The sequence below is a fragment of the Stenotrophomonas sp. RIT309 genome (assembly GCF_000632045.1).
In the GTDB taxonomy this organism is placed as follows: Bacteria; Pseudomonadota; Gammaproteobacteria; order Xanthomonadales; family Xanthomonadaceae; genus Stenotrophomonas; species Stenotrophomonas indicatrix.
On sequence record NZ_JFYS01000005.1, the window covers coordinates 1 to 113,658 of the forward strand.

Consider the following 113,658-nt stretch of genomic DNA (forward strand, 5'->3'; position numbering starts at 1 on the left):
GTGGTGGAGCCAAGCGGGATCGAACCGCTGACCTCCTGCATGCCATGCAGGCGCTCTCCCAGCTGAGCTATGGCCCCGTGTTACCGAGCCGCCTATCATACCTGCCTGTTCACATTTGTGGAAGCTTTTTTTGAAGCTTTTTCATCGAATCGTTCATTGCCACAAGGGCAGGAGCGTTCCGACGCCACAACCTGAATGCCGGTGGGCGGTGAACAAAAAAGACCCGGTTATCGGCCGGGTCCTCGTTGTTCATGATGAGTGGCGTCCCCACGGGGATTCGAACCCCGGTCGCCACCGTGAAAGGGTGATGTCCTAGGCCTCTAGACGATGGGGACGCACGAAAAACTTCAAGTTGTAGAACTCTCGACGGCCTAATGTCGAAAGTGGTGGAGCCAAGCGGGATCGAACCGCTGACCTCCTGCATGCCATGCAGGCGCTCTCCCAGCTGAGCTATGGCCCCACGTCGCTGAGGAGCGAAATAATAGCTGTGCCCCCGGGGGTTGGCAAGCGCTTTGTTGCACTTTTCTACACATGGCGCGCGATGGCGCGGAGGCGATTTCCGCCTGCCAGGCAGCACATGTGTCGACGCAGACGTCAGGCGCTCAGCGGTCTTCCCCGGTCAGCGCGGCCAGGATCGGGCACTGGTCGAGCGCGCCATGTCCGGGGCAGGCATCGACCAGTTGCGAGAGGGCGCCATGCATGCGCTGCAGTTCGGCCATCCGCAGTTCGATGTCCTGCAGTCGAATCCGCGCGGTGTCACGCACGCTGCCCATGTCCTGCGGAGGATGATCGCTGAGGGAAAGCAGTTCACCGATCTCGTCCAGGCTGAAGCCCAGAGTCTTTGCCCGGCGGATGAAGCGCAGGCGTCGCAGATCCTGCTCGCCGAAGATGCGATAGCCACCTGCCGTACGTGCCGCGGTGGGCAGAAGCTGCTGACGTTCGTAGTAGCGGACGGTGTCGATGGGGACGCCGGCCTGGCGTGCCAACTGACCAATGTTCACGGCGGACTCCTCTGGACCTGCCGTGCATAGTCATCCCTGGACTCTGGTCAAGAGTCAAGGCTTTGCCTGCGTCACCCATTCAGCACACTTTGCAACTTTCTTCATAGCCCCCGGGGCAAAGCAGTTCCTACCCTCAACCTGAACCGGCCGCTCGACGGCCTGAACCGGAAGAGGAGGTGGGGAGTGGAGGGAATCAGCAACGAAGGATTCGTCGAGGTTGCGGTGGTTGAATACCCCGGAGGCGACCCGTCGGCTGCATCGGTGCTTGCCGAAATGGCGCACGTCGCCAATCGTCTGGCGCAGCAGCAGCGACGGCCCTGCAAGCGGGTGCTGGTCACCCGCTGGATTGTGCCTGCCAGCAATACCGGCGTGCATCGCATTGCCGGTGCCGAAATGCTGGACGCGGCAATTCCCGCAGTGATCGCCTTGCCGGGCCAGGTCAGTTCCGGTGCGTCGCTGCGCGCCGAGGATGTCCTGCTGGACTGGTTGCGGGCCCACTACGACGGCGGCAGCCTGCTGGCCGCCGCAGGTGACGGGGTCAGTGTGCTGGCACGGGCGGGTCTGTTGACGGGGCGCACGGTGTCAGGCCCTGACCTCAACCGCCATCCGGCGCTGCAGGTGCAGGTCGGCAGCTGGGCACCCAGTGAGCGTGCACTCGTCGATGATGGCGATCTGCTCACCGTGGGCGGGGCCCAGGCCTGGCGCTTCCTCGGTCTGCGCCTGCTGTACCGGCTGCACGGCCAGGGCGTGGCCAGCGCGGTGGCACAGCAGTTGGGGATAGTGGTGCCAGTGGGGATCCAGCAGGATCTCGAGCGATTCAGTGCCAACTTCGCCCATGGTGACCGTGACGTGCTGAAGGCGCAGCGCTGGCTGCATACCACGGCTGCACGTGGGGCGACGCTGGGGGCAATCTGTGAGATCTCCGGCCTGGAACCGCGGACCCTGCAACGCCGTTTCCTGAAGGCGACCGGGCTGCGGCCCATCGAGTACTGCCAGCGACTGCGCGTGGCCAAGGCGCAGACGTTGCTGCAGCAGGGCGCCAGCATCGACGAAGTTGCCTGGGGGGTGGGCTACGCTGATCAGAGCGCATTCCGCCGGCTGTTCCTGCGCATCGTCGGCATGACGCCCGCCAACTATCGTCGCCACGTCAGCAATAAACGCCGCGACCGTCCGCTGACGCCTGCCGTGGCCGGCAGTCTGCGAGGGCTGCGCGCCTCGCCAGGCACGCAGCTGGGGCGCAACGCCGCTTGATGAATGCTGTTGGATGCGTCGTGCTTGCATCGCAGGCACGACGCTTTGACCATGCGGGTCTGTGCAGGCGAGAGCGGGTGAGCTGATGTCGAGTGTTGGGCCGGTGCCGATGCCGGTGGTGTTGATCCTGATCTTCCTGTTGCTGGCGATGGCCATTGCGCGGTTCTGGTCGCGTGCTGAGCCTGGCCAGGCTCGGCCACCTGCAGCCGGGATGGTGCTGGACATGCTGCTGGTTGGCCTGCTGTGTGGCCGGCTGTCCTTTGTTGCCGCGCATTTCAGCCTTTATCGTGAAGCTCCCTGGAGCGTGCTGCAGATTGCCGATGGTGGGTATCACCTGCCCGTTGTGATCGGCGCTGGATTTGCCTGGGCGCTGTGGCGACTGCGCAGGCATCGCGCGTTGAGGGCGCCGGTGCTGGCAGGTGCGCTGGCCGGACTGCTGCTGTGGGGCGGTGCAAGCCAGGGGCTCGCGTACTGGCAGGCAAAGCAGATGCCGCTGCCGACACTGCAGGTAGTCGACCTGCAGGGCAGGGCGATTGACCTGCAGCAGTTTCACGGCAGGCCGCTCGTGCTGAACCTGTGGGCCAGCTGGTGCGGCCCGTGTCGCCGGGAGATGCCGGTACTGGCGACGGCCCAGCAGAAGCATGCCGATATCCAGTTCGTCTTCCTCAACCAGGGCGAGACCCTTGCCGAGGTCCAGACCTTTCTAGCCGCTGAACACATCTCGCTGGGCAACGTCCTGCTGGATGAGTCATCGGCTGCCTCTACCTCGCTGGACGTCCGGGCTTTCCCCTCCACGCTCTTCTTCGACGCGCAGGGGCGGTTGCAGGAACTGCATCTCGGCGAACTGACCCAGGCCGGTCTTGAACACAAACTGCGCCGGCTGCGGTAGCCTGCGCTGGCATCCCACTACGGAGTTTCCATGTTGTCGATTTCCCCGCGCATCGCGCATACGCTGATGCTGCCGGCCATGCTGGCGCTGGCTGCCTGCAGCCAGGCACAGACCCCACCGGGCAAGGGTGCCGCTGCACCGGCAACGGCTTCGGCAACGGCAGCCGCCAGGAAGGGTGAGTTGCCAGCTGTCCTGAAGGGCATCGAGAAGCATGGCTTCGAGGTGGTCTCCGAATTCGACGCGCCGGGCGGCCTGCGCGGCTTTGCCGGCATGGTTGGTGGCCAGCAGCCGGCGGCGGCTTACGTGACCGCCGATGGCAAGCATGTGCTGGTGGGTAGCCTGTTCGACGCCGAGGGCAACGAAGTTGCAGCCGAGACGCTGGAGAAGCTGGTTGCCGCGCCGATGTCGGCCAAGATGTGGAGCAAGCTGGAGGCCAGTGCCTGGGTACGCGATGGCAAGGCCGATGCGCCGCGCGTGGTGTACACCTTCAGTGATGCCAACTGTCCTTACTGCCACAAGTTCTGGGAGGCGGCACGGCCCTGGGTGGACGCAGGAAAGGTGCAGTTGCGCCACATCATGGTCGGCGTGATCCGCGAAGACAGTCCGGCCAAGGCGGCGGCGATCATGGCCGCGCGCGATCCCAGTGCGGCACTGCTGGAGAACGAGCATCAGTTCGATCGCGGTGGCATCAAGCCGCTGCCTAGCATCAGCCGGGACATCGCAGCCAAACTGGATGCCAACCAGGTGCTGATGGTGGAGATGGGCTTCCAGGGCACGCCCGGCATCCTGTTCCAGGATGCGCAGGGCCAGGTGCAGCGACGTGCCGGCCTTCCGCAGGGCAACGATCTGCAGGCGGTACTCGGCCCACGCTGAGGCCCCCGGGCTGCTGAACCGAGTGACAGGCCCACATGGCGACATGTGGGCCTGTTGCTTTCTGCGACAGTCCCGGCGAAGAGGGCTGCGCACGTCACGAACAGATGTCACGTCTGAATCGTGACTGACATCAAGCATTTCGCTTTGATCCCAATCAAGGCCAAAAACGACAGTCGAACTAGCCTTGGCGCATGGAATACAGCGTCACTGCGCTATGGATGCCGCACAGGTCATGCCCTCGAGAGGGCGTGCGCGCAATGCCATTCACGACATTCTCACCCAGCGCTTGTTACCCAGACCCCTGCGGTCGCCACCCCTTCGGCAGCGCTGCCGCAGTGGAAGCGACTCCGGCGCTGTCCGGGCAGGTGGGGCAATGTCATCGCCCTGTTGCCTGCATCGCGCAGGCTGGCGACGGTCGTCGACGCAGTACCCGCATTTCCAGCAACGGCTCGTTGAGGTCGGGGCGGCGCACGCGCGCTGCTCGGCCGCGCGGCGGAAGTTCCAGTCCGGGGAGGATGCAATGCGCTTGGCGGTACTGAGTATGGGGTGCCTGACGGCGATGGCAGCGATGCCGTTGCACGCACAGGATGATGCGCAGGCATTGCGTCGGGAGATCGACGCGATGCGGCAGACGCTGCAGGGCATGCAGCAGCGTCTGGACCAGCTTGAACGACGCGAAGAGCGTGCGGCTGCGGCTCCCGTTGTACTGCCGACGCCGACGCCCGCTGCGTCGCAGGCGACCACGACGGTGTCAACCGCCAGCGGCATCCTGCACCCGACCCAGGTTCCCGGCGTGTCGCCGACCGTGCTGCCCCAGCGTGAATCGGTGGCCGATCCGTCAACGGCGGCCTCGCGCCCGGACAGCGCCGCCGGCCCGACCGATCCGGACCTGAAAGGCTTCTTCGCCATTCCCGGCACCGACACCGTGATCCGCATCGGTGGCTATGCCAAGCTCGATGCGATTGCGGATTCGCGCGGCGCCGGGGACGAGGATCAGTTCATTCCCTCGTCGATGCCGGTGGGCGGCAGCCATCGCGATGTTTCGAACTTCAACATCCACGCCAAGCAGACGCGTTTCAGTTTCGAGGCGCGGCGGCCGACCACCCATGGCAACCTGCGCTTCTATCTGGAGAATGACTTCTTCGGCAGCAGCGATGGCTATCAGTTCCGCCTGCGCCATGCCTATGGCCAGCTTGGCAACACGTATGCGGGTTACGGGTATTCCAGCTTCATGGACCCGGACAGCCTGCCCGACACGCTGGATTTTGCCGGACCCGGCGGCGCCGGTTACCTGCTGGTGGCCGGCATCCATCACAGCTTTGCACTGGGCAAGGGCAACACCCTGACCCTGGCCGCCGAAGACCCGGACACCGAGCTGGCCGGCGCCAGCGATGCGATGGCGGCGGTCAATCGATTGCCGGATGTGAGTGCCATCGCGCGCATGGAGCGTGACTGGGGCCACCTGCAACTGGGCGTCGTGGCGCGCAATCTTGCCTACGACGGCGATGCCCGCCGTGACCGCGTCTTTGCCGGTGGCGCGCAGCTCAGTGGCTCGGCCTCGGTGGGGGAACGCGATCTGTTGCTGTTCGGCGCGCTGGGCGGCCGCGGCCTGAGCCGCTATACCGCCGATCTCACCGGTTCCGGTCTTGACGCCGTGGTAGGTGCCGATGGACGCATCGATGCGCTGGACCTGCACGGTGGCTTCGTCGGCTATACCCACTACTGGTCGGATCTGTGGCGATCGAACCTGATCTACGGCCAGCTGACCCTGGAGCGCAATGCGGCGCTGCCGACCGATGCATTCCGGCAAAGCCGCTATGGCGTGTTCAACCTGATCTGGAGCCCGGCACCGTCGTGGACGATGGGCATGGAACTGCTGTACGGCCGCCTGCAGCAGCAGAGCGGAGCACGCGGCGACACGGTCCGGGTGCAGGGCAGCCTGCAATACAACTTCATCAAGTAAGCGCCAGCGGCAGCACGCCAGCGTAGCCATTCCCCACGCCCGGGTTCACCGGGCCCATGCCAGGTACAGGAGATTGTCATGGCAGAAGCAAAGAAAATCGGGGTGGTCGGAGCCACCTTCCTCGTCGCCGGCAACATGATGGGCTCAGGGGTGTTCCTGCTGCCCTCCAGCCTGGCCAAGATCGGTACCGCCTCGATATGGGGGTGGCTGATCACCACGGCCGGTGCGCTGCTGCTGGCCTTCGTGTTCGCCAAGCTCGGCAAGCTGGCGCCCAAAGCGGGTGGCCCGTATGCGTATGCACGCGATTGGTTCGGTCCCTACATGGGCTTCCAGACCAACACCATCTACTGGTTCGCCAACTGGATCGGCAACGTTGCCATTCCCATCGCGGCGGTGGGCTACTTCAGCTACTTCTTCCCGATCCTGTCCGAGCCGCTGGTGCGCTGCATCGCGGTGCTGATCCTGGTGTGGGCGCTGAGCTTTGCCAACATGATCGGACCGGCGTTCGTCAGCCGCGTGCAGACGGTCACCACCAGCTTCGCGCTGGTGCCGATCCTGGGTATCGCCATCTTCGGCTGGTTCTTCTTCGATGCCGACATCTTCAAGGGGGCCTACAACGTCTCCGGCGAGTCGAACTTCGGTGCGATCTCCAGTGCTGCGGCACTGACCCTGTGGGCCTTCATCGGCGTCGAGTCGGCCTCGGTCACGGCCGGTGTGGTCGAAAACCCGGAGAAGAACGTGGCCCGCGCCACCCTGGCCGGTGTGTTCCTGGCCGCCATCGCCTACATCGCCAGCTCGTCGGTGATCATGGGCATGGTGCCCAACGGCGAGCTGCAGGTGTCTGACGCGCCGTTCGCACTGGCGGCGGCCAAGGCCGTCGGGGGCTGGGGTGGTGCGCTGGTCAGCCTGTGTGCCTTCATCGGCGCCGCAGGTTCGCTGGGCGGCTGGATCCTGCTGACCGCGCAGAGCGCCAAGGCGGCCTCCGATGATGGCCTGTTCCCGAGCATCTTCAGCAAGACCAACAAGGACGACGTGCCGGTCAAGGGCGTGCTGATCGTGGCCGTGCTGATGACCCTGGCGGTGCTGGTGACCTCCACCTCGAAGACCGCCTCGGCCCAGTTCGACGTGATCACTTCGGCGGCGGTCGTGCTGACGCTGCTGCCTTACATCTATTCATGCGTGGCCTGTTACTTCGTGGTGGAGCGGTCGCACACGCTGGTGCACACCGGTGCGTTCTGGACCCTGACCAGTCTGACGGTCGTGTACTGCCTGTGGGCGATCTACGGCTCGTCGGGAACGATCGTGCAGTACGCCTTCCTGTTCGTGCTGTTCATCACCGTGTTCTATCCCTTCTTCAGCGAGGAGCGTCGCCAACAGCGGCAGCGTTCCCGCGAGGCGGCGGCAATTTCGTCCGGCGCCCAGCGTTCCTGAGTTAGACAAGGAGAATCAACGTGTATTTCAAGTCCCTGGATTATCCGGTCATCGTCATTGACGGTGACTACGACTCGCCGCGCATCGGCGGCATCCTCATCCGTGCGCTGGTGGAAGAGCTGCGCAGCAATGACCAGCGCGTGCTGTGCGGCCTGAACCTGGACGATGCCCGTGCCGGCGCCCGTACCTATGTGGCCGCTTCGGCGGTGCTGATCTCGATCGACGGCAGCGAGGAGGTCGATGGCGAGTTCCAGCGCCTGACCGCCTTCCTGCGCGAGCAGAGTGCGCGCCGGGCCAACCTGCCGGTGTTCCTGTATGGCGAGCGCCGTACCATCGAGAAGGTGCCGAGCAAGCTGCTCAAGTACATCCACGGCTTCATCTTCCTGTTCGAAGACACCAAGAGCTTCATCTCGCGCCAGGTGATGCGTGCGGCCGAAGACTACATGCAGAACCTGCTGCCGCCGTTCTTCAAGGCGCTGATCCACCACGCGGCCGAGTCGAATTATTCCTGGCATACGCCTGGCCATGCCGGCGGCGTGGCTTTCACCAAGTCACCGGTCGGGCGGGCCTTCCACCAGTTCTATGGTGAGAACACGCTGCGCAGCGATCTGTCGATTTCGGTGCCGGAGCTGGGCTCGCTGCTGGATCACACCGGCCCGATCAAGGAGGCCGAGGACGAGGCCGCGCGCAACTTCGGCGCCGACCACACCTTCTTCGTCACCAACGGTACGTCAACGGCCAACAAGATCGTGTGGCACGGCACCGTGGCCCGTGGCGACGTGGTGTTCGTCGACCGCAACTGCCACAAGTCGCTGCTGCATTCGCTGATCATGACCGGCGCGGTGCCGGTGTACTTCACGCCCAGCCGCAATGCGCACGGCATCATCGGCCCGATCAGCCTGGACCAGTTCACCCCGGAAGCCCTGCAGCAGAGCATCGCGGCCAATCCGCTGGCCAGCCAGGCCTACCAGGCCGGTTCCAAACCGCGTATCGCGGTGGTGACCAACTCGACCTACGACGGCCTGTGCTACAACGCCGAGAAAATCGCCGAGGAGATCGGCAGCGCGGTCGACTTCCTGCATTTCGATGAGGCCTGGTACGCCTATGCCGCGTTCCATCCGTTCTACGAGAACCACTACGGCATGGCCAAGGGCAAGCCGCGCGAGCAGGACGCGATCATCTTCACCACTCATTCCACGCACAAGCTGTTGGCCGCGTTCTCGCAGGCCTCGATGATCCACGTGCGCAATTCGGCCAGCCGCGACCTGGACGCCGAACGCTTCAACGAATCGTTCATGATGCATACCTCGACCAGCCCGCATTACGGCGTGATCGCGGCGTGTGATGTTGCCTCGAAGATGATGGAAGGGGATGCGGGGCGTTCGCTGGTGCAGGAAATGCATGACGAGGCGATCGCCTTCCGCAGGGCGATGCTGCATGTACGCGACGATCTGGGCCGCGATGACTGGTGGTTCAGCGTGTGGCAACCGACAAAGGTCGAGCGCAGCCTGGACAAGGGCGATACACCGGCGCCGCTGGTCGCCAAGCGCGAGGAGTGGTACCTGCAGCCCGATGCGCATTGGCACGGGTTCGAGAACCTGGTCGATGACTATGTGCTGATCGATCCGATCAAGGTGACCCTGTTGACGCCGGGGCTGTCGATGGACGGCAGCATGGGCAAGCTGGGCATCCCGGCTGCGGTGCTGAGCAAGTTCCTGTGGGGCCGCGGCATCACCGTGGAGAAGACCAACCTGTATTCGGTGCTGTTCCTGTTCTCGATGGGCATCACCAAGGGCAAGTGGAGCACGCTGGTTACCGAGCTGATGGCGTTCAAGGAGCTGTACGACCGCAACGCGCCGCTGACCCAGGCGCTGCCGTCGCTGGCCGCCGATTATCCCCATGCCTATGCCGGCTGGGGCCTGCGTGACCTGTGCGACGCATTGCATGCGTTCAACCAGGAGTTCGCGGTGGCCAAGGTGATGCGTGAGATGTACGTGGACCTGCCGACGCCGGTGATGACCCCGGCCGATGCCTACAACCACCTGGTGAAGGGCGAGATCGAGCGGGTCGACATCGAGCAGATCAGCGGCCGCATCGCTGCAACGATGCTGGTGCCGTATCCGCCGGGCATCCCCACGATCATGCCGGGCGAGCGCTTCGGCGACCACGACGAACCGATCATCCAGTCGCTGCGCATCGCCCGCGAGCAGAACGCGCGCTTCCCGGGCTTCGAGTCGGACGTCCATGGCCTTATCATCGAGCGCGATGGCGACGTGCCGTCCTACAAGGTGGAGGTGCTGAAGGCCTGAGCCGGTACGGTCGGCCCTTCGGCGGACGATGGATACCGCGCGCGAGCAACGCATCCTGAAGTTCTCGATCGGGGTCACCGTGGCGGTCAGTGCGGTCGGCTTCATCGGTGGCCTGCTGGTGGGATCGCAGGCCATCCTGTTCGACGGCATCTACAGCCTGGTCGACGTAGCCCTGACCCTGGTGTCGTTGTCGGTGCTGCGGCTGGTGGCGCGGGAGCACAGCCCGCGCTTCCAGTACGGCTATTGGCACCTGGAGCCGATGGTCGAGGCGCTGGGCGGGGTGATCCTGTCGCTGGCCTGCGTGTATGCGCTGGCCAACGCGGTGATCGGCTTGACCACCGGCGGGCACGAAGTGAAGTTCGGACCGGCGCTGTGGTGGGCGGCGCTGCTGAGTGCCAGCAACCTGGGCATGGCCGCGTTCGTGGCCCAGCGGGCCCGCAGGCTGCAGTCGGCATTGCTGTGGCTGGATGTGCGCGGCTGGTTGCTGGGGGGCTTGATGAGCCTGGCGGTGGTGCTGGCCTTCGTATTGGCGCTGGTGCTGCATGGTGGCCAGTGGCACTACTGGGTGCCCTATCTGGATTCGATCGTACTGGCGCTGATCAGCCTGGCGGTGTTGCCGGTGCCGGCGCGCAGTGCGTGGAAAGCCATGCGTGAAGTGTTGCAGGTGGCGCCCGATGACCTGGACGAGCGCGTGCAGCAGGTGATGCAGGCATTCGTGGCCGAGCATGGCTATGCCGGCTTCACCAGCCATGTAGCGAAGATGGGGCGGATGCGCTTCATCGAGATCCACATCCTGACGTCGCCGTCTACGCCGCTGGGCACGGTGGGTGAGGTGGATGCGATGCGCGATGAGATTGCAGTGCGGTTGGACGCGCGAAGCAGCACGTTCTGGCTGACGATCGATTTCACCGCGGATCCGGCGTGGACCTGATCCTTCCGATCGTTGCGTGCGTTGGACCGCTCTGTTGCATGCAATTGGTTTGACCTCAACAGCAGTTGAGGTCGCAGACTGCATCGCATTCCCCACAAGGCATGCGGTATGAACCTGCTGACCACCCCGGACTTCAGCCATGGCCTGCTGGATCTGTTCGATCCGCCCGGCCTGCACGATCCCAGTGCCAACGGATATTCGCATGTGGCGGTGGTGCGACTGCCAGCGCGTGTGATCCATATCGCCGGACAGGGAGGCGAGGACGACCAGGGAAGCCTGTCGCCGAGCTTCGAGGAGCAGGTGTCGCAGGCACTGGACAATCTGCAGACCGCGCTGCGGTCGGCGCATGCGGATCTGGCCGATGTTGCACGACTGCGGATCCTGGTGGTCGACCACGACGAGGATCGCCTGGGCATCATCGCCCGCCAGGTGCGGCGACGTTGGGCCAATCGCGCAGCGCCGACCTGCACGTTGATTCCGGTGCCGCGGCTGGCGTTGGACGGAATGCTGTTCGAGATCGAGGCAGAGGCCTACAGCGCTTAGCGCAGGTAGTACTCCACCGGCACCACCAGTTCCTGCGGAGCTGGCAGTTCTTCTGGAATCCGGGGCAGAGGCTGGGCGCGGCGGAATGTCTGCAGCGCGCTTTCATCCAGCATCGGCTGTCCACTGGACTGTTCCAGGCGCAATGCCCGCAGGTGGCCGTCGCGGTCGATGCTGGCCCTGACCCATGCGGTGCCCTGCTGGCGCCGCGACCTCGCTGCGGCGGGGTAATAGCGGTAACGCTCCAGCCGCGCCATCAGGCGGGCTTCCCACTGGTCGCTGGCGGCGCCGGCCTGGAAGTCCGCCGGTGGTGCGTCCGGAGCGGGCGGTGCGGCCGTGATCGATGCCGGTGCGGAACGGGCATCGGTCGCGGCCGCAGGTGGGGCCACGGGCAAGGGCTGGTGGCCGTCGCCATTCTTCTCGCTGGCGGCGAGGTTGCCCTCGGGTGCCGCCGTGGCCCGCGGTGGTGGGGGTGTTTTCCGCGCCTCGGCTGCCCGCGATTGCTGGGCCTGGCTGAAGCGTTCGGACTGCAGTTCTTCCACCGGCTGCGGCGGCGTGGCTGGCGCCAGCAGGCGCAGGCTGATGCGCACGTCCTGTTCCGGCGGCGGCTGCAGCGGCGGGGTGGACATCCAGTGGACGAACAGCAGCAACGGCAGCAGGTGCAGCCCGATGCTGATCGTCACCGCTTGCCAGTGCTGCCGACGCTCACTCATCGCTGACTACCCCGGACGGGTCGGCGACGTCGGCAGCGAGCAGAGGGCCAGTGACCGCATCAGCACCTGAGGCAAAGCTGTGTTGGATGAGTTTGCGACGGACGTGGGCGTGCAGCGGCCGGTAGCGGGCTGCGCACAGCTGCGCGACATCCGTCGATTCGACAGGCATGGGCACGGGGCGGGCGACGGCTGGGGAAGGGAACAGCCCGCGGCGGCAAGGGCAGCGGCGTCACGTTACAGTAAAGAAGAATCATTTGCATCTGTGTTTGTGTGCGCCCGTCCTGCGGTAGTGCCACGCGGGCGTGCGCTGGCACGCGTAGAGCGGGCTATGGCGAGCGCGCGGCGCGTTCCATCTGCAGCAGCAGGCGGTGCGCGGGGAACATGCGCAGGCTGGGGTAGCGGGCGCGGTAGTAGGCATTCCAGTAACTGGCAGCGCGCTGTCGGCAGAGGTCGAAGAATGCGCGGTTCTCGCCAATGAGCGCGGCATAGCGCTGCAGGCCGGTCTGTTGCGCCGTGATCGCCACGGCCGACGCGACCTCGTCCACGTACTCCCCCAGCAAGGCCAGCTGGAAGGCATGCACCCAGGGCATCGGCGAGGGCCCCAGCTTCTCGATCGCACGTTGCCGTACATGTCCGTCGCAGTGACGCGAGAGCAGGCAGAGGCAAAGGGCGCGCGTATCACCCTGCAGTTGGGATGCGAGCCGGAACAGGTCCGTGGCGTCGGCGTAGATACGATAAGGGAACCGCAGCAGTTCGCCTTCGATGATGAGGCTTCGTTCGCCATTGCCCGACAGGTTGTCGATCCGGCCCAGCCGTTGCTGAAGGTCGGTGCAGGTTGCCTGCAACACGCGGGGAACGTCGATCAACGCGACGGTTCCGCCAGCGTGATGCCGCGATAGTCGCAGTGGATCTGCAGGCTCTCCGTGGCGTTGGGGTGCAGATCGAAGTCGCATCGCTGCAGTGCATCCTTGGCCGCTGCAACGGCGTCGGCATGGCGGCTGACGCGCTGCTGCTGCCAGCGCAGTGGAGTGAACACGCCCAGCGGAAGCAGGCGCAGGCGCTGGCCGTGCAGGACCAGCGAGACATCCACATGACGCCCGTCCAGATCGTGGCCATTGGCGCCGAAGATGGCGTCGATCTCATCATGGCGATGCCGATAGCAGCAGCGGAACACGGCGATGCCCAGCCGCCGGACCACGCGCCGGAAGCCGCCCAGCTGTCCCTGGCTGCATTCGAAGCCGCGGGTGACCAGCAGACGAAGCGTGGACGGCAGCAGGGCCTGCGCGTCGAGCAGGCGCTGCAGAACCTCGGCCTCGACGATGACCTGTGACGCGGGCCAGCGTGGGGCAATGCGCAGGCCGTCGATGGTGCCGCGTGACAGTTTCAACATGCGTGAAGCTTCGCATGGGAGTGGGTAGCCGGGTAGTGCCGGCCGCTGGCCGGCTCCTGGCGCGATGGTCAGAGATCGCGGTACTGGATCTGCGCGGCCAGCACGCGCAGGCCATCGGCGGTGCTGGAGAGGATGCGCTCCTCACCGATGCCCTTCTGCCGTTGCAGGGTGAAGCCTTCGGCAGCGGGCAGGCGTGCGGCGATGGCATCAATGCGTTGCAGCGCGTTGGGACCGTCGCAGTCGACATGGCCCCAATGGATGCCGTTGTGCTGGATGGTCAGGCGGTAGTGCATTGGCGGGTCTCCGGCAGGTCGTGCAGCCACTGATGGAACATTGCGGTCGCCGCGGCGGCGAGAGGCCCGCCGTAGCGGCGGGCCTGCGTGCGCAGGTCGACGGGATCGATACCGGCCGCGGCCAGTTCCAGCGCATGGCCGATCAGCCAGCGCTCGAACTGGCGCGCATCCAGTTCGGGATGGCATTGCAACGCGAGTGCATGGTGGCCGATGGCGAAGGCTTGGTGGCGACAGGCGGGCGTACTGGCGAGGCGGCGTGCGCCCTCCGGCAGTTCGAAGGCTTCACCATGCCAGTGCAGCACCGGGATGCCCTGTAATGCCTGCAAAGGCGAGCGCTGGCCTTCATCGGTGAGCAGCAGCGGTGCAAAACCAATTTCCTTGCCGCCGGTGGGGGCAACGACAGCATGCAGTGCGCGCGCCATCAACTGGGCGCCCAGGCAGATGCCCAGCGTCGGCCGCTGTTGCTGCAGGCGACGCTGCAGCAACGCGATGCTGTCGGCGAGGAACGGGTAGGCCGCTCCATTGTTGACGCTGATCGGGCCACCCAGCACCACCAGCAGATCGGCATCTTCGGCTGCATCGAGTGCATCCACGCCGGCTTGCAGTGTATGTACCTGCCATCCCTGCGCGAGCAGCAGCGGATGCAGGGTGCCAAGATCTTCAAAGGCCACGTGCTGCAGGGCAACGGCGCGCTTCATGCCGGTGCTCCCGGGGTGGGCCAGTAGAAGCTGTCGGGCGTGGAGCGTGCACCGAAGATCGCCTGGCCAACGCGGACGACGGTGGCACCTTCCTCGATGGCGACTTCAAAATCACCGGACATGCCCATCGACAGCTGCGACAGGTCCAGGCCTGCCGGCGCCGTCTGCTGAAGCTGGTCGCGCAGCTCGCGCAGGCGCACGAAGCAGGCGCGTACGCGTTCCACCTCGGGGGTGAAGATGGCGAGGGTCATCAGGCCACGCACGCGCAGGCGGTCGAAGGCGGGCAGCTGCTGCACGAAGTCGGCCACCGCCGCCGGCTCCAGGCCGTATTTGCTGGGCTCTGCCGAGGTGTTGACCTGTACGAACACATCCAGCGTGCGGTCCTCCAGCAGCAGCCGCTGCTGCAGCGCCTCGGCCACGCGCAGGCTGTCCAGCGCCTGGAACTCGCTGGCGAAGCGTGCGACGTAGCGGGCCTTGTTGGTCTGCAGGTGGCCGATGACTGACCAATGCACGCCAAGGTCGGCCATGGCCTCGGCCTTGCGCTGCGCCTCCTGCACCTTGTTTTCCCCCAGCTGGTGGCAACCGGCGGCTACGGCCATGCGGATGCGTGCTTCATCGACGGTCTTGCTGACCGGCAGCAGGCGCACGCTGGCCGGATCACGACCGGCGCGGGCACAGGCGCTGGCGATGCGCTGGCGCACGGTGGCCAGGTTGGCGGCGATCTGTTCGACGGACTGGGCGACGGGCCAGTCGGCGGGGGCGAGGGACATGGGGCACCTCCGGTGCGGGGTGGCCAGGGTGGGATACACTGGCACAGGACAAGAGATAGTTTGGCATAGGACAAAATGAAAATCACCGGGAACAGCGCCGAAGCGATCTTCGACAGCATCCGCGAGGGCATCGGTAGCGGCCATCTGGCGGCCGGCAGCGTGCTGCCGCCGGTGCGGGATCTGGCCGATCGACTGGGGGTCAACCGCAATACCGTAGCCGCTGCCTACAAGCGGCTGGACGCGGCGGGCCTGGCCAGTACGGCAGGGCGTCGCGGCACGGTGGTGCGCGGCCTGCCGGCGACGATGGCGCGCGAGGGCAGTGCACCGGGATTGGCCCTGCACGATCTGGCCGGCGGCAACCCGGATCCGCGCTGCCTGCCCAGCCTGCGGGTGGCTGCGACGTCCTCGCGCCTGTATGGGGTGGAGACGGTTGATCCACGCATGCAACGCCTGGCACGGGCCTCGCTGGATGCCGATTGCCCGCCGGGCTATGCGCTGGAACTGAGCCACGGCGCGGTCGATGGCATCGAGCGCCTGCTGTCGGCGTGGCTGCTGCCGGGGGACCGCATCGCGGTGGAGGATCCCTGTTTCCTGGGCAGCCTCAATGTCCTCGGTGCGGCCGGACACGTGCCGTTGCCGGTGGCGGTGGATACGCACGGCATGCAGGTGGAATCACTGTGGCAGGCGTTGGATGCGGGTGCACGCGCGGTGCTGCTGACCCCACGCGCACACAATCCCACCGGTGCCAGCCTGGATGCGAAGCGTGCGCGTGCGCTACGCCAGTTGCTGGCCGGCTATCCGCAGGTGGCGGTGCTGATCGACGATCACTACGCGCTGCTCTCGCAGCAGAGCTATCACTCGGTGCTGCCGATGGACGGTCGGCGTTGGGCGCTGCTGCGTTCGTTGTCCAAGGCATTGGGCCCGGACCTGCGCGTGGCCTGGTTGGCCTGCGATGGGCAGACCGCGGTGCGCCTGCGCCTGCGCCTGGCGGCGGGCACCGGCTGGGTCAGCCATCTGCTGCAGGATGCAGCCAGTTCGGTATTGGAGTCGGCGCAGCAACGGGCGAAGGTGGCTGCCGCCGGTGAGCGCTACCAGCAGCGGCTGCAGGGTCTGCAGGCCCTGCTGCAGGCGCGCGGGCTGCCGACACCGATGCCGATGGAAGGCTTGAATCTGTGGCTGCCACTGCCGGCCGACAGCACGCCGCAGGTGCTGGCGCTGGCGGCGCGTGGCTGGCATGTGCGTGGGGGTGAAGTCTTTGCGGTATCTGCACCGGCGCATGGGTTGCGCATCACCTGTGCGGCACTCGGCCCGCCGCAGCAACGTCGGTTGGCCGATGACCTGGCGGCGGTGATGCGCTGAGCGTGCGCGCTCAGGGCGCAGCGCTGGCGCCGGGGCGCACGTAGTAGGACTGGCCGCTGTCGTCGAGGAACACCAGCTCCGGCTTGCCCTGCCAGGAACTCAGCATGGCGCCGGTGTTGTTCTGGTGCTTGACCATCAGGCTGGCACCGCGGTCCGGGTTGGCCACCACCTTGAAGACTTCGGTGGTGCCGGTGGCATCGTCAAGGGTCAGCAGGGCTTCGCCACCCCGGTCGCTGGTGCCGTAGCCGCCGCGCTCGGAGCCATCGGGGCCGAGCAGGATCAGGCCGGACAGGGCGGTGGCACGCGGCCCCTGCGGGCGGCCCCGGCTGAGGGGGTCGGGAACCGGGGCGCCGAGGATCACCCGCGGCTGGCCGCTGGCATCGTGGATGATCAGGCCGCGCGCTTCGATCACGCGGTGCGGTGACTGGCTGCGATGCAGGTTCCAGGCGGTCCAGCCGGAAACGAGCAACGCGAGCATGGCGACCACCAGGGTGGTCAGGGTCAGGGCACGAGCCATTGTGTATTCCTTCCTTGGACGTGGCCGACGATAGCGGAATCCGGTCGGCCGTGGCCAGTTCGGTGTGTGACGGTGTGTATCGTCAATGGAAGTCGCGGCTGTGGCTGCGCAGCCCCTGCAGCAGTTCGTCCAGGCAGTGCATGCGCTGCACGATCACATGCTGCACGCCATCCACGCGTTCCAGCCGGCCGTCGATCTGCATCAGCTGCGTATCTACCAGGATGTGGTGCTGGCGGTCGGCCAGATGTCGCCAGACTACGGCGTTGACCATGCCGGTTTCATCTTCCAGGGTAAGGAAGGTGACACCGCTGGCGGTCTGCGGGCGCTGGCGCATGCGTACCAGGCCGGCGATGCGTACGCGCCGGCCATGACCATGGTTGGCCAGCTGCGCGGCATCCAGGCAGCCACGGGTTCGCAGCTGCGCACGCAGGAACGACATCGGATGGCGGCCGAGGGTGGTGCCGGTGCTGCGGTAATCGGCCTGCATGTCTTCCCAGGCGCTGGGCAGGGGCAGGGCCACGCGCGCTTCGGCGGTGGCGCGGGCCTGGTCGAACAACGGCAGGCGGTTCTCCACGCCGGAGATATCCCAGCGTGCGCGGTGGCGATGGCCGCTGAGGCCGCGCAGGGCGCCGGCATCGGCGAGCAGGCCCTGCTGGCGGCGATCCAGTGCGGTGCGCTGGCAGAGATCGCCGACATCGTCGAAGGGGCGCCGTGCGCGTTCACGCATGATGATCTGCGCGGCCGGTTCGCTGCAGCCATCGACCAGGCGCAGGCCGAGCCGGATTGCCGCCGCGCCCTTGCTGAAGTCCAGCGTGCAATCCCAGTCGCTGTGGCGCACGTCCACCGGCAGTACCGTGATGCCATGCCGGCGCGCATCCTGCAGCAGCTGGTCGGGGCTGTAGAAGCCCAGTGGCTGGCTGTTGATCAGGCTGGCGGTGAATGCAGCCGGGTGGTGGCACTTCAGCCAGCAGCTGGCATAGGTGAGCAGGGCGAAGCTGGCCGCGTGGCTTTCCGGAAAACCGTAGTCGCCGAAGCCCTTGATCTGCTCGAACAGGTGCTCGCCATATTCCAGACTGAAGCCGTTTTTCAACATGCCCGTCAGCAGCTTTTCGCGGTGCGGTTCCAGGCCGCCACGACGCTTCCAGGCGGCCATCGAACGGCGCAGTGCATCGGCTTCGCCTGCGGTGTAGCCAGCCGCGTCCACCGCCAACTGCATGACCTGTTCCTGGAACAGTGGCACGCCCAGTGTGCGCGCGAATACGCGGTCGAGCTGGGGGGGATAGAGTGGGTTGTCCGGATCGTTCAACGCATCCGGGCCTTGTTCGCGCAGGATCCGCCGACGTTCCAGGTAGGGATGCACCATGTCGCCCTGGATCGGCCCGGGGCGCACGATCGCCACCTCGATCACCAGGTCATAGAAATTACGCGGCTGCATGCGTGGCAGCATCGCCATCTGCGCGCGCGACTCGATCTGGAACACGCCGATGGTGTCGGCGGCGCAGATCATGTCGTAGGTCGGCTTGTCATCGTCCTCGATTGCATCCATGCGTCCTTCGTGCAGGCCGTGCTGCTGCAGCATCGCCAGGCATTTGCGGATGGCGGTGAGCATGCCCAGTGCCAGGCAGTCGACCTTCATCAGGCCGGTGGCGTCCAGATCGTCCTTGTCCCACTGGATGACGGTGCGGTCGGCCATCGCTGCGTTCTCCACCGGCACCAGCGTCGACAGCGGATGCTCGGAAATCACGAAGCCGCCCGGATGCTGCGACAGATGGCGCGGAAAATCGATCAGCTCGGCGGTCAATGCCAGCAGCCGGCGCATCAACGGTGTTTCCGGATCGAAACCGCGCTCGCGCAGGGTTTCCGGCAACGGAATGTTGCCGCCCCAATGGTCCATCGCCGCGCCCAGCTCGTTGACCTGGTCCATCGGCAGGCCCAGCGCACGGGCGACATCGCGGATCGCGCTGCGGCCACGGTAGCTGATCGCCACCGCCGTCAACGCGGCACGCTCGCGGCCATAGCGGTTGAACACGTACTGCAGCACTTCCTCGCGGCGCTCGTGCTCGAAGTCGATGTCGATGTCCGGTGGTTCATCACGCTCGGCCGAGATGAAGCGCTCGAACAGCAGGTTGCTGCGCGCTGGGTCGATCTCGGTCACGCCCAGCACGAAGCACACCGCTGAATTGGCGGCCGAGCCACGGCCCTGGCAGAGGATGTCCTGGCTGCGGGCGAAGCGCACGATGTCCTGCACGGTGAGGAAATAGGAGGCGTACTGCTTCTGCTTGATCAGTGACAGTTCGTGCTCGATCTGCTTGCGCTGGGCTGGCTCGATGCCCTTTTTCCAACGCCAGGGAATGCCGCGCTCGACCAGCACGCGCAGCCAGCTGTCCGGGTCGTGGCCTTCGGGCACCAGTTCGCGCGGGTAGGTGTATTTCAGCTGGTCCAGGGAGAAGTGGCAGCGTTCGGCGATGCGCAGGGTTTCTGCCAGCAGGTCGGGCGGATACAGCTGGGCCAGTGCAGTGCGCGGGCGCAGATGGCGCTCGCCGTTGGCAAACAGGCGCCAGCCAGCCTCGGCCACGCTGCAGCGGTGGCGGATCGCGGTCAGCGTGTCCTGCAAGGCACGACGCCGGCGCACGTGCATGTGCACATCGCCACTGGCGACCAGCGGCAACTGGTGGCGCTCGCCGAAGGCCTGCAGCTGCTGCAGCCGGCGCGTGTCGTCGTGTTCGTGGTGCAGCTCCACGGCCAGCCACAGGCGCTGCGGAAAACAACGGCGCAGCAGTTCCAGTTCGGTGGCCGCCGGTTGCCGGTCCAGCCACAGGCACAGCAGGCCCTCGGGCAGTCCCTGCAGATCCTCGCGCAGGCAGCGGTATCCGCCCTTGGCTGCCCGCCGGCGACAGGTGGTGATCAGCTGGCACAGCCCGGCGTAAGCGGCTTGGTTGGTGCACAGCAGGGCCAGCTTGGGCCCGTCTTCAACCTGGAATTCGGCACCGACGATCAGCGCCACGCCGTGCGTCTTCGCCGCCTGCCATGCGCGCACGATGCCAGCCAACGAGCATTCGTCGGTGATGGCCAATGCGCGGTAACCCTGGCCGGCAGCGCGTGCGAACAGTTCCTCGGCGGTGGACGCGCCACGCTGGAAGCTGAAGGCCGACAGGCAGTGCAGTTCGGCGTATCCGGGCAGATCGGTGTGCATGGGGCTCAACCGAACCAGCCGTGCAGCATCCACGGCGCATGCGGATCATTGCGCGTGCGGAAGGCCCAGCCCCGCTGGCCCTGCGCGGTTTCCACCACGTAATAGTCGCGGCGTGCATCGGCCTGGTCCCACCAGCCCGATTCGATCCGTTCCGGCCCGGCGACGATGCGCAGGCGCGGATCGCGCAGCGGCTGTGGCGTCTCCAGCAGCCAGCCGGGGCGCAGCGGCCACCAAGCGGGTGGCTTGGCCGGTGGCTGGGTGCCACTGGCGCGTTCGGGGCGGTGGTCGGCCTGCACGGCCAGTGGCTGCACGGCGTCATCGCCGAGGCGGGCACGCAGGCGCTCGCGCAGCTGGGTCCATGGCATCGCCTGCGCCGGGCGGGTATCGAACAGGTCACGTGCGGCCGGCACGAACGGCGGCAGCTGCTCGGCCTGCAGGCGCAGCGCACGGCTGCCGGCGGGCAGGGCGAAGGCTTCCATGCGGTTGCGTGCGATCTCGAACAGCAGCGCCGCATCGCGTTCGGGGGCCAGCAGGCCGATGGTCAGCACGCTGGCCGGCAGCAGGTCATGCTCGAAATGCAGATCGAAACGCTGCACGCCACCATCGCGCGAACACAGGAATGCGGCCAGATCCAGCAGCAGGCGCCGCAGCGGGAACAGCAGGGCCTGGCTGGATTCGATCTCGTATTCGAATTCGATGCGCGCATCGAACCGGTCCGGCGGCTGGTAATAGCGCAACGGCGCGTTGCCCAAACCGCGCACGGCATCCAGCTGCTGCAGTACCTCGGGGGCGAAGCGGCGGGCCAGGCTTTCGCGCGGCAGGTCGAAGGCCGCCCCCAGCGTGCGCAGGCCGGAGCGTGCCAGCACGGTCACTGCATCAACGGGCAGGCCACTACGCGCCAGTGGCAGCTGTGCCAGTGCGGCGGGCAGCTGCTGCGCATCGATGCCAAGGCCATCGTGCACATTGGCCAGCACGCGCGCGGCATGCGGGTTGGGGGCAGCGACCAGGCGATGGCGGAAGCCCAGGTCGTGCAGGTCGTTGCGCAGGCGTTGTTCGATCGTCAGCCAATCGCCGAACAGGGCACGGCTGGCACCGATTTCCAGCACCAGCGCATGCGGAAAATCGAGGCTGACCAGCGAGCTGGTGGCATACAGCCAGCTGGCCAGCAACTGCCGGGTGTGCTGTTCGGCGCTGGGATCGTAGTCATGCAGCTGCAGGTCCTGCACCAGCACCTGCGCGGCCGACAGCAGCATGCCCGGGCGCAGCCCCGCTGCCCGCGCGGCAGGGCTGACCGCACGCAGCACACGACGCTGCGCCGGCCCCTGCAGCAGTACCAGTGGCCGCTGTGGATCGGGCTGCAGGCGCAGCACGCTGTCCAGCGCCAGCTGCGGCAACAACAGGCAGGCCCAGTGCATGGCGCGGCCTCAGTGGGCGATGGCCAGCGGCAACGGCTGCGCTGGTGGCAGCCCGCCGCGGCACTTCAGCACCCGCACCTGGCCATGGTCGAGCTGCAGGCGCAGGCTGGCCGGGGAGGGGTTGCGGGCGGCGCGGGCCTCGCGGAACACGAAACCCAGGCACTGGCCACTGTCGGCGGCAACCTGCAGGCGGCGCAGGGCACGATCGTCGGCCTGCTGCGGCCAGCACAGCACGGCGGCGCAGGCGGCAGAGCGCAGGCACTGCTCGGCCGCCCACAGCGCCTGCTTCGGCGCGGCGTGGATGATCTGCAGCTGGGCCAGGTCGAGCCCGGCGGCGGCCCATGCCGGGGCGTGCGGGCGATGGGGTGGGGCGACCAGCACGATCGGCCGTGGTTGCTGGCTCAGCTTTGCCAGCGCTGGCCAGACCAGGGCCAGTTCACCGACCCCGGGTGCGGCCTGCAGTACTTCGCACAGCCCGCTGGCTGGCCAGCCACCGCCGGGCAGGCGCGCGTCCAGCGCCGGGTGGCCACTGGCCAGATGGTCGCTGGCCTGCCCCTGGCGTGCCGGCCCGCGCCAGACCTGGCGGCCGTCCAGCAGGCGGTCGAGGGCGACGACGGCGCCCATCAGCCGGTCCTCCGGGGGAGGCGCCGGGCTGGCGGGAAGCGGCAGAAGTGGGCGGAAACGGCAGGCATGGCGCGAGTATCGACAGGCCGATATCAGGGGCTGAGACCGGACATGCTACTCGGCTTGTGAGTAATATTACTAATGAAATCGGAGGGCGGGGTTTCAGCTTGCTGAAGGAGGCAAAGCATCCACGCATGGCGTGGATCTACTGGGGAACGGGGGCATGGATGCGGGAAAAGCGGTGCCGGCCAAGGTCGGCACCGCACACCCTGGCCCGGCTATCGGGTCACGGGCGGACTGGCAGGGCCACCGGGCGCAGTGGCGCGGCGTCGCCGCCGCGGATCTTCAGCGGGCCACCGATGAAGGCGAACTCGTAGACCTTGTCGCGCGCCAGTTCATCCAGCGCCACCAGCTCGATGATCGGCGCGCCCTGCTGCGCCAGCAGGTAGGTGTGCAGGGGCACGTAGTCGTCGGACACTTCGGAAGGGAAGGTCTCGAAGCTGAGGTTGTCGGCGCCGACGATCATCGCGCCGCTGTCCTCCACCAGGAAACGCGCCGCATCCAGGCCCATGCCCGGCGGGTTGGCCATGTAGGCCTTGGGCTGTTCGAACAGGCGCATGCGACCGGTGCGGATCAGTACGATGTCGCCCTGCTGCAGCTGCACGTGCTGGCGCGCCAGCGCATCCTTCAGGTCCTGGCGGGTGACGCGGTAGCTGTCCGGCAGCATGTCCATGCCCTTGGCGCCGGCCACGTCGATCAGTACGCCACGGGCGATCAGCGGCGGGAATTTCTCGATGCCGGTGACGTTCCAGCCGCGGTCGCCGAGGTGCTTGTCGGCCTCGAAGCCATTCCAGATCTTTCCATGGATGCCGAAGTGGTTCAGCGCATCGATGTGGGTGCCGGTGTGGCTGTACATCGAGAACGCGGTGCCGGTGTAGCTGCGGGTGAGGTTCATCGTCTCGCCTACGCCCATCGGGTCGTCCATCACCGTGCCGCGCGGGGTGTGGGTCATCCAGAACTGGTAGTGCGGGTCGCCGGCATCCTGCCAGCTGGGCATGCCGACGTAGTACTCGGTGGCCAGATCGTAGGCTTTGCCGCCGCTGACCCGCGACAGGATCGCTGCGCGTGAGGCCTCGGTGATCAGGTTGAGGCGGCCGATCTCGTCCTTCGGCCCCCAGGGGCTGGTGCCGACCTGCTGGCCGGAGGGAACGCGTTCGTGCGCGGACACGGCGGTGGAAGCCGCGGCGCCGGCCAACAGCAGGGCCAGGGCGGTGCCCAGGGTACGTGGGGTCATGGGAATCTCCTTGAAGGTGGGGGAACGGTGCGGCTCAGGCCGCGACCAGCGGCGCCAGGGCCTGGCGCAGTTGCGGCAGCGGCAGGGTCTGCAGGCGCAGGCCGTTGCCGGTGATGACGGTGGGGATGGAGCGGATGCCGAGTGCGGCAGCTTCAGCGCGGTCGGCCTGCACGCGCTGGCGCACCTCATCGCTGCGCATCCGGTCGGCGAAGACGCCACGCCGATGCCCCAGCTGTTCGGCGATGTCCAGCAGCACCTCGACGTCACCGATGTTTCGGTGCTGGTGCAGGTGCGCCCACTGCACGGCATCGAACATCGCGCCGTGTGCGGCGTTGCCGCCGAGCATGCCGGCGGCCTGGCAGGCCAGTGCACCCAGCCAACCGGAAGGGTATTCGAAGTCCTGTGCCCGCATGCCGTCGATATCGATGCGCGCGCTGTCGTCATGCGCGGCGCAGTCGGCCCAGTGGCGCAGGATGATGGCCTTGGCGCGCGGCATCGAGCCGAATACCTCGATCATCTGTTCGCGCGAGTCCTGCAGCACGAAGCTGCGGTGGCGGACCTGGATGCCGAGTTCGACCGAGACCTGCTGCAGGCGCGGGGCCAGCACGAAGCACCAGCCGCAGACCACGTCATGAAAGAAATCGACCACCGGTGCAGTGGTGGTCAGCGAAGGAGAGGCGATCATCGGCCTGCCGTCTGTGAGAGGGGAGGCGGCAGAGTAGGCAGTGGCGCCGGGCCGAAACAGCACGCGGCGGGCAGCTCAGTTTTCGCTGGCGGTTACGAATCCAACCCGGCGCAGGCGGGCAGTTCGGCGTGCAGGAAATCGATGAAGGCGCGTACCTTCGGTTGCAGGTGGCGCGCGGTGGGGTAGACCGCGTAGACGAACCGCGGCGGATAGCGATGGTCGGGCAGCACCTGCTGCAGTTCGCCGCTGGCCAGTGCCGGTGCGGCCAGGAACGAGGGCAGCGCACCGATACCGAGGCCGGCGACCAGCAGGTCACGCAGCAGCAGACTGTTGTTGGCGGTGACCCGTGTCGGCAGGGTCACCGTGACCCGGCCATCGGGGCCGAGCAGCGGCCAGCTGCCGGGTGAATCGGACAGGCTGTAGCCAAGCATGCTGTGCGCCTGCAGTTCTTCCACCACCTGCGGTGCCGGATGGTGCTGCAGATAGGACGGTGCCGCGCACAGCACCTGCTGCAGCGAAGCCAGGCGGCGTGCGACCAGCCGCGAATCTTCCAGTTCGGCGCGGATGCGCAGGGATACATCGAACCCTTCGCCAACCGCATCAAGCAGACGGTCTTCCATCACCAGGTCCAGTGCAAGCTGCGGATGCTGCTGCAGGAAGCGTGGCAGCAATGGCGACAGCGTGCTCAGTGCGAATGACTGCGGTGCATTGACCCGCAGGCGCCCGCTCACTTCACCGCGCTGTTCGGCGATGCCGCGCTCCAGCGCGTCCAGCTCATCGAGCAGGCGGCAGCATTCGCGGTAATAGGCATGGCCGGTTTCGGTGAGGCTCATGCGGCGGGTGGTCCGCTGCAGCAGCACTACGCCCAGGTGCGTTTCCAGCGTGCGCAGCTGCTTGCTCAACCCGGCTGGCGACAGGCCCAGGTCTTCGGCAGCACGGGCGAGGCTGCTGCGTTCGACGATGCGGCGGAAGGCGCGCATCAAGGTGAAGGAATCCATGCCGGTCCAGGCCGCGATGAGGTCGACATTGTAGATCCACGCCAGACGTGGATCGCCCACCAAGGTAGGCATTCAACGTGAGCGGACGCGGGGTTGCGCTGTTTGTTCAAGCCTGCAGCCCGCATGCCGCGCCAGCATGCAGGCCCCTCACTTCCCGGGTTGCCCATGAAGCACTGGATGCTCCGCCTGTATGCCCCGTTGTTCCTGCTGGGTTTTGTTGCCGCCGCCATCACCTGGGTCGGCCACTCCCACGGTGACCCGCTGTGGCTGCTTGCCTTGTTGGCTGTCGCCATCGCGGTGTCGTTCGCTGCCGAGCGGCTGTGGCCTTACGATCCGGCGTTCAACCACGACCAGGGTGACCGCCTGCGCGACGTCCTGCATGCGCTGGTCAATGAAAGCCTGAACCTGCTGTCGATCGCCACGGTGCCGATGCTGGCGGCAATCGTGCCCTGGCACGTCTGGCCGACGCAGTGGCCATTCGCGCTGCAGGTGCTGGTGGCGATCATCGCGGCTGACCTTGGCATCACCCTGGTGCACTACGCCAGCCATCGCATCGGCTGGTTGTGGCGGTTGCATGCGGTGCATCACAGCGTGACCCGCATGTATGGCTTCAATGGTTTGATGAAACACCCACTGCACCAGGCCGCCGAAGCGGTGGGCGGCGTACTGCCGCTGCTGCTGTTGGGCATGCCGATGCCGGTGGCCGCGGTGCTGGCGTTCGCCATCGCGATCCAGCTGCTGCTGCAGCATTCCAACGTGGACATGCGCCCGGGTGTGTTGGGCCGGGTGATGGCATGGGCACCGCTGCACCGCTTCCACCACATCCGCTATGGCACTGCAGGTGATGTCAATTTCGGTTTGTTCTTCACCGTGTGGGACCACCTGCTGGGGACCGCGTTTGATGCACCGGGCTATCGGTTGCGGCAGCGTGATCTGGGCATCGGCAGCCAGCCGGACTATCCGCAGGCGTATTCCGCACAACTGCTGGCCCCCTTCCGCGCGCTGCCCCATGGCGAGGTGCCGGAACTTCCGGAAGGACTGCGCAGGCGCGGGTGATCGATGCGTCAGGCCGCGTGCAGCTGCAGGCCCTGCAGTTGCGCGGCACCGATGCCGAACATGCGGCGCAGGCTGCGCGAGAGGTGGGGAAGATCGGCGAAACCGGCGGCATGCGCGCTGTCGGTCAGGCTGTGCCCGCGCAGATGATGCGCCAGCGCACTGCGCAGCCGTTGCCACAGCACCCAACCGCGCAGGGTCACTGCCAGCTCTGACTGGAAGCGCCGATGCAGCTGGCTGGTCGACAGATGCGCGGCCTCGGCGATATCGGCGGCCGGCACCGGGCCGGGCAGGTGCTGGGTGATGCGGGCCAGCGCCGCCTGCACACGGCGGTCCAGGGGCTGTGGGCGGCTCAGTCGCGGCAGCCACTCGTGCAGCTGCGCAGCATTGCCGGGCAACGACTGCAGATGCTGCTGGATCTGTTCGAGGTCGGCATGTGCCGGTTCGAGGAACACCGTGCAGCCGTCAGCGGGCGCCGACAGGATCGCGTGCGATTGGAAGGAGCGCAGCCACAGCCGTTGGCCCTGCTGCTGCACGCCATCGATCTCGACCTGCCAAGGGACGCCGTCGCTCAGCAGCAGCTGATGGGCGTAGTGCGCATGCGCGGCGCTGTCACCGGCGTGGCCCTGCAGCACAGCCACGTGTGCATCCAGCAGCAGGGTGCCATTCCAGGGTAGAGCGGGGGAGGACATGGAGGAATTGTAGATCCACGCCATGCGTGGATGACGTATGCCGCAAAGGTTCATGGGAAAAACATCCACGCATGGCGTGGATCTACTGCGCGCCGGGAATCTGTCGAAGGCGGGGTGGGGCCGGTTGCGGGGGCGTGAGCCGCATGGATGCGGCGACCGAGGCTACATGGACGTACTTGCGCCGTCCCCCGCAACCGGACCTGCCCCGCCTACCAACAGGAGCCCAGCTTTTGCTTAGGCTGTTGCAGTTGCCTGCGCCGTTGCCTCTGCGGGTGCCGGGTGCAGCCCGGCCGCCACCTCACCGCCCCTGCGGGTCCGGCCGGTGGTGCACGTACTCGACCACGGTGCCATCGGGATGCACCGCATTGAACGCCGCACCGGTCGGTACCACCTGCAGCGGAAAGATGATCTCGGCGCCGGCGGCCACCAACTTGTCGTGATAAGGCCGAACGTCGTCGACCAGCAACGTGCCCGTGGTCGACGTGAACGGCGCCAGCGCCTCGTCGCAGCCTTCGATCAGCAGGAACGCACCGACCATCGCCAGCCGCAGGCCCGCATCGGGAAACGGAAAGCCGGCATCGGCGACCACACCCTGCAGCTGCTCGTAGAAGGCCACGCTGCGTTCCAGTTCGCCGGGGGCGACGAACACCCGGATCAACACGCGCGGGCTGCGCTGGCTGGAGGTGTCACAGCGGTCGCGCCAGAGATGGTCGAAGTCGCGATGTACGGTCATGGGCTCGAATCGTCGCCGGGGAGAACCATTATCGGCAGCGCCGTGCAGCCCGTTGATGACCGCCGGTGATGGGCTGATAACCAGTCCGCACATCGCGCCTGTGACTTAGGTCCTGTTGACAGCGATGAACGCCCTCGCACACTCTTCACATGATGGGTCGCCCTGCGCGGCCCGGACAGGCAGGTTGTCACGCACGGGAGGAGGGTCCCGCGCGCAGACCGGCCCGTCCTCTGGCCTGCAAGGCGTTGCCCGGCAACGCATGCGCGGCATGACGCTGCACCCTTCGGCGGCACTTTCCCTGGACCGATTGCCTTGGCAACGGAATTACGCCCGCCGATGAAAACGTTTACAAAGCCGCTCGCCCTGTCCCTTGCCCTGTCTGCCGCACTGGCCACCCCGGCCTGGGCCGACTCCGCCGCCTTCACCGTGCTGACGCTGGAACAGGCGCCGACCGCGGACGCGATGCCGGCCCTGGCTGCCCAGTTGAAGACCCTGCAGGTGGATGCGGTCAGCGTTCGCCAAGTACAGCGCGGCATCGGCCAGGTCGATCCGCTGCAGCTGCTGGCCGATGGCCTGGGCTACCAGTACCGCTTCATCGCCGCCGGCAAGGATGACGGCCAGACCCAGCACGGCCAGGCCGTGTTGACCCGGCTGCCGATCGCCGCCGAATCCGGCCCCGACCAGCCGGGCCTGAACTACCTGCGCCTGGATGACGGCCGCCATGCAGTGGCGGTGTACACCGACGCTGGCGCCGGTGCTTCGCAGTTGCCGGCACTGGTGTCGCGTTCGCGACTGGGCGCGCCGGCGGTGCTGCTCGGCGCGGTGGCCGGTGAATCGGCCAAAGCGGCCGGCTTCGATCCGGCACGCGTGGCCCTGGAGGCCGATGCCAGCTATTTCAGCGATGGCTTCCAGGCCGCCAGCAGTGCGCCGTTCAAGGTTGAAGGCAGCGCGCTGCGTGCAACCCTGCTGACCCTGGCCTATGCGGCGGACAAGGGCGGCGAGCAGCCGTGGATGGATACCACGCTCACCGCCGATGCGCGCGCTGCGCTGCTGCTGAAGGCGATGACCGAGGACGAGAAGTTCCAGATGCTGCACAGCTACTTCGGGCTGGGCAAGGACGGTGGCAAGCTGCCGGAAGGTGCGGTGGGTTCGGCCGGTTTCGTGCCGGGCGTAGCGCGCTTGGGCATTCCGTCGCAGCAGTCGGCCGACGCCGGCGTGGGCGTGACCAATCCCGGTGGCATCCGCCCGGGTGATTTCGCCACCGCCATGCCGTCGGGCCCGTCGACGGCGTCCACCTGGAACCGCGGTGTTGCCTTTGCCGGTGGCGCGACGATGGGCCGCGAAGCCTGGCAGCAGCGCTTCAACATCCTGCTGTCCGGCAGCGTCAACCTGCAGCGTGACCCGCGTAACGGCCGCAACTTCGAATACGCTGGTGAAGACCCGCTGCTGGCCGGTTCGATGGTCGGCGCAGTGATCCAGGGCGTGCAGAGCCAGCACGTGATCTCCTCGATGAAGCACTTCGCGCTGAACGACATGGAGACCCGCCGCAACTTCCACGACGTGCGCATTGGCGAGCAGGCCATGCACGAATCGGATCTGCTGGCGTTCGAGATCGCGCTGGAAGCCGGCCGCCCGGGCGTGGCGATGTGCTCGTACAACAAGATCAACGGTACCTACGGCTGCGAAAACGGCTACCTGATGAACCAGGTGCTGAAGCAGGAGTGGAAATTCCCCGGTTTCGTGATGTCCGACTGGGGCGGCGTGCACAGCGGTTCGAAGGCGGCGCTGGCCGGCCTGGACCAGCAGTCGGCCGGTGAAGTGTTCGATGCGGCGGTGTTCTTCGATGAGCCGCTGCGCCTGGCCGTGCACGGCGGCGTGGTACCGCAGGCGCGCCTGAACGACATGGTCGCGCGCATCCTGCGCACGATGTTCCTGCACGGCAACTTCGACAACCCGCCGCAGCACCAGAAGGTCGACGCTGAAGCCGGTTTCGCCGTGGCCCAGCGCACGGTGGAAGAAGGCAGCGTGCTGCTGCGCAATGAAGGCAGCCTGCTGCCGCTGGCCGACAGCGCCAAGCGCATCGTCATCATCGGTGGCCATGCCGACAAGGGCGTGATCGGTGGCGGTGGTTCGTCGATGGTGGGCGTCACGGCCAAGGGCACCAACGCGGTGCCGGGCGTGCTGCCGACCACCTGGCCGGGCCCGGTGATCTTCCATCCGTCCTCGCCGTTGGAATCGCTGCGTGCCGCGCGTCCGGACGCCACCATCACCTATGTGGACGGCACCAATGCCGCCGCTGCGGCCAAGGCTGCTGCACAGGCGGATGTGGCCATTGTGTTCGCCACCCAGTGGGCGGCCGAATCGGTGGACCTGCCGGACATGCAGCTGCCGGACAACCAGGATGCGTTGATTTCGGCGGTGGCCAAGGCCAACCCGAAGACCGTGCTGGTGCTGGAAACCAACGGTCCGGTGCGTACGCCGTGGCTGGCGCAGGTGCCGGCGGTGCTGCAGGCCTGGTACCCGGGTATCCGTGGCGGTGAAGGCATTGCCGCACTGCTGACCGGCCAGGCCAATCCGTCCGGCCGCCTGCCGGTGACCTGGGTGGTGGACGAATCGCAGCTGCCGCGCCCGCATATCGATGGCCTTGGCTTCAAGCCGGCCAAGCCGTTCGGCGATGTGTTCGATTTCGATATCGAAGGCGCCAACGTCGGCTACAAGTGGATGGCGGCCAAGGGCCTGACCCCGACCTTCGCCTTCGGCCACGGCCTGTCCTACACCTCGTTCGCCTATGAAAACCTGAAGGTGAGCGTGGAAGGTTCGCGCCTGGTTGCCAGCGTCGACATCCGCAACACCGGCAAGCGCGCCGGTGCCGACGTCGCCCAGCTGTACCTGAAGCTGCCGGCCGGCAGCGCCACGCCGATCCGCCTGATCGGCTACGACAAGGTCGAGCTGCAGCCGGGCGAACAGCGCCGCATCCGCATCGAAGCCGAGCCGAAGACCCTGGCGCATTACGATGCGCAGGCACGCCAGTGGAAGATCGCCGGCGGCACCTACCAGGTGCAGTTGTCGCGCAACGCCGCCGAGCCGCTGCAGAAGGTGGACGTGCAGCTGGTGGAGCAGGTGCTGCGCTGATCCGCTGCGGTACTGATGGTTGAAGACACGGCCCCGCAAGGGGCCGTGTCTGTTTACGGGGTGCCGCTGCGCTCGCCGGGCATGGCCCGGCGCTACCCGATTACGGGCATCCCGGTAGCGCCGGGCCATGCCCGGCGGGCGAAGGATTCAGCTGGCGTCGTCACCAAACCACCCGCGCAGGAAATCGATCAGCTGCCGCACCTTCGGCGAGGGCTGGCTGCTGTGCGGGTACACCGCGTACACGCTCTGCTGCGGGAAACGATGCTGGCGCAGCACCGGCCGCAGGCGGTCGTGGGCGAGATCGTCCTCGATCAGCCAGCGTGGCAGCACGGTCACTCCTGCGCCGGCCACGGCGAACGCGCGCAGGCTGCTGGCTCCATCCACGCGTATCACCGCGTTGCCCGGATTGGTGGCGAACAATGCATCGCTGCCATCCGGCGCGACCACCGGCACATCGGCCAAGCGCGGATAGCCGAGGCGGGGCAGGGTGCCCAGCAGCACCGGATCATCCACCGCCTCGGCGGACCCCAGGCGCGCCAGCAATGCCGGAGCGGCGACCGCGCACAGCGGGTGACGTTCCAGCTCGGTGGCATGCAGTTGCGAATCGGGCAGGCGGCCGAGGCGGATCGCCAGGTCGAAACGCTCGGGAATCAGGTCGGCCGGGGCTGGCGAGGTCGATAGATGCAGCGCCAGCGCTGGATGCTGCGCGCGGAAGGCTTCCAGTGCTGGAATCAGCCGCAGCTGCGCGTACTCCGGGGTGGTGGTCAGGCGCAGTACGCCCTGCAGTTGATGCTGGTCGCGGCGCGCGGCATCGATGGCGGCCTGCGCGGCATCCAGTGCCTGCACGCAGTGCTGCAGGAACTGTTCGCCGGCCTCGGTCAGCGCCAGGTGGCGGGTACTGCGCAGCAGCAGGGTTACCCCCAGCTCCTGCTCCAGCCGCTTCAGGTTGAAGCTGACCACGGCCCGGCTCAGGCCCAGGCGCTCGGCGGCGGCGGTCAGGCTGCCGGCCTCGACCACGGCACGGAAGATATCGAAGCGATCGAGGCTGACCATGGTGGCTGATTGTCAAAACAGGTTTGACAGTGTTGCAGCTGCCGTCGTGTTTTTCCAACAACGCTGGTCCGCGATGCTGTCGCCTTCGCTGCCGGAGCCTGCTGATGCCTTCCCCACGCCTGCGCCATGAGGCGATCTTCCTGCTGGTGTTCGCCCTGGACCTGGTCAACATGTTCATCGCCACCGTGGCCTACCCGGCGCTGGCGGCCGAGCTGCATGCGGACATCGGCACCCTGGCCTGGGTGGGCACGGCTTACATGCTGGGCCTGAGCGTGGTGATTCCGCTGGCCCCGTGGCTGGCCGCGCGCTGCGGCGAGCGTCGCCTGCTGCTGGCTGCCTTGTTGCTGTTCGCGGTGGCTGCGGGCCTGGCCGGCGCCGCGCCGTCCATCGGCTGGCTGCTGGGCTGGCGGCTGCTGCAGGGGTTGGCTGGCGGGCTGCTGATTCCGGTGGCGCAGGCGGCGGCGTACCGGCAGTGCACGCCTGAGCAACGCGGTGCGCTGACCCGGCGCATCCTGCTGGTGGCGTTGCTGGTGCCGGCACTGGCGCCAGCTCTTGGCGGCCTGCTGGTGCAGTGGCTGTCCTGGCGCGGCGTGCTGTGGGCCAGCCTGCCGCTGGCGGTGCTGGCGATCGCCCTGGTGCTGGCGTGGATGCCGGCCGATGGCCTGCGCAGTGCGCCACGCCTGCAGGGCTATGCACTGGCCACCGCGATGTCTGCGCTGGGCGCGTTGCTGCTGGCATTGACCTGGCTGGGTGAGCCTGACCATCGCTTCGCCGGCGCAGGGTTGCTGCTGCTGGCAGCAGTGCTGGCCGTCGCCCACCTGCGTAATGCACGCCGGCAGCCGCAGCCGCTGCTGCGCTGGTCGCTGCTGTCCCATCGAGGCCTGCGCATGGCGATGCTGGTCTATCTGGCGGTGCCGGGTGTGTTCATCGGCAGCCAGCTGGCCAGTACCCTGCAGTTGAACCACGCCGGTTACAGCGCCGCGCAGATCGGCGCCTTGATGTTGCCGTGGGCGCTGGCCTCGGCACTGGCAATCACCGGCAGCCGGCGCTTGCTGGCGCGCTTCGGACCGGGCGCGGTGCTGCGGCTGGGCATGGTCCTGCAAGCCAGCGGTCTGCTGCTGATGGCGCTGCAATCGCAGCCCTCCTTCGCGCTGGCCGCCATGCTGTTCGCCCTGATGGGCGCTGGCGGCAGCCTGTGCAGCAGCACCGCGCAGACGCTGGCGTTCCACGGTGTGGACGCCGAGGCGCTGGGCGATGCCAGTGCACTGTGGAACCTCAACCGCCAGCTCAGCTTCTGCCTGGGTACCGCCGCCATTGCTCTGCTGCTGGCCTTGGCCATGCAGTGGTGGCCGGCGCATGCCACCGGCGTGGCGCTGGGCCTGGCGGCCGTACTCACCCTGTTGCCGCTGGCGCTGCTGCGCCGGTCGCAGCTGCATTCCCTTTCCACTCCGGAGACTGCTTGATGGACATGACCGCCGAACACGAAATCCACCTGCTGCACGACGAGCTGCAGGCCTGGTTCCGCGCAGAGGTCGCGGCCGATGCACTGGCTGATCTGATGGAACATTTCTGCGCGGACTTCAGCATGGTCGGCATCTCCGGTCGCAGGTTGGACCGCGCCGCCGTGCAGGCGCTGTTCGTGGGCGGACACGGCGCCCGGCCGGGACTGCGGATCGCCATCGAGGCCGTGCAGGCGGTGGAAGCGCCGTCGCCGCTGGCGGTGCTGCGTTATCGCGAAGGGCATGCCGTGGGTGGGGAAGAAACCGCGTGGCGGGAATCGCTGGCAGTGCTGCGGCAGGAAGGAGGGCGCTGGCGCTGGCTGGCCCTGCATGAAGTACCGGTGGCGTGATGGATCCGCCGGGCATGGCCCGGCGCTACCGTGGTTGGTCGTGAACGGGTAGCACCGGGCCATGCCCGGTGAGCGCGGCGGCAGCAGACCGCACATGTGCCATCAGTCCTGCCTGCAAACGCCGCAGAATGCAAAGCAGGCACACGCTTTGCCGGGGGCTACGGGAGTAGGCTGGGGCCTTTCCTGCCGGGAGGTGATGTCCATGCGTGTGCGTGCCGTTGCTGTTGCCGTAGCCCTGAGCCTGTCCAGCGCCGTGCTGGCCGCCGACACGCCGCCGATGACCCCGGACATCAGCGGAAAACCCTTCGTCGCCCCCGATGTGGGCCGCGACTACGACAAGCGCGTGGTGATGGTGCCGATGCGTGATGGCACCAAGCTGTACACGGTGATCGTGGTGCCCAAGGGTGCCCACAATGCACCGATCCTGCTGACCCGCACGCCGTACGATGCCGCCGGCCGCGCCAGCCGCAGCGATTCGCCGCGCATGCGCGATCTGCTGCCGCAGGGCGATGAAGTGTTCGTCGATGGCGGCTACATCCGCGTGTTCCAGGACATCCGTGGCAAGTACGGCTCCGAAGGCGAATACGTGATGACCCGGCCGCTGCGTGGGCCACTGAACGGTACCAAGGTCGATCATTCCACCGATGCGTGGGACACCATCGATTGGCTGGTCAAGCATGTGCCGGAGACCAACGGCAAGGTCGGCATGCTCGGCTCGTCGTACGAAGGCTTCACCGTGGTGATGGCGCTGACCGATCCGCACCCTGCACTGAAGGTGGCCGCGCCGCAGAGCCCGATGGTCGATGGCTGGATGGGTGACGACTGGCTCAACTACGGCGCCTTCCGCCAGGTCAATTTCAACTACTTCGCGATGCAGACCGAGAAGCGGGGCAAGGGCACGCCGCTGCCGTCGCTGGGCTACGACGATTACAGCACTTTCCTGCGCATCGGCTCGGCCGGTGACTACGCGCGCTTTACCGGCGTGGACCAGCTGACCTGGTGGAAAAAGCTGGTACAGCACCCCGCATACGATGCGTTCTGGCAGGGCCAGGCGCTGGATGCGGTGATGGCGAAGACGCCGCTGAAGGTGCCGACCATGTGGCTGCAGGGCCTGTGGGACCAAGAAGACATGTGGGGTGCCAACCACGCCTACCAGGCGATGGAAGGGCGCGATACCGGCAACACCCACAACTACCTGGTGATGGGCCCGTGGCGGCACAGCCAGGTGAACTATGACGGCAGCCAGCTTGGGGCGCTGAAATTCGATGGCGATACCGCGCTGCAGTTCCGCCGCGACGTGCTCAAGCCGTTCTTCGACCAGTATCTGGTGGATGGCGCGCCGAAGGCCGATACGCCACCAGTGCTGGTCTACAACACCGGTGAAAACCACTGGGACCGCCTGCAGGGCTGGCCGCGCAGCTGCGAGAAGGCGTGCGCGGCAAACAGCAAGCCGCTGTACCTGCGTGCCGGTGGCAAGCTGGCGTTCCAGGCGCCGGCGGCGGGCGAGGGCGACTTCGAGGAATACGTGTCTGATCCGTCCAAGCCGGTGCCGTTCGTACCGCGTTCGGTGCGCTTTGGCGACCGCGACATGTGGACGACCTGGCTGGTCAAGGATCAGCGCTTCGTCGATGGCCGCCCCGACGTGCTGACCTTCATCACCGAGCCGTTGACCGCACCGCTGCGTATCGGAGGTACGCCGGTGGTGAACCTGCAGGCGTCCACCAGTGGCACCGACAGCGACTGGGTGGTGAAGCTGATCGACGTGTATCCCGACCAGGAAGCATCGACACCGGAGATGGGCGGCTATGAGCTGCCGGTGTCGCTGGCGATCTTCCGTGGCCGCTACCGCGAGAGCTTCAGCGACCCCAAGGCGCTGGCGGCCAACCAGGTGCTGCCGTACCGTTTCGACCTGCCCAATGCCAACCACACCTTCCAGAAGGGCCACCGGGTGATGGTGCAGGTGCAGTCCAGCTTGTTCCCGCTGTACGACCGCAACCCACAGACCTACGTGCCGAACATCTACCTGGCCAAGCCGGGTGACTACCAGAAGGCGACGCAGCGGGTATGGCACAGCGCCGCGCAGGCCAGTTACATCGAACTGCCGGTGTACTGAGACGGAGGGGATGACGCCGGGCACAGCCCGGCGCTACCCCGGTCGCGCGATGTCGGTAGCGCCGGGTGTGGTAGTGCCGGCCGTTGGCCGGCATTCTCACGCTCAAGGATAAAGGTTGTCGCTAGTCAGCTGCCCGCTGTCGAACTTACAAAAGAGTTCGGCAATAGACTCGGCTATAGGCTTACCTTGGCTGATATCCAGATCGCCCAGATCGAATGAGGCTATCTGTCCGCGACTGGACGGGCTGAGATCGAGCGCGATGAGTGTCGATCCCCCGTCCGTTCCAATGCCCATCAGGGAATCACCAAGGTAGCGACGGACCTGGTAGCTGTCGTTGAGCTCGATGATGCTGGCGATGGACCATAGGTCGACATAAGCATGAGGGAACGCGCAGCGCCCGCCGTTTGACCAGCGCAGGAGTTCAATGAAGTCCTCGGGAATCGCTGCCTCGGCCCAATGTGCTTGCAGTCTGCGCAGGCCGTCTGTATGCGCCCCCGTCTCGGGCAGCCATGGGCTTTGGATGCTCCGGATGAAATTCGGCGTGTGTGGTCGATCCCGGTTGTCCACGTGGATTCCCTATAGTCAGCCCTACTACGGTGGCGTGACCCATTCTTGGCGGCAAGGGGCATGCGCGACATGCGCAGAGATGTACCGGGAATGCGATCCCTTTCAGAGAGTGTCGACCAAGGTCGACACCTACCGGAACAGATCGCCTGCAGGACTGATGGGGTAGTGCCGGCCGCTGGCCGGCAACGCGGTGGCGCGAAAGCGTGTCGACCAAGGTCGACACCTGCCCGGGCAGATGTGCTTCAACCAACCTTCGAAGGGCCGGTGCGCCAGCGGCTGGGCACCAGCCCGAAGCGCTTGCGGAATGCGGCAGCGAAGTTGCTGGGATGCCGATAGCCGGTTTCCGCAGCCGCCTGTTCCACGCTCCAGCCGGATTCGCGAAGGCCCTGCTCGGCATGTCGCATGCGTTGTTCGTGCAGGTAGTCGAACACCGAGCAGCCATACTCCTGGACGAAGTGCCGGCGCAGTGCGCTGGGGCTCATGCAGGCCAGTTGGGCAAGTTCCAGCAGGCTGTGCGCATGGCCAGGGTCGTCGTGCAGGAACGTCCGTACGCGTTCCAGCCGCGCCCGCTGGCCACTGCGCAGCGCACGCGCACCTTCGGCGTGCAGATCATCGGCCTGCAGGCCGGTGGACAGCAGCTGCAGGGCAATGCCCTCGCGCCACAGCGCGTCCAGGCCGTCCTGCCAGGGGCTGTCGAACAGCTGCGCGAGAGGCGGCAGCATCGCGTGCGGAATCGCCCAGTGCCTGCATTCCATGTGTGAACCCAATGCCCGCTGCAATTGCGGTTGCCGCAGCAGGTCCGGGTCCAGATCGGCTGGCACCATCAGGCTGATGCCACGCAGGCGCATATTGCCGGGATGGACGCCGACCATTGCCACATGGTCGCGGTGGCTGGTGGTCACGGCGGTGCCTGCGCGCAGGCTGAAGTCACTGCGGTTGGGAACCTGCACGTCGACCTGGCCCTGCAGCATCACGCGGATGACCAGGCCGGGCCGTTCGTGCGCTGTGGCGGTGTAGGCGACGCGGTTGTGCACATCCGATGCGAGCAGGCTCATGCCGCCGCGCAGGGTCTGTTCGTGCAGGTCGCCGTGACCGGCCCACTGTTCTTCGCGCAGGTGGCTTGGATCGGCACGGTAGTCATAGCCGTGTCGCTGGCCAAAACGGCGGTAATCGGCAAACGTGAAATATCGGGACATCGCTCGGCGCTCAACCATGGATGATGGGTGCCGGCGACGATGTGCCCGCACGTTCCATCGTGCACCTGCAGCGCGGATCGGTCCTGCGCTTTCAGAGTTGGAAATAGATTCCTGTCATTTTCTCCAATGCCAGCCCGAATGCGATATCCAACGGGTCAATCGATTGGCATTTACGGCCAAGTTGAAGATCGCGCAGCAATGCGCGTGCGTACTGTAACTGCTCGGGACGGGTGATCGATTCGTCTTCGTAGTGGTCAAAGAGCAGGCCGAACCGCGTATTGAGGGTAGTGAGGAAGCCGCTGTCGAACAGCAGATCGACCGTGGCATCGCTGAGCATCACTTCGTACAGATCGCCAGGCAGGCAGGAATCGGTATCCAGCCGCCGTTCGGCATCGGCAGAAAGTGGAACGCAGGCTGTACGCATGGGAGCTCAGGTGGCGGGCATGCGCGCAAGTATCACGCATGCAGCGCTTTCGTCACGAAGAAGGGCGTAGTGTCGGTGAGGTCGGACGGTTCTGTCCGCATCGATTTCCCAACAGATGGAGACCACAGATGATTGATTACCGACTCAACGGAAAAACCGCGATCGTCACCGGCGGTGTATCCGGTATCGGCCTGGCGGTAGCGGAAACGCTCGCTGCATCGGGCGCGCGCATTTCGGTGTGGGACCTGAAGCAGGATGCGGTGGATGCCACGGTGGCCACGCTGCGCAACCAGGGTGCCGAGGCCATCGGTGTCGCGTTGGATGTCACCGACGAGGCGGCGGTGGAAGCGGCGGTGCAGCGCACGGTGAAGGAACTGGGCGGCGTGCATGTCGCAGTGAATAACGCTGGCATCGGCGGGCCAGCGGCAAGCAGCGGCGACTATCCCATTGATGGCTGGAAGCGCGTGGTCGATGTGAACCTGACCAGCGTGTTCCTGTGCCAGCGGGCGCAGATCCAGGCGATGCGCACGGCGGGCAGCGGCGGCAGCATCATCAACATGGCCTCCATCCTGGGCCAGGTCGGGTATGCCGGTTCGACCGCCTATGCGGCGGCCAAGCACGGCGTGGTCGGCCTGACCCAGACGGCTGCATGGGAGCACGCTGCCGATGGCATCCGCATCAATGCGGTGGGCCCGGGCTTCATCAACACGCCGTTGCTGGAAAAGATGGACGCCAAAGTGCGTGCCACCCTGGAGGGCCGGCATGCACTCAAGCGTTTGGGAACGCCGCAGGAAGTGGCCGCGCTGGTCGCCTGGCTGGCCAGCGACGATGCCTCGTTCGCGACGGGTGCCTACTACGCCATCGACGGTGGTTACCTGGCGCAGTAGTGCCGGCCGCTGGTCGGCAACTCCCGTTGCATGGAACAAGGCGGCATCGCCCGGTGAAGAGGGCGTGCCATCGCCTTCACCCCCGTCCCACGGCCGCCGGGCAACGCTCCGGGAAACTGCCGGAGCCTCCCCATGGAACTTACCCAGGACATGTCCATTCTGCTGCGCGTGGCCGCCGCCATGGTCTTTGGCGGCGTGCTGGGCGTTGAACGTGAGATGGGCAAGCACGCTGCCGGCCTGCGCACGCACATGCTGATTGCCGGTGCCGCTGCGCTGATCGTCGGCCTCGGTGATTCGGTGGCCGAACACTTCCAGCAGGAACGCTACCGCGATCTGCTGCAGGTCGACCCGGTGCGATTGATCGAAGCGGTGGTGGCCTGCGTGGGCTTCGTTGCCGCCGGCACCATCCTGCGCGGCAATCGCGAAGACCAGGTCAGCGGGCTCACCACCGCCAGTTCGCTGGTGATGGCCGCGGCCATCGGTATTGCCGTGGGCATCGGCAAGTACGTGATCGCGCTCGGTGTCAGCGTGCTGTGCGTGCTGGTGCTGGCGTTGATACGGCGGGTGGAGAAGAAGCTGTAATCGCTAAATGGTACGACCAATAATTCCGTATAGCCCTATGGTCTAATAGGCTGTCGGCAGGATTGGAGGTTCAATTCGCGCCTGTGGTCCGATTGTTGGTCAATGTGGTACGACCAATATATGACGGGCACGACGCCCCCACCCGGTGGGGAACCCCCTGTTCCTGTCGAGAACCCTATGCAGCCCTGGCAACACGTGTACGACCCCGCCGGCAACCTGTGGTTGTCGAGCCTGATCGCGCTGCTGCCGATCGCCTTCTTCTTCATCGCCCTGGCCGTGCTGCGCATGAAGGGTTGGATCGCCGGCACCATCACGGTGGCCATCGCCCTTGCCGTGGCGCTGCTGTTCTATCGCATGCCGGTGGCGCAGGCGCTGGGCGCGGCCGGCTTCGGCTTCGTCTATGGCCTGTGGCCGATCGCCTGGATCATCATCGGCGCGGTGTTCCTGTACAAGGTTTCGGTCAAGACCGGCCAGTTCGACATCATCCGTGCCTCGATCCTGTCGGTCACCGAGGACCAGCGATTGCAGATGCTGATGGTCGGCTTTGCCTTCGGTGCCTTCCTGGAAGGTGCAGCCGGGTTCGGTGCGCCGGTGGCGATCACCGCCGCGCTGCTGGTCGGGCTGGGCTTCAAGCCGCTGTATGCGGCCGGCCTGTGCCTGATCGTCAACACCGCGCCGGTGGCGTTCGGCGCGATGGGCATCCCGATCATCGTGGCGGGGCAGGTGACCGGCCTGGATGCCTTCGAGATCGGCCAGATGGCCGGCCGCCAGCTGCCGTTCCTGACTGTCATCGTGCTGTTCTGGATCATGGCGATCATGGACGGCTGGCGCGGCATCAAGGAAACCTGGCCGGCGGTGCTGGTGGCCGGCGGTTCGTTCGCCATCGCCCAGTACCTGACCTCCAACTTCATCGGCCCGGAACTACCGGACATCACCGCCTCGCTGGCGTCGCTGGTCTGCCTGACCCTGTTCCTGCGCCGCTGGAAGCCGGTACGGATCTTCCGCTTCGATACCGAAACCAGCGCTGAGGCGGCCGCACAGGCAATGGAGGCGCCGCGCCACAGCGTCGGCCAGATCGCCAAGGCGTGGTCGCCGTTCCTGATCCTCACTGCGATGGTCACCGTGTGGAGCATCAAGCCGTTCAAGTCGCTGTTCGCAGCCGGTGGCCCGCTTGAAGGCTGGGTATTGAAGATTCCGGTGCCGGGCCTGGACCAGATGGTGCAGAAAATGCCGCCGATCGTCGATGCGCCGCTGAGCTATGAGGCGGTGTACAAGTTCGACTGGTTCTCGGCCACGGGTACCTCGATCATCCTTGCCGCAATCATTGCGATCATCGCCCTGCGCATGCCGGCGCGCTCGGCGCTGCAGACCTTCGCTGAAACCGTGCGCGAACTGCGCATGCCGATCTTTTCGATCGGCATGGTGCTGGCGTTCGCCTTCATCGCCAACTATTCGGGGCTGTCGGCAACGCTGGCGCTGGCACTGGCGCACACCGGCAAGGCGTTCCCGTTCTTCTCGCCGTTCCTGGGCTGGCTGGGCGTGTTCCTGACCGGTTCGGATACCTCGTCCAATGCACTGTTCTCGGCGCTGCAGGCGACCACCGCCCAGCAGATCGGCGTGTCCGACGTGCTGCTGGTAGCGGCCAACACCACTGGCGGCGTCACCGGCAAGATGATCTCGCCGCAGTCCATTGCCATTGCCTGCGCGGCGGTGGGCCTGGCCGGCAAGGAGTCGGACCTGTTCCGCTTCACCGTCAAGCACAGCCTGATCTTCACCACGATGGTCGGCCTGATCACCCTGGCCCAGGCCTACTGGTTGACCTGGATGATTCCCTGAGCCATGCAGTACAGGCCGACCAACAGCGGCGTGCTTCGGGCCACAATGGCGCCATGAGCACACAACGGGTTTCGGACAAGGTGGCCGCGCAGCTGCGTGCGCTGGTGCAGGAACAGCAGTTGCAGCCGGGCGACAGGCTGCCGGCCGAGCGCACGCTGGCCGTTCAGCTGGGGGTCTCGCGCACCGCGCTGCGCGAGGCCATCGCGCAGTTGTCCAGCCATGGTCTGCTGACCGCGCGGGTAGGCGGTGGCACTTACGTGAGCGAGCCCGCCGCACGTGCGCGGCAGGCGCTGGATGAACCGCTGGTGCCGTACCTGCCGCTGTTCCAGGGGGACCCGGAATACCGCTTCGATGTGCTGGAAATCCGCCACGCGCTGGAAGGCGCCACGGCCTGGCACGCCGCGCTGCGCGCCACCGACGAGGACCGCGCGCGCATCGCCCAGGCGTTCCAGACCATGATGGATGCGCATGGCAAGGACGACCCCGCCGGTGAGGCGCAGGCCGATGCGGCCTTCCACCTGTCCATCGCCGAGGCCTCGCACAACCTGGTATTGCTGCAGGTGATGCGCGGCCTGTTCGAACTGCTGCAGACCAATATCTCGCAGAGCCGCGAAAAGCTCTACACCTCGGCCAGGACCTTCTCGCCGCTGTCCGACCAGCATCGCGAAATGATGGATGCGGTGCTGGCCGGCGACCCCGAACGTGCGCGCGCCGCCGCGCATGCCCACCTCGAGTTCGTGCACACCACGCTGCGCACCCTCGATGACAACGAAGCCCGGCGTGCGCGGGCTTCGCGTCTACCTTCCCCACACGGTTGACCCCATGATCATCTCCGCCTCCACCGATTACCGTGCCGCAGCCGAACGCCGGCTGCCGCCGTTCCTGTTCCACTACATCGATGGTGGCGCGTATGCCGAGCACACGCTGAAGCGCAACGTATCCGATCTGTCCGACATCGCGCTGCGCCAGCGCGTCCTGCGCAACATGTCCGGCCTGAGCCTGGAAACCGAGCTGTTCGGCGAGAAGCTGGCGATGCCGGTGGCACTGGCACCGGTCGGCTTGACCGGCATGTATGCCCGTCGCGGCGAAGTGCAGGCCGCGCGTGCAGCCGACAGCCGCGGCATTCCGTTCACGCTTTCCACGGTGTCGGTGTGCCCGATCGAAGAAGTCGTCCCGGCGATCCAGCGCCCGATGTGGTTCCAGCTGTACGTGCTGCGCGATCGCGGTTTCATGCGCAATGCGCTGGAGCGCGCGCAGGCGGCCGGTGTAACCACCCTGGTATTCACTGTCGACATGCCGGTGCCGGGCGCGCGCTATCGCGACGCACACTCGGGCATGAGTGGTCCGAACGCTGCAATGCGCCGCATCGGCCAGGCCATCACCCATCCGCGCTGGGCGTGGGACGTGGGCCTGCGCGGACGCCCGCATGACCTCGGCAACATCTCCACCTACCGTGGCAACCCAACGGGCCTGGAGGACTACATCGGCTGGCTGGGCAGCAACTTCGATCCGTCCATTTCGTGGAAGGACCTGGAGTGGATCCGTGAGTTCTGGAAAGGCCCGATGGTGATCAAGGGCATCCTCGACCCGGACGATGCGCGTGATGCGGTCGCGTTCGGCGCCGATGGCATCGTGGTCTCCAACCATGGCGGCCGCCAGCTCGATGGCGTGCTGTCCACCGCTCGGGCGTTGCCGGCCATTGCCGACGCCGTGCAGGGTGACCTGAAGATCCTCGCCGATTCGGGCATCCGCACCGGCCTGGACGTGGTGCGCATGCTGGCGCTGGGCGCCGACACCGTGCTGCTGGGCCGCGCGTTTGTCTACGCTCTTGCCGCGCAGGGCGAGGCCGGCGTGGCCAACCTGCTGGACCTGATCGCCAAGGAAATGCGCGTGGCGATGACCCTGACCGGCGCGCATCGCATTGCCGACATCGGCCGTGATTCGCTGGTGCGCCTGCCATGAGTGATCGCAACACGGTGCTGGAACAGTTGCGTGCCGCGGTGGGGGACCGCCACGTACTGACCGGCGACAAGGCCACCCGTCGCTTCCGTCGCGGCTATCGCTTCGGTGATGGCCCGGTACTGGCAGTGGTGCGCCCGGGCACGCTGCTGCAACTGTGGAACGTGCTGCAGGCCGCGGTGCAGGGCGGGGCCGCGATCATCCTGCAGGCGGCCAATACCGGCCTGACCGGCGGTTCCACCCCGGACGGCGACGACTACGGCCGGCCGATCGTGCTGGTCAGCACCCTGCGCCTGACCGGCATCCAGCTGTTGAATGAAGGCCGCCAGGTGCTGTGCCTGCCCGGCGCGACGCTGGACCGGCTGGAGCAGACGCTGGCGCCACTGGGCCGCGAGCCGCACTCGGTGATCGGCTCGTCGTGCATCGGCGCCTCGGTGCTGGGCGGCATCTGCAACAACTCCGGTGGCGCGCTGGTGCGCCGCGGCCCGGCCTATACCGAACTGGCGCTGTATGCGCAGGTCGACGCGCGGGGTGAACTGCAACTGGTCAACCATCTGGGCATCGCGCTGGGCGACACGCCCGAGCAGATCCTGCAACGCCTGCAGAGCGGTGACTACAGCGCCGCCGATGTCAGCGACGGTGATGGCCGTGCCGCCTCCGATCCGCGTTATGCCGAGGAAGTGCGCAAGGTCGATGCCGATACCCCGGCACGCTTCAACGCCGACCCCAGCCGCCATTTCGAGGCGGCCGGATCTGCCGGCAAGCTGGCGGTGTTCGCCGTGCGCCTGGATACCTTCGAGAAGGAGGCCGCCGAGGTCTTCTATATAGGCAGCAACCGCACCGACAGCCTGACCGCGATCCGCCGCCAGCTGCTGACCGGCTTCGAGCGCCTGCCCATCGCCGGCGAGTACATCCACCGTGATGCGTATGACATCGGCGAGCGCTACGGCAAGGACAGTTTCCTGCTGATCGACAAGCTCGGTACCGCGCGCGTTCCGGCCGCATTCGCACTGAAGAGCCGGGTTGATGGCTGGTTTGAACGGCTGGGCCTGCGCGGTGTCACCGACCGCATGATGCAACTGCTGACCGGACTGCTGCCTTCGCACCTGCCCAAGCGCATGGGCGAGTTCCGCCAGCGTTACGAGCATCATCTGCTGCTGAAGGTTTCCGCACAGGATGCGGCTGCCACCGAGGCCTGGCTGCGCGGCTTCTTCAACGACCACGAAGGCGGCTACTTCCCTTGCACGGCGGACGAAGGACGCAAGGCCTTCCTGCATCGCTTCGCGGTGGCCGGTGCGGCGGTGCGCTACCGCGAAGTGCACCGCCGGCAGGTGCAGGACATCGTCGCGCTGGACATTGCGCTGCGCCGCGATGACGCCGACTGGTTCGAGCAGCTGCCGGCCGATATCGATGGGCGCCTGCTGCACAAGCTGTACTACGGCCATTTCCTGTGCCATGTGTTCCACCAGGACTACATCGCGCGCAAGGGTGAAGATCCGATGGCCATCGAGCATGCGATGTGGGCGTTGCTGGACCAGCGCGGCGCGGAATACCCGGCCGAGCACAACGTCGGCCACCTGTATCCGGCCAAGCTGGCGCTGGCCGGCTTCTACCGCACGCTGGACCCGAGCAATACCTTCAACCCCGGCATCGGCCAGACGTCGAAGGCGAGAGGCTGGGGCAGCTGCGACTGCGACGGGCATTGAGCCGCAACGTGGCGCCTGCGCTACCATCGGCCCCTCGCAAGGACGTGCCGGTGCGCACAGGATGATCATGGTTTCCACGCGCATGGCTTACGCGCTGCTGTCTGTACTGCTGCTGGCATCGTCGTTGCCTGCAGCGGCGGACGTTGCGCCCGTTCAACGGGACGCGGCAGGCAACCGGCTGGAGACGCTGCTGCTGCAGGGCGGGCAGGGACCGGACGGCCCGGAGCGCTACTGCACTGCTGATGGCCAGTGGTGCGTGCAGGCGCTGCCTTCAGCGGGCGAAAGCCAGCCGGCCTCGCTGGAAGTTGCCGAGCGCGCGGATGCTGAAGGCGAGCCGCAGATGCGCTACGTGCCCATCGACGTGGTTGACGATGGCGACCTGCGGGTCTGGCCCTTCATCGTGCGCCTGGCTCCCGGCGCCGGGGCAGGCCAGGCCGTGGCCGATCCACAACAGGCCGCATTGCAGAACGTGCTCGTCGGCGGTCTGGTGGAGGCCCGTGCGATGTATTCCGGCGGCGGTGCCAGAGCATCGACCCTGCACCTGGCGCGCATCCGTCATCTCGACGATGGCATCCAGGTGGACGCCGACGTGCTGTCCGTTGCGTGGTCGGCCAACAAGATGATCCGGGCCTGTTTCAGCGAGCGCGATTTTGATCAGCGCGCCGGCGCCTGCCATGACGAGTACAGCTTCGATGCGGAACTTGCGCTGGCAACCGAAGCGCAGGACATGCCCGTACTGCGCTACCAGACCGGGGCCACCAACTATCCGGCCGGGGTATCACCGCAGCGGGATTCGCTGGCCAAAGGGCGGTTGACGAAGAAGGACCTGCGCACCGAACAGGATGCGCAATGCAGCTACACGCGCATCTTCCGCTTCACGTCAGGGGCGTACCAGCCGGACCAGCCGCTGCCGGAGTGCTCGGCCTACACCGAGCCCTGAGCCATGGAGCCGGACGCATGCCCGGCTCTGCGCAACGGCCGTGACGCGCTTACTCGCAGCGGGTGGCGGTGATGATGTTGTCCTTGTCCACGAACACGCGCAGGCGGTCCTGGCGGATGTCCTTGGTGGTGATGGTGGCCGGGCCGATGGGGTTGACCATGCCGGCGCCGCTTTCGCTGGACAGGCGGCGGATGTTCGGCTCGTTGGCCGGCTGGCCGATGGCCCAGCCCAGCTGGCTGGCATCGCAGCGGCCACTGCCCTTGACCTCCGGGCCGGGAGTGCTGACACAGGCCGACAGCAACAAGGCCGAGGCGGGCAGCAACAGAGTCAGGCGGATGGTCATGCGGGCGCTCCTGCGCAGGGGATTGGCGGCACGATAGCACTGACCGCGCGAAACCCGGCAGCGTTCGGGTCATTGCCCGCGCGGCCGCCGCACTGCATAGTGGCCGGCGTTGCCGGCAACGTGCCGGCGGGCAGGCCGGGCCACTCCGGTGCAGGTGTTGGGTCCGGTATGAGGTCAGGCAGTTTCCGTGGCAGGCAGAACGCAGTGAAGGCGACGGCAGTGCTGTCGTTGCTCTGCATGGCAGTGGCAGCCATGGCTGCCGAACCGACGCCAGCGCCGGCGGCCGAAGCGCCGGTATTTGGTGGCTGGCGCAACCTGCAGACCGAAGCCGGATACCAGCCGGCGCAGCGCAACCTGGCGTTCGCGATGCTGCCGCAGGCCGCAACCCGTGGTGATCGCTTCGCCATCCTCGACCGTGAAGGCAAGCGCACGGTGTGCTGCCTGCAGGTGGCCAGCGAGTCGCTGGGTGTTGCCGCGCTTCGCGAGCAGTACCACCTGCCGCAGGCCGGGGTGACCGATCTGAGCAACGGCCGCAGCCCGGCGCGCCCGTATCTGCCGCATGTCTATGCGATGCAGCGGGTGGATGAACTGGCCGATTATGGTTTCGCCGATGTTGCCGGTGCCTACAGCGACCTGGGCGGGCTGCTGCTGCCCGACGCTGCCGCGCTGGCTGCCGACGGCACCGAGGTGCGCGTGGGCGAGGGCCATTATCGCCTGCAGTTCCACCGCCAGCCGCTGGCCGATGATGACGGCGCACTGGACCGGTACACCCTGCAGGTGCTGCCTGCCGGCGACCCGGTCGTGGTTGAAGTGCCGTTCGGCACCTACTGATTGCCACATCCCACTGGCTAGAATGGCGCGCGGCGCTGCCTGCGCGCCTGATCCTGCGAGTTGTTGCCGTGCGATTTCTGTTGCTGCCCCTGCTGTTGCTGGCCGGTTGTGCCAGCGTGCCCCCTGCGCCGCCACCGGCCCATTCGGATGCGCTGTGGCGCCTGATCGAACGTGATTGCCAGGGCGCACAGTCGCCACGCGGCGATTGCCTGCAGGTGCGCCCGGCCGTTGATCACCGCGATGTGCTGGTCAAGGACGCGCACGGCCGCTATCAGTTCCTGCTGATGCCACTGGACAAGGTCAGTGGCATCGAAAGTCCCGCGTTGTACCGGCGCGGGGCACCCAATTACTTTGCTGCCGCCTGGCAGGCCCGCGCTCGTACCGAGCAGGCACTTGGCCAGCGGTTGCCGCGCAGCGTCGCCAGCCTGGCATTGAACTCGCCGCATGGACGTTCACAGCACCAGCTGCACATCCACGTCGATTGCCTGCGCGCCGACGTGCTGCGGGCGCTGGAAGACAATCGCGCGGCCCTCGGCGCGCAGTGGGCACCGCTGCCGGTAAGGCTGCGCGGCCATCAATACCAGGCGCGGTTGCTGCCGGGCGAGGCGTTGACTGCCAATCCCCTCAACCTGCTGGCCTATGGCCTGAGCGGTGTGGACAGGGTTGGCCAATGGAGCCTGCTGGTGGCGGGGCACGAGGACGTGCATGGCGCGCCGGGTTTCATCCTGCTGGCCACGCAGCTGGATCCCGGCAGCGACAACGATGCCAGCGCCGAGGAGCTGCAGGACCATGCCTGCAGCGTGTTGACCGGCGCGGATGCTTCGCTGGAGCGGGTGCGCTAGTTCTCTGCTGACTGCCGTTGCAGCCAGGCAGGGGCTGTCAGGGCGTAGAGCTGGCGGTCCTGCCAGCCTTCGACATCCAGGTGGTGGTCGCGCAGCAGGCCTTCGCGCTCGAAGCCGATCGCCTGCAGGGTAGCGACCAGCGCGCTGCCTGCATCGGGCGGTAGCAGTACGAACAGGCGACGGATCCCCACCTGTTCGAACAGGAACGTGCACAGCGCCTGCAACGAAGCGTGCAGCTGCCGCCGCTGGGGACAGCCTGCGGCATGCAGCCAACGCAGTTCAACGCTGCGCGCATGCGCGCAATGCAGGCGCAGGTTCAACTGGTCCAGCAGCTCACCCGCTGCGTCGAAGCTGCCCAGCAGCAGCTGATCGTTGTCGTGTTGCAGCTGCGAACGCTGAACACCGCAGAGGAAATGGGCTTCGGCATCGAAATGGTCAGGCGGGTTGCCGCTGCGTTCGACCTGACGATAGTGGTGACGCCAGGCGGAAAGGTCTGAACGCTGCAACGGCCGCAGCACCACAGGCCCGTGCTGGAGCAGCAGGAGGTGGCGGCGCAGCACCGGTCGCAGCGGTGGCAGGGAAGTAGGGAAATACCGGTTCATGGGGTGCGACGATGCCGCAGGCCGGCGAGGGGGAACAATGAAAGAAGTTGCAAATGCGGCGCGGTCGCTGGCTGCGGTCTGATTCGGTTCAGGCATAACGCCATCAAGCCTGGTCATTTCCGTTGCAACCATCCGTTCAGGACACTTTCGTTACGGGATCGTTATGCGCACACCGTCGCCAGCGCCCCGGACCACCCGCCCAACTCCCCCAGGTAGCCCATGTCCGCCTCTTCCCTGGCGCTGCGCCCGCGTCCGCTGGTGCTTGCCTTGTCGTCCCTGATGCTGGCCTCGTTGCCGGCCTTCGCGCAGGAAAGCGCACCCACCTCATTGCAGGAAGTGAAGGTCACCGGCTCGCGCATCCCGCGTGCCAGTGTCGAGGGGCCGTCGCCGGTCACGGTGATCAGCCGCGAGCAGATCGATGCGCAGGGCTATCGCAATGCATTCGATGCGTTGAGCGCGCTCACCGAGAACACCGGCAACGTGCAGGGCGAGGACTTCGGCAATACCTTCACCCCGGCGGCGAACACCATCAACCTGCGTGGCCTGGGCCCGAACCGCACGCTGGTGCTGGTCAACGGCCGACGCCAGGCCGACTATCCGCTGGCCTACGAAGGCTCGGTGAACGTGGTCAACCTGGCCAACATCCCCAGTGCGCTGATCGAGCGCATCGAGGTGCTGGCTGCGGGGGCGTCTGCGGTGTATGGCTCCGATGCCATCGCCGGCGTGGTCAACATCATCCTCAAGGACCGCTTCGACGGCGTGGACGTCAACGTGCGTGCCGGCGGCACCCAGCAGGGCGGTGGTGACAACCAGCGCGTGCAGGTGGTGGGAGGCAGCTCGGGCGACCGCTGGGAAGGCCTGTTCGGCTTCGAACTGGACGTGCGCAAGGCGATCCACGCGCGCCAGCGCGATTTCATGGATTCGCTGGACGATGACCCCACCGGCAAGGCGCCGCAGCCGACGGCCGTCGCCTATCGTCGCAATGCAGCCACCGGTCGCAACATCGATCCGGGCGCCGCCGGCTGCGATGCGGCTTCGTCCATCTACGGTGGCAGCGTGCTGCGCGCCAACAACCCGCGCCAGGGCTGGTACTGCGGCAGCAACGAAGCCGCTGCCAGTTACTGGACCGTGCAGACCGAGAAGCGCAACCTCAACGGTTACGGCCTGCTGACCTTCCACGTCAACGAGACCACCGACCTGTTTGCGGATGTCGCGCTGGGCAGCGCACGGATCAACAACAATACCCGTGCGCCCACCTGGACCTCGTCACGCAACTACTTCTACAACCAGAACACGGGCAACCTGGAGAGCTGGTACCGCCGCTTCGCGCCGGAGGAAATCGGCGGCCTGCCGCGCAATGCCAATCGCTTCCTGGAAAACTCGTGGTCGTTCAACGTCGGTGCGCGTGGCCAGATCGGCGACAGCGGCTGGGACTACGAGGCCGTCTACAGCCGCTCGCGCTACGAGAACCGCACGCGCCGCCCGGTGCTGCTGGCCGGCATCAACGAGTACCTGCTGGGCCCGCAGCTGGGCGTGCGCAACGGCGTGGAGGTCTATGCACCAGACCCTGCGCGCCTGTTCCAGCCGTTGACGCCCGATGAGTACGGCCGCCTGTCCGACTACCAGGAGAGCCGCAATGCCGCGTGGCTGCAGACCTTCAGCGCGACGGTCAACGGCCGCCTGTTCGCGTTGTCCGGTGGCGATGCCGCATTGGCCGCGGTGGTCGAAGCGGGCAGCCAGGGCTACCGCAATCGCCCGGACCCGCGCTTGGGCACCGGCGAATTCTGGAACACCAGCGCCGGCATCGGTGCTGGTGGCGAACGTGACCGCTATGCGGCCGGTGTTGAACTGCAGCTGCCGTTGCTGCAGTCGCTGACCACCACCCTGGCAGGTCGCTACGACCAGTACCGCGCCGGCGGCGAGCATATCGGCAAGGCGACCTGGAGCTTCGGTGTCGAATTCCGTCCGATCGAAAGCCTGCTGATCCGCGGCACCGCGGCCACCAGCTTCCGTGCGCCGGACATGAACTATGTGTTCGCCACCGAGACCCGAGGCTACAACCCCGGCATGACCGACTACTGGCGCTGCCGCACCGCCGGCCAGTCGTATGACAACTGCGACTACAACGGCCTGTCGATCGACTACAGCAACCGCGCCAACCCGCAGCTGCAGCCCGAGTCGGCCAAGTCGTATGGCTTCGGCGTGGTCTGGTCGCCACTGTCCGGGCTGGATTTCAGCGCCGACTACTACGACATCCGCATCGACAACGAAGTGACCAGCCTCGACACCAGCCGCATCCTGCGTGATGAGGCCGATTGCCGGCTGGGCCGCACCCTCGGCGGCGAAACGCGCGACATCAGCTCGTCGCTGTGCCAGGACGCGCTTTCGCGGGTGATCCGCAACCCCTCCACTGCCACCGTGCAGCCGGACCAGGTGACCCGCGTACTGATCAACCCGATCAATGCGGCATCGGAGTCGGTGCGCGGCATAGACCTGAAGGGCAACTGGCGCTTCGATGCGGGTCGCTATGGCCGCTTCACCACGCGCCTGGCCTACACCCTGGTGCTGGAGCATGAGTACAAGCAGTTCGCCGATGACGAAGTGCGCGACATCCGCAATTCGCTGGATGACTACCAGTGGCGCAGCAAGGCCAATGGCAGCATCACCTGGAACCAGGGCGACTGGACCACGACGCTGTATGGCAACCGTTTCGGTTCGCTGCCCAAGACCGATGGCAGTGGCCGCATCGCACCGTACATGACCTACAACGCCAGCGTGTTCCGCCAGTTCGGCGAAAACCTGTCGGTTGGCGTGATCGTCAACAACCTGCGCGACAGCCGCCCGCCGGCAGACAAGAACGGTGGCGGTTGGCCGTTCTATCCGGTCGGCAACTACGACCCGTATGGCCGTCAGTTCTGGGTGCAGCTGGATTACCGGTTCCGTTAAGCGATGCAAAACGAAAGGCCCGGCATTGCCGGGCCTTTCTTTGTGTGGCACTTCGCTTCCAGCGCCAAGCAATGGCATGCTCACCCAATCAGCAGGGAGGAAACAACGCATGGACGTTCGTCATCTGATGGTTGTGGTGCTCGCAGTCGCGGGCTGCAGCAGCAAAGAAGAAGCACCGGCAGCCGCTGCCCAGGATGCCACGATGGCGCCTGCCGACCGGGTTGAGGCAGCAACACGGATACGCGATGCTGCAACATCCCTGCACACCGCTCCCGCTTCGCCCGGGTCTGCAGTCATTGCTGCGGCGGCCAAGCCAGCGGAAGGAACGTTCCTCACCGGCGAGCGCAGCCTGTTGAGTGAGGGGGCGATGTCCGTTGAACGATTCCATGCGGTGGTCGGTTCCAACAGAGCATTCGCACAGGCGGTCAGCCAATTCGAGCAGGATGCCGCACGCCAACCGGAAGCACAGGATCTGACCGGGCTGTACAGGTCAGCGGTGACTGCGGCGCTGGACGGGAATACGGACGTGGTCTCGTTCGCATGCGGCTACAGCTTGTGCCTCGGCGAGATCCGCAGCCGGACCGAAGACGGTTTCAGCGCCTGGGCGCGCTCCTTCGGGAAGGGCAACACGCCTCCCGTCTATGCATTCGCAACGGCCGAGTACACCCTGGGCCGGAACCTGCATTCGGGACGCTTCGTGTTCTCCACCGATCCGGCTGCCAACGGCATCACCACCCAGTAGGTCGGGACATGCCGGGCGGATGAAACATTACGGCAGCGCCTGCACCAGGTACGACTCGATGACGTAGCTGAAAGGCTGCTGCTGGCGGTCGCGCAGCAGCGCGCGCACTTCCAGGATCACTCCATGGTCGCCATCGCCGCGCGGCGGCCAGAACGTCTGGTCGGTCACGGTCTGGCGCTGGAAGCCGAGCGGACCGACCACGCGGCCGAACGGTTCGTCGGTCGTGTCCAGGACCTGGTTCATGGCCGGGCTGAGATGGTCGGGCAGGTACCAGTTGTCGGCCTCGGACAGCACGCGGCTGCCGCAGGCCAGCTGCACGCGCCGGTAACGCAGGGGCGTGGAGGCAGTGGCGCCCAGGGCCTGCAGCACGTCGGCCGGCGCGGTCTTGTCCTGGCCGTGCACACGCACGGCACGGACCCGGGCCTGCTCGGCCAGGCCGTGCTCGGCGCACCAGCTTTCCAGGGTGGCGGTGGCGCTCTGGCCGGCCAGCACGCGCTGGTGCAGTACCTCCACCAGCGCGGCGGAGGCAATCCGCTGCTGGCCCGGCGGCGCCTGCAGGGGCGCGCTGGCGCTGGCATCGGTGGCGGACAGGCTGGCGATCGGGGCAGCGGCCAGCAGGGACGCGGCCTGCCAGCGGCGAAGACGATCGTGGCGGTCGGACGGGCCCATGCGGCATCACAGCGGAAACAGGTGCCCATGTTACCCGTTCAGGCGTGTATCCGGCGTCCCTGCGGCGCACGGTCGCGGACGGGATTCATCGTGCCGGTGAATGCATGGCATGCAGATATTTCGTTGGCCGATGGACGCGGCGGCGGGCAGGATGGCGCCAGTGTTGGCTTTCCGGGAGAACCTGATGACCCTGCAGTTCGTCCATGGTGGCGTCGATCGCGACGGTGCCCCGCTGCATTTCCACATCCGTGATGGCCGGTTTGTCGGCATCAATGGCGACAATGCAGCAGCACAGGGAGCCGAAAGCGTCGATCTGACCGGCTTTACCCTGCTGCCTGGACTGGTCGACGGCCATATCCACCTGGACAAGAGTTTCGTCGGCGACCGCTGGCACCCGCATCAGCCGGTGAACAGCCTGCGCGAGCGTCTGGCAGTGGAAAAGGCCGCGATTGCCACCGCCGCACCCATGGCCGATCGTGCCGAGGCCCTGATCCGCCAGTGCAGCGGATTCGGTACGGTGGCGATGCGGTGCCACGTTGACATCGATGGCAGCACCGGCCTGCGTCACCTGGAGGCGGTGCGTGAAGCGGCGCTGCGTTGTGCCGACATCATGCGCATCCAGTGGGTGGCATTCCCACAGGCGGGCGTGATGTCGTGCCCGGGTACGGCGGCCATTCTGGAACAGGCGATTGCTGCCGGGGTGGAGGTGCTTGGAGGCATCGACCCGAGCACGCTGGACGGGGATGCCGAAGGCCAGCTTGCGTTGTTGTTCGGGCTGGCCGAGCGCTATGGCGTGCGTCTGGACATCCATCTGCACGAGCCGGGCGAGACCGGCCTGGCGCAGCTGCTGCGGATCGCCGCGCGCACACGCGCGGCGGGCCTGCAGGGCAGGGTGGCGGTCAGTCACGCCTATGCGCTGGGCGAGGTGCCGTTGGCGCGGGCGCTGCAGGTGGGTGAGGCCTTGGCTGCCGCAGGCGTAGCGATCATGAGCAATGCGCCGGGCGACCATCCGTTCCCGCCGCTGCGTGCTCTGCACGACGCCGGTGTGCGCGTGTTCGCCGGCAACGACAACATCCGTGACTGCTGGTGGCCCTATGGCAATGGCGACCTGCTGCAGCGGGCGATGCTGCTGGGCTATCGGTCGGGCTTCTACACCGATGCGGACCTGATGCTGGCGCTGGACATGGTCACCACCCATGCGGCGGAGGTGATCGGGTTGCCGCAGTACGGCATTGCAGAAGGTCGTCCGGCCACCTTCGTGGCGGTGCGTGCCGACCATGGCCCGGCGGCGGTGGCCGCAGTGCCGGCCGAGCGACGCGTGGTGGTCGACGGTCGCTGGCTGTAGCGGCCGGGCCGAGCCCGGTAGCACCTGGTAGTGCCGGCCGCTGGCCGGCAACTTCAACAGCAACAGCCGAAGCAACAGCGGCATTCTGAGGTAGGGCGGTGCGGTGTCGGATTGCGGGGACGCCGCAAGTACGTCCTTGTAGGCTCAGCCGCGCCATCCATGGCGCGGATGCCCCGCAATCCGACACCGCACCGCCTCCGACAGGTTCCCGCTGACCAGCAGATCCACGCCATGCGTGGATGAATCTCCATTGGAAATCGAATATCTCGAAAAGCATCCACGCGTGGCGTGGATCTACTGGTCGACCAAGGTCGACACCTACCAAGAGCAGGCCATGCCACCCCGCCACCCCACAGGAAACCAGCTGTTGCCGTTGCCGTTGAGGTTGCCGGCCAGCGGCCGGCACTACCAATGCGGTGCAGGGCGCAGCCCTGCCGACTATTCCGGCTCGCGCTGCACCTGTCGCCACAACTCACTGGCCAGCGCACGCACCGCATCATCGGCATCGGCGCGATGCAGCAGGCCGATCTCGTAGTTGTCGACAAGGGGCAGGTCGCGCTGCCCATCGATGATGCGGTGTTCGCGGTTGACCGCGCGCCGCGGCAGCAGGCTGATGCCGATGCCGTCGGCCACCGCGCCCTGGATGCCGCTCAGCGAGGAACTGGTGAACGCGATGCGCCAGCGCAGGCCCAAGGCCTCGACGGCCTGGATCATCTCGTCGCGGTACAGCCCGCGCGGCGGGAAGGTGACCAGTGGCAGCGGGTCCTGCTGCAGGCTGCTGCTGCGCAGGCTGTCGATCCAATGCATCGGTTCGCGCCGGCAGTGCACAGCCTGGCGGGTGTTGCGACGCTGCTTGACGAGCACCAGGTCCAGCTCGCCATGGTCGAAGCCATGGGCCAGATCACGGCTGAGGCCGCTGCTGATTTCCAGCTTGACCTGCGGGTGGCGGCGACTGAAGGCGGCCAGCATGCGCGTGGTCTGCGGGTTCACGAAGTCCTCCGGCACGCCGATGCGCACCGCGGTCTCCACGGTGGCGCCGGCCAAGGCCTGGGCCAGTTCCTCGTTCAGATCCAGCATGCGCCGGGCATAGCCCAGCAGGGTGTGCCCGGCGTCGGTGGGATGCACGTCGCGGTGGCCGCGTTCAAGCAGGCGGTGGCCGGCAAGCTCCTCCAAGCGGCGGATCTTCTGGCTGACCGTGGACTGGGTTGAATGCAGGCGGGTAGCCGCGGTGGTGAAGCTGCCACAGTCGGCGACCATCACCAGGGCCCGCAGCAGGTCCAGTTCGAACACTGTTCTATTCGATTTGGCACTGTCTTGCATTTGAACATTTCACTTCTGGATACCCGTGCCGACTTCTACCATGCAGGGCAGGGGCCGGCAATGGTCGGCGCCATTGCGCATGAGGAGAGTCACGATGCACCACCCTCGCTCCCGGCAGCGCCGTTCGGCATTGGCCCGTATGCTGCTGCTGTGCCTGCTGGCCATGGTCATCCCGGCGTGTACGGCGACTTCCCGAAGCGACGCCGATGCGCAGCTGCGCGATGCCGCCAGCCGCGGTGATGCCCGCGCCGTGCGCGAGGCACTGGATGCGGGTGCTGATCTGGAGGCGCGTGACGGCCAGGGCCGCACGGCCCTGCTGCTGGCCACCCACGGCAACAGCGTGGACGCGGCGCGGGAACTGATCGAGGCCGGTGCCGACGTCAATGCCAAGGACGCGATGCAGGACAGCGCGTACCTGTATGCCGGCGCGCGCGGCCTGGATGAGATCCTGGCGCTGACGCTCGCCCACGGTGCAGACCTGCGCAGCACCAACCGCTATGGCGGTACCGCGCTGATTCCTGCGGCCGAACGCGGCCACGTCGCCACCGTGCGTACGCTGCTGCGCGCCGGCGTGGCCGTGGATCATGTCAACCGCCTGCACTGGACTGCACTGCTGGAGGCGATCCTGCTTGGCGATGGGGGCCCGCGTCACGTGCAGATCGTACAGCTGCTGCTGGACGCCGGCGCCAACCCCGAGCTTGCCGATGGCGACGGCGTAACGCCGCTGGCGCATGCCAAGCAACGCGGCTACACCAACATCGAAACCCTGCTGCGCCAGCATGGCGCGACGCGCTGACACCCGCCCCTTCCACCCGCACGCTGCCGTGCCCACCAGGATGCCGTCCATGTTCCGTTCCCATCCGTTGTCCCTTGCCGTCCTTCTTGCCGTTGCACCGCTGTCGGCGTCTGCCGCCGAGCGCGCCGATCTGCTGATCCGCAACGCCACGGTGGTCGATGTCGAGCACGCACGCAGCGTGCCCGGGCAGAGCGTGGTCATCCGTGGCGAGGACATCGTCGCGGTCGGTCCCGATGCGCAGCTACGCAGCCAGTGGAGCGCCAGCCGGCAGATCGACGCCAAGGGCAAGTACCTGATTCCAGGCCTGTGGGACATGCACGTGCATTTCGGCGGCGGGCCGGCGCTGGTGGAAGAGAACAAGGCGCTGCTGCCGCTATACATCGCTCATGGCATCACCACGATCCGCGATTGCTCCGGTGATCTTCCGCAGCAGGTACTGCAGTGGCGCGGCGACATCGCCAACGGCACGCTGTTCGGTCCGCGCCTGCTGACCTCCGGTGCGAAAATCGAAGGCATCAAGCCGGTCTGGAAGGGCACCATCGAAGTGGGCAGCAAGGCCGACGCGGACAAGGCGATCGAGCGCCTGCAGCACGACAAGGTCGACTTCGTGAAGATCACCGACAGCACGCTGACGCCGGAGCTGTTCCTGTACTCGGCCAGCGCGGCGCGCAAGGCGGGTCTCAAGGCCTCGGGCCACATTCCGATGGCGTTGACGGTGGAGCAGGCCGTGGATGCGGGCCTGGCCTCGATCGAGCATCTGGACTATGCCTTCAAGGCTGGCAGCAAGGACGAGGCGCAGATCGCGGCCGATTTCGGCGCCGGGCGCATCGATCGCGCCGAAGCCAACCGCCGGCTCGACGCCAGCTTCGATCGCGAAACCGCGCTGCATGCCTACCGTGATTTCGCCAAGCGTGGCGTATTCGTGACGCCGACCCTCAACGGTGGCCGCATCCTCGACTTCCTCGACCAGGACGACCACGCCAACGACCCGTATCTGGCCTATATCGGCCCGGGCCTGCGCGCGACCTACACCTGGCGCATCGAACGGGCGGCCAAGGCCACCCCGGCGCAGATCGAGGCGCGCCATGCGCAGTACCACCAGGTGGCTGCGGTGCTGCCGCTGCTGCAGGAAGCGGGAGTGACGATCATTGCCGGTACCGATGCTGGCTTCCTCAATTCGTTCAACTACCCCGGCATCGGCCTGCACCAGGAGTTGCAGCTGTTCGTGAAGGAAGGCCTGAGCGCACCGCAGGCGCTGTCCGCCGCGACCCGCTCCGGCCCGGCCTGGTTCGGCCAGATGCAGCGCTATGGCGGCGTCGCCACGGGCAAGGCGGCCGATCTGGTGCTGCTGACCGCCAACCCGTTGCAGGACATCGCTGCCACCGAAAAGATCGACAGCGTGATCCTGCGCGGTGATGTGTACGATCGCGCGGCGCTGGACAAGATGCTGGCCGACACCAAGGCAAAGGTCGCTGCATGGAATGCCGTGGCGAAGCAGGACCACGCTTCGCAGTGATGCGGCCGGTAGCGCCTAGCGCGGTGCCGGCCGCATACCATGCAGCTGCGGCAGCGTGGTTTTCATCGCATCGATGAAGGCGCGCAGGCGCAGCGGTTGCTGTCGCGCAGCGGGGAACACCAGATGCACCGGCAGTGGTGGAGCCTGCCAGTCCGCTAAAAGCTGCACCAACCGGCCTTCGGCCAGATCCTCGGCCACCAGCCAGGCCGACACCACTGCGGCCCCCAATCCCGCACGTGCGGCCTGCTGCACCACGAACAGGTTGTCACTCAGCAGGCGCGGCGTGATCGACAGCGTGTGCGCACGGCCCTGCGCGTCGTGCAGCAGCAGACGTTCGCGGTAGTAGGTGACCAGCGAGATCCACGGCAATGCCTGCGCCTGTTCGGGGCTGGTGATCGACTCCGCATCGGCCAGCGACGGTGCGGCCACGACAATGCGAGGTACTTCGGCCAGCGGCAGGGCAACCACGCGCGGTTCATCGACCGCGCCGACCCGCACCGCGCAGTCGATGCCTTCGGCGATGAAGTCCGGGCGGCGGTCCTCCAGGATCCACTCCAAGCTCAGTTGTGGATGCTGGGCCAGGAAGTCGAGCATGGTGGGCAGCAGCTGCGCCTGGCCGAACGCATGCGGCACCATCACCCGCAGGCGGCCGCTGAGCCTCTGTGTCTGCCCGTGCAGCTCGGCCTGCAGCGCTTCCCATTCGTCCACCACCCGCTGCGCATGGCGTTGGCAGCGCTGGCCGTCCTCGGTCAGCAGCAGGCCGTGGGTAGAGCGCTGCAGCAGGCGCAGGCCCAGTTGCCGTTCCAGGGCTTGAAGCCGACGGCTGACGGTGGGCTGGGTGGTGCCCAGCTGCATGGCGGCGGCCGAAAGGCTGCCGCTGTCGACGATGCGCAGGAAGGTACGCAGCAGGTCCAGGCGGTCGCCGCCCGATGCGAGATCGTTCATGCGTATGGCGTATGTAAAGTATGTTGTTGAGCCTACTACAGACGCCTCGCGAATGTAGGCACGCTAGGCTCCAATTCTCTCCCTGGTGCCTTCCATGCCCGCTCCCTCGCTCTCAACCGTCGTCTCTGCGCGACGCGCTGCGCCCGCCCCGTCCCTGGTGCTGGCCATGGCCGCCGGCGCGGGCTTTTCGGTGGCCTCGCTCTATTACAGCCAGCCGATGCTGGGCCTGATCGCGCAGGATCTGGCTGCGGGCGAGCGTGCCGTGGGCCTGGTGCCGACCCTGACCCAGCTGGGCTATGCGCTGGGCATCCTGCTGCTGGCTCCGTTGGGCGACCGCTTCGACCGGCGCAACCTGATCCTGCTGAAGTCGGTGCTGCTGGCGTTGGCCCTGGGGGCGGCCGCCTTGGCCGGCCAGTTGCCGGGGCTTCTTGTTGCCAGCCTGCTGGTGGGGCTGATGGCCACGCTGGCACAGGACATCGTGCCGGCCGCCGCGGTGCTGGCACCGGATGCGCAGCGCGGGCAGGTGGTGGGCAGGGTGATGACCGGCCTGCTGCTGGGCATCCTGCTGTCGCGCGTGGTCAGCGGCGTGGTGGCCGAAGCCTGGGGCTGGCGCGTGCAGTTCGGCCTCGCAGCGCTTTCGGTGCTGGCGATGGGGGCGGTGATGGCACGCGCACTGCCGCACTTCGCTGCGACCAGTACGCTGCGTTATCCGGCGCTGCTGGGTTCGTTGTTGGCGCTCTGGCGTGAGCAGCCGCAGCTGCGCCGCGCCGTGGCCAGCCAGTCGCTGCTGGCGGTGGGCTTCAGTGCGTTCTGGTCGACGCTGGCGCTGATGCTGCACGCACGGCTGGGCCTGGGCAGTGCCGCCGCGGGTGCGTTCGGCATTGCCGGTGCTGCGGGTGCATTGGCGGCACCGGTTGCCGGTCGTTTTGCAGATCGGTTGGGCAGCCCTGCAGTCGCGCGGTTGGCGATTGCCGTCGCCTTGGTTGGCTTTGCGCTGTTGCTGGTCGATGCGTGGCTGCCGGCCGTGGCGCTGCTGCCGTTGCTGGTGGTCAGCGCGCTGCTGTTCGACTTCGGTTTCCAGTCGGCGCTGGTCGCGCACCAGACCCTGGTCTACGGCCTGGTGCCGCCGGCGCGCAGTCGCCTCAATGCACTGCTGTTCACCGGCATGTTCATCGGCATGGCTGGCGGCGGTGCGTTGGGCAGCCTGGCGCTGGCGCAGTGGGGTTGGCACGGCGTGGCGTGGCTGGCGACGATCTGCGCCGGTGGCAGCCTGCTGATCCGTCTGCGTTGAGGGTGGTTCGGCAGGGCTGCGCCCTGCACCTGCTGTAGTGCCGGCCGCTGGCCGGCAACCTCAGCAGCAACAGCAACAGCAACAGCAACAGCGGGTATTCCGTGGGGGGCGGGGCGGTGTCGGATGGCGGGGACGCCGCAAGTACGTCCTTGTAGGCTTGGCAGCCGCATCCATGCGGCTGACACCCCGCAATCCGACACCGCCCCGCCTTCGACAGTTGTCCGGTGTCTGTTGGTCCATCTGTGCTTCGCTTGGATCAAATCCAATCGAAATCGAATATTTCGACAATTGATCGAAGAGCATCCACGCATGGCGTGGATCTACGTGTCGACCAAGGTCGACACCCACCAAGAGCGGCCATGACATCCGACAGTCGCGGGAAATCGTCGGAGGCGGGGAGGGGGCAGATGGCGGGGGCGTGAGCGCCATGGATGGCGCGACCGAGCTTACATGGACGTACTTGCAGCGTCCCCCGCCATCTGTCCCCTCCCCGCCATCCCAAGGAATGCAGGCTTTTGCTGTTGCTGTTGCTGTTGCTTCGGCTGTTGCTGTTGCTTCGGCCTCTGCGGGTGCAGGGCGCAGCCCGGCCGAAGCCCCTTCACTCCTGACCGGTGTCATCCAGGCTGATGATTCCGCGACGCAGTGCCTGGGTTACCGCGTGCGTCCGGTCGCCAACGCCCAGTTTTTCCATCAGGCTCTTCATGTGTGCCTTCACCGTCTGCTCGGAAATCTGCATGCGTTCGCCGATGCGCTTGTTCGACAGGCCGCCGGCCACGTGGCGCAGCACTTCGGTTTCGCGTGGCGACAACCGGTCTTCCACCACGTGCGCGGCGATGCTGGCCGCCACTTCCGCCGGTATCGGTGCGCGGCGGCCACTGGCCACGGTGCGGATGGTGGCCACCAGTTCGTGGCGCAGCATGTCCTTCAGCAGGTAGGCGCTGGCACCGGCCTGCAGCGCGCGCACGGCGCGCACGTCGCCGCGGTAGGTTGTCAGCACGATGATGCGTGCGCGGGGATCGATCGCACGGATCCGCACGATTGCTTCCACGCCATCCATGCGTGGCATCTGCAGGTCCATCAGCACCACATCCGGGCGCAGCTGTTGGTAGCGGGCAAGGGCTTCCTCGCCGTCGGCTGCTTCGCCGAGCAGGCGCAGGTCGGCATGTGCGCCGAGCAGTGCGGCCAGGCCATCGCGCAACAGCGGATGGTCATCAACCACCAGCACGCCGATGGGAGGGAGGGATTCAGTCATGGGAGGTTCTGCTCCAGGGCCAACGCCAACGCGATGGATGTCGGTGATACAAGCGACGCGCCGGCACGGACAGCGCGACTTCGGTACCCAGGCCGGGGCGTGTCCACAACTGCAGCTCCGCACCCAGCCGTTGTGCGCGCTCACGCATGCCCTGCATGCCCCAGTGTCCGCCGCCGGCGTTGTCATTGGCGATGCCGACGCCATCGTCGCGCACATGCAGCAGGAAGCAGCGCGTGCCGTAGGACAGTTCCACTTCGATGGCACTGGCCTGCGCATGCCGCAGCGCGTTGCGGATGGCCTCGCGCCCGATCAGGAACACTTCCTCGGCGGCTTCGGCCTGCAGCGGCGGCGGGGTGCCTTCCATGGTCAAGCGCAGTGGATTGGTGCCTTGGCCTGCATATTCGGCATGCACGTCGGCCAGTGCAGAGGCGAGATCGCGGCCGGCAAACGGTGCGTCACGCAGCGCGTTGACCCGTTCCCGGCCTTCGGCCAGATTGCGCTCGGCCAGCAGCATCGCCGATTCCAGCTGGGTGCGTACCGGCTCTGGTGTCTGTGCCGACTGGCTGATGGCGTGCAGGCGCAGGATGAGTCCCTGGCTGCCCTGCAGCAGGGTGTCGTGCAGATCGCGCGCAATGCGCTCGCGCTCGCCGTTGCGTTCCTGCAGGCGGGCGCGGAACAATGCCGCCAGCTGCCGGCTGCGGACCCGCACGGCCAGCGCCAGCGCAGCCATCACCACGCAGACGCACAACAGTTTGAACCAGGCGGTCTGCAGGAACGTCGGTGCGATGTGGAAGCTGCGGCTGGCTGGCGTGCTGCTCCAGATGCCATCTTCGTTGGCTGCTTCCACCTCGAAGCGGTAATGGCCCGGTGCGAGGTTGGTGTAATAGGCGCGCGTGCTCGCGCCGGCCTCCTGCCAAGCGTCGTCCACGCCGGACAGTCGGTAGCGGTAGCGGTTGCGCTCCGGCCGCGCCAGCGACAGCGCGACATAGTCGATCTGCAGCTGGGTAGTGCCGGCCGGAAGGCGCAGTCCCTCCTGCAACGGCGCCTGGGTACTGCCATACAGCACGTCACCGATGCGCACGCCAGGCGCCATGGTGTTGATGTGCGACTGCCGCGTGTCCAGCCACGCCAGGCCTTGATTGGTGGCAAGCCACAGCAGGCCATCAGCCGCCAGTACCGCAGTGGGGATGGGGCCGCTCTGCAGGGCGATGCCCGGCATGCCGTCAACCGCGTCGAACAGGCGGGGAGCTATCGCCTGATCGTTGCGCAGCGCGCTGCGCAGGGTGGCAACCTGCAGCCGCACCAGGCCGCGGCTGCCGTTGAGCCAGAGCAGCCCGTTCGCATCGGCGACCATGCCGGTGATGCCTTCCAGCACGCCGGCCATGTCGGTGCGCACCGGCAGGAAGCGGCCGTTGCCGAAACGCGCGGCCAGGCCGGCCTCGCCGGCGACCAGCAGCAGATCCTTGTGCTGCAGCAACGCGGTTACCGGGCCTACCGACAGTCCTTCGGTGGCGCCGTAGGAGTTGACCGTAGCGCCGTGCAGGCGGCGCAGGGTGCCATCGGCGTAGCCCAGCAGCAGCGCACCGTCATCGGTACGCGCCAGCGACGAACAGGCCTGCTCGGGAAGCCGGGTTTCGCGACGCCAGCGGTTGTCCGTGTAGTGCAGCACCGCGCGTTCGCCGGCGCAGGCCCAGGCCTGGTCCGCATCGGCAAACAGCAGGGCGTGCAGTGGCTGCCCGGTGAACGGTGCCGGCAGCGGTATGAGGGTGGTGTGGCCGCTGACGGTGCGCGCCAGATTGATCCAGTCGAACTGCCATACCGGAGTGGGTGCCTGCCGTGCCGCGGCCTGCAGCTGCGCAGCGCTGCCGCCCAGCAGCGGACGCCGCAGGTCGAACAGCTTCAGGTCTTCGCCATAGCCATACACCCGGCCATCACTGGCGCGTACCAATGACCGGTACGGATCGGTAGGCCCCACGGCCAAGGTCTGCACGCTGTGCGCGCGGAAGCGGTTGAGGCCGAGGTTGGTGCCTACCCAGATGTTGCCTTCGCGATCGGCGAGGACCGGCACTGCCGACGTCGCGGTAAGGCCCTGCGCGGCATCGAAGCGCTCCATGCGCACAGCCTGTTGGCCGTCGAAGGTGACCCGGGCCACGCCACCGTGCGGGCTGAGGGTGGCCCACAGGGCCCCGTCGGCCGTGAACTGCAGACGCGAGGCGACCAGCCCGGGCAGCCGCCGTGCTTCACGTTCCTCGGCGGGCAACAGGCCATGCGCGTTGGCCAGCGGCGACGTGCCGCGCACGCGGTCGGCCAGCCAGATTTCGCCGCGCGGGCTCTCGACCAGCGAGGCCATCTGCGAGACCGCGATGCCGGTGGCTTCGAAGCGGGCCGCGCCAGGAGGGCGACGCCATATCTGCAGGTCCGCCAGCACCCAGAACGTGCCGTGGCGGTCCTGCAGCACCCATTGCACGCGTCTCTGCGGCAGGCCGAAGGAAGCCGGCGGCTGCTGCCAGCGACGTCCATCGAACCAGCGCAGGCCACCATTGACGGCAGCCCACAGGCGGCCGTTGCGGTCATGCGCGAAGCGGGGGACCACACCCACCGGCACGCCCTGCGGGCGGCCGAAGCTGCGCAGGCGTTCCTGCGTGAACTGGCTGATGCCTGCCTGGAAGTAGCCGATCCACAGGCCACCATCGCCGCCATCGAGGCCGAGGGTAACCATGTTGGTGGAGGGAAAACGGGTGCCTGCCGGTGCGGCCTGCCGCTCGAAACGCCGGCCGTCGAAGCGGTACAGGCCCGAACCCGTCGCCAGCCACAACATGCCCTGGCGGTCCTGGACGATATCCCAGATATCCCCCGGGGCGCCCTGGCCGACGCGCCAGGCGGTGTGCTGATAGCCGGGCATGCCATCGCTCACTGCGGGTTGCTGCACGGCGAAGACGGGCAGGGCAGTCAACAACAGCAGGCACGACAGCAGCGCCGGCAGGCGACGCAGGAAGGGGAAGGGGCGGCCACGCATGTGGTCATTCTGGCAGGTGCGGGGCAGGCCGGGGTGACCCGTTCGGGGTAGGCGTACCGCTTCGGTGTCCGCTATCACGCCGTGATGGATGACGGAGCCCGGCGATGCAGCGCTTGTATGTGATGTTCCCTGACCGCGGCCCCGGACTGGGATTGCTGTGGCTGCGCCTGTGCGTGGCAGGAGGGCTGTTGGCGGGCGGAAGCCCGGCCGGTGTGCCGGGACTGATGTGCCTGGCGGCGATCGGCCTGCTGCTGCCCGGGCTGCTGACCCCGCTGGCGGTGCTGCTGGCGGTGCCGGGGTTGTACGGGCAGGGCGCGGCGCTGCCCTGGCTGCTGCTGCCGTTGGCCCTGCTCATGCTGGGGCCGGGCGCGTATTCGCTGGATGCGCGGTTGTTCGGCCGCCGCCTGCTGCAGCGCCGGCCTCCCCCGAATGGGTGAGCGCCGGCCTCGACCGACGGGGGTAGGGCGATCGCAGCCGGCGGCACACCATGTGTACTCCCGTCGCGGCGCTCCTTCATGGCTACCGTCCAGCCTCCTGCCCTGTCCGCAACCACGTTGGCACCGCACCAGTCGGCTGCCCTGCAGCGTGCGCTGCGCTACATCGACGAGCACCTGTCGCAGCCGCTGCGGGTGACCGAGCTGGCTGCCGTTGCCTGCGTAAGCCGGTTCCATCTGGTGCGGTTGTTCCGCATGGGTACCGGCGCCAGTCCGCTGCGTTACGTGCGCCGTCGGCGCATCGAACGCGCCACGCAGTTGCTGCCGACGGCCGCGCAGTCGATGACCTGCCTGGCCCAGCATCTTGGCTTCTTCGACCAGAGCCACTTCGTCCGCAGCTTCCGCGCCGAGACCGGCTGCAGTCCCGGCCAGTATCTGGCCGATGGCGCGGCCCGTTCCCAGCCCCCTGTTGTTTCCTCCACCGGAGTCCACCCATGAGCCTCGCCACCGCCACCCCCGCCAAAGCACTGCTGTCACCGGCCGACCACGCCCTGATACTGATCGACTACCAGTCGCAGATGGCATTTGCCACCCACACCATCGACATCTCCGCGCTGCGCAACAACGTGTCGTTGATCAGCAAGGGTGCCAAAGGTTTCAACGTGCCGGTGCTGCTGACCACGGTGGCCGAGAAGTCGTTCTCCGGCCCGATGTTCCCGGAGCTGCCGGCGATCTTCCCCGGCCAGGCGGTGTTCGATCGCACGTCGATGAACACCTGGGAAGACCAGCCGGTGATCGATGAGGTGAACCGCATCGGCAAGCGTCGGCTGGTGCTCGCCGGCTTGTGGACCAGTGTGTGCATCGTCGGCCCGGCGCTGTCGGCGCTGGAGCAGGGGTTTGAGGTCTACGTGATCACCGATGCCTGCGGCGATGTGAGCGAAGAGGCGCACGAACGTGCGATCGCCCGCATGGTGCAGGCCGGTGCCGTGCCGATCACCAGCGTGCAGTACCTGCTGGAACTGCAGCGCGACTGGGCGCGTGCTGAAACCTACGACCTGACCACCGGCATCGCCCGTGACCATGCGGGTGGCTATGGCGTCGGCATCCAGTACGCCAAAACCATGTTCGGCGCGCAGGAAGGCGGGCACTGAGCGTGCGCGATGGCCATGGCCTCGACCTGGCCTTGTTGATCCTGCGGGTGGCGGCGGGAGGATTTCTGCTGCCGCATGCGCTGGGCAAGTTGTTCGGCTGGTTCAACGGGCCAGGCCTGGCAGGTTTTGCCGGCGAACTGCGTGGCTTCGGTCTGCCGTCGTCGGCGCCGCTGCCACTGCTGCTGGCGCTGCTGCAGGTGGTGGCCGGTAGCGCTGTGATGCTGGGCTGGCAGGCCCGGATCGCCGCGCTTGTCGCTGCCGCCTTCATCGCCTTCACCGCCCTGCTGGCGCTGCGCAACGGGTGGTTCTGGATGCGCGGCGGTGCCGAGTATCCGTTGTTGTGGACGCTGGCACTGCTGGCCATCGCCCTGGCCGGGCCCGGTGCATGGGCGGTGGATGGTCTGCTTCTTTCTGGAGACATCGCGTGAACAACGAACCTCTCGATCCTGGCCGCCGCAATGTGGTGCTGGCCACCAGTGCCGCGCTGGCGCTGGGCCTGGCTGGCGGTACCGCCGCGGCCATCCAATCCCCTTCCAAGGAGCGTCGCATGAGCACACTGGTCATCCGCAATGCACGCATCACCACGCTTGATCCGCAGCAGCCGCATGCGCAGGCACTGGCCGTGCAGAACGGCCGTATCGTCGCCGTGGGAAGCGACGAGAACATCATGCGCGGTTGGGGCAGCGAAGCCACGATCGTCGATGCGCAGGGGCGGCGCATCGTGCCCGGACTCAATGACAGCCACACCCACCTGATCCGCGGTGGCCTGAACTACAACCTGGAACTGCGCTGGGATGGCCTGCGTTCACTGGCCGATGCGATGGCCATGCTGAAGGCGCAGGTTGACCGCACGCCCGCGCCGCAGTGGGTGCGCGTGGTCGGTGGATTCACCGCGACCCAGTTCACCGAAAAGCGCCTGCCGAGCCTGCAGGAGCTGAACGACATCGCTCCGGATACGCCGGTGTTCCTGCTGCACCTGTACGACCGCGCGCTGCTCAATCGCGCCGCGCTGCGTGCCTGTGGCTATACCAGGGAAACGCCGGACCCGCCCGGCGGGCAGATCGTGCGCGATTCGCTGGGCAACCCGACCGGCCTGCTGCTGGCCAAGCCGAATGCATTGATCCTGTATGCGACCCTGGCCAAGGGGCCGAAGCTGCCGGTCGAGTACCAGGCCAATTCAACCCGCCATTTCATGCGCGAGCTGAACCGCCTGGGCATCACCTCGGTGATCGACGCCGGAGGCGGTTTCCAGAACTACCCCGAGGACTACCAGGTCATCGAGCAGCTGCATCGCGATGATCAGCTGACCGTGCGCATCGCCTACAACCTGTTCACCCAGAACAAGGGCAGCGAGGTCAGCGATTTCCGTGGCTGGAGCGAGATGCTGCAACCGCGCCAGGGCGATGACCTGCTGCGCCACAATGGTGCCGGCGAGATGCTGGTGTTCTCCGCAGCCGACTTTGAACTGTTCAACGAGCCGCGCCCGGAACTGCCACCGGAACTTGAGCCGGAGCTGCACGATGTGGTGAAGCTGCTGGTGGAGAAGCGCTGGCCGTTCCGCATCCATGCGACCTACGACGAAAGCATCAGCCGCATCCTCGACGTCTACGAGCAGGTCAACCGTGAGGTGCCGTTCGATGGCCTGCACTGGTTCATCGACCATGCCGAGACCATCACCCCGCGCAACATCGAGCGTATCCGTGCACTCAACGGCGGCATCGCCGTGCAGCACCGCATGGCCTACCAGGGCGAGGCATTCGTGCAGCGCTATGGCGTGCAGGCGGCGCGGCACACGCCACCGGTGAAGCGGATGCTGGCCGAGGGCGTGCCGGTCGGCGCCGGCACCGATGCTACCCGCGTGGCCAGCTACAACCCGTGGGTGGCGCTGTCGTGGCTGGTGACGGGACGCACCGTCGGCGGCCTGGCCCTGTACGGCGATGAGAACCTGCTGGAGCGCGAGCAGGCCCTGCGCCTGTGGACACAGGGCAGCGCCTGGTTCTCCGGCGACGAAGCGGTGAAGGGCACGCTGAAGGTGGGCCAGCTGGCCGACTTCATCCTGCTGTCGGCAGACTTCTTCCGCGTCGATGAGCAGCAGATCGCCGACATCACCAGCCTGCTGACCGTGGTGGGTGGCCGCATCGTGCATGGCGACGGCGACTACGCCGGGTTGGCGCCGCAGCTGCCTCCGGCGATGCCGGACTGGTCGCCGGTGAACCGCTTCGGTGGTTACCACGTCGGTGGCGGGGCGACCGGGTTGGCTGCGGCGCACCGTCATCACCACCATGGTGTGGCCTGCAGCACCCATGGTGCGCATGGCCATGCGGTTCGTCATCCGGCGCCAACCGACGACCTGACCGCGTTCTGGGGCGCGATGGGGTGTTCGTGCTTCGCGTTCTGACCCTGGCATCGCTGGTGTTGCCGTCGTTGGCGCTGGCCTGCGACGGTGGTGCCTGTACCACGGTTGGCGACGGCCAGTTGCAGTGGGATGCATCGCTGCGCCTGCGTGGCATGTACTACGCCCCGACCCGGTTTGGCGTCGGTGCTGGCGACGATGGCTACGGCCTGCTGCGTGCGCTGGCTTCTGCCTCTTTCGCGCAGGGTGATTGGCAAGCGAAGCTGCAGCTGGGTACGCATGCCGAGCGCGGCAAGGCCGGCGGCCCAGGTCGTACCGATCGCGGCGCGCTGGACGTGCAGCAGGCGTACTGGCGCTGGTCCGGCGCTGGCATGCACGTGCAGCTGGGCCGGCAGGAAGCGGGCTATGGCAGCTCGCGCCTGTTGTCGGTGCGCGACGGGCCGAACATCCGCCTGGCCTTCGATGGTGCGCGGGTGGGGTGGCAGGGCAGGCTGGGCGCACTGGACCTGATGGCGCTGCGCCCGGTCGAGAACCGCCCGGGCGCTTTCGATGACCGCGGTGAGGGCGGTGCACACCTGCTCGGCGCGTATGCGACCACGTCCAAGGGTGCTGGCATCAGCCAGTGGGACCTTTACCTGCTCGACTATCGTCGCGAGGGCGCGCGCTTCGCCGCGGGCAGCGGCACCGAGCGGCGGCAGACCCTGGGCGCGCGCTGGTTCGGCCAGTCGGGTGCGCTGGACTGGAATACCGAACTGGCGGCGCAGGGCGGTGAACTGCGGGCGGTGACCGGCGATCTGGACATCCGCGCCTGGACCCTCGCCACCGATACCGGTTGGCGCTGGAGCGCGCTGCCGCTGCAACCGCGCCTTGGCCTGAAGGCCGACATTGCCAGCGGCGACGCAGACCCGGGTGATGGTCGACTGGGTACGTTCAATGCGTTGTTTCCCAAGTCCGCCTATTTCAGCGAAGCCAGCCTGTTGGCACCGGCCAACCTGATGGATCTGCAACCGACACTGGCACTGCGCCTGCATGAGGCGGTGACCACCGATGTGGGTGTGCAGCTGGCGTGGAAGCATCGGCGCGCCGATGCGGTCTATACCACGCCGGCACCGTTGGCAGCGTTGCCCGGCAGTGCCGGAGGCGCACGCCGCATCGGTACCCAGTACAAATCCGAAACCCGCTGGCAGGTCAATGACCACTGGCAATGGCAGCTGCAGCTGGCCTGGGTCGACGCGGGTCCTGCACTGACGCAGGCCGGCGGCCGGGACACGCTGTTCGCCTCAATCGTTGGAGCTTGGCAATGGTGAACGCATCGGCGTCACAACACTCCCCGCAGGTCGATGGCGCATGGTCGCCGTTGAAGATCCGCATGTTCCGCTCGATCTGGCTGGCGATCCTGGCCAGCAACATCGGTACCTGGGTCAACGACGTGGCTGCGGCCTGGGTGATGGCCGAACGCACCGGTTCGGCGCTGATGGTCGCGCTGGTGCAGTCGGCCACCACCGTGCCGATCGTGCTGTTGGCGCTGGCGGCCGGGACCCTGGCCGACATCGTCGACCGCCGCAAGTACCTGCTGTTCACCCAGGGCTGGATGCTGCTGGTGGCGGGAGCGACCGCCGTGCTCACGGCATTGGACCTGCTGACGCCGCAGCTGCTGGTGCTGCTGACCTTCTGCATGGGCTGCGGTGCGGCGATGGCGATGCCGGCACAGGCCGCGATCGTCTCCGAGCTGGTTCCGCAGCCGATGCTGGCCTCGGCCGTGGCACTCAACTCCATCGGCATCAACATCGCCCGTTCCATCGGGCCGGCCATCGGCGGGGTGATCGTGGCCCAGCTGGGTGCGGTGTGGGCCTTCGGGTTCAACGCCATCACCTTTGCCGCCATGCTGTTCGTGGTGTGGGGCTGGAAGCGTGATCCGAAGGCGTCCAGCCTGCCGCCCGAAGGGTTCGGCGCTGGCCTCAAGGCGGGCCTGCGCTATGCCAGCCGTGCCGGCCGCCTGCAGGCGGTACTGATCAAATCGGCCGGCTTCTTCTTCTTCGCCGCGGCGATGAACGCGATGCTGCCGGTGGTGGTGCGCGGGCAGATGCAGGGCGGAGCGGGGCAGTACGGCGTGCTGCTGGGTTGCATCGGCATCGGTGCGGTGGGCGGTGCGCTGCTGCTGCCGAAGCTGCGGGCCAGGCTTGATCGCGACCTGCTGGTGCTGCTGGCCACCTTGTCGCTGGCGGCAAGCCTGGCCGGCCTGGCGCTGACCCGCAGCTGGTACGTGTTGCCGCTGGTGATGCTGGTCAATGGCTTTGCCTGGATCACCGTACTGTCCTCGTTGCAGATCGCAGCACAGACGGCGGTGCCGGCCTGGGTGAGGGCGCGTGCGCTTGCCCTGTACATCATGGTGTTCTCGGCCGGCATGGCGGCCGGTGGGCTGAGTTGGGGCGCACTGGCGCAGCGCACATCGCCCGAGCTGGCACTGCTGGTGGCTGCAGCCGGCGCGGTCATCGGCGGCCTGCTGGTGTGGCGGGTACGCATTGCAGGCGCCGAAGATCTGAACCTGAGCCCGGCCGGGCACTGGCCCGCACCGGAACTATCGGTGCCGGTGTCGAATGATCGCGGACCGGTGCTGGTGACCATCGAATATCGCATCGATGCCGCCGACCGCGCCGCGTTCCAGGCGCAGATGCGCACGCTGGGAACGATCCGTCGGCGCGATGGTGCCGTGGTCTGGGGCGTGGTCGAAGATGTGGCAACCCCGGGCATCCATCTGGAGTATTTCGTCGCAGCGTCGTGGTTGGAGCACCTGCGCCAGCATGAACGCATCACCGCCGACGACAAGGCGATCCAGGAGGCGCTGCGCGCGCTGCATCGCGGCGAGCGCGCGCCGGTGGTGCGTCACTTCGTTGGCGGCCATGATCCGTTGCCGGCGGCGGCGCCGCATCACCACAGCGACATCTGATGGTCCCGTGATTGAGCCGGCCGCTGGCCGGCTCCATGGCAGGAGCGGCGGCGCACGGGCGCCGCCGCGATACGTCATCTGCGTGCGAACGCCAGCAGGTCGGCGTTGAACTGATCGGCATGGGTCAGGGTGAGGCCGTGCGGTGCACCGGCGTACACCTTCAGTTCTGCGTTGCGGATGATCTGCGAGGACAGCTTGGCCGAAGCATCGAAGGGCACGATCTGGTCGTCATCGCCATGCACCACCAGAGCCGGTACGTCGATCTTCTTCAGGTCGTCGGTGTAGTCCACCTCCGAGAATTCGTGGATGCAGTCGTACTGGCCTTTCACGCCGCCCAGCATGCCCTGCAGCCAGAACGAATCACGCATGCCTTCGGTGACGCTGTTGCCATCACGATTGGCGCCGAAGAACGGCGTGGCCAGATCCTTGAAGAACTGCGAACGATCGCCACCGGTGCCCTTGCGGATGCCGTCGAACACTTCCAGCGGGGTGCCGGCCGGATTGCCTTCGGTCTTCAGCATCAGCGGCGGCACCGCGCCGACCAGCACCACCTTGGCCACGCGCTTAATGCCATGGCGGCCGATGTAGTGCGCCACTTCGCCACCGCCGGTGGAATGGCCGACCAGGATCGCGTCCTTCACGTCCAGCGCATCCAGAACGGCAGCAAGGTCATCGGCGTAGGTGTCCATGTTGTTGCCGTCCCAGGTCTGGCTGGAGCGGCCATGGCTGCGGCGATCATGGGCGATCACGCGGTAGCCGTTCTGGCCCATGAACAGCATCTGCGGGTCCCAGGCATCGGACGACAGTGGCCAGCCATGGGCGAATACGACAGGCTGGCCGGTGCCCCAGTCCTTGTAGAAGATGCGGGCGCCATCATTGACGGTCACGAAATTGCTCATTGCAGGTTCCTTGGCGAAAGGGAGGGAAGACGCCTGCGGGTTGGCCGGCGCCTGCGGCAGTACAGCGCACGATGGGCGATGTGCATTGCACGGCTGTGCCGGATTGGCGTGGTCGTCACGCTGACGCGACTCGCTCTGGCGGCAGGCCGGTGCTGATGGCAACCATGGCCATCGGACGCGTGAGGGCCAGTCATGAAGATGCCGGGATGGGCAGTGCTGCCTGCACTGCTGTTGGCTGCTGTAGCGATGGCACAGACCAACGTGTACAAGTGCACCGGAGGTGAGCATCCGGTCTACCAGCAGACGCCCTGCCAGGGACGCGCGGAGTGGCGCTGGGAAGTGCCCGGTGCCGAGTCGAAGGCACGCGGGCCCACACCTGCAGTCGTGCAGCCTGCCCGCAGCGGTAGCAGGCGGACGCCACGGCGCGGGCGCGCACAGGGCGCGCTGATATCGATCACGGCTGACCCGCGTGGCTGCGAGCGGGCGCGCCGGCGGCAGGTGGCAACGCTGGCCAGGCCGCGCAGGCTCGACTACCTGCAGCGCAGGCAGCTGGATGACGCGGTACGCGAGGCCTGTCGTTGAGCACAACGAAAAACGGCACCCGAAGGTGCCGTTCTGGTCTACAGGCCCGGAAGACCTCAGCGGCCGTCGCTGGCGGCGGCCGGTGCCGTCGCCGCATCCGGCTTGGGCAGGCTCAGCTCCGGGTTGCCCTGTTCGGCCTGCAGGATCTGGATCCGTCGCTGCAGCGCATCGAGCTGGCTGTTGGTGCTCTGCACGTCGGTGCTCAGGCTGACCGCCTGCTGCTGGGCCTGCTGCAGCGCTGCGCTGACCTGCGCCGACTGCGCCTGCTGCTGTTCCATTTCCTGCTGCAGGGTGCGCAGGCGCTCTTCGTTGTAGGCCACCAGGCGCTCGGTGTAGCGCTTGCCGGCTTCCAGCCGGGTGGTGTCGATGTAGACCTGCGCCAGCTGTTCGGACTGCTGCGCGAAGGTGCGGTAGACACGCTCGGCGTTGTCGACGGCATCGGTCTTGATCACCCGCCAGAAATTCTTCTCCTGGAACAGGGCCACGTAGTAGGTCAGGGTATTGGCGTTGAACAGCAGGCTGGCGCCGTAGTTGCCGTTGTAGGTGGTACGCAGCTCGGTGAGCTGCTGCGCATCCATCAACTGCTTGAGTTCGTCGACGGTGTTGCGTACCACCGGTGCGGCCTTGGCCGGCTCCACCGTGGCAGTGCGATCGCCACGTGCGGCCAGCGCCGACGGCGCCACCACCATCATAGCCACGGCCAGCAGTGCTGCGCCGCGCCGATACCGGGCGAAGACGGTGCCCCCTGAAGTTTCTCGCATGTCTAGACCATCCACGGATGTAGTGTGGGTTGAGTTGAATGTGGTTCCCCGCCGCGAGTCTAGCATGGGCGCGGACGCCGCCAACCGGTGCCCGCGCGGGTCAGAAGACCAGCTGCGCCGAGCTGCACTGGATCGACTGCATGCTGACATCGGTGCGGCCCAGTTCCAGCCCGAGCAGGCTGGCCAGGGTGTTGGTCAGCAGGGTGCCGACGCTGTTGAGTACGGGCTTGAGCGCCGCCAGCACCGGGTTCAGCAGCGCACACAGCAGGCCACTGCAGGTGACGTTGTTGCCGGGGGTGGTCACGCCGCCGCCGTTCTGCCCATCCAGGAATCCGGCCGGGGCGGTCTGGATGTAGGACGCCAGGTTGGTGCGCACGCAGCCGTTGTAGTCGATCAGGTTGCCCAGCAGGCTGTCGCAGCGGTTGATCAGCAGGCCGCCGACCAGCGAGCCCAGCAGGCCGTCGAGCAGGCCCAGGCCCTGGCCGGTCACGGTGGCGCGGTAACCGGCCCAGACCGATCCATCTTCCCAGCAGGTGCTCAGGCCAATCAGGCAGGGCTTGGGTACGCCCTTGGTAACGGTCCAGTTGCCCAGCGGTGCGAGGTTGCGTGACGGATCGCCATCGCGCAGCAATGGAATCACCTGGTCCACGTTGTAACGCCCGCCGCTGGGGAAGGCCGCCTGCAGGTAACGGTCGGCCAGAGCCTTGGCGGTGTCATTGGCGCTCATGCCTTGCTTGGGTGAACTGAGCATGCCTGACAGCACCCGCAGCAGTTCGTTGACCAGGTCTGACACGGCAGTGCCGACGGCCAACGGGTTGATCCGGGTCGAGCCGGTCTGGCCTGCGGCCAGGGTCAGGCTCTGCGTGCTGGTCAGTGCCGGCAGGGTGACCTTGTCGTTGATCAGGGGCTGCCCCAGAAGCTTCAACAGCTGCTCGTTCTGCAGGGTCGCGTCACAGACGTTGCTCTTGGAGAAGCGATCGGCCGCGTTGACCTTGCCGACGCAGGCGCGCAGCACCGAGGAATCGACCTGGATGGTGGCCGTGGGTGGTGACGCACCGCACTGGATGCTGGTCAGCGTCCCCATCGCATTGGCCACATCCACGTGCAGTGGCAGATGCAGGCGGGTGCCGAGCAGGTTCAGCAGCGGGCCGATCGCGAACAGGCGGTCGCTGTCGACGTCCACCATCAGCCGCACCTGCGCGTTGTACGCGCGTGCGCCGACGCCACCGATGGCGATCGACGGCGGCTCCACCACGCCGGCCTTGACGTCGATGCCCAGCAGGTTCAAGCCCTGCACCTGCACGCCATTGCCATCGTTGGCGATGGAGATCGCGGCGGTGACAAGATCCAGCACGTTGACCCTCGATTCCAGTGCGCTGCCGATGGTGCCGTCCGGTGAGATCACCTGCGCGAACAGGCCGCCGCCGCCGTTCTGGCTGCCCAGCAGAATGTTCAGCTGGTTGATGTCCAGCCGCGTGCCGACCAGGTTGGACAGCGCCTGCAGCTGTACGCCGACAGCGGTCTCGCGGCCCACCACCGTGGCAGTGGCATTGACCAGCTGTGCCAGTGATATGCGGTTGACCGACAGCAGCCGGTTGAAGTCGGCCACGCTGAGGTCGGCGGTGACCGGGATGCCCAGTGCCGCCAGCAGCCCCGACGGGGTGACGGTGGCCTGTGCCAGGCCGTCGTAGGACAGAATTGTTGCGTTGGTGACGTCCAGGCCGACCAGCCGAAGGGTCGCCATCAAGGGGGAGTTGCCATTGGTGCGCAGCAGCTGCGAACCCACTGCAAACACGGCGGTGGGTTCCGAACGCTTGGCCACCGCCTGCACGCGCAACGTGGGCAGCCCGCTGTTCTGGCCGAAGAACGGCAGTACGCCGCGTTCGGCAATGACCCGCACTGCGTTGCGTGGATTGCCTGCGTCCACGCTTGGGCTGAAGTGGTCAGCCGTTCCGCGGGTGGCATTCCAGTTGCCACACTGGATCTGCACCTGCCCAGGGAAGGTGTTCTGTGCAAGCGCGTTCTGCCGGGCCGCGCTGTTGTCGGCGTTGTCGGGCCGGCACAGGTCCAGCCGTTGTGCGCCTGCCAGCGCAGCCAGATCGACCACCTTCTGCGCATCGCGCTTGGCCCAGAACAGGAAGCCGATCTCGATCAGGCCGAGCATGGCCAGCAGCGCGATCATCACCAGCATCATGGTGACCGACATACCGCCGCGCGGGCGACTGAAGCTGATGTGGCGTGCTCGGTTCATGGCGGGCCTCAGCGTCCGGATCGGGAGGATCCTGCGGACTTGGCGACGTCGGTCTCGAAGAATTGCGGAATGTCGTACTGGAAGCTCTTCAGGTAACGCGCGTAGCTGGATGTGGCCTGGTCGCCGAGGATCGGCAGGCGGGCACCGGCCACCTCGCCGGAGGCCTGCAGGCGGAACAGGCTGCGAGTGGTGTCACCGATCTGCGAGGTGTTGGGCTGCAACTGCGTGCCGCCGAAATCAGGCCTGGTTTCAGGGGCTGCGGGGGCTGCGATGGGCGCTGCGGCTGGTGGCGGCGATACGTCCACGGTAGCCAACGGCTCGCTGTGCAGGGGAGCGGCTGCCGGCGCGGGCGCGGCACCACCCAGCATCTGCCCGGTCAACGGTTGCTGCGGCGTCTGCGCCTGCACAACCGCAGCGAAAGACAAGCCGGCAAGCACCGGCAGCAGGCAGCGGATCAGCGGCGTCGAGGTCATGGCGTGTTCCCGGTGGGATGGTCGATGGAGCCGAAGCGTTCCAGCATCGAGGGCGGCAGTCGTGGTGGGTCGCGTTCGTCGCGGCCATCGCGGCGCGGTTCGGCGGCCAAGCGTGGGCTTGCGTTGGCGGGGGGGGCAGCTACCGAAGCAACTGGCCGTGCCGCTGGCGCCGCTGCAGCAGTGGCAGCGGCCTGGCGTTGCTGCAGCCGCGCGCGGATCTGCTGCGCCTGCTGCTCGACGCTGCGGCGGGTCTCCTCGCTGAAGCTGGCCTGTTGGGCCAGCCGTTCGACGGTGGCAGTGTCGCCACGCAACAGTGCCCACAGGGCCAGATTGGCGGTGGCCTTGGCATTGCCCGGCGACAGTTCCAGCGCCTTGGCCAGCGGCTCGCGTGCCTGTTCGAAGCGGCCGGCACGAAGCCGTGCATAGCCCAGGTCGCCGAGGTAATCGGTGTTCAGCGGGCTCAACTGGGTGGCACGTGCCAGCGCCTGTTCGCCGCCCTGGTCGTCGTCGCGGAGGGCAGCGATCAGGCCCATGCCGTGTGCAGCGGCCGCGGCCTGCGGGCCATTGCCGAGCTCGCGGTACAGCGCCAGCGCCGCATCGACCTGGCCGGTCTGGCGCAGTGCGTCGGCCTGCAGCAGGCGCAGTGCCGGGGTATCGCCGTAGCGCTGGCGGAACGCATCCACGTGCGCCAGCGAAGCGTACCAGGCGCCCTGCTGCTGCATCCGCTGGATCAGTTCCAGGTAGGCGTTGCGGCTGTCCTGCGGGGCCGGGGTCGGCTCGGCCAGGCTCGGCGCACGCAGGTACTTCGGCGTGGTGGAGCTGCAGCCGGCAGCAGCGGCAACCAGGGCAAGCAACAGGCAGGCAGGGCGCAGGACAGGCATGAAGGTCATCCCATTTTCGACAAGGTAGTGGCCAGCGCGACCAGCGCCGGTCCGGCCAGCACCAGCATCAGTGCCGGCAGCAGGGTCAGCATCATCACCACGGTCATCTTCACCGAGAGCTTGCCGACCTTTTCCTTCAGCGCATTGCGGCGCTGCTCGCGCAGGCGGACGCTGAACTGGCGCAGCGGTTCCTGCACGGCACCGCCGTGGGCGTGCACCTGCAGGATCAACTGCACAAGGCTGGACAGATCGTCATCGCCGTACACATCGCTCAGCCGCCGCAGCGACTGCGCGCGCGTGCGCCCATGGGTGTAGGACACATTGGCTTCCTGGATTTCCCCGCCCAGCACCGGCAGTGCGTCGCGCAGCTTGTCGCCCAGTGTCTGCAGGCTCTGATCCATGCTGTAGCCCACGCCCTGCAGCAGGCGCAGCAGGTCGATCAACAGCGGCAGCTCATTGTTCACCGCGCGTCGCCGCCGCTTGACCCACGCACTGAGCGCGAACTTCGGCAGCAGCAGGCCAGCAGCCAGCGCGCCGATCACCACCATGATCCTAGACAACCCCGTGGCGTCACTCAGCGTCAGCGCAATACCCAGTACCAGCACCGCCAGCAGCAGCCGCAGGCCGAGGTAGATGGCGGTGCCGCGGCGGGTGTTCCAGCCGGCCAGGTCCAGCAGCAGGCGATCCTCACCGGCCAGCAGCGCCGCTTCCAGGCGTCCGCCGCTCAGTCCGCGGCCGAACTGCTCCAGCCAGCCGAGTGAGTCCTTGCGTGCGTCAGCCGCTGCGTCTTCGCTTTCGCGCGGACGCAGCGCTGTTTTCAACGTGGCCTCGCTGCGGTCCTCGCGATGGCTGCGCACCCAGCTGCCAAGCCCCAGCAGGGCCACGCCGGCGGCCAACACCAGCAGGGCAGCCACGAACCAGATGCTGGCGCTCATTGGATGCCTCCTGCGTGGTCGGGGATGTTCATAGTGATTTGGCCAGGCGGTACAGCAGGAAGGCGCCGGTCAACTCCAGCGCCAGCGCGATCAGCAGGATCTTGTGGCCCAGTGGGCCGTGCAGCACCGGCTGGAAGAACTCGGGGCTGGAGATCGCCATCAGCACTGCGCTGGCCGGTGGCAGAAGGCCCAGTACCCACGCCGACATGCGGGTTTCAGAAGTGGTTGCGGCCAGTTCCTGTTGCGCCTGTTCCAGGTCACGCATGAAGTCGCCCATGCGCTGCAGGATCTGGTCGGCACGGCCACCGATGCGCACGCTCACGCCCATCACCACCGCCAGCACCTTCAGCACGTCCATGCGGTAGGGCTGTGCGGCCAGGTTGAGCGCACGGTCAAGGTCCATGCCGCCACGTGCATAGCGCACCGTGGTGTCGAGCAGGCCGCGCAGCGGCGCGTTGGTCTGCATCGACGCGACCTGGAAGGCGGCCTGCAGGCTGTTGCCGAGCGCGGTAAGGCGTACCAGGTTGTCGAGGAAGTCCGGCAGCTGGTGCAGCAGCTGCGCCTGCAGCTTGCCGATACGGCGCATCAGCCACAGCCAGCAGCCCAGCAGGTACAGCAGCAGGGTCAACGGGAACATCCAGAAGGTGCCCAGGCGCAACACCGCGAACGCGGACAGGGCGATGCCCGGCAGCAGCATCAGCAGCGGCAGCTTCCAGCCCGGTGCCAGGCCGGCACGCTGCAGCAGCCCGTTCCAGGGCAGGGCGCGGCGACCCGGCGCTGGCAGCGGCGCCTGCCGTGCTGCATCGGCCGGCGCGGCGGCAGCGCCGGTGCCGCGCGCCAGCTGCTGCTCGGCGTGCTGCAGCGAGGCCTGGCGCTGTTCGCGGCTGCTGGCCGTCCCCCACAGCCACACCGCCAGCGCCAGCAGCACCGACACGATGCTCAGCACACCCAGCAGCAGGCCGGTACCCATGCTCAGAAGTCTCCGTACAGGGATTCGCGCAGCAACTGCCGGAACGGCTCCAGCTTGTGCGAATGTGGCTGGAAGCCGAGGCCGATCCAACGGTCGATTTCCTTGCCGCTGCCATCGATCTGCACTTCGTGGCGGAACATCTCCTGGGTGGTGATCAGGTTGTCGCTGACGCCGGTGATTTCAGTGATGGATACCAGCACCCGGCGGCCGCTGCCCAGGCGCGAGATCTGCACGATGAAGTCGATGGCACTGGCGATCTGCCGGCGCAGGCTGTCTTCGCTGCCCTGGAAACCGGCGAAGCCGGCCAGCATCTCGATGCGGTACAGGCAGTCGCGCGGCGAATTGGCGTGGATGGTGGCCATCGATCCGTCATGGCCGGTGTTCATCGCCTGCAGCATCTCCAGCACCTCCGCGCCCCGCACTTCGCCGACCACGATGCGGTCCGGGCGCATGCGCAGGCTGTTGCGCACCAGGTCGCGGATGCTGACCGCGCCCTGGCCTTCGGCGCCACCGATGCGGCTCTCCAGGCGCACCACATGCGGGTGGTTGAGCGAGAGCTCGGCGGTGTCTTCCACGGTAATGACGCGTTCGTTGGCCGGCACATAGCTGGCCAGCGCATTGAGCAGCGAGGTCTTGCCCGAGCTGGTGCCACCTGACACCAGGATGTTGCAGCGGCCCAGCACCATCGCCTTCAGCAGCGCCTGCATCGGCGCATCGAAGGTGCCCTTGGCCAGCAGTTCGTCGGGGGTGAACGGATCCTTGCGGAACTTGCGGATGGACACCATCGGCCCGTCCACCGCCAGCGGCGAGATGATCGCGTTGAGGCGGCCACCATTGGGCAGGCGTGCATCGACCATCGGATTGGAATCATCCAGGCGGCGGCCGAGCGGGGCGATGATGCGGCGCAGGATGCGCAGCAGGTGGGTGTCATCGGTGAAGCGCTGTGGCGCGCGCTTGAGCTGCCCGCCCTGGGAGACATGCACATCCTTGAAGCCATTGATCAGGATGTCTTCGATGGTGGGGTCATGCAGCAGGTCATCGAGCGGGCCGAACCCGGTCAGCTCCTTGACCAGGCCTTCGGCCACCACCTGCATTTCTTCTTCGTTGATGGGGATGCGCCATTCCTGGATGAAACTGACCGTCTGCACTTCCACCCAGCGGGCGATGGTGTCGGGGGCCCAGGAATCGATGTCGATGCGCTCGTCTTCGATGCTGTTGAGCAGATGCTCGTGCGCGGCCGACAGCACCTTCTGGTACTGCTCGGTCTGTGCGAACGGCAGGCTGCCCGGTGCATGCTCCGGCACCGTGCTGCGGGCGACAACGTGCGGGAACGGGGTCACTTTGTCTTCCATTGCGATCCACCCAGGGCAAGGGCAAGTCTTTCCCGCAGGCCGTGCGCCTGGACCGGGCAGGCAGCCGGATCCAGGCGTTGCACCAGCGGGGCGAGGGCACGCAGGTACGGGTCGCGCGGCGCATCCTGCAGCAGCAGATGGCCATGGCTGGCGGAGGCGCGTACCCGCGACCGCTCGGGCAGGGTGGCCAGCAGCGGCAGCTCGAAGCGGCGCGCGATCTGTTCGGGGCTCATGCCACTGTTGTCGTCGTGGCGGTTGATCACCAGCTGCAGTCGCTTCTCGCGGTCGCGCTGGCCGGAAAGGTGCTTCAGGGCGTGGTCCAGCGACACCAAGGTGGCGATCGATGCGTCGGCCACCAGCCAGATTTCATCGGCCTGGTCCAGCAGCAGCGGCGGCAGCTGCCGCAGCGGGCAGCCACCGGCATCGCACAGTACGCTGGAGAACACGCCGCGCAGTCGTTGCAGCAGCGCACCAGGATCGGACGGCGGCAGTGCGTCGCTGCCGCTGGCACGGTCGAGCAGGACCAGTCCGCTGGTGTGCCGGGCCATCGCCGTGCGGGCCAGGGTGGCATCGATGCGGCTGGCATTGCGCAGCGCGTCTTCGTAGTGGAAGCGGCTGTCCAGGTTGAGGTACAGGGCGAGGTCGCCGGCCGGCTGCGCCAGCTCCATCAGCAGCCCGTCCTGCATGGCGGCATCGCCCTGGGCCAGGGTGCGGGTCTGCTGTGCGAGCACCGACAGGTGTGCGGCCAACGTGCTGGTGCCGACGCCGGCGCGCACGCCCAGCAGCACGATCAGGCGCGCCTTGTGCGCCTGCTGTGCGCTTGCGGCGGGGCGCGGTGACAAAGCGCGACGCAGGGCGGCTTCGATGCCGGTGTTGTCACTGTCCAGGTCCAGTACATCGCGCAGGCCCGCGCGCAGCGCCATCACCACGCCTTCCACCTGGCCGGCGCTGGTAGCGCCCACCGCCACCAGGGTCAATTCGGGTTGGGTCTGCTGCAGCTGCTGCGCCAGTACCGTCGATGCCGAGGCATGCTCCGGGCGGAAGTCCAGCAGTACCAGGTTCTGCGGGCCACGCTGCAGGTCCTGGGCCGAGGTCGGCTCGCTGCTGTCCTGCCAGTGCAGTGCCGTGGTCGGCGGCAGCTTGGCAGCCAGGCGTGGCAGCAGTTCACGGTCGATCCCGTACAGGACCAGGTTCATCGGTGGTCCTTGCGGGTGCAGCGGCAGGGCAGTGGCGTAGGGCATGGGCGTAGTACCGGAGACGTCATGCAGGTCAGCGCGAGAAACCGGGAACCGGATCGCGGCTGATCGGGCCAAGCAGCCACGCGCCCCATTCGGGCATGTTCGGCTTGGCTTCGCGATCGCCGGGCAGCGGCAGTTCGGTATTGCGGGCAATCGGCTGTACCAACCGCGGGGTGACGATGATCACCAGTTCCTTGTCCTGGCGCTTGTAGTCGAAGTTGCGGAAGAACGTACCGATGATCGGCAGGTCGCCGAGCAGCGGAATCTTGTTGACCGTCGAGGCCACGGTGGAGCTGACCAGACCGCCGATGACGAAACTCTCACCATCGCCTAGCTCGACGGTGGTGTCGGCGCGGCGGGTGGTGATCGAAGGGATCTGCACGCCGTTGAGCGCGATCGCATTGGTGTAGTCCAGGTCGCTGGCTTCCGGGGCAACCTTCAACGCAATGCGGTTCGGTGAGAGCACCGTGGGAGTAACGGTGAGGCCGATGCCGAAGGGCTTGTAGGTAACCGTGGTCGTGCCGAGCCCCTGCGGCTCCAGGATCGGCAGTTCGCCACCGGCCAGGAAGCTGGCGCTCTGCCCGGACAGCGCGACGAGAGTGGGCTCGGCCAGCACGCGCGCCATGCCGTTGGCCTGCAGCAGGTCGACATCGGCGTTCCACAAGCCCTTGGTCGAACCGAACACCAGCCTGAACGCCGAGGAGATCGGTGACTCGCTTTCGTTGCTCGACTCACCTTCCTTCATGCCAGGCAGGATGCCGGTGTTGCCTGGCAGCTGCCCGCCCGGCCGCGCGAATCCATAGGCGAAGCCACCGTTGCGGTTCTGGAAGTTGATGCCGATCTGCTTCAGCGCGGTCTTGTTGAACTCGACCACCTTCACCTCGACCTGTACCACGCCGCCGCTGCTGATGGTGGAGGCATCGGCCAGGCTGCCGTCCTTGCCGAGCGCCATCACCGCGGTCTTCTGCTCCTGCATGTGCGCCAGCACGCTCTCGCTGCTTCCCTGCAGCAGCCCCTGCTGGTCCTGCTGGGTGAACACCAGTCCGCTGGAGCCGGCATCGGCGGCGCCCTGCACGGCACTCTGCACCCGCACCTGCACGCGCTGCGGTTCGCTCTGCTTGCGATGCCAGAGCAGCAGGGTGGTGGTGCCGGGGGCCTTGCCCACCAGCAGCGCCTGGCGTGCGCCGCGCAGCATCACGATGTCAGCTACGCCGGGGTCGGCGATGGCAACCCGTTCCAGGTCGGCCGGCAGCGTCCATGGCCGCTGTTCGCGGGTCTGCAGCAACAGATCGTCGGCAGCCACGCTCGCACCCGGTGCCAGCAGCACCAGCAGCAGGGCCAGCCAGCGCTGGCGGACAGTGGGGCGTAGGCGGTGGCGACGTTCAGTCATGTGCGCTCTCGGCAAGGGTCAAAGGGAGCCACGGGGGGCAGCAGTGTCGCCGCGGATGATTTCGATGCCCGCCGGTCGCGGCGTCGAGCGACGCTGCACCGGTGCACGCGCCGGCGTTTCGTGGACGCTGCGCTGCACGCTGCTGCCGCGGCCAGCCAGCGCATCGCCATCCAGGCCGGCGTAGGCGTTGTTCTCCGGTCGCTGCAGGGCCTGCTGCTGCTCGTTGTCCAGGCCGCGCACCGGGTCCAGCACGCCGCGCGCCTGTGGGAACAACGCCACATCCGGCAGGCCGGTATCGGCGGGATTGCGCAGGGCGAGGAACAGCTTGCCCTGCTGTGCGCCGAGCAGCAGGCGGTTGGCGTCGGCCACCGGCACCGCCAGCACCGCGGTGCGCGCCGGCTGCGTGGCATCGCTACCGTTTGCGTTGCTGGGGGCGCTGCTGGAACCGCTGGTGATATCGGCTGCACGTGAGTCGTTGCCTGCCGTGGCCGGGGCCTGGCCCTGGCTGCTCGTCGGGGCTGCCGCGATGTCCTGCTGTCCGTAGCTGAGCACGCGCAGGCGTGACAGCAGCAACCGCGTCTGTGCGATGTCCTGCTGGCCGTTGTAGCTGGTAGCGGCGCTGCGCAGGTTGAGGAAGACGTCGACGAAATCACCGGGCAGGATGCGGTTGCCTGCCGCGACCAGCTCATCGACCGGCACCGCCAATGCCCGTTCACCCGGCCGCAGCTGCAGCGAGAAGCCCTGTGCCAGCAGGCTGGCAGCAATCGCGCTGCCTTCGCTGATGTCCTGCACCGGCACCTTGCCGACCACCGCTGCCAGGTCGGCAACGGCCCCCGGCACTTCTGCGGTGCGTTGTGTCAGCCGCACGCCATTGGCGCTGATCGGCTCGCCGGCGGGTAGCCGCGCGGTGGCTTCAACGACACTGAAGGTCTGCGCATCGGCCTTCACGATCGTGCTCGGGTTGTCCGCCGAGGCCGCAGGCTTGCGCCCGATCACGAAGGCGACCACGGCCAGCAGCACGGCGAGCGCGATCAGTGCGATGGCGGCGATGCGGGTCAACTTGAGCATGAAAATCGTCTCCTGTACCGATCGTCAGTTGCTGCCGAGGTCCAGCTGGGCGACCGCGACGCTGCGGATGGGGGCCTGCATCACCCAGCCATAGAGCGTGGCGGTGCCGGGCAGGAAGGGATGGGACGCATAGTCGTAGCTCACCGTCACGGTCATGCATTGCACCGTCGCCAGGCCGGCGCAGGGCGCCTGCGGCGAGACCACGATGGCGCCGGTGCCGCCGCCGCTGCAGTCCGGGTTCTGCCCGGAAAACTGCAACAGCCATTGCATGGAGCGGCGGGCCGCCAGGCAGGCGGCGGTGCGCCGCTCGCCGGCGTTGCCAAAGCGCAGCGAAGCGCGCGCGCCCTCGGCCGAGGCCGTCGCCAGCGTCTGCTGCGCGGCCATGATCAGCACGCCGGAAAAGGTGAGCAGCAGCAGCGGCACCAGGCCGAGCAGCAGCATCAACGCGAATTCGATGCTGGCCACGCCGCGTTGGCGTTGGCGCGCGAACGCTTTCATGCGACGCCTCCATAGGTGGTTGCCAACACCCAGCCAATCGCCGCGAAGGCCAGGTAGGCTGCGTAGGGAATGCCCTGTCGCCCCTCGCGCGCGGCATGCAGTTCGCGCAGGGCAGCGTGGCCATTCAAGTGCGTGCTGGCGCGGTTTACCTGCATCTGCAGGCGCAGCGGCAGGTGACCGGCCAGCTGCCGACCGGCCAGCACCAGCACGGCGTGGGCGCCTGCGGCCAGGCTGGCCAGCACCCAGACCGGCAGCAATGCCTTCCAGCCCAGCAGCAGGCCGAGCACGGCGAAGAACTTCACATCGCCGGCGCCCATCCAGCGCACCGCATAGAACGGCAACAATGCCAGCAGGCCAACGACTGCGCCCAGCAGGTGTGGCGCCCAGGCCGTGCGCGTGGCATTGAACTGGCCGGCGATGATCAGGGGCACGGCGATCGCGCACGCGGCCAGCAGCCAGGTGTTGGGCACGCGGCGGGCGTACAGATCGCTGATCGCAATCCGCAGGCACACTCCCATGGCCAGCAATCCCAGCAGTGTCATCGCACACCCTCGTTGTCCGTCACTGGACAGTTGCAGAACCCCTCATCGGCCACCGCGGCCGCCATCGAAGCGACCGCAGGTGCTGCACCCTGCGCGCTGGCTAGGTGGTGGTGGCGTCGGTGGCAATGGCCTGCAGGCGGGTGAACAACGTGGTGAAGAACGCGGTGATCTGGGTTCTGCCCACCACGATCAGGATGCCGGCGATCACGGCGGCCAGCAGCCCGTATTCGAGCGCGGTCACGCCATCTTCTTCTTTCAGGAACTTGCGGATCGATGCGTTCATGACGGTTGTCTCCCTCTACCTGTCAGTTGCTGCAGCACACCTGCATGGCCGGTGGCCCGGCTCCGCCGGGACCGTCCGTAGGCCCCCGCCATCCTGGCGGAGGAGGCACGGCGGGCAATCCCGCTGTGCTCAAGCAGGGTGATCATTCCCGGGCAGGGCAGCGGCCGCGCAACCACGACCACCCAGCTCCAGGCCGGTGGTCGAAACGGTATCTCGTACGTGCATGGTCATGCTGTCCCCCTGGGTGTGGCCGCTGTCTGCGTGCCCGATCACCGTGTATTCGACTTTGCCTGAATGGCGGTTCCCTGCAACCGGAACCTATATGCAAATTCGGCAGATTCGCTGGATGCCTGAATATTGCGGCGCGGATCTGTGACGTAAATCCGTTCCTGCGCAAAACGATTCATGGTCGTGCAGATAATGTGATGCCCATCCGCGCGCATGCGAAAACCATGCCATCGGCGCGCACATTTTCTTCACGCAGTTGATAATTCCGCAGCGTCGAAACATCCTGTTTACGACTGCCGATTATCGGGCATACTCGCATTCAAGGTTTTGCATTTTCAGGGAGGGACGCGCGTGCATCGCAGCGTCCATCTCGGCAACGGACGATGCTCTTGGAAACGGCGTGCGCCCTGTCAGGCAGTGGGGGCGGGGTCGTGCGGCAGGCCAAACGGGGGACGACACTGTCATGGTCGATGGTGGGGTGGAAGACAACGACGACGGCGATCTCAGGTCAATCGACCTGGCCACGCTGAGCGGCGTGCTCCGCGTGTGCGACGTGGAACTGTTGCTGCTGGATGGCAATGGTCCGCGCGCGGCATTTGCTTCGCGCGTTCACGAGGAAGCCCTGTTCTGCAGCATCACCTGTGGCTTCCACTGCCGCGGCCGTTTCATGCTGCCGCCGGACTGGGCAATGCTCGGCTACCTGCACACCACCGATGATGCATTGAGCTGGTGCCATGGCGTGCCGCTGACGCCGGGCATGGCCTTGACCGTGATGCCCGAAGGCATCAGTGAATTCACTCTCAGCCCTGGTACCCAGATGACGCTGATGCTGGTGCCGGTCGCGCGCGTGCAGCGCAAGTTGACCGAGCTGAGCCTGCGCAGCACGCCACCGGCGGGGCAGGCGCTTTCACTGTTCAACCTTGGCGATGATGCGATGCCGCTGGTACGCCATTACCAGCAACTGCACGCGCAGCTGGGGCAGGGTGGTGGGCTGCAGCCGGAAGAAACCGAGCGCCTGCTGCACGAGCATGTCCAGGCGCTGCTCGGTGCCGGCCCAGCCGATCGGCCCAGTTGCAGCCGCGCCCGCCGCACGCATTACCTGATCGCGCAGCGGGCGGAGAACTTCATGCGCCTCAATCTTCGCCGCAATATCTACATGAATGAAATCTGCGATGCCGCCGGCGTCAGCGAGCGTGGCCTGCGCTATGCGTTCGAGGATCTGTTCGGCACCTCGCCCAATCGCTACCTGTCGATGCTGCGGCTGTGCGCGGCCTGCCGCAGCCTGTCGATGGCCGATTCCAACCGGCGCTCGGTCAAGGCCATCGCCCTCAGTTGCGGGCTGTGGGATCTTTCCCGCTTTGCCGACAACTACCGGAAAGTGTTCGGCGAACTGCCGCGTGACACGTTGATGCGCGCGCCGGCACAGCTCGGCCAGCCAGCCTGAGGGGTATCGGCCGGGCTGCCGCCCGGCGCCCGCAGAGGCAAGGGCAACGGCAACTGCCGAAAGCAAAAGCAGGTTTCCTGTGGAATGGCGGGGTGGGTCCGGTTGCGGGGGACGCCGTAAACCCGTCCATGGGGGCTTGGCCGCGGCATCCATGCCGCGGACACCCCCGCAACCGGACCCACCCCGCCTTCGACAGTTTCCCGCGCGCTTTGGATGTAGCGCCGGGCCATGCCCGGCCGAGGGAAAGTCGGATCATCAATTTCGATTTAGATCGAAATAATCACTGAAAATCAAAGATCGATCATGTCGACAGTGAATGCACGACGGCAGTTCCAACCGTCGTGGGGAAACTGTCACAGGTGGGGCGGTGTGGGCTTGCAGGACCGTTGGCGCCATGGATGGCGCCATCGAGCCCCCATGGACGGGTTTACGGCGTGTCCTGCAAGCCCACACCGCCCCGCCAACCCGCAGAAAACCCAGAGCCGGCTGTTGCTTTGGCTTTGGCTTTGGTTTTCGCCTCTGCGGGTGCCGGGCGGCAGCCTGGCCAGCCCTCCCTGCCGGATTTGCATATGTGGCTGCCGAATCCGGCCGTGGATTTGCCGGAATGCGCGATTGCCCTGCCGGAATGAAGTGCTCAGCCCTCGCTGAAAGGCGCGAAATGTCAGTCACCTGCCTAACGGCAAGTCCACTGACATTCAAGTTGTCCGCCTACGGGGGAAATGCTCATGAACCGCATCTACCGGCGTGTATGGAACCGCCAGCTCAATGCTCTGGTTGTGGCCTCGGAACTGGCCACCGGCGATAGCGGTGGTACCGCACCGCGCGACCGTCGTGCCAGCCTTCTGGTGCCCAGCACCCTGGCCATGGCACTGCTGTGCGTGCTGGCCAGCGGACCTGCGGCGGCGACAGAGGCCAATCAATCGCTGCGCGACCTGCAGGCGCTGGCGGCCAAGTACACCCAGCCGATGCCGGTGAAGGTGGATGCCGAAGTGGCGCTGGCCGCGGCTGCACGACAGGCCCAGGCGAACCCGGCGATCAGTGCCAACGCACGCGTCGGCCTGCAGCTGAGCACAACGTCATTGCCGGTCGTGCGCGACGTGCTGCCGGCCACCGTGCAGGTCAAGCTGGCGGCCGGCGCCGCGCCGCGCCAGGTGCCTGCACCGGTGCTGGGCGCCGACGTGCGCGCCAACATCGGTGTTGGCACTGCAGCCGCTACCCGTGTCGATGCCGCGCTTGCGGCGAACGTCGCACCGGCCGCACAGGCGCCGTTGGGTCTGGCCGCCAACGCGGCAGCAAAGGCCGATGTCGGCATCGCCGGCAAGCCGGTTGCCAGCATTGACGCCGGCACCCAGGTTGCCGCGGCAGCGGGTGCAACGCCGTCCGGCTTGAAGGCGGCCGTGGATGGCAAGGTCGATGCGCAGCTGGTCGTGGCCGGCAATCACATCGAAGGCCAGGGCCAGATCGGTGCCACCGCAGCGGTCACGCTGCCTGCCAAGGAAGAGCTGCCGGGTGACACCGATGACCGCGCGATCACCGCAGCGTTCGATACCGGCGTGGCAGGCAAGGTACGGGTGCAGGGCAAGGACGGCGAGGAAATCGTCGCCGATCGCAATCTCAAGCTGGCCGGCACCGCAACCGTCGCCGCGCAGAACAGCGCGCTTGGCCTGGGCGGCCTGCTCAACGGCGTCGGCACTGCGCTCAACGGCGTTGGCAGCGCGGTCGGCAGCCTGCTCAATGGTGACCTCAACGGCACCGTCGGCAACCTGACCGGCGCCGTCGGTGGCCTGGTCGGCAATACCCTGGGCAGCCTCGGCCTGACCTCGCCGTCGGCCATTCCGCCGACCAGCCCGAAGGCGCCCGCCGCTGCCGACCCGAACGCGGGCCTGGTGATCGGTACCGGTGGCCTGGTGGGCGGTGTCACCGAACTGCTCGGCCCGACCACCGCCAGCCTGTTCGGCGGCACCGGTTACCTGTCCAACGGCAACCTGAAGCTCAGCACCGCCAACGTCATGCAGACCTATTCCACGGTCAACGTGCTCGGCCTGCCGGTGGTCAATGCAACGCCGGTCGGCACCACGCTCAACGGACTGGGTGGCGCGGTCACCGGTGGCAGCTCGCACCTGACCCTGATCGGTGGCGTCACCTCCGACAGCTACATCTACAACATCAACAACGGCAATCCCGGTGGCCTGCTCGGCCTGCTGCTGCCGACGGACTCGCCGGCCTGGGCGGCCAAGTGCCTGGACATCGCGCTGGCGGACATCTCCTGCTGGGCGGTCAACGCAGCTCAGGACTACCAGGTGCTGATGGGCGATGGCGCCTATGCCAACGGCTCCAAGGAGGTGGTGATCGGTGCCAACGCCCGCCATGAACTGCCCAAGGTCGATGCCAACGTCGCCTTCCCCGGCGCGGGCGCCAATGATCCGAGCGATCCGACCGGCGTTCCCACCGCCGACTATGCAGCACGCATGGGGCACTCGGTGGTGGTCGGCGACAGTGCCAGCGGCACTGCCAACGGGCAGACCCTGCTCGGCGCAGAGAGCACCTCCAACCAGGCCAACTCGGTGGCGCTGGGCTACCGCTCGGCCGCACTGCGCGGCGCGCAGGCCAGCTACAGCGCTTACGGCCTGACCACCGCACAGGTGTCGGCGGGCGAAGTGTCGGTGGGCACCGCAGGCGGTGGCGAGCGGCAGATCACCAACCTGGCGGCCGGCAGCGCCAACACCGATGCAGTCAACGTGGCCCAGCTGAAGGGTGCGATCAGCCAGATCGACGCGGTCGGCGCGGCGGCGGTCACCTATGACCTGGATGGTGCAGGCGACCCCGACTACCGCCGTGTCACCCTCGGCAATGGCACCGGCACCACCACCATCGGCAACCTGGCCGCCGGCGCGGTCAACGCCACCAGCAGCGAGGCGGTCAATGGTGCGCAGCTGTTCGCCAGCAACGACACGATGGCAAAGTTCTTCGGCGGACGCGCAGCGTTCGATCCGCTCACCAGCACGTTCACCGCACCGCTGTTCGAGATCAGCACCATCTCCACCGGTGGCGCCGTGGCCCCGGGGCTGTATGACAACGTCACCGACGCCTTCGATGCGGTGGATGGTTCGCTGGTCAACCTCAACACCCAGATCAACGACATCCGCAACACCGGCACCCGGTACCTGCGGGTGAATTCGACCGGTGCCGACGCCGTAGCCAGCGGCGCCGAAGCGATCGCCGTCGGTGCCGGTGCCAGCGCAACCGCCGCCAACAGCATCGCGGTCGGTGCCGGCAGCCTGGCCGACCGTGCCAACAGCGTGTCGATCGGTGCCGCGGGCGCCGAGCGCCAGGTCACCAACGTCGCCGCCGGCACCGCCAGCACCGATGCGGTCAACCTGGGTCAGTTGCAGGCTTCAGAAGAGGGCGCGCTGCGCTACGACGTCAACGGCGACGGCAGCGTCAACTACGCAAGTGCGACGCTCGGCCAGTCCGGCACCGCCACCACGCTGCGCAACCTCGGCCCGGGCCAGATCAGCGCAGCCAGCAGCGAAGCGATCAACGGTGCGCAGTTGTTCGCGGCCAACCAGACGGTGGCCACCCACCTCGGCGGCGGCGCTGCAGTGGATGCCAATGGCGTGGTCACCGCGCCGACCTACACGCTCAACAACGTCGCCGCCAATGGCACGGTCAGCCAGGGCAGCTACAACGACGTCGGCACGGCCTTCGATGCGGTCAGCAATTCGCTGGCCAATGTGGCCGAGCAGACCGATGACCTGGACGCGCGCGCCGTGAAGTACGACGTGGACGGGAGTGGCAACGTGGTCGATACCGTGACCCTCAGCGGTACCGGCGGTGCACCGGTGAAAGTCACCAACGTGGCCGCCGGCAGCATCCTGGCGGGCAGCAGCGATGCCATCACCGGCGACCAGCTGTTCAGCACGCACCAGACGGTGGCCAGCTACTTCGGTGGCAGCACCGTGTACAACGGCAGCACCGGGCTGTGGACCGCGCCGACCTTCAACATCTCCACCATCGCCACCGATGGCACCATCACCGGCAACGACTACAGCAACGTCACCGCTGCGTTCTCTGCAGTGGACGGCTCGCTGCGGGTGCTCAACCAGCGCATCAGCAGCGGCGGCGGCAGCCCGTACCTGGCGGTCAACTCCACGGCTGCCGCAGCCACGGCCACCGGTGCCGAAGCACTGGCGGTCGGCCCGCAGGCCAGCGCAGCCGGTGCGGGCAGCGTAGCGGTCGGCAACGGTGCCAATGCCAGCGCAGGCAACAGTGTTGCGCTGGGTGCCGGTTCGGTGGCCAGCGTCGGTGCGCAGACCGGCTATACCGGTGCCTATGGCCAGGCCGGCGCCAGCAACTCGTCCGGTGAGGTGGCGGTGGGCAGCAGTGGCAGCGAGCGCAAGATCACCCACGTGGCCGATGGCTCCGACGACCATGATGCGACCAACGTCGGCCAGCTGAAGAACGGCGTGAACTACGCCATCGACCAGTCCAAGGCCTACACCGACCAGAAGATCCAGAACATCACCAACGTTGCCGGCAGCTTCCGCGCCAACAACAGCAACAACCTGGCCGATCCGGCCGCCACCGGCGCCAACTCCGCCGCGGGCGGTGCCGGCTCCACTGCGGCCGGGGCCAACTCGACCGCATTGGGCAACGGCTCGCAGGCGCAGGCAGACAACTCGGTGGCGCTGGGTGCGGGCTCGGTCGCCAACCGCGCCAATACGGTGTCGGTGGGTGCAGCCGGTGCCGAACGCCAGGTGGTCAACGTGGCCGATGGTTCGCAGGCGACCGATGCGGTCAACGTGCGCCAGCTGCAGGCTTCGCAGCAGGGCACGATCCGCTATGACACCACCACCAACGGCACCACCAACTACAACAGCGTGACCCTGGGCAGCACCAGCAGCGGCCCGACCACGGTGCGCAACGTCGCTGCCGGCACCGCCGGTACCGACGCGGTCAACGTCGACCAGCTGAAGTCGGGCATGGCGCAGACCCTGGACTGGTCCAAGGCCTACACCGATGAGCGCATGGGCGGCTTCGAACGCGACCTGCGCAAGACCGACAACCGCGCCTCGGCCGGTATCGCCTCGGCGATGGCAACCGCATCGCTGCCGCAGCCCAGCGAGGCTGGCCGCAACATGGCCTCGATCGCCGCCGGCAGCTACAACGGCGAATCCGGCGTGGCCCTGGGCATCTCCGGTGTCTCCGAGGGCGGTCGCTGGATCTACAAGTTCAGTGGTTCCACCAACAGCCGCGGCGAGGCCGGTGTGGCCGTCGGTGCCGGCATCCAGTGGTGATCGCCTGCGCCGGGTCGCATTCGCGGCCCGGCGCAGCGGGCAACGTCTACAGGGGGAATGACATGAAACCGCATCGCATCGCTCGCAGTGGCCGCGTCGCCGCCACGCTGGGCCTGATCCTGGCCGCGGGGCTGCTGGTTGCCTGCCGCAGCCACGCACCGGCCGCCGACGGCCCCGCCGACAGCACCGCCGTCACCTTCCCGGAGGCCAGCAAGGCATCGCTGAAGGAAGGCATCTATCCGGATATCGCCGACCTGCGCCGGTTCGCACCGGGCATGAGCAAGCGCCAGCTGTACACTTTGCTCGGCACCCCGCACTTCAACGAAGGCATGTGGGCCGTGCGCGAGTGGAACTACCTGTTCAACTTCCGCACCGCACAGGGCGCGGAGTACTTCACCTGCCAGTTCCAGGTGCGCTTCGACAACAAGGGCATCGCCCAGGGCGGCTACTGGAAGCCTGAATCGTGCGCAGCGGTCCTCGACCCGCCGCGTCCGCCGCCATCGCCAGCGCCGGCGCCCTTGCCGGAGCAGCCGCTGCGGCTGGCTGCCGATGCACTGTTCGGCTTCGACAGTGCCGTACTCAGTGCCAGCGGCCAGCAGGCCGTGCAGGGTTTACTGGCGCAGGTGCGTGAGGCCAGCCAGGTGCAGTCGATCCAGGTGGTCGGCTACACCGACCGCATCGGCAGCGCTGCCTACAACCAGACGCTGTCGCAGCGACGTGCCGAGGCGGTGCGCATGGCGCTGGTACAGGGCGGCGTATCCGCGGCGAGCATCAGCGCTGAAGGGCGGGGTGCGGCCGAACCGCTGGTGCAGTGCGACCAGCGCAACCGGCGCGAGCTGATCGCCTGCCTGGCGCCCAATCGCCGGGTGCAGATCGCGGGCGTGGCCCGATCGCACTGAATCCCCGCGCCGGGGCGTGCCCCGGCATCCCGAGTCCCCCCTGTTCTGCCGGCAGGACGTGGAAACGTCTCCCCCGTTTTCCACGCCTGCCGGTGGGCAGGTTTCTTCCCTGGTGCACCTGATGAATGCCCAATTCCTGCCCTTGTCCATGAAGACGGAAGCCACTCTCAGCGTGTACGGCCAGCTCGGCAACCATGCGGTCGTGCGCATTCCCGGGCGCCGGCTGCCGGGCCTCATCCTGCAGGCCGACACCGTTGCCGGCTTCCTCACCCAGCTGCAGGAAGCACAGGCGTGCCTGCGCAGCGGCCGCGCGCAGCGTGCCGACGCCGAGCTGGACATGCTGGTCGACATGCTCGAGCAGTGGTACGCGCTCATCGAATCGCGTCTGGCCGATGCCGGCGAGGCCTTGTAGAGAAACAGGGGACGGAGGGGATCAAATCGTTTCCCGCACAACCGGGGCATGAACGACTTGATCCCCTCCGTCCCCTTTTCTGTTGCTATGCGCGGGCGCGGATCATCCAGCAGGCGGTTTCCACCCGCACACGGTCACCTTCGATGAACGGTGCGAACGCGGTCAGCGCCTGCTGCAGCAGCGCTTCGGCGCGTGCGGCCGGCAACGCACGCAGGGCCAGACCCACAGGTCCGAGCTGGCCGACGTAGCTGGCCAGCGCATCACGGCTGAGGAAACAGGTCAGGTCCAGCGGCGCGATGTCCACGTCCTGCCATCCGGCACGCTGCAGCAGCCGGCGCACCCGTTCGCCATCGGCGAAAGCGAACTGCCCCGGTGCACCCGGTACCCGCGCCTGCAGCACCAGCTGGTCTGCAAGGGCGCGCTCGGCGGTGGTCATGAACGGATTTTCCTGGGCGCTGCGCCAGGCGATGCAGCGCAGGCCCGCGCCCGTTCGGGCGGCACGGTGCAGGTTGGCGAAGGCGGCCTGCGTGTCCTCGAAGAACATCACCCCGAAGCGCGACTGGATCCAATCGTAGCGCGCCGTTGCGAAGGGATGGCGCTGGGCATCGGCAACGATGAAGTCGATCCCGCGCCCGATCGCGGCGGCGCGCTGGCGGGCCAGATCAAGCATCGGTGCGGAGATGTCCGCGCCCGTGCAATGGGCGTCAGGGCGTGCTGCGGCGGCGCTCAGCGTACTGGCGCCGGTGCCGCAGCCCACGTCCAGCAGTTCCGTGACGGTAACCGGCAGCTCGTCGCGCAGGGCATCGGCCATCGGTTGGAACAGGCCGTCCAGCAGGGTCTGCTGCGCGACCCAGTTCTTGCCGGCGGCGCCGTTCCAGAGCGTGTTCTGATCGAGCGGGAGTGAATCGTCCATGGGCTTGCCTTGCGCGGGGAGTGCGACCATGGTGGCGCTTGAAGCCCACTTGAGGTCAAGCACGATGCAGGAACTGGATATCGGTGAGGTGGTCCGCCGCAGTGGCGTGCCGGCCTCGACGCTGCGCTACTACGAGCAGCTCGGCCTGTTGCAGGTACTGGGGCGTCGCGGCCTGCGCCGGCAGTACCACGAGCAGGTGCTGGAACGGCTGGCACTGATCGGCCTGGGGCAATCGGCAGGCCTGTCGCTGCAGCAGATCGGCGCAGCGATGCCGCAGGGGGCAGGGCTTGCACTGGATCGCACGGCATTGCTGGCCCGGGCCGATGCGCTGCAGCAGCAGATCCGCAGATTGCAGCGGGCGCAGGATCGGCTGCGGCGGGCTGCCGCCTGTCCACACGCCGAGGATGCTCGGCGCTGCGTGTCGTTCCGCAGGTTGCTGCGAGCGCAGCAGCGCGTAGCGCGCGGATGAACTGCCGACACCCGCTCAATCGCGGGTGCTGACTTCCCAGGTGGCATGCAGCACGCCCGGCACCTGTTCCATCCGCGCCAGCACCACGTCCAGTTCGTCGGCGCTGACCGCGGTGCTGACCAGCACTGCGATCACATCAGTGGGCGCATCGGCGTGCTCCACCAGTTGCACGTCGCCAACGGGGTACTGCGCGGCTTCCAGCGCATCGACCAGGCGCTCGCGCACGCGCGGTACCGCGTCGGCATCCACGCTCAGGCGCACTTCGTAGGTCGCTTCGCTGGCGGCTTCGTTGATCGGGATGCGGTTGATCGCGTTCACCAGTGGCCGCAGCAGGGTATTGCCGGCGATGATCAGCACGGTCAGCAGCACGCCTTCGGCCAGCATGTCCGCGCCGGTGCAGCTGCCCACGGCAGCCGAGCACCACAGCGTCGCGGCGGTGTTCAGGCCGCGCACGTTCATGCCTTCCTTCATGATCACGCCGGCGCCGAGGAAGCCGACGCCCGAGACGACGTAGGAGATGACCCGCACGGCCTCGGCGCTGCCCGCGATGCGCATGCCCAGGTCAACGAAGGCGGCAGCGCCGACAGCCACCAGCACGTTGGTGCGCAGGCCAGCGGTGCGTTGCCGGTACTGGCGTTCGGCGCCGATCAGGGTGCCGAGCACGAACGCCGCCAGCAGGCTGACCACGGTGTCGGCGAACGGGCCGGGCTGGAAGGTTTCAATGAAGCGCATGGCCGCAGTCTACCTCCCGCAGGTGACAGTAGAACCACGCCACGCGTGGAGGGGCAGGGGGCAGGGGGCATCATCCACGCATGGCGTGGATCTACTCGTCGACGCGCTCGCCCATCATTTCGCGCTGGCGCTTGTCCAGTTCCTCCGCATAGCGCTTGCGCACGAATGCTTCAGACACCACGCCCAGCACCTGGCCATCGTCGGCCACCACCGCCAGCTCGTCGGCCTGGGTCTGGTCGAACCGCTGCATCACGGTCACCACGTCGGCGCTGGCGGCGAGTGCCACGTCGCAGTTCTCGGCGAACGTACCTACGACGTCCTCGGGCTTCACGCCGTCGCCGAACAGGCGCGGAATCTGCACGATGCCAGCGTAGTGGCCTTCACTGTCGATCAGGATCACCCGGCTGCCCGAGCCCAGCGGGAAGCGCTGGCGGAAGTCGGCGGCATCGAGGTCGGCCGGGGCGGTGGCCACACCCTTGCGCATCATCCGCCCGGCATTGAGGTTGTGCACCCAGCCGATGTCACGCGCGCTCTTGATGGTTTCCCCGCGCAGGTGCATGCGCCAGGTCGAGAAGGAATAGCCGAACCACTGCCGCACCAGGGTGCTGGACACCAGCACGGCGCTCATCACCACGCTGGTCAGCAGGAAGTCGTGGGTGCCTTCCAGCACCAGCATGGCCATGGTCATCGGTGCGCCAACCACCGCCGCGGCCAGTGCAGCCATGCCTGCCAGCGCTGCCGACGTGGCGTCGACCACCGGGACGCCGGTGGCCATCGCCAGCAGCCCGGCAAACAGCGTGCCGACCAGGGTGCCCATGAACAGCGAGGCGAAGAACAGGCCGCCGCGGAAACCGAAGCCCAGCGAAATGCCGGAGGCCAGGCATTTCAGCGTCAGCAGCCCGCCGATCCAGATCAGCGGCAGATGGGTGGTCAGGTCCAGGTGCAGCGCTCCGTGGCCGGACGACAGCACCTGCGGGCTGGCCAGGGCCAGCGGAATCAACAGCAGGCCGCCCACCACCGGGCGCCCCCACAACGGCAACGGGCTGCGCTTGACCGTGCCTTCGATGGAGGCGATCAGGCGCATCACCACGATGCCGACCATCGCACAGCAGCAGCCGAGCAGGCCGTAGATCGCATAGTCGGCTGCGCGCACGTCGATGGTCGATGCCGCCGGTAGCAGATAGGCGTCCACGCCGGCCTGGTCGGCAACGAAGGCGCCGGCCAGTGCGGCCACCGCAACCGGCGCCAGTGCCGCCGGCGTATAGGCACCGATGACGATCTCGAAGGCGTAGAACGCCCCGGCCAGCGGTGCACCGAAGGCCGCGGCGATCGCACCGGCCGCGCCAGCACCGACCAGGATGCGCACGTCGTTGCGGCGCAGGCGCATCACCCGCCCCAGCTGCGAACCGCTGCCGGCGCCCATCTGCGTATACGACGCCTCCAGTCCGACCGAAGCACCGCAGCCATTGGAGACCAGGGTCTGGGTCAACACGATCAGGTTGTCGCGCATCGACATGCGGCCGCCATGCAGTGCATTGGCTTCCACGGCATCCAGCAGGGGGCGTTTCAGGCGTGTGGCAGCCAGGCTGACCAGGCCCACCACCAGGCCACCCAGCGGCAGCACCAGCAGGGCAGTCCAGGTCAAAGCGGGCAGCGAGCTCAGGCGCATGCCCTCGTCCAGCCCATACAACGCCGTCTGCAGGGTGCGTGCCAGCCCAGCCTGCAACAGGGTCAGGCCGCCGGCGATCAGCCCGACCACCAGCGCCAGGGCGATGAACCACAGGTCGCTGCCGCGCAGGCGCAGGCGCAGGCCCTGGAAGGCCAGATGCAGGCGCGATGGCGAAGCGGTGGAGGACATGGTGGCGGCATGATACGCCGCCACCGTGAGCGCTACCGTCACCGCATCAGGCGGTTGCCATGCTCAGAAGCGGTAGCGGCCCTGCACGTAGAACGTGCGCGGCGCGGCCACCATGCGCCCGGCATTGCCATCCACGTTGCGGGTGTACCAGCGCTTGTCGGCCAGGTTGTTCACGCCCACCGCGACCTCGCTGTCGGCCAGCCAGGGCAGCTGCCAGGCGGCCTGCGCGTTCCACAGGCGTACGCCGGGTACACGGCCTACGCGCGCGTCGGCGGCTTCTTCCCAGGTGTTGGCGGCATCGGAGAACTGGCCGCTCTGGTGGGTGCTGGACACGTTGAAGGTCCAGCCGGCCAGCGCATAACGGGCGCCGACGCTGTCGGTATCGCGCGCGTAGAACGGCACATCGAGGCCGCGGTTGTCGCCGGACTGCTGGATGGCCTTGGTCCAGGTGTAGTTCGCGTACAGTTCCAGCCCGGCCAGCGCGCTGCTTTCGGCAAAGCGGTACTCGATCGCGCTTTCCACGCCCTTGTGGTCGGTGGCGCCGATGTTCTGGAAGGTGGGCGGGGTGATGCCCGGCACCTGCAGGATCTGGTTGTCGAAGCGCATCTTGAACACGGTCACTTCCGCACGCAGCCCGCCATCCTGCCAACGCGCGCCCAGCTCGGTGGTCCTGGCGATTTCCGGGTTCAGCGGGTTGGTCGCGCTCTGCGAGTTCAACTGGATGTTCTGCACCGGCCCGAACGAGGTGGTGTAGTTGCCGAACACGGTCAGCTGCGGGGTCAACAGGTAGGCGACGTTGAGCGAGGGCAGGGCCTTGTCGTTGCGGCTGCTGAAGGTCGCGCCGCCGCCGGCCTGGCGGCGGTCCATGTCGATCCACTCCATGCGCACGCCGGGCGTGATCCGCCACTGACCGATGGCGATGCGGTCATCAACGTAGAACGAGTGCGCATCGGTGGCGTTGTCGAAGCGGGTGGTCGCGCCGGTCGCACCGGTACGGCGGGTAACGGTGTAGCTGCGGTCGTTGCCGCGCTCGCGCAGGAAGCGGTAGCCGGCGGTGATGTCGTGCACGCTGCTGCCCCAGTGCAGGCGCTGGGTGTAGCGTGGCTCGATGCCGAGCACACGGTAGTCGCGCGGCTGCACCGTGATCTGTGTGTTGGCCGCGTTGATCAGCGAACTGGCCCGGTTGCTTTCGTTGTAATACGCCAGCACCTCGAACTCGCTGTTCTCCGACAGCGTGTTGGTGTAGCCCAGGTCGATGCCGGTGCGATGGCCCTTCCAGAAGTCGGACGGGCGGGTGTTCTGGAACGGATCGGCCTGGTACTGGGCGCGGGTCAGGCCGCCCGGAGTCAGAGAGCGCACGTCGTAGTACGACAGCTTGGCACGCAGCTCCTGCTGTGCGTCGATGGCATAGGCGAACTTCAGCGCCAGATCATCGAAGCGGTCATCGCTGCCCTGGCGCCAGCCGCGGCCGTCCTGCCCCGAATACAGCAGGGCCATGCCCAGGCCGTTGTCGGCGGTGCCGCCGAGGAACGCGTTGTACTGGGTGCTGTCGCCGCCGCCGTGGTCGTAAGCGCTGTAGCGCACGCCGGCCTCGCCGTGCAGGCCGGCCGCAGTCGGAATCGCGCGGGTGCTGAAGTTGATGATGCCGCCGACATTCTGCGGCCCGTAGCGCACCGCACCGCCGCCGCGTACCACGTCGATCGATTCGATGTTGGCCAGGCTGGCCGGGGCGAAGGAGAGCTGTGGCTGGCCGTACGGCGCAACCGCCAGTGGCACGCCGTCCAGCAGGACGGTCGAGCGCGGCGAGTAACGGCCGGTCAGGCCGCGCACGCCGATGTTGAGCGAGACCGAGCTGCCAGCGGTGCCGGAGTTGTCGGTGACCTGCACGCCGGGAATGCGGCGCATGGCATCGCCCAGGCTGGCGGCGCCGCTGGCCTCGATGCGCTGGCGATCGACCACGGTACGCGCGCCAGCGAAGCTCTTGACGCTGTCGTGCAGGCCGGTGCCCAACCAACTGCCCGACACCTGGATGCTGTCGAGCGTGGTGGCGCTGTCCTGCGCGAGCGCGCTGGCGGCCGGAAACACGCACAGGGCGAGGGCGGCAGCCAGGGGCAGGCGGGCCGGTTGCGGGGCAGGGATAGGCATCGGTGCGGGGCGTGGAAGGTCGTAAATGAGAATTATTGCTGATTCCATTCGCCATTGGAATCGGTCCGCCGTTCAGCGCTTTGGCCCGGTGGTAAAGTGGCCGATCGCCTCCTGACCCGCTGAGAACTGCCATGTCCACTGCTGCTTTCTACCCCGTCGGTACCCTTGGCCAGCCGTGGGGCGTTGCGGAAAGGGAGCAGTGGCGTGCGCGCCAGCAGCGCCTGCGCCGTTACGACGAGGAGGTGCTGCCGCGCATCGATGCACTGGCCGGGCATTTCGACAAGGTGGCCTACGGCCAGCTCGACTATGCAGGCGAGACCTACACCCTGTTCGCCCTGCGCAGCCGCGACTGGAACCCGGCGTTGCCGGCCGCGCTGGTGACCGGCGGCGTGCATGGCTACGAGACCAGTGGCGTAATGGGCGCGCTGGAGTTCCTCGAAAAACATGCCGCCCACTACGCCGGCAAGGCCAACCTGCTGGTCGCGCCGTGCGTGAATCCGTGGGGCTTCGAGCGCATCAACCGTTGGAACTTCGATGCGATCGACCCGAACCGCAATTTCCGCGCTGACGGCCCGGCCCGTGAATCGACGGCGCTGATCGAACTGATCGCACCGTTGAAGGGCCAGTTCGTGCTGCACATCGACCTGCACGAAACCACCGACAGCGACGAGAGCGAGTTCCGTCCCGCACTCGCCGCGCGCGATGGCAAGCCGTTCGAACCGGGCCTGATTCCCGATGGCTTCTACCTGGTGGACGACAGCGGGAATCCGCAGCCGGCCTTCCAGCAGGCCGTGGTCGCCGAAGTGGAGAAGGTGACCCATATCGCACCGGCCGACGACAAGGGCGAGATCATCGGTTCGCCGGTGGTCGCGCACGGCGTGATCGAGTACGCGCTGGTGCCGCTGGGCCTGTGTGCGGGCATCACCGGGGCGAAGTACACCACCACCACCGAGGTCTACCCGGACAGCCCCCGCGCGACGCCGCAGCAGTGCAACGACGCGCAGGTGGCGGCGGTGTGCTCGGCGCTCGATTACGCGCTCGCCCATCGTTGATCGGTAGTGCCGGCCGCTGGCCGGCAACCACGGGGCAAGGGGATGCCGGCCAGCGGCCGGCACTAGCTCACCCCAACGCCTCGGCCCACCACAACGCTGCCGGCCCCGGTGGCGTATCGCGGCGCCACACCAGGTCGCTGTGGATGCGCCTCGGCCAGCCCGGCACGCGCAGTTCCAGCAGGCGGCCCCGGTCGTAGCGCTGCACCAGCGCACGCGGCAGTTCGGCCCAGCCGATGCCGTCCTCGGCCATCTCCATCACCATCAGGTAGTCCGACGCGGTCCATGCCGGCCCGCTGATCGGCGGTGCGTGGTCGACCTGCGCACTCAGCCGCACCTGCCGATGCCGGGCCAGTTGCGCCGCCGCACGCACGCCGGCCTGCGCCAGCGGATGGTCGCTGGCCACGTACACCGCCAGTTCGCTGTGGTGGGCCAGGGGCTGGGCCACCAGCGCATCGGGGTACTGCGCCTGGCGCGGCAGCAGTCCCAGCCCGGCGCGCCCACCATCCACCAGTTCCAGCACGTCGCGCCCCTCGGCATCCAGCCATTCCAGCTCGATCTCGGGAAATGCCTCGGCAAACCGCTGCAGCACACGTTGCGCCGGATCGAGCTGGTAGACATCGGAGAACACCACGGTCAGGCGTGGCTCCACGGGTGCGGCCAGGCGCACGCTCAGTTGCTGCAGGCGCGCGTCGGCGGCAAGGATTTCCTGCGCGTGGCCCAGCACCTGCCGGCCGGCGTCGGTCAGCTGCGGATAGCGGCCGCTGCGGTCGAACAGAACCATGCCCAGGTCCGCTTCCAGATGGGCAATGGCAGTGCTGACCGTGGACTGGGTCTTGCGCAGCCGGCGGGCGGCCGCCGAGAACGAGCCCAGCGCGGCGGCCTCGACGAAGGCCTGCAGGGATTCGGGAGAATAGGGCATTGATCCATCGCTCCTGTCGATGGAATCCATTTTGATACCACCGTAAAAGGCGATGATACTGGCCGCCGTCGCCCCTGTCTGCGGGGGCGTTCCGGATCATCCACGCACGGCGTGGATCTACTGATGACGGGGCGCGGCCCCCGTCCCGCAAGGAGCTTCACATGTCCCGTACTGTTCCCGCCCGTGGCGCCTTCGTCGCCTGGGCCTGCCTGACCGTGGCGATCGTCGCCGAAGTGGTCGGCACGTCCTTCATGGCCCATGCCGCCCGCGATGGCGGCTGGACCGGCTATCTGGTGATGGCCGCCGCGCTGGCGCTGTCCTATTACTTCCTGGCGCTGTCGGTGCGCCGCATCGCCGTCGGCGTGGCCTATGCGGTGTGGGAAGGCCTCGGCCTGACCCTGCTGACCGTGGTCGGCATCAGCGTGTTCGGTGAGAGCCTGTCGCTGCAGCAGCTGGCCGGTCTGGTGCTGGCGGTGGTCGGCATCGTCTGTGTCACCCTCGGGGAGGCACACTGATGAACTTGATGGCCTTGTTTTTCGTGATCTGCTCGGCGCTGATCGATGTGGCCGCCAACATGATGGTGGCCAAGTCCGATGGCTTCCGTCGCTGGCGTTGGGGTGTCGGCGCCATCGTGCTGGTCTGGATCGCCTTCGCTCTGCTGGGCCAGGCCGTGCGCTACATGGACCTGGCCACCGCCTATGCGATGTGGGGCGCGATCGGCGTGATCGGCACGGCCACGTGTGGTCGCCTGTTGTTCGGCAACCGCCTGCGCCCGATCGGTTGGATCGGCATCGGCCTGGTCACGGCGGCCGTGCTGCTGCTCAGTACGGCGTGATCCCGGCTTGATTGCGGCGATCAGTGAGGTGGCCGACACTTGGGCTTTCCCGCAACGGAGTGCCCGCATGTTCAGTCACGTCACCGTCGGAACCAACGACATGGCGGCTTCCCGCCGCTTCTACGATGCCTTGTTCACTGCCATCGGCGGTCGCGCAGGCGTGTTCGATGACGAGGGCAAGCTGGTCTATATCAAGGATGGACGGATGTTCATGGTCATCCCGCCCATCGATGGCGAGGCGGCGTGCCATGCCAACGGCGGCACCATCGGCTTTGCGCTGGCAGACCCGCAGGCGGTCCATGCCTGGCAGGAAGCGGGGGTCGCCCACGGCGGTACCGCGGTGGAAGACCCGGCCGGCGTGCGGCACAAGGCCGGGCGCCAGTTGTACCTGGCCTACCTGCGTGATCCCGACGGCAACAAGCTGTGCGCCGTGCATGTGATGGGGTGAATCGTCGGTGCCGGACGCGGCGTGTCGTAATCGGACCAAAGTGACAACGCCGCCCGGCACGCCCGCCGGTCTGCAGGCGCGCGCGTAGCACGGAAATCCAGCCGATCGTGCCTGCGCGATGCCACGACTTCATCCTGTGTCCACTGCGATTCAGCCAGAATCGGTCGGCTTACTCTTTGATCGATCCGGAGATGGCTGCCCATGGAAGCACTGGAGCCTCAACATCAGCCGGTGCGAACCCTGCGGCCCGTCTTCGCCTTCGCGGCGATCGTTGTCGTTGCCTTCGCACTGTTCGTCAGCCTGTATCCGATCGGCGCCGGTCGCCTGCTGGTCAAGGCGCAGGACTGGGCCGCGCTCAACGTCGGCTGGTACTACCTGCTGGCGATGACCCTGTACCTGGTGTTCGTGGTCGGCGTGGCGCTGTCCAAGTACGGCGGCATCAAGCTCGGTGCCGACCATGACGAACCGGAGTTCAGCTACCTCTCCTGGGCCGGCATGCTGTTCGCAGCAGGCATCAGCATCACCCTGTTCTTCTTCTGCGTTTCCGAGCCGCTGACCCACTACCTGCAGCCGCCGCAGGGTGATCCGGCCGCGGGCGAGGCCGGTGCGCGCCAGGCCATGCAGCTGCTGTTCCTGCACTGGGGCCTGCATGGCTGGGGTGTGTTCGCGCTGGCGGCGATGGCGATGGCCTATTTCGCCTACCGGCACAACCTGCCTTTGGCATTGCGCTCGGCGCTGTATCCGCTGATCGGCAAGCGCATCAACGGCCCGATCGGCTATACCGTCGACGCCCTGGGCATCGTCGCCACCGTGTTCGGCATCGGCGCGGACATGGGCTTCGGCGTGCTGCATCTCAACGCTGGGCTGTCGCACCTGTTCAACGTGCCGCACTCGAACATGGTGCAGATCCTGCTGGTGGTGGCGATGATGGGCGCGGCGGTCGCGGTGGCCGTGTCCGGCGTGGAGAAGGGCGTGCGCTGGATGGCCAACATCAACATGCTGCTGGCGATTGCGCTGGTGCTGTTCATGCTGTGCGCCGGTCCCACGCAGTACCTGCTCAGCACGCTGATGCAGAACCTGGGTGACTACCTGGGCAGCGTGGTGGGCAAGAGTTTCGACGTATACGCCTATGGCGGCCGGCCGGAATGGCTGGGCGGCTGGACGGTGTTCTACTGGGCCTGGTGGATCGGCTGGGCGCCGTTCGTCGGCCTGTTCATCGCGCGCATCTCGCGCGGCCGTACCATCCGCGAGTTCGTGTTCGGCGTATTGCTGATCCCGCTCGGCTTCACCCTGGCGTGGCTGTCGATCTTCGGCAACAGCGCGCTGGACCAGGTGCTGCACCATGGCCAGCAGCAGTTGGCGCAGCTGGCGGTGGATGACCCACCGACGGTGCTGTATGCGTTGCTGGATGGCTACCCGTGGAGCAAGGCGGTGATCGGGGTGACCGTGCTGGTCAGCTTCATCTTCTTCGTGACGTCGGCCGATTCCGGGGCGGTGGTGCTGTCCACGCTGTCCTCGCATGGCGGTGCGCCGGAGGACGATGGCCCGCGCTGGCTGCGCGTGTTCTGGGGCACGGTGATCGCGGTGCTGACCGCCGGCCTGCTGCTGGCCGGCAGCATCGATGCGCTGAAATCAGCGGTGGTGCTGGCCTCGCTGCCGTTCTCGGCGGTGCTGCTGTTGATGATGTGGGGCCTGACCCGCGCCTTCAGTGACGAGTCGCACCGCAAGCGCGCGCAGCAGTTCAGGCCATCGCCGCTGATCGGCGATGACCGCCACCACCAAGGCTGGCGCCAGCGCCTGACCCAGGCCATGCACTTCCCGGTACGCGACCAGGTGTACCGCTTCATGGATGACACGGTGAAGCCGGCGATGGAGGCGGTGGCCGAGCAGCTGCGCGAGCAGGGCTGGGACGTGCAGACGCGGTTCGAAGCGGGCGACATGGAGCTGTCGGTCAACCACGGCGAGCAGCAGGACTTCCAGTACCGGGTGATCCTCAGTGGCTACCTGACCCCGTCCTTCGCCGCGCAGCAGCTGCGCAACCAGCGCTACTACCGCGCCGAAGTGCATCTGTACGAGGGTAGCCAGGACTACGACCTGGTCGGCTACAGCCGCAAGCAGATCATCAACGACATCATCAGCCAGTACGAACGGCACCTGCAGTTCCTGCACCTGAGCCGTTGATGCAGCCACGCCGGGCATGGCCCTTGCCTTTGGAGGGTGCGGACCGTTGGTCCGCACCCTCCTGTTCAATCAGAACCGGTAGCGCGCGCCCAGCGAAACGAACTGCCCGCGCAGGTTGTACTGGCTGATGTCGAAGCCGTTGGAACCGCCGGCCGGATCGAACGGCGGGTCCTTGTCGGTCAGGTTCAGCACCGACAGCGACAGCGTGGTCTTCGGAATGCCTTCATAGGCCACGTACAGGTCCAGCTGGTGGTACGGCTTGACCCGATCGCGCAGGCCCGGATTGCTGGTGGCCGTGGCTACGCGCTGGTCATAGCCGCTCACGTACTGCAGGCTCAGCGTGCTGCTCCAGTCGCCCACCGCCCAGTTCAACGAAGTGGTGCCGCGGGTGCGTGGCAGCGCGCCATGGCGGTTGTTGCCGGCGCCGTCATAGGGCGCCTGGCCGGCCACCAGCGGCTGCTTGAAGCTGAGCAGGTGGGTCCAGCTGCCGGCCACGGTGAAGTTGCCCCAGCCGTCGGTGCGGAAGGTACGGGTGGCTTCCAGGTCGATGCCCGAGGTGGTCAGCTCTCCCTGGTTGGCGTACTGGTTGGTGATGATCTGGATGCGGCCCTGCGCATCGCGCTGCACGCGACCGGGGAACAGTCCCGGGTTGTCGACGATGAACTGCGCGCTGTCCGGCTTGACCAGGTTGTCCTGTTCGATGCGGTACCAGTCCAGGCCGATGCTGGAATCGGCATCGGGTGACCACACGGCGCCGACATTGAGGTTGCGCGAGCGTTCGGCCTTCAGGTCCGGATTGCCGGTGCGCAGGTTGGTCACGCCGCGGCTGCCGCCGGGCTGCAGCGGATCGAACGGGTCGACCACCGAGCCGTAGCTGATGGTCTGCCCCGGTGCGATCTCCGGCAGCGACGGTGCACGGAAACCACGCGAGAACGAGCCACGAAGCAGCAGGCTGTCCAGCGGTTGCCAGCGCAGCGCGAACTTCGGCGAGAATGCCTTGCCGAAGTCATCGTAGTGGTCACCGCGGCCGGCCACCTGTAGCTCCAGGGTGCGATGCAGCGGCACGCTGAACTCGGCATAGGCGGCACTGACCTGGCGCTCGCCGTCGACGATGTTGATCGCCGGGCGCAGTTCAGTACCGGACAGCACCTGCGCGCTGGTGCGCGCGTCCAGCGATTCCTTGCGGAATTCCGCGCCCCAGGCGAAGCCGATCGCACCCGCCGGCAGTTCCCACAACGAGGTCGATGCCTTGACGTTGAGCGAGTGCAGCTTGTACCAGCCCGGGCGCTTGGTCTGCAGGCGCAGATCGTCCAGTGCGCCCGGCGTGCTGGACGGATCGAGGAAGTTGTAGCTGCCGTCGCGCAGGATCTGCTGGAAGGCGTAGCGGTCAACGAAGTTGTCCACGTACTCGCGCTGCGCACTCTGCGAGGTCAGTGCGGCCACTTCCCAGTCCCAGCGTTCACCGTTGCCACGTACGCCGGCCAAGGCGCGGTAGAACACCTGGGTGTTGTCCTTCAGGCGCGGGCCGAGATCGAAGAAGGTGTACTCGAACGGCAGTGGCGTGCTGCCCGGATTGTTCGGATGGCCGACCGGCAGGACAGCGGCGATATCGGTGAGCGTACCGGTGGCGGGATTGTAGGCACGCAGGCCCGGGCCGACCGTCAGCGGGGCGCTGAAGATCTGGTCGGCCTTGTTGTGGCTGTACAGCACGTCGGCGAAGGCTTCGACGCTGTCACTGAAGCGATAGGTCGCGCTCAACGATGCCTGCAGGCGCTCGGCGCCGGGCTGCAGGGTCTTGAACGGCTGCGCGTTGAAGGCGCAGGCCTGGCCGGGCAGGGTGCTGCCGAAGTCGCTGTAGGGACGCAGCTCGCTGCCCTCGGGGCAGGGCGAGAACGGCTGCGGTGCGCGCGGATTGGACAGCCAGTTGCCACCGGCGGTGGACCAGCCGGCCAGGCGGCCACCGGGCTTGTCGCGGAAATCGCCGTCGCGGGTGTACGCGCGCTGGTCGGCGTCGAGGCGGTCGCGCTTGAGCAGGTCCAGCCCGAACAGCACGTTCCAGCCTTGCTGCTCGAGGTCACCGAAGCCGGCCAGCAGGTTGGCCTTGCGCTCGTTCAGGCCGCCCTGGGTGGCGGTGCCGAAACCAGCGCCGACTTCCACGCCCTGGAAGTCGCGACGCAGGATGATGTTGATGACGCCGGCGATGGCGTCCGAGCCGTACACCGCCGAGGCGCCATCTTTCAGCACTTCGATGCGCTCGACCGCGCTGATCGGCAGCGCATTGAGGTCGACGAAGGTGTCCTGGGTGTTGAGCGCGAAACCGAAGTTGGCCACGCGGTAGCCGTTGACCAGTACCAGCGTGTTCTTCGGTGACAGGCCGCGCAGGCCGATCGAAGCCGATCCCGCAGCGAAGCTGCCGGTGTACTGCTCGTCGAAACTGTTGCCGGCGTTGGCCGACAGGTTGCGCAGCACGTCGGTAAGGGTGGAGCGGCCGGTCTGCAGGATCTGCTCGTGGGTGACGATCTGCACCGGATTGGGACCGGCGGTGTCGCTGCGCTTGATGTTCGAGCCGGTCACCAGCACGGTGCCGAGGGTGGTGCTGTCCTTGCCGGTGTCGGCGGTTTCAGCGGCGCTGGCGGTGCCAGCGACGAGAGCCAGCGCGACCGCGCTGGAAAGCAGGGTGGTGCGATACATGGAAGCGACTACGCCAAACGGTGGAGGAGCCGTCAGTACCGCACGCGGGTGAGTGCACCTTCCAATGACGAAAGCGCATTCAGTTATACATCACAGGTTCTTAACGAAAGTCGGCGGCCTCGGTGCGGCAGACCATCCCGGTGGGTGCGGACCGTTAGTCCGTACGCTCCTGCAGGGTCAGAGCCCTTCCCTTTCGGAAAGGGATCCGACCCCGTGGGCATCACGCGCGCAGCAGCACCTTGCCATTGCGGCCCGAACCGGCGCCGGCTTTCGCCGCCTGGGCGATGTCGTCCAATGCGAAGATCTGCTCCACCGGCAGGGTCAGTTCACCCCCGGCCGCACGCTTCAGCAGTTCACCCACCAACCGCCGCTTGTCTTCCACCGCCATTGCCTGGCTGACCTTGCTGCCCCAGAAGCCCTTCACCGTGGCTTCCTTGTAGATCAGGCCGCCGGCGGGAATGCGCATCGGTTCGCCGCTCATCACACCGAAAGAGACCAGGGTGCCGTGGTGGCCGAGCAGGTCGACCAAGTCGCCGCTGGCATCGCCACCGATGGAATCGACTGCAGCAGCGGCCTGCGCTTGCCCGGTGGCTTCGCGCACGCGGTCCTTCCAGCCGTCCACCGAGGTATCGAACACGTGATCGATGCCCAGTGCCTGCAGTTGCGCCACGGCCTCGGCATTGCGCACCAGGTTGGCCACGTGCACGCCGCGCGCCTTTGCGAGCATCGCCAGCGATTTGCCGACGGCACCGTTGGCGGTGTTCTGCACGATCCACTGGCCCTGCTCGACGTGCAGGAATTCCAGCAGCATCAACGCGCTCAGCGGCATGGCGATCAGCTGTGCGGCCATTTCATCGGCGATCGCGTCCGGCATCGGGATCACCATCCGCGCCGGTGCGATGAACGCTTCGGCCCAGGTGCCGTGCACCGAGGCGGCGGCAACCCGCTGGCCGATCTGCAGGCCGTCGACGCCTTCGCCGAGCGCATCGACCACGCCCAGTGCTTCGCTGCCGCCGATCGCCGGCAGCGTCGGCTTGTAGCCATACAGGCCACGCACGGTCAGCAGATCGTGGTTGTGGATCGAGGCCAGCACGGTGCGGATGCGTACTTCGCCGGGACCGGGTTCGGGCAGGGGGGCATCGGCAACGGCGAGGACCTGGGCTGGATCGCCGAAGGAGGAGTACAGGGCAGCGCGCATGGGCGGTGTTCCAATGAAAGTTGACGTTGTACCGAACTGGGGATGCGTCCGGCGTCGACAAGGTCGCGCACGTGCAACACGGCATCCTGCGACCGATGGTCGCGTTGGCGCGCGATCACCGCATCTTGTGTTGACGGCTCGGAATATCCCCACTATGTTGTGGCTGTCACTCCCGGTCAGCCGCCGCCGCCGGACATGCAGCAAACGTCCCGCGGCCCGCCCCTGAAGGCTTGCCGTGTCGACGCGGCCGCCACCGTGCGGACGCAGGTCGCCCCCACGGCCCGGATACCGGCCGCAGGCGCAGGCAGATGCCGACGACCTGTGTTCCCGCCCCTTGGCACTTCACCCGTTCGCCCCGTGCGCCGGTATCGCGTGCAGGGCCGCCATGGCATCGGGCGCCGACGCGCGCACGAGCCTGGAGTTTCACCACCATGACCGACAGTACCTTCCGCGTGGCCGACCTGGCCGGCGCCGGCGACGCCATGCGCGCCAGCGGCGAGCGCGTGCCGACCTGGATCACCAAGGAAGCCGGCAATCGTCGCCTGCCGTTCGATGCGGCGCGCCTGCTGCGCAGCATCGACACCATCCACGCCGACCTGCCGCAGCTGGATGTGGCCGACTATCGCCGCGTGGTGCTGGCGATGGTCGAACGCAAGCCCAGCATCAGTGCCGATGATCTGGTGGATCTGCTGATCCGCGAAGCGGAATCGCGCGTCGACCTTGTCGCGCCGCAGTGGGAACAGTTCGCTGCACGCCTGTACCTGCGCCGGCTTTACAAGCGCGCCAGCCGCAACCGTTTCTACGATGTCAGCCTGAAGTACGGTTCCTACGTGGGCCTGCAGGAAAGCCTGGCCGACCGCGGCATCTACAGCAACGACATCCTGCGCTGCTATTCGAAGGAAGAGCTGCAGCAGGCCGGGGAGATGATCGAGCCCGAGCGCGATCGTCTGTTCGCCTACAACGGCCTGTACCTGCTGGCCACGCGCTACCTGGCTACCGACCGCAGCCGCGAGGTGTATGAGCTGCCGCAGGAACGTTGGCTGACCATTGCCCTGTACCTGATGCAGAACGAGGGCGGGGCTGGTGAGAGCGGCCGCGTGCGCCGCATGCAGCTGGTGGGCGAGGCGTACTGGGCGTTGTCCAACCTGTACATGACCGTGGCCACGCCAACCCTGGCCAATGCAGGCAAAGTCGGCGGCCAGCTGTCGAGCTGCTTCATCGACACGGTGGACGACAGCCTGCAGGGCATCTATGACTCCAACACCGATATCGCCCGTGTGTCCAAGCACGGTGGTGGCGTGGGTGCGTACCTGGGGTACGTGCGCAGCAGTGGCGCGCCGATCCGCGGCGTGCCCAACTCGTCCGGCGGCGTGGTGCCGTGGATCAAGCAGCTCAACAACACGGCGGTGTCGGTCGACCAGCTCGGCCAGCGCAAGGGTGCAGTGGCGGTGTACCTGGACATCTGGCACCGCGACATCGAGGCGTTCATGGACCTGCGCCTGAACAACGGCGACCAGCGCCTGCGTGCGCATGATGTGTTCACCGCCATCTGCGTGCCGGACCTGTTCATGGAGGCCGTCGAGCGCCGTGCCGACTGGTACCTGTTCGATCCGCACGAGGTGAAGCAGGCCAAGGGCTGGTACCTGCAGGATTTCTACGACGAGAAGCGAGGGCAGGGCAGTTTCCGTGACCGCTACGCCGAGCTGGTGGCCGACGAACGCATCAGCCGTCGCACGGTGAAGGCGATCGACCTGTTCAAGCGGATCATGCTCAGCCAGCTGGAAACCGGCAACCCGTTCCTGTTCTACCGCGACGAAGTGAACCGGAAGAACCCGAACAAGCATGCGGGCATGGTCTATTCCAGCAACCTTTGCACCGAGATCCTGCAGAACATGAGCCCGACGCGGATGATCCAGGAGATCGTCAGCGGCGACCAGATCGTCACCACCCGCCGCGCGGGCGACTTCGTGGTCTGCAACCTGTCGTCGATCAACCTCGGCCGTGCCATCACCGCCCCCGAGGATCTGCTGGCCAAGGATGTGCTGGAACGGTTGATTCCGATCCAGGTACGCATGCTCGACAACGTGATCGATCTCAATGCGCTGCCGGTGCCGCAGGCCACCATCACCAACCGCAAGTATCGCGCCATCGGCCTGGGCACGTTCGGCTGGCATCACCTGCTGGCACAGCAGGCGATCCATTGGGAATCGCCCGAGGCCGAGGAACTGTCCGATCGCCTGTTCGAGCGCATCAACTTCCTGACCATCCAGGCCAGCGCGCAGCTGGCCAAGGAGAAGGGCAGCTATCCGATGTTCGCCGGCAGCGACTGGCACAACGGCAACTATTTCCGTGACCGCGATTACAGTGGCGCGGCCTGGGACAGTCTTGCGCGCGAGGTAGCGACCAACGGCCTGCGCAATGGCTGGCTGCTGGCGGTGGCGCCGAACATGAGCACCGCGCAGATCGCCGGCTCCACCGCGTCGATCGACCCGATCTACAGCGCGTTCTACTACGAGGAAAAGAAGGACTTCCGGCGACCGGTGGCCGCGCCTGGCCTGTCGCTGGACACCTGGCCGTACTACGAGAAGGGTGCCTACAAGGTCGACCAGTTCGCCAGCGTGCGGCAGAACGCACGCCGCCAGCGCCATGTGGACCAGTCGATCAGCTTCAACCTGTACGTGCCCAGCACGATCCGCGCCAGCACCCTGCTGGAGCTGCACCTGAGTGCCTGGCGGGAAGGGTTGAAGACCACCTACTACGTGCGCTCCAACGACATCGACATCAGCGAATGCGAGTGGTGCTCGAGCTGATCGCTGCGCTCCAACCGCGGTAGCGCCGGGCCAGGCCCGGCGAGCGCAGCGCGCGGCCACCGCACCTTACCTTCCGCCGGGCATGGCCCGGCGCTACCTCTGCAGGAAAGACCATGGCAACACCCCTGGACCGCATCAAGATCCTCGAACCGCGCCACCCCAACCGCAGCACCGGCATCATCAACGGCCGCACCAGCGGCATCCTCAACTGGAACGACATTCCGTACCCGTCGTTCTATCGCGCTTACAAGGAGCTGTCGACCAACTTCTGGATCCCCGACGAAGTGGACATGAAGGTGGATGCACGCCAGTACGGCGAGCTCAACGCGCGCGAGAAGAACGCCTACGATTCCATCATCGGCCTGCTGGCCACGCTGGATTCGCCGCAGACGCGCTTCATCTACAACGTCGCCGAGTACATCACCGATCCGGCCGCGCACGCCAACGCGGCGATCATCGGCCAGCAGGAGGTGATCCACAACGAGAGCTACAGCTACGTGCTGGCCTCGATCACCGACCTGCCCAACCAGAACCGCATCTTCGAGATCGCCCGCACCCATCCCACCATCATCAAGCGCAACGCGCCGATCATGGGGGCCTATGACGATTTCATGCGCGAGAAGACCGCCGAAACCCTGCTGAAGTCGTTGATCCAGTCCTCGATCCTGGAAGGCATCAACTTCTATTCCGGCTTCGCGTACTTCTACAACATGGTGCGGCAGAACCGCATGAACGGCACCGGCAAGATCATCAGCTTCATCAACCGTGACGAACTGGCCCACACCAAGTTCATCAGCGAGCTGATCCGCGCCATCATCGGCGAGAACCCGGAACTGCAGACCAACGAGCTGACCGCCTACGTGCACCAGTCGTTCGAACACGCCATTGAACTGGAAACCCAGTGGTCGGCGGAGGTGCTGGATGGCATCGATGGCATCGACGTGGACGAGATGGTGCGCTACGTGAAGTACCGCGCCAACAAGATGGCCGGCATGCTCGGCATCGAGCGCCTGTACAGCGACACCGCCGACAACGTGATGCCGTGGATCAAGGCCTACGCCGACAACTTCACCGAGACCAAGACCGACTTCTTCGAGATGCGCAATGCAAGCTACAAGAAGACCAACGTCGACAACGGCTTCGACGACCTCTGAGCGCGGCCCGGCGCTGCGCATCCTGATCGTGGTGGCGTCGCTCAGCGGCAACACCCGTGAGCTCGGCCGCCACATCGCCGCGCGTTGCCGGGCCGCAGGCCACGCCGTGCACTGGCAGGAGGCCGACGACCTGCGCCAGGCCCCGCCGTTGCCGGTGGACGAGGCTGACCTGGTGCTGCTGGGCTGCTGGACCGACAACGCCGGGCGCACACCGTCGGAGATGAAGGCCTGGGTGGCAGGCATCGCCGAGCGCGGCCAGCGGCCGCGGCAGGTGGCGGTGTTCGGCACCGGTGAAACGCAGTGGGGGCAGGAGTACTACTGCGGTGCGGTGCACCGGCTGATCCGCTATTTCCACAGTGGCTACCCGCCGCTGGAGATCGAACAGATGCCACATGGCCGGCGGCATGCCGCGGCCATCGATACCTGGACCGATGCGGTCCTGGATCACTACTGGAGTACCACCGATGCAGATCATCGACGCCACCACGCCTGAGCAGTTCCAGCAGTTGCTGGCCGACCATCCACGCGTGCTGGTGGACTTCCACAAGGACCAGTGCCCGGGCTGCCGGATGCTGGACATGTCGCTGCAGCGGGTGGCCAGCGGCACTGCAGGGCAGGGCACGACCCTGCTGCGGGTGCAGCTGGAGGTG

99 protein-coding genes and 3 tRNA genes (1 of these 102 only partly in view) are annotated in these 113,658 nt (G+C 67.0%); 51 read left to right on the forward strand and 51 right to left on the reverse strand.

What is annotated here, in order from left to right; genetic code table 11:
• Position 1: 1 nt before the first annotated feature.
• The 4 genes from BW38_RS16325 to BW38_RS16310 form a co-directional block, all read right to left on the reverse strand.
• Positions 2-77, reverse strand: a tRNA-Ala gene (locus BW38_RS16325).
• A 182-nt stretch (positions 78-259) separates the two neighbouring features.
• A tRNA-Glu gene (locus tag BW38_RS16320) sits at positions 260-335 on the reverse strand.
• 49 nt (positions 336-384) lie between these two features.
• Positions 385-460 (reverse strand) — tRNA-Ala (locus tag BW38_RS16315).
• Between the two features lie 142 nt (positions 461-602).
• Positions 603-1,001, reverse strand: coding sequence for a heavy metal-responsive transcriptional regulator (locus tag BW38_RS16310; protein ID WP_025879240.1), 399 nt, complete (start codon positions 999-1,001; stop codon positions 603-605).
• Positions 1,002-1,184: 183 nt separating this feature from the next.
• On the opposite strand from BW38_RS16310, the gene BW38_RS16305 reads away from it, so the two are divergent.
• The 8 genes from BW38_RS16305 (at position 1,185) to BW38_RS16270 (ending at position 11,191) form a co-directional block, all read left to right on the forward strand.
• The gene (locus BW38_RS16305) at positions 1,185-2,252 is read left to right on the forward strand and encodes a helix-turn-helix domain-containing protein (protein WP_032975236.1); all 1,068 of its coding nucleotides are present in this window, start codon (positions 1,185-1,187) and stop codon (positions 2,250-2,252) included.
• An 85-nt stretch (positions 2,253-2,337) separates the two neighbouring features.
• The gene (locus tag BW38_RS16300; protein ID WP_032975237.1) at positions 2,338-3,141 is read left to right on the forward strand and encodes a TlpA disulfide reductase family protein; all 804 of its coding nucleotides are present in this window, start codon (positions 2,338-2,340) and stop codon (positions 3,139-3,141) included.
• A 30-nt stretch (positions 3,142-3,171) separates the two neighbouring features.
• A complete protein-coding gene (dsbG, locus tag BW38_RS16295) occupies positions 3,172-4,014 on the forward strand; it encodes a thiol:disulfide interchange protein DsbG (protein ID WP_032975238.1) in 843 nt (280 codons plus the stop codon).
• A 520-nt stretch (positions 4,015-4,534) separates the two neighbouring features.
• On the forward strand, positions 4,535-5,977 hold the full coding sequence (locus BW38_RS16290) for a DcaP family trimeric outer membrane transporter (RefSeq protein ID WP_032975240.1): 1,443 nt from the start codon (positions 4,535-4,537) through the stop codon (positions 5,975-5,977).
• A 78-nt stretch (positions 5,978-6,055) separates the two neighbouring features.
• Positions 6,056-7,408 (forward strand): arginine/agmatine antiporter, encoded by a 1,353-nt coding sequence (gene adiC / locus BW38_RS16285; RefSeq protein ID WP_025879235.1) that lies wholly within the window; start codon positions 6,056-6,058, stop codon positions 7,406-7,408.
• Positions 7,409-7,428: 20 nt separating this feature from the next.
• Complete coding sequence (locus BW38_RS16280; RefSeq protein WP_032975241.1) at positions 7,429-9,717, forward strand: Orn/Lys/Arg decarboxylase N-terminal domain-containing protein; 2,289 nt, start codon at positions 7,429-7,431, stop codon at positions 9,715-9,717.
• A gap of 28 nt (positions 9,718-9,745) precedes the next feature.
• Positions 9,746-10,648, forward strand: coding sequence for a cation diffusion facilitator family transporter (locus BW38_RS16275; protein WP_032975242.1), 903 nt, complete (start codon positions 9,746-9,748; stop codon positions 10,646-10,648).
• A gap of 108 nt (positions 10,649-10,756) precedes the next feature.
• Positions 10,757-11,191, forward strand: coding sequence for a RidA family protein (locus BW38_RS16270; protein ID WP_025879232.1), 435 nt, complete (start codon positions 10,757-10,759; stop codon positions 11,189-11,191).
• Here the strand turns inward: BW38_RS16270 and BW38_RS16265 are convergent.
• The 6 genes from BW38_RS16265 to BW38_RS16245 form a co-directional block, all read right to left on the reverse strand.
• Positions 11,188-11,901: an energy transducer TonB gene (locus tag BW38_RS16265; protein ID WP_032975243.1), complete on the reverse strand. Its 714-nt coding sequence runs from the start codon at positions 11,899-11,901 to the stop codon at positions 11,188-11,190. The genes BW38_RS16270 and BW38_RS16265 overlap by 4 nt on opposite strands.
• Before the next feature lie 326 nt (positions 11,902-12,227).
• Positions 12,228-12,767, reverse strand: coding sequence for a hypothetical protein (locus BW38_RS21175; RefSeq protein WP_051584910.1), 540 nt, complete (start codon positions 12,765-12,767; stop codon positions 12,228-12,230).
• Positions 12,764-13,291, reverse strand: a complete 528-nt coding sequence (locus BW38_RS16260) for a hypothetical protein (RefSeq protein ID WP_032975244.1) — start codon at positions 13,289-13,291, stop codon at positions 12,764-12,766. Before BW38_RS16260 ends, BW38_RS21175 begins: the two co-directional genes overlap by 4 nt.
• A 68-nt stretch (positions 13,292-13,359) precedes the next feature.
• The gene (locus BW38_RS16255) at positions 13,360-13,584 is read right to left on the reverse strand and encodes a hypothetical protein (protein ID WP_032975245.1); all 225 of its coding nucleotides are present in this window, start codon (positions 13,582-13,584) and stop codon (positions 13,360-13,362) included.
• Positions 13,569-14,282, reverse strand: a complete 714-nt coding sequence (locus tag BW38_RS16250; RefSeq protein WP_032975246.1) for a glutamine amidotransferase — start codon at positions 14,280-14,282, stop codon at positions 13,569-13,571. Before BW38_RS16250 ends, BW38_RS16255 begins: the two co-directional genes overlap by 16 nt.
• Positions 14,279-15,052 (reverse strand): YggS family pyridoxal phosphate-dependent enzyme, encoded by a 774-nt coding sequence (locus BW38_RS16245; protein WP_032975247.1) that lies wholly within the window; start codon positions 15,050-15,052, stop codon positions 14,279-14,281. Before BW38_RS16245 ends, BW38_RS16250 begins: the two co-directional genes overlap by 4 nt.
• Positions 15,053-15,127: 75 nt before the next feature.
• Between BW38_RS16245 and ptsJ the strand changes: the two genes are divergently transcribed.
• A complete protein-coding gene (gene ptsJ, locus BW38_RS16240) occupies positions 15,128-16,411 on the forward strand; it encodes a transcriptional regulator PtsJ (RefSeq protein ID WP_032975248.1) in 1,284 nt (427 codons plus the stop codon).
• A gap of 10 nt (positions 16,412-16,421) precedes the next feature.
• Here the strand turns inward: ptsJ and BW38_RS16235 are convergent, their stop codons facing one another.
• The 7 genes from BW38_RS16235 to BW38_RS16205 all read right to left on the reverse strand — a co-directional run bounded on the left by BW38_RS16235 (position 16,422) and on the right by BW38_RS16205 (position 25,137).
• A complete protein-coding gene (locus tag BW38_RS16235) occupies positions 16,422-16,928 on the reverse strand; it encodes a hypothetical protein (RefSeq protein WP_025879224.1) in 507 nt (168 codons plus the stop codon).
• A gap of 82 nt (positions 16,929-17,010) precedes the next feature.
• On the reverse strand, positions 17,011-20,121 hold the full coding sequence (locus BW38_RS16230; protein WP_032975249.1) for an error-prone DNA polymerase: 3,111 nt from the start codon (positions 20,119-20,121) through the stop codon (positions 17,011-17,013).
• A 5-nt stretch (positions 20,122-20,126) separates the two neighbouring features.
• Positions 20,127-21,536, reverse strand: coding sequence for a DNA polymerase Y family protein (locus BW38_RS16225; RefSeq protein WP_032975250.1), 1,410 nt, complete (start codon positions 21,534-21,536; stop codon positions 20,127-20,129).
• Between the two features lie 9 nt (positions 21,537-21,545).
• Positions 21,546-22,160 (reverse strand): translesion DNA synthesis-associated protein ImuA, encoded by a 615-nt coding sequence (gene imuA, locus BW38_RS16220; protein ID WP_032975251.1) that lies wholly within the window; start codon positions 22,158-22,160, stop codon positions 21,546-21,548.
• 286 nt (positions 22,161-22,446) lie between these two features.
• Complete coding sequence (locus BW38_RS16215; RefSeq protein ID WP_032975252.1) at positions 22,447-23,454, reverse strand: cyclase family protein; 1,008 nt, start codon at positions 23,452-23,454, stop codon at positions 22,447-22,449.
• A gap of 34 nt (positions 23,455-23,488) precedes the next feature.
• Complete coding sequence (locus tag BW38_RS16210) at positions 23,489-24,139, reverse strand: DsbA family protein (RefSeq protein ID WP_032975254.1); 651 nt, start codon at positions 24,137-24,139, stop codon at positions 23,489-23,491.
• A gap of 92 nt (positions 24,140-24,231) precedes the next feature.
• Complete coding sequence (locus BW38_RS16205; RefSeq protein WP_032975349.1) at positions 24,232-25,137, reverse strand: LysR family transcriptional regulator; 906 nt, start codon at positions 25,135-25,137, stop codon at positions 24,232-24,234.
• A 177-nt stretch (positions 25,138-25,314) separates the two neighbouring features.
• On the opposite strand from BW38_RS16205, the gene BW38_RS16200 reads away from it, so the two are divergent.
• Positions 25,315-26,193 (forward strand): sterol desaturase family protein, encoded by an 879-nt coding sequence (locus BW38_RS16200; protein ID WP_235189899.1) that lies wholly within the window; start codon positions 25,315-25,317, stop codon positions 26,191-26,193.
• Positions 26,194-26,201: 8 nt separating this feature from the next.
• Here the strand turns inward: BW38_RS16200 and BW38_RS16195 are convergent, their stop codons facing one another.
• Complete coding sequence (locus BW38_RS16195) at positions 26,202-26,906, reverse strand: AraC family transcriptional regulator (protein ID WP_032975256.1); 705 nt, start codon at positions 26,904-26,906, stop codon at positions 26,202-26,204.
• Positions 26,907-27,180: 274 nt separating this feature from the next.
• Complete coding sequence (locus tag BW38_RS16190; protein ID WP_025878496.1) at positions 27,181-27,615, reverse strand: glyoxalase/bleomycin resistance/dioxygenase family protein; 435 nt, start codon at positions 27,613-27,615, stop codon at positions 27,181-27,183.
• Positions 27,616-27,951: 336 nt separating this feature from the next.
• On the opposite strand from BW38_RS16190, the gene BW38_RS0120510 reads away from it, so the two are divergent.
• On the forward strand, positions 27,952-30,747 hold the full coding sequence (locus BW38_RS0120510; protein ID WP_081794536.1) for a glycoside hydrolase family 3 C-terminal domain-containing protein: 2,796 nt from the start codon (positions 27,952-27,954) through the stop codon (positions 30,745-30,747).
• 147 nt (positions 30,748-30,894) lie between these two features.
• Here the strand turns inward: BW38_RS0120510 and BW38_RS16185 are convergent, their stop codons facing one another.
• Complete coding sequence (locus BW38_RS16185) at positions 30,895-31,800, reverse strand: LysR family transcriptional regulator (RefSeq protein ID WP_032975257.1); 906 nt, start codon at positions 31,798-31,800, stop codon at positions 30,895-30,897.
• Positions 31,801-31,904: 104 nt separating this feature from the next.
• Here BW38_RS16185 and BW38_RS16180 point away from each other — a divergent pair, with 104 nt between their 5' ends.
• From BW38_RS16180 to BW38_RS16170, 3 genes are all read left to right on the forward strand, one after another.
• Positions 31,905-33,263 (forward strand): MFS transporter, encoded by a 1,359-nt coding sequence (locus BW38_RS16180; RefSeq protein WP_032975258.1) that lies wholly within the window; start codon positions 31,905-31,907, stop codon positions 33,261-33,263.
• Positions 33,263-33,649: a DUF4440 domain-containing protein gene (locus BW38_RS16175; RefSeq protein ID WP_032975260.1), complete on the forward strand. Its 387-nt coding sequence runs from the start codon at positions 33,263-33,265 to the stop codon at positions 33,647-33,649. The genes BW38_RS16180 and BW38_RS16175 overlap by 1 nt, the downstream gene beginning before the upstream one ends.
• A 202-nt stretch (positions 33,650-33,851) precedes the next feature.
• Entirely contained in the window at positions 33,852-35,762 is a 1,911-nt protein-coding gene (locus BW38_RS16170; protein ID WP_032975351.1) for a CocE/NonD family hydrolase, read from the forward strand.
• 102 nt (positions 35,763-35,864) lie between these two features.
• On the opposite strand, the gene BW38_RS0120515 is transcribed toward BW38_RS16170, so the two are convergent.
• The 3 genes from BW38_RS0120515 to BW38_RS16160 form a co-directional block, all read right to left on the reverse strand.
• Positions 35,865-36,329, reverse strand: a complete 465-nt coding sequence (locus tag BW38_RS0120515; RefSeq protein ID WP_051584919.1) for an SMI1/KNR4 family protein — start codon at positions 36,327-36,329, stop codon at positions 35,865-35,867.
• Positions 36,330-36,571: 242 nt separating this feature from the next.
• Positions 36,572-37,525, reverse strand: a complete 954-nt coding sequence (locus BW38_RS16165; RefSeq protein ID WP_032975261.1) for an AraC family transcriptional regulator — start codon at positions 37,523-37,525, stop codon at positions 36,572-36,574.
• Positions 37,526-37,616: 91 nt separating this feature from the next.
• Positions 37,617-37,949 carry a hypothetical protein gene (locus tag BW38_RS16160; RefSeq protein WP_025878503.1) on the reverse strand — a complete coding sequence of 111 codons (333 nt, stop codon included), beginning with the start codon at positions 37,947-37,949 and terminating at the stop codon, positions 37,617-37,619.
• A 128-nt stretch (positions 37,950-38,077) separates the two neighbouring features.
• On the opposite strand from BW38_RS16160, the gene BW38_RS16155 reads away from it, so the two are divergent.
• The 7 genes from BW38_RS16155 (at position 38,078) to BW38_RS16125 (ending at position 45,859) form a co-directional block, all read left to right on the forward strand.
• The gene (locus BW38_RS16155; protein WP_025878504.1) at positions 38,078-38,836 is read left to right on the forward strand and encodes an SDR family NAD(P)-dependent oxidoreductase; all 759 of its coding nucleotides are present in this window, start codon (positions 38,078-38,080) and stop codon (positions 38,834-38,836) included.
• Between the two features lie 132 nt (positions 38,837-38,968).
• Complete coding sequence (locus BW38_RS16150; protein ID WP_032975262.1) at positions 38,969-39,418, forward strand: MgtC/SapB family protein; 450 nt, start codon at positions 38,969-38,971, stop codon at positions 39,416-39,418.
• A 177-nt stretch (positions 39,419-39,595) separates the two neighbouring features.
• Positions 39,596-41,254 (forward strand): L-lactate permease, encoded by a 1,659-nt coding sequence (lldP, locus tag BW38_RS16145; RefSeq protein WP_025878506.1) that lies wholly within the window; start codon positions 39,596-39,598, stop codon positions 41,252-41,254.
• A gap of 53 nt (positions 41,255-41,307) precedes the next feature.
• Positions 41,308-42,072 (forward strand): transcriptional regulator LldR, encoded by a 765-nt coding sequence (lldR, locus tag BW38_RS16140; RefSeq protein ID WP_032975263.1) that lies wholly within the window; start codon positions 41,308-41,310, stop codon positions 42,070-42,072.
• 4 nt (positions 42,073-42,076) lie between these two features.
• Complete coding sequence (gene lldD / locus BW38_RS16135; protein ID WP_032975264.1) at positions 42,077-43,216, forward strand: FMN-dependent L-lactate dehydrogenase LldD; 1,140 nt, start codon at positions 42,077-42,079, stop codon at positions 43,214-43,216.
• Positions 43,213-44,919 carry a D-lactate dehydrogenase gene (gene dld / locus BW38_RS16130; protein WP_032975265.1) on the forward strand — a complete coding sequence of 569 codons (1,707 nt, stop codon included), beginning with the start codon at positions 43,213-43,215 and terminating at the stop codon, positions 44,917-44,919. The genes lldD and dld overlap by 4 nt, the downstream gene beginning before the upstream one ends.
• Before the next feature lie 67 nt (positions 44,920-44,986).
• Complete coding sequence (locus BW38_RS16125) at positions 44,987-45,859, forward strand: hypothetical protein (RefSeq protein WP_235189901.1); 873 nt, start codon at positions 44,987-44,989, stop codon at positions 45,857-45,859.
• A 49-nt stretch (positions 45,860-45,908) separates the two neighbouring features.
• On the opposite strand, the gene BW38_RS16120 is transcribed toward BW38_RS16125, so the two are convergent.
• Positions 45,909-46,202 carry a hypothetical protein gene (locus BW38_RS16120; protein WP_025878511.1) on the reverse strand — a complete coding sequence of 98 codons (294 nt, stop codon included), beginning with the start codon at positions 46,200-46,202 and terminating at the stop codon, positions 45,909-45,911.
• A 168-nt stretch (positions 46,203-46,370) separates the two neighbouring features.
• On the opposite strand from BW38_RS16120, the gene BW38_RS16115 reads away from it, so the two are divergent.
• Together BW38_RS16115 and BW38_RS16110 are read left to right on the forward strand one after the other, a co-directional pair.
• Positions 46,371-47,033, forward strand: coding sequence for a hypothetical protein (locus BW38_RS16115; protein ID WP_032975267.1), 663 nt, complete (start codon positions 46,371-46,373; stop codon positions 47,031-47,033).
• A 77-nt stretch (positions 47,034-47,110) separates the two neighbouring features.
• Positions 47,111-47,875, forward strand: coding sequence for a CDP-diacylglycerol diphosphatase (locus BW38_RS16110; protein WP_200867496.1), 765 nt, complete (start codon positions 47,111-47,113; stop codon positions 47,873-47,875).
• On the opposite strand, the gene BW38_RS16105 is transcribed toward BW38_RS16110, so the two are convergent.
• Complete coding sequence (locus BW38_RS16105) at positions 47,872-48,477, reverse strand: GNAT family protein (RefSeq protein WP_032975270.1); 606 nt, start codon at positions 48,475-48,477, stop codon at positions 47,872-47,874. The genes BW38_RS16110 and BW38_RS16105 overlap by 4 nt on opposite strands.
• A 219-nt stretch (positions 48,478-48,696) precedes the next feature.
• On the opposite strand from BW38_RS16105, the gene BW38_RS16100 reads away from it, so the two are divergent.
• Both BW38_RS16100 and BW38_RS0120520 read left to right on the forward strand, forming a co-directional pair.
• Entirely contained in the window at positions 48,697-51,423 is a 2,727-nt protein-coding gene (locus BW38_RS16100) for a TonB-dependent receptor (protein WP_032975271.1), read from the forward strand.
• Positions 51,424-51,499: 76 nt separating this feature from the next.
• Entirely contained in the window at positions 51,500-52,165 is a 666-nt protein-coding gene (locus BW38_RS0120520) for a hypothetical protein (protein ID WP_235189902.1), read from the forward strand.
• A gap of 27 nt (positions 52,166-52,192) precedes the next feature.
• Here BW38_RS0120520 and BW38_RS16095 read toward each other — a convergent pair whose 3' ends face one another.
• A complete protein-coding gene (locus BW38_RS16095; protein WP_025878517.1) occupies positions 52,193-52,834 on the reverse strand; it encodes a hypothetical protein in 642 nt (213 codons plus the stop codon).
• A 184-nt stretch (positions 52,835-53,018) separates the two neighbouring features.
• Here BW38_RS16095 and BW38_RS16090 point away from each other — a divergent pair, with 184 nt between their 5' ends.
• Positions 53,019-54,179 carry an amidohydrolase family protein gene (locus BW38_RS16090; protein ID WP_032975273.1) on the forward strand — a complete coding sequence of 387 codons (1,161 nt, stop codon included), beginning with the start codon at positions 53,019-53,021 and terminating at the stop codon, positions 54,177-54,179.
• 438 nt (positions 54,180-54,617) lie between these two features.
• Here the strand turns inward: BW38_RS16090 and BW38_RS16085 are convergent, their stop codons facing one another.
• Positions 54,618-55,499, reverse strand: coding sequence for a LysR substrate-binding domain-containing protein (locus BW38_RS16085; RefSeq protein WP_032975274.1), 882 nt, complete (start codon positions 55,497-55,499; stop codon positions 54,618-54,620).
• A 94-nt stretch (positions 55,500-55,593) separates the two neighbouring features.
• On the opposite strand from BW38_RS16085, the gene BW38_RS16080 reads away from it, so the two are divergent.
• Together BW38_RS16080 and BW38_RS16075 are read left to right on the forward strand one after the other, a co-directional pair.
• Positions 55,594-56,295 carry an ankyrin repeat domain-containing protein gene (locus BW38_RS16080; protein ID WP_032975275.1) on the forward strand — a complete coding sequence of 234 codons (702 nt, stop codon included), beginning with the start codon at positions 55,594-55,596 and terminating at the stop codon, positions 56,293-56,295.
• Positions 56,296-56,344: 49 nt separating this feature from the next.
• Positions 56,345-57,811, forward strand: coding sequence for an amidohydrolase family protein (locus BW38_RS16075; RefSeq protein WP_032975277.1), 1,467 nt, complete (start codon positions 56,345-56,347; stop codon positions 57,809-57,811).
• A gap of 15 nt (positions 57,812-57,826) precedes the next feature.
• On the opposite strand, the gene BW38_RS16070 is transcribed toward BW38_RS16075, so the two are convergent.
• On the reverse strand, positions 57,827-58,756 hold the full coding sequence (locus BW38_RS16070; RefSeq protein WP_032975278.1) for a LysR family transcriptional regulator: 930 nt from the start codon (positions 58,754-58,756) through the stop codon (positions 57,827-57,829).
• Positions 58,757-58,850: 94 nt separating this feature from the next.
• Between BW38_RS16070 and BW38_RS16065 the strand changes: the two genes are divergently transcribed.
• Positions 58,851-60,047 carry an MFS transporter gene (locus BW38_RS16065; RefSeq protein WP_032975279.1) on the forward strand — a complete coding sequence of 399 codons (1,197 nt, stop codon included), beginning with the start codon at positions 58,851-58,853 and terminating at the stop codon, positions 60,045-60,047.
• Between the two features lie 598 nt (positions 60,048-60,645).
• Here BW38_RS16065 and BW38_RS16060 read toward each other — a convergent pair.
• Together BW38_RS16060 and BW38_RS16055 are read right to left on the reverse strand one after the other, a co-directional pair.
• Positions 60,646-61,299: a response regulator transcription factor gene (locus BW38_RS16060; RefSeq protein WP_032975280.1), complete on the reverse strand. Its 654-nt coding sequence runs from the start codon at positions 61,297-61,299 to the stop codon at positions 60,646-60,648.
• The gene (locus BW38_RS16055; protein WP_032975281.1) at positions 61,292-64,315 is read right to left on the reverse strand and encodes a sensor histidine kinase; all 3,024 of its coding nucleotides are present in this window, start codon (positions 64,313-64,315) and stop codon (positions 61,292-61,294) included. Before BW38_RS16055 ends, BW38_RS16060 begins: the two co-directional genes overlap by 8 nt.
• A gap of 104 nt (positions 64,316-64,419) precedes the next feature.
• Here BW38_RS16055 and BW38_RS16050 point away from each other — a divergent pair, with 104 nt between their 5' ends.
• The 7 genes from BW38_RS16050 (at position 64,420) to BW38_RS16020 (ending at position 71,200) form a co-directional block, all read left to right on the forward strand.
• Positions 64,420-64,752, forward strand: coding sequence for a hypothetical protein (locus BW38_RS16050; protein ID WP_032975282.1), 333 nt, complete (start codon positions 64,420-64,422; stop codon positions 64,750-64,752).
• A 78-nt stretch (positions 64,753-64,830) separates the two neighbouring features.
• On the forward strand, positions 64,831-65,247 hold the full coding sequence (locus BW38_RS16045; protein WP_025878527.1) for an AraC family transcriptional regulator: 417 nt from the start codon (positions 64,831-64,833) through the stop codon (positions 65,245-65,247).
• Positions 65,244-65,900 (forward strand): hydrolase, encoded by a 657-nt coding sequence (locus BW38_RS16040; protein ID WP_032975283.1) that lies wholly within the window; start codon positions 65,244-65,246, stop codon positions 65,898-65,900. Before BW38_RS16045 ends, BW38_RS16040 begins: the two co-directional genes overlap by 4 nt.
• A gap of 2 nt (positions 65,901-65,902) precedes the next feature.
• On the forward strand, positions 65,903-66,328 hold the full coding sequence (locus BW38_RS16035) for a DoxX family membrane protein (RefSeq protein ID WP_025878529.1): 426 nt from the start codon (positions 65,903-65,905) through the stop codon (positions 66,326-66,328).
• A gap of 119 nt (positions 66,329-66,447) precedes the next feature.
• Positions 66,448-68,298, forward strand: a complete 1,851-nt coding sequence (locus tag BW38_RS16030) for an amidohydrolase (protein WP_200867497.1) — start codon at positions 66,448-66,450, stop codon at positions 68,296-68,298.
• On the forward strand, positions 68,277-69,560 hold the full coding sequence (locus BW38_RS16025; RefSeq protein WP_032975285.1) for an alginate export family protein: 1,284 nt from the start codon (positions 68,277-68,279) through the stop codon (positions 69,558-69,560). The genes BW38_RS16030 and BW38_RS16025 overlap by 22 nt, the downstream gene beginning before the upstream one ends.
• The gene (locus BW38_RS16020) at positions 69,554-71,200 is read left to right on the forward strand and encodes an MFS transporter (protein WP_032975286.1); all 1,647 of its coding nucleotides are present in this window, start codon (positions 69,554-69,556) and stop codon (positions 71,198-71,200) included. The genes BW38_RS16025 and BW38_RS16020 overlap by 7 nt, the downstream gene beginning before the upstream one ends.
• A gap of 74 nt (positions 71,201-71,274) precedes the next feature.
• Here BW38_RS16020 and BW38_RS16015 read toward each other — a convergent pair whose 3' ends face one another.
• Entirely contained in the window at positions 71,275-72,099 is an 825-nt protein-coding gene (locus tag BW38_RS16015; RefSeq protein ID WP_032975287.1) for an alpha/beta hydrolase, read from the reverse strand.
• A gap of 198 nt (positions 72,100-72,297) precedes the next feature.
• Here BW38_RS16015 and BW38_RS16010 point away from each other — a divergent pair, with 198 nt between their 5' ends.
• Positions 72,298-72,681: a hypothetical protein gene (locus tag BW38_RS16010; RefSeq protein ID WP_032975354.1), complete on the forward strand. Its 384-nt coding sequence runs from the start codon at positions 72,298-72,300 to the stop codon at positions 72,679-72,681.
• 56 nt (positions 72,682-72,737) lie between these two features.
• Here the strand turns inward: BW38_RS16010 and BW38_RS16005 are convergent, their stop codons facing one another.
• The 13 genes from BW38_RS16005 to BW38_RS15945 all read right to left on the reverse strand — a co-directional run bounded on the left by BW38_RS16005 (position 72,738) and on the right by BW38_RS15945 (position 85,323).
• Positions 72,738-73,442 (reverse strand): DUF2968 domain-containing protein, encoded by a 705-nt coding sequence (locus tag BW38_RS16005; protein WP_025878535.1) that lies wholly within the window; start codon positions 73,440-73,442, stop codon positions 72,738-72,740.
• A gap of 100 nt (positions 73,443-73,542) precedes the next feature.
• Positions 73,543-75,693 (reverse strand): TadG family pilus assembly protein, encoded by a 2,151-nt coding sequence (locus tag BW38_RS16000; protein ID WP_032975288.1) that lies wholly within the window; start codon positions 75,691-75,693, stop codon positions 73,543-73,545.
• 8 nt (positions 75,694-75,701) lie between these two features.
• Positions 75,702-76,166, reverse strand: a complete 465-nt coding sequence (locus tag BW38_RS15995; RefSeq protein WP_032975289.1) for a DUF3613 domain-containing protein — start codon at positions 76,164-76,166, stop codon at positions 75,702-75,704.
• The gene (locus tag BW38_RS15990) at positions 76,163-77,047 is read right to left on the reverse strand and encodes a tetratricopeptide repeat protein (protein ID WP_032975356.1); all 885 of its coding nucleotides are present in this window, start codon (positions 77,045-77,047) and stop codon (positions 76,163-76,165) included. Before BW38_RS15990 ends, BW38_RS15995 begins: the two co-directional genes overlap by 4 nt.
• A 5-nt stretch (positions 77,048-77,052) precedes the next feature.
• A complete protein-coding gene (locus BW38_RS15985; protein ID WP_025878539.1) occupies positions 77,053-77,982 on the reverse strand; it encodes a type II secretion system F family protein in 930 nt (309 codons plus the stop codon).
• Positions 77,983-78,010: 28 nt separating this feature from the next.
• Positions 78,011-78,952: a type II secretion system F family protein gene (locus tag BW38_RS15980; protein WP_032975290.1), complete on the reverse strand. Its 942-nt coding sequence runs from the start codon at positions 78,950-78,952 to the stop codon at positions 78,011-78,013.
• 2 nt (positions 78,953-78,954) lie between these two features.
• Entirely contained in the window at positions 78,955-80,304 is a 1,350-nt protein-coding gene (locus BW38_RS15975; protein ID WP_025878541.1) for a CpaF family protein, read from the reverse strand.
• Positions 80,289-81,545, reverse strand: a complete 1,257-nt coding sequence (locus tag BW38_RS15970) for a fimbrial protein (RefSeq protein ID WP_032975291.1) — start codon at positions 81,543-81,545, stop codon at positions 80,289-80,291. Before BW38_RS15970 ends, BW38_RS15975 begins: the two co-directional genes overlap by 16 nt.
• Before the next feature lie 28 nt (positions 81,546-81,573).
• Positions 81,574-82,932: a type II and III secretion system protein family protein gene (locus BW38_RS15965; protein WP_032975292.1), complete on the reverse strand. Its 1,359-nt coding sequence runs from the start codon at positions 82,930-82,932 to the stop codon at positions 81,574-81,576.
• Between the two features lie 18 nt (positions 82,933-82,950).
• A complete protein-coding gene (gene cpaB / locus BW38_RS15960; protein ID WP_025878544.1) occupies positions 82,951-84,000 on the reverse strand; it encodes a Flp pilus assembly protein CpaB in 1,050 nt (349 codons plus the stop codon).
• 24 nt (positions 84,001-84,024) lie between these two features.
• Positions 84,025-84,498 carry a TadE/TadG family type IV pilus assembly protein gene (locus BW38_RS15955; protein ID WP_025878545.1) on the reverse strand — a complete coding sequence of 158 codons (474 nt, stop codon included), beginning with the start codon at positions 84,496-84,498 and terminating at the stop codon, positions 84,025-84,027.
• Complete coding sequence (locus BW38_RS15950) at positions 84,495-85,040, reverse strand: A24 family peptidase (RefSeq protein ID WP_032975294.1); 546 nt, start codon at positions 85,038-85,040, stop codon at positions 84,495-84,497. The genes BW38_RS15955 and BW38_RS15950 overlap by 4 nt, the downstream gene beginning before the upstream one ends.
• A gap of 100 nt (positions 85,041-85,140) precedes the next feature.
• Positions 85,141-85,323, reverse strand: a complete 183-nt coding sequence (locus BW38_RS15945; protein WP_025878547.1) for a Flp family type IVb pilin — start codon at positions 85,321-85,323, stop codon at positions 85,141-85,143.
• A gap of 691 nt (positions 85,324-86,014) precedes the next feature.
• Between BW38_RS15945 and BW38_RS15940 the strand changes: the two genes are divergently transcribed.
• The 4 genes from BW38_RS15940 to BW38_RS15925 all read left to right on the forward strand — a co-directional run bounded on the left by BW38_RS15940 (position 86,015) and on the right by BW38_RS15925 (position 93,603).
• The gene (locus BW38_RS15940; protein WP_025878548.1) at positions 86,015-86,995 is read left to right on the forward strand and encodes a helix-turn-helix domain-containing protein; all 981 of its coding nucleotides are present in this window, start codon (positions 86,015-86,017) and stop codon (positions 86,993-86,995) included.
• Positions 86,996-87,720: 725 nt separating this feature from the next.
• Positions 87,721-92,292 carry a YadA-like family protein gene (locus BW38_RS15935; protein WP_032975296.1) on the forward strand — a complete coding sequence of 1,524 codons (4,572 nt, stop codon included), beginning with the start codon at positions 87,721-87,723 and terminating at the stop codon, positions 92,290-92,292.
• Between the two features lie 62 nt (positions 92,293-92,354).
• Positions 92,355-93,191, forward strand: coding sequence for an OmpA family protein (locus tag BW38_RS15930; RefSeq protein WP_032975297.1), 837 nt, complete (start codon positions 92,355-92,357; stop codon positions 93,189-93,191).
• A 121-nt stretch (positions 93,192-93,312) separates the two neighbouring features.
• Positions 93,313-93,603 carry a hypothetical protein gene (locus tag BW38_RS15925; RefSeq protein WP_170929478.1) on the forward strand — a complete coding sequence of 97 codons (291 nt, stop codon included), beginning with the start codon at positions 93,313-93,315 and terminating at the stop codon, positions 93,601-93,603.
• Positions 93,604-93,688: 85 nt separating this feature from the next.
• Here BW38_RS15925 and BW38_RS15920 read toward each other — a convergent pair whose 3' ends face one another.
• Positions 93,689-94,516 carry a class I SAM-dependent methyltransferase gene (locus tag BW38_RS15920; protein ID WP_032975299.1) on the reverse strand — a complete coding sequence of 276 codons (828 nt, stop codon included), beginning with the start codon at positions 94,514-94,516 and terminating at the stop codon, positions 93,689-93,691.
• A 64-nt stretch (positions 94,517-94,580) separates the two neighbouring features.
• Here BW38_RS15920 and BW38_RS15915 point away from each other — a divergent pair, with 64 nt between their 5' ends.
• The gene (locus tag BW38_RS15915) at positions 94,581-94,985 is read left to right on the forward strand and encodes a MerR family transcriptional regulator (RefSeq protein ID WP_032975300.1); all 405 of its coding nucleotides are present in this window, start codon (positions 94,581-94,583) and stop codon (positions 94,983-94,985) included.
• Positions 94,986-95,000: 15 nt separating this feature from the next.
• On the opposite strand, the gene BW38_RS15910 is transcribed toward BW38_RS15915, so the two are convergent.
• The 3 genes from BW38_RS15910 to BW38_RS15900 form a co-directional block, all read right to left on the reverse strand.
• Positions 95,001-95,717, reverse strand: coding sequence for an MgtC/SapB family protein (locus BW38_RS15910; RefSeq protein ID WP_025878554.1), 717 nt, complete (start codon positions 95,715-95,717; stop codon positions 95,001-95,003).
• 91 nt (positions 95,718-95,808) lie between these two features.
• Positions 95,809-97,575 carry a chloride channel protein gene (locus BW38_RS15905; RefSeq protein WP_051584925.1) on the reverse strand — a complete coding sequence of 589 codons (1,767 nt, stop codon included), beginning with the start codon at positions 97,573-97,575 and terminating at the stop codon, positions 95,809-95,811.
• Between the two features lie 63 nt (positions 97,576-97,638).
• Positions 97,639-99,720, reverse strand: a complete 2,082-nt coding sequence (locus tag BW38_RS15900) for a TonB-dependent siderophore receptor (RefSeq protein WP_032975303.1) — start codon at positions 99,718-99,720, stop codon at positions 97,639-97,641.
• A gap of 131 nt (positions 99,721-99,851) precedes the next feature.
• Between BW38_RS15900 and BW38_RS15895 the strand changes: the two genes are divergently transcribed.
• Positions 99,852-100,772: a M14 family metallocarboxypeptidase gene (locus BW38_RS15895; RefSeq protein ID WP_032975304.1), complete on the forward strand. Its 921-nt coding sequence runs from the start codon at positions 99,852-99,854 to the stop codon at positions 100,770-100,772.
• 67 nt (positions 100,773-100,839) lie between these two features.
• Here BW38_RS15895 and BW38_RS15890 read toward each other — a convergent pair whose 3' ends face one another.
• On the reverse strand, positions 100,840-101,691 hold the full coding sequence (locus tag BW38_RS15890) for a LysR family transcriptional regulator (protein ID WP_032975305.1): 852 nt from the start codon (positions 101,689-101,691) through the stop codon (positions 100,840-100,842).
• A 161-nt stretch (positions 101,692-101,852) separates the two neighbouring features.
• On the opposite strand from BW38_RS15890, the gene BW38_RS15885 reads away from it, so the two are divergent.
• From BW38_RS15885 to betT, 4 genes are all read left to right on the forward strand, one after another.
• Positions 101,853-102,206 carry an SMR family transporter gene (locus BW38_RS15885; protein ID WP_032975306.1) on the forward strand — a complete coding sequence of 118 codons (354 nt, stop codon included), beginning with the start codon at positions 101,853-101,855 and terminating at the stop codon, positions 102,204-102,206.
• Positions 102,206-102,526, forward strand: coding sequence for a multidrug efflux SMR transporter (locus BW38_RS15880; RefSeq protein ID WP_032975307.1), 321 nt, complete (start codon positions 102,206-102,208; stop codon positions 102,524-102,526). Before BW38_RS15885 ends, BW38_RS15880 begins: the two co-directional genes overlap by 1 nt.
• 67 nt (positions 102,527-102,593) lie before the next feature.
• Positions 102,594-102,974 (forward strand): VOC family protein, encoded by a 381-nt coding sequence (locus tag BW38_RS15875; protein ID WP_025878561.1) that lies wholly within the window; start codon positions 102,594-102,596, stop codon positions 102,972-102,974.
• 201 nt (positions 102,975-103,175) lie between these two features.
• Entirely contained in the window at positions 103,176-105,155 is a 1,980-nt protein-coding gene (gene betT, locus BW38_RS15870) for a choline BCCT transporter BetT (protein WP_025878562.1), read from the forward strand.
• 69 nt (positions 105,156-105,224) lie between these two features.
• Here the strand turns inward: betT and BW38_RS15865 are convergent, their stop codons facing one another.
• Positions 105,225-107,846, reverse strand: coding sequence for a TonB-dependent receptor (locus BW38_RS15865; protein ID WP_032975308.1), 2,622 nt, complete (start codon positions 107,844-107,846; stop codon positions 105,225-105,227).
• A 220-nt stretch (positions 107,847-108,066) separates the two neighbouring features.
• A complete protein-coding gene (locus tag BW38_RS15860) occupies positions 108,067-109,044 on the reverse strand; it encodes a zinc-binding dehydrogenase (protein WP_032975309.1) in 978 nt (325 codons plus the stop codon).
• Positions 109,045-109,526: 482 nt separating this feature from the next.
• On the opposite strand from BW38_RS15860, the gene BW38_RS15855 reads away from it, so the two are divergent.
• The 4 genes from BW38_RS15855 to BW38_RS15840 all read left to right on the forward strand — a co-directional run.
• A complete protein-coding gene (locus tag BW38_RS15855) occupies positions 109,527-111,854 on the forward strand; it encodes a ribonucleoside-diphosphate reductase subunit alpha (RefSeq protein ID WP_235189906.1) in 2,328 nt (775 codons plus the stop codon).
• A 113-nt stretch (positions 111,855-111,967) separates the two neighbouring features.
• On the forward strand, positions 111,968-113,008 hold the full coding sequence (locus BW38_RS15850) for a ribonucleotide-diphosphate reductase subunit beta (protein WP_032975312.1): 1,041 nt from the start codon (positions 111,968-111,970) through the stop codon (positions 113,006-113,008).
• 13 nt (positions 113,009-113,021) lie between these two features.
• Entirely contained in the window at positions 113,022-113,501 is a 480-nt protein-coding gene (locus tag BW38_RS15845; protein WP_032975359.1) for a flavodoxin, read from the forward strand.
• Positions 113,473-113,658 carry the 5' portion of a thioredoxin family protein gene (locus tag BW38_RS15840; RefSeq protein ID WP_032975313.1) on the forward strand. Its footprint extends 141 nt past the window's final position, so only the first 186 of its 327 coding nucleotides appear in the window; the start codon lies at positions 113,473-113,475; its stop codon lies beyond the right edge, outside the window. The genes BW38_RS15845 and BW38_RS15840 overlap by 29 nt, the downstream gene beginning before the upstream one ends.

What these genes read in the sequence shown, in the direction of transcription:
- BW38_RS0120510 (WP_081794536.1), top strand. Translation starts at nt 27,952, where the DNA reads ATGAAAACGTTTACAAAGCCGCTCGCCCTGTCCCTTGCCCTGTCTGCC.
- BW38_RS15910 (WP_025878554.1), bottom strand. Translation starts at nt 95,717, where the DNA reads ATGCGCTTCATTGAAACCTTCCAGCCCGGCCCGTTCGCCGACACCGTG.
- BW38_RS16205 (WP_032975349.1), bottom strand. Translation starts at nt 25,137, where the DNA reads ATGGATTCCTTCACCTTGATGCGCGCCTTCCGCCGCATCGTCGAACGC.
- BW38_RS16060 (WP_032975280.1), bottom strand. Translation starts at nt 61,299, where the DNA reads ATGACTGAATCCCTCCCTCCCATCGGCGTGCTGGTGGTTGATGACCAT.
- BW38_RS16070 (WP_032975278.1), bottom strand. Translation starts at nt 58,756, where the DNA reads ATGAACGATCTCGCATCGGGCGGCGACCGCCTGGACCTGCTGCGTACC.
- BW38_RS15900 (WP_032975303.1), bottom strand. Translation starts at nt 99,720, where the DNA reads ATGCCTATCCCTGCCCCGCAACCGGCCCGCCTGCCCCTGGCTGCCGCC.
- lldR (WP_032975263.1), top strand. Translation starts at nt 41,308, where the DNA reads ATGAGCACACAACGGGTTTCGGACAAGGTGGCCGCGCAGCTGCGTGCG.
- BW38_RS16195 (WP_032975256.1), bottom strand. Translation starts at nt 26,906, where the DNA reads ATGGCGTGGATCTACAATTCCTCCATGTCCTCCCCCGCTCTACCCTGG.
- imuA (WP_032975251.1), bottom strand. Translation starts at nt 22,160, where the DNA reads ATGGGCGCCGTCGTCGCCCTCGACCGCCTGCTGGACGGCCGCCAGGTC.
- dsbG (WP_032975238.1), top strand. Translation starts at nt 3,172, where the DNA reads ATGTTGTCGATTTCCCCGCGCATCGCGCATACGCTGATGCTGCCGGCC.
- BW38_RS16255 (WP_032975245.1), bottom strand. Translation starts at nt 13,584, where the DNA reads ATGCACTACCGCCTGACCATCCAGCACAACGGCATCCATTGGGGCCAT.
- BW38_RS15950 (WP_032975294.1), bottom strand. Translation starts at nt 85,040, where the DNA reads ATGACACTGCTGGGATTGCTGGCCATGGGAGTGTGCCTGCGGATTGCG.
- BW38_RS15865 (WP_032975308.1), bottom strand. Translation starts at nt 107,846, where the DNA reads ATGTATCGCACCACCCTGCTTTCCAGCGCGGTCGCGCTGGCTCTCGTC.
- BW38_RS15920 (WP_032975299.1), bottom strand. Translation starts at nt 94,516, where the DNA reads ATGGACGATTCACTCCCGCTCGATCAGAACACGCTCTGGAACGGCGCC.
- BW38_RS16100 (WP_032975271.1), top strand. Translation starts at nt 48,697, where the DNA reads ATGTCCGCCTCTTCCCTGGCGCTGCGCCCGCGTCCGCTGGTGCTTGCC.
- BW38_RS16270 (WP_025879232.1), top strand. Translation starts at nt 10,757, where the DNA reads ATGAACCTGCTGACCACCCCGGACTTCAGCCATGGCCTGCTGGATCTG.
- BW38_RS15855 (WP_235189906.1), top strand. Translation starts at nt 109,527, where the DNA reads ATGCGCGCCAGCGGCGAGCGCGTGCCGACCTGGATCACCAAGGAAGCC.
- BW38_RS15925 (WP_170929478.1), top strand. Translation starts at nt 93,313, where the DNA reads ATGAATGCCCAATTCCTGCCCTTGTCCATGAAGACGGAAGCCACTCTC.
- BW38_RS16105 (WP_032975270.1), bottom strand. Translation starts at nt 48,477, where the DNA reads ATGAACCGGTATTTCCCTACTTCCCTGCCACCGCTGCGACCGGTGCTG.
- BW38_RS16245 (WP_032975247.1), bottom strand. Translation starts at nt 15,052, where the DNA reads ATGTCCCTCGCCCCCGCCGACTGGCCCGTCGCCCAGTCCGTCGAACAG.
- BW38_RS16160 (WP_025878503.1), bottom strand. Translation starts at nt 37,949, where the DNA reads ATGCGTACAGCCTGCGTTCCACTTTCTGCCGATGCCGAACGGCGGCTG.
- BW38_RS16225 (WP_032975250.1), bottom strand. Translation starts at nt 21,536, where the DNA reads ATGCACTGGGCCTGCCTGTTGTTGCCGCAGCTGGCGCTGGACAGCGTG.
- BW38_RS16230 (WP_032975249.1), bottom strand. Translation starts at nt 20,121, where the DNA reads ATGCACACCGATCTGCCCGGATACGCCGAACTGCACTGCCTGTCGGCC.
- BW38_RS16115 (WP_032975267.1), top strand. Translation starts at nt 46,371, where the DNA reads ATGAGGTCAGGCAGTTTCCGTGGCAGGCAGAACGCAGTGAAGGCGACG.
- adiC (WP_025879235.1), top strand. Translation starts at nt 6,056, where the DNA reads ATGGCAGAAGCAAAGAAAATCGGGGTGGTCGGAGCCACCTTCCTCGTC.
- BW38_RS15955 (WP_025878545.1), bottom strand. Translation starts at nt 84,498, where the DNA reads ATGAAAGCGTTCGCGCGCCAACGCCAACGCGGCGTGGCCAGCATCGAA.
- BW38_RS16200 (WP_235189899.1), top strand. Translation starts at nt 25,315, where the DNA reads ATGCTCCGCCTGTATGCCCCGTTGTTCCTGCTGGGTTTTGTTGCCGCC.
- ptsJ (WP_032975248.1), top strand. Translation starts at nt 15,128, where the DNA reads ATGAAAATCACCGGGAACAGCGCCGAAGCGATCTTCGACAGCATCCGC.
- BW38_RS15895 (WP_032975304.1), top strand. Translation starts at nt 99,852, where the DNA reads ATGTCCACTGCTGCTTTCTACCCCGTCGGTACCCTTGGCCAGCCGTGG.
- BW38_RS15990 (WP_032975356.1), bottom strand. Translation starts at nt 77,047, where the DNA reads ATGCCTGTCCTGCGCCCTGCCTGCCTGTTGCTTGCCCTGGTTGCCGCT.
- betT (WP_025878562.1), top strand. Translation starts at nt 103,176, where the DNA reads ATGGAAGCACTGGAGCCTCAACATCAGCCGGTGCGAACCCTGCGGCCC.
- BW38_RS16155 (WP_025878504.1), top strand. Translation starts at nt 38,078, where the DNA reads ATGATTGATTACCGACTCAACGGAAAAACCGCGATCGTCACCGGCGGT.
- BW38_RS16015 (WP_032975287.1), bottom strand. Translation starts at nt 72,099, where the DNA reads ATGAGCAATTTCGTGACCGTCAATGATGGCGCCCGCATCTTCTACAAG.
- BW38_RS15980 (WP_032975290.1), bottom strand. Translation starts at nt 78,952, where the DNA reads ATGGGTACCGGCCTGCTGCTGGGTGTGCTGAGCATCGTGTCGGTGCTG.
- BW38_RS16085 (WP_032975274.1), bottom strand. Translation starts at nt 55,499, where the DNA reads ATGCAAGACAGTGCCAAATCGAATAGAACAGTGTTCGAACTGGACCTG.
- BW38_RS16180 (WP_032975258.1), top strand. Translation starts at nt 31,905, where the DNA reads ATGCCTTCCCCACGCCTGCGCCATGAGGCGATCTTCCTGCTGGTGTTC.
- BW38_RS16045 (WP_025878527.1), top strand. Translation starts at nt 64,831, where the DNA reads ATGGCTACCGTCCAGCCTCCTGCCCTGTCCGCAACCACGTTGGCACCG.
- BW38_RS16090 (WP_032975273.1), top strand. Translation starts at nt 53,019, where the DNA reads ATGACCCTGCAGTTCGTCCATGGTGGCGTCGATCGCGACGGTGCCCCG.
- BW38_RS15915 (WP_032975300.1), top strand. Translation starts at nt 94,581, where the DNA reads ATGCAGGAACTGGATATCGGTGAGGTGGTCCGCCGCAGTGGCGTGCCG.
- BW38_RS16265 (WP_032975243.1), bottom strand. Translation starts at nt 11,901, where the DNA reads ATGAGTGAGCGTCGGCAGCACTGGCAAGCGGTGACGATCAGCATCGGG.
- BW38_RS16150 (WP_032975262.1), top strand. Translation starts at nt 38,969, where the DNA reads ATGGAACTTACCCAGGACATGTCCATTCTGCTGCGCGTGGCCGCCGCC.
- BW38_RS15975 (WP_025878541.1), bottom strand. Translation starts at nt 80,304, where the DNA reads ATGGAAGACAAAGTGACCCCGTTCCCGCACGTTGTCGCCCGCAGCACG.
- BW38_RS16125 (WP_235189901.1), top strand. Translation starts at nt 44,987, where the DNA reads ATGGTTTCCACGCGCATGGCTTACGCGCTGCTGTCTGTACTGCTGCTG.
- BW38_RS16030 (WP_200867497.1), top strand. Translation starts at nt 66,448, where the DNA reads ATGAGCACACTGGTCATCCGCAATGCACGCATCACCACGCTTGATCCG.
- BW38_RS16260 (WP_032975244.1), bottom strand. Translation starts at nt 13,291, where the DNA reads ATGTTGAAACTGTCACGCGGCACCATCGACGGCCTGCGCATTGCCCCA.
- BW38_RS16175 (WP_032975260.1), top strand. Translation starts at nt 33,263, where the DNA reads ATGGACATGACCGCCGAACACGAAATCCACCTGCTGCACGACGAGCTG.
- BW38_RS0120520 (WP_235189902.1), top strand. Translation starts at nt 51,500, where the DNA reads ATGCTCACCCAATCAGCAGGGAGGAAACAACGCATGGACGTTCGTCAT.
- BW38_RS16095 (WP_025878517.1), bottom strand. Translation starts at nt 52,834, where the DNA reads ATGGGCCCGTCCGACCGCCACGATCGTCTTCGCCGCTGGCAGGCCGCG.
- BW38_RS15850 (WP_032975312.1), top strand. Translation starts at nt 111,968, where the DNA reads ATGGCAACACCCCTGGACCGCATCAAGATCCTCGAACCGCGCCACCCC.
- BW38_RS15890 (WP_032975305.1), bottom strand. Translation starts at nt 101,691, where the DNA reads ATGCCCTATTCTCCCGAATCCCTGCAGGCCTTCGTCGAGGCCGCCGCG.
- BW38_RS15945 (WP_025878547.1), bottom strand. Translation starts at nt 85,323, where the DNA reads ATGAACGCATCGATCCGCAAGTTCCTGAAAGAAGAAGATGGCGTGACC.
- dld (WP_032975265.1), top strand. Translation starts at nt 43,213, where the DNA reads ATGAGTGATCGCAACACGGTGCTGGAACAGTTGCGTGCCGCGGTGGGG.
- BW38_RS15930 (WP_032975297.1), top strand. Translation starts at nt 92,355, where the DNA reads ATGAAACCGCATCGCATCGCTCGCAGTGGCCGCGTCGCCGCCACGCTG.
- BW38_RS16300 (WP_032975237.1), top strand. Translation starts at nt 2,338, where the DNA reads ATGTCGAGTGTTGGGCCGGTGCCGATGCCGGTGGTGTTGATCCTGATC.
- BW38_RS16185 (WP_032975257.1), bottom strand. Translation starts at nt 31,800, where the DNA reads ATGGTCAGCCTCGATCGCTTCGATATCTTCCGTGCCGTGGTCGAGGCC.
- BW38_RS15985 (WP_025878539.1), bottom strand. Translation starts at nt 77,982, where the DNA reads ATGAGCGCCAGCATCTGGTTCGTGGCTGCCCTGCTGGTGTTGGCCGCC.
- BW38_RS16050 (WP_032975282.1), top strand. Translation starts at nt 64,420, where the DNA reads ATGCAGCGCTTGTATGTGATGTTCCCTGACCGCGGCCCCGGACTGGGA.
- BW38_RS15880 (WP_032975307.1), top strand. Translation starts at nt 102,206, where the DNA reads ATGAACTTGATGGCCTTGTTTTTCGTGATCTGCTCGGCGCTGATCGAT.
- BW38_RS16065 (WP_032975279.1), top strand. Translation starts at nt 58,851, where the DNA reads ATGCCCGCTCCCTCGCTCTCAACCGTCGTCTCTGCGCGACGCGCTGCG.
- BW38_RS15875 (WP_025878561.1), top strand. Translation starts at nt 102,594, where the DNA reads ATGTTCAGTCACGTCACCGTCGGAACCAACGACATGGCGGCTTCCCGC.
- BW38_RS16000 (WP_032975288.1), bottom strand. Translation starts at nt 75,693, where the DNA reads ATGAACCGAGCACGCCACATCAGCTTCAGTCGCCCGCGCGGCGGTATG.
- BW38_RS16010 (WP_032975354.1), top strand. Translation starts at nt 72,298, where the DNA reads ATGCCGGGATGGGCAGTGCTGCCTGCACTGCTGTTGGCTGCTGTAGCG.
- lldD (WP_032975264.1), top strand. Translation starts at nt 42,077, where the DNA reads ATGATCATCTCCGCCTCCACCGATTACCGTGCCGCAGCCGAACGCCGG.
- BW38_RS15965 (WP_032975292.1), bottom strand. Translation starts at nt 82,932, where the DNA reads ATGACTGAACGTCGCCACCGCCTACGCCCCACTGTCCGCCAGCGCTGG.
- BW38_RS16080 (WP_032975275.1), top strand. Translation starts at nt 55,594, where the DNA reads ATGCACCACCCTCGCTCCCGGCAGCGCCGTTCGGCATTGGCCCGTATG.
- BW38_RS15940 (WP_025878548.1), top strand. Translation starts at nt 86,015, where the DNA reads ATGGTCGATGGTGGGGTGGAAGACAACGACGACGGCGATCTCAGGTCA.
- lldP (WP_025878506.1), top strand. Translation starts at nt 39,596, where the DNA reads ATGCAGCCCTGGCAACACGTGTACGACCCCGCCGGCAACCTGTGGTTG.
- BW38_RS16235 (WP_025879224.1), bottom strand. Translation starts at nt 16,928, where the DNA reads ATGGCTCGTGCCCTGACCCTGACCACCCTGGTGGTCGCCATGCTCGCG.
- BW38_RS16020 (WP_032975286.1), top strand. Translation starts at nt 69,554, where the DNA reads ATGGTGAACGCATCGGCGTCACAACACTCCCCGCAGGTCGATGGCGCA.
- BW38_RS16215 (WP_032975252.1), bottom strand. Translation starts at nt 23,454, where the DNA reads ATGACCCCACGTACCCTGGGCACCGCCCTGGCCCTGCTGTTGGCCGGC.
- BW38_RS15935 (WP_032975296.1), top strand. Translation starts at nt 87,721, where the DNA reads ATGAACCGCATCTACCGGCGTGTATGGAACCGCCAGCTCAATGCTCTG.
- BW38_RS16075 (WP_032975277.1), top strand. Translation starts at nt 56,345, where the DNA reads ATGTTCCGTTCCCATCCGTTGTCCCTTGCCGTCCTTCTTGCCGTTGCA.
- BW38_RS16190 (WP_025878496.1), bottom strand. Translation starts at nt 27,615, where the DNA reads ATGACCGTACATCGCGACTTCGACCATCTCTGGCGCGACCGCTGTGAC.
- BW38_RS16170 (WP_032975351.1), top strand. Translation starts at nt 33,852, where the DNA reads ATGCGTGTGCGTGCCGTTGCTGTTGCCGTAGCCCTGAGCCTGTCCAGC.
- cpaB (WP_025878544.1), bottom strand. Translation starts at nt 84,000, where the DNA reads ATGCTCAAGTTGACCCGCATCGCCGCCATCGCACTGATCGCGCTCGCC.
- BW38_RS15860 (WP_032975309.1), bottom strand. Translation starts at nt 109,044, where the DNA reads ATGCGCGCTGCCCTGTACTCCTCCTTCGGCGATCCAGCCCAGGTCCTC.
- BW38_RS16005 (WP_025878535.1), bottom strand. Translation starts at nt 73,442, where the DNA reads ATGCGAGAAACTTCAGGGGGCACCGTCTTCGCCCGGTATCGGCGCGGC.
- BW38_RS15995 (WP_032975289.1), bottom strand. Translation starts at nt 76,166, where the DNA reads ATGACCTCGACGCCGCTGATCCGCTGCCTGCTGCCGGTGCTTGCCGGC.
- BW38_RS15905 (WP_051584925.1), bottom strand. Translation starts at nt 97,575, where the DNA reads ATGTCCTCCACCGCTTCGCCATCGCGCCTGCATCTGGCCTTCCAGGGC.
- BW38_RS16040 (WP_032975283.1), top strand. Translation starts at nt 65,244, where the DNA reads ATGAGCCTCGCCACCGCCACCCCCGCCAAAGCACTGCTGTCACCGGCC.
- BW38_RS15885 (WP_032975306.1), top strand. Translation starts at nt 101,853, where the DNA reads ATGTCCCGTACTGTTCCCGCCCGTGGCGCCTTCGTCGCCTGGGCCTGC.
- BW38_RS16275 (WP_032975242.1), top strand. Translation starts at nt 9,746, where the DNA reads ATGGATACCGCGCGCGAGCAACGCATCCTGAAGTTCTCGATCGGGGTC.
- BW38_RS16120 (WP_025878511.1), bottom strand. Translation starts at nt 46,202, where the DNA reads ATGACCATCCGCCTGACTCTGTTGCTGCCCGCCTCGGCCTTGTTGCTG.
- BW38_RS16055 (WP_032975281.1), bottom strand. Translation starts at nt 64,315, where the DNA reads ATGCGTGGCCGCCCCTTCCCCTTCCTGCGTCGCCTGCCGGCGCTGCTG.
- BW38_RS16250 (WP_032975246.1), bottom strand. Translation starts at nt 14,282, where the DNA reads ATGAAGCGCGCCGTTGCCCTGCAGCACGTGGCCTTTGAAGATCTTGGC.
- BW38_RS16165 (WP_032975261.1), bottom strand. Translation starts at nt 37,525, where the DNA reads ATGTCCCGATATTTCACGTTTGCCGATTACCGCCGTTTTGGCCAGCGA.
- BW38_RS16290 (WP_032975240.1), top strand. Translation starts at nt 4,535, where the DNA reads ATGCGCTTGGCGGTACTGAGTATGGGGTGCCTGACGGCGATGGCAGCG.
- BW38_RS16210 (WP_032975254.1), bottom strand. Translation starts at nt 24,139, where the DNA reads ATGATCGCCTCTCCTTCGCTGACCACCACTGCACCGGTGGTCGATTTC.
- BW38_RS15970 (WP_032975291.1), bottom strand. Translation starts at nt 81,545, where the DNA reads ATGCCCTACGCCACTGCCCTGCCGCTGCACCCGCAAGGACCACCGATG.